Here is a 115,343-nt window from a genome sequence, read left to right as displayed (position 1 = left end):
CCTGGCTGGCGAATGGCATCGAATGACATTGAAAATAACGCCGGCTATTCACGTAATAGCATCACGCAAGAAGAGACGACGATTACCGTATCTGGTGAACAGACAAAATACCGTGACCGTAATGAAGCGTTAGATAGAACAGCTGCAATTCTGAATAATATCGCCGATGAATCCATTACGAAATTTAAGGTGATAGAGCAGCGTAATGGATTGGATGTCAAAGAAACAACCATAGATAGAGAAACGTACGTCAACGCGGCTAACTTTATGTCTACTGAGAGTCATGTAACGGATGCTTTCACTAGCACCGAGCCGCAAACGGAGCGCGGAAAAGAAGTGGCAAACTCTAAAGAGCGCTTTGATTACCACTTTGCTCCAACCCTACAGCAAAGTATTGGTGGTGTGGAGTCTTTCTATTTCTATCACTTGGGTATTAACGCTAATGCTAACGTTTGGCTAACCGACAAGCTAGAGTTGGGTGGCTCGATCTACTTCAACTTGTTCGATAACTATGACAAGTTCAATTATGGTGTCGATTCACCTGAAGATCCACACGTTCGAAACGAGGCAACTCCTCGTGTACGTACTATGATTCGAAGCTATGTGCACGATAACCCTGTCAGACTGAATCGCTTACAGCTCACTTGGTTCGAACAACCTTATGAAGCGATTTACACTCAAGCATACGGCGGTTATCTAGAAACTATGTTTGCCGGTGTGGGCGGTGAAGTTCTCTATCGACCAATGGATAGCAATTGGGCTTTAGGAGTGGACCTAAATTACATTAGCCAGCGTGACCCAGATTCTTGGTTTGGGGTGTTTAGTGAAGACTACTACTATTACGAAGGCGCAGACCCTAACTCGGATTCATGCATCAGTTCCCCAGCGTCATGCCGTGCTTACGTGCTTAACAAAGGCACAACGGGTCACCTGACAACTTACTATATGCCTGATTGGAGCTTCCTTGATAGCACCTTGTTTAAAGTAAGTGCGGGTAAGTTCTTAGGTGGTGATATCGGTGCACGTATTGATTTCTCGAAGCAGTTTAAGTCTGGTGTCACCGTCGGCGCTTATGCGACACTCACAGACCTAACCGCTGAGGAATATGGCGAAGGCAGCTATAACAAAGGCTTCTACATATCCGTACCGTTCGATCTAATGACCGTTAAACCAAGCACTAATCGTGCATATGTTAGTTGGGAGCCAATCACTCGTGATGGTGGTCAAATGCTACAAAGACAACATTACTTGTTCGAGAAAACAGATGTACGCTCGCAGTGGTATCAGAAACCTAGTAGTGTACAATAATCTTATTTTTGTGTTAAAAAACCCGCTTCAGCGGGTTTTTTATTATTAGTTTTATATACCCAACAGGGCATTCGAACTTAAACTGAATACTCCTGGCCAGTACTAACAACAATAAGTTTGATATTAGTTGGGCATTTAGTTAACCATTTCTTTAGAGAAACTCGGAAACCAACGTAGCGATGCCTTGGTAGTTGAAACTTGGCAAAAGGGCTATAAAAATCCTTAGCCTCTAACGTAGCAACGATATTGCCTTCCACTTCCAAATATAAAGATACCGTTTCATCACTATCTGCAAAATAAGCGCATCCATGAATAACTCCAGTATCCCCAACTCTGGCATGAATATGTGTCCATGATTTCCCTTCATGGCGCACAGATAGCCTTTGCTGATGAAGAGCTATGGCTTTGTTGTACAACTCACTATCGAGGCTATTTCTTTTTAGGATAAGACTGTGCTCCTCGTCAGTAATATCCGACTTATCTTTATGAGCATTCAGTCTTAGGTTTTTCTCAAGCTTATTAAGAGCTAAACCCACCCCTTCATTTATCTGATCAACGGAGTCGTTATAGCACTCGGTAATGCCTACATGGCCAAGTAAACTTAATGGTAAGCCAGCAAGGTATCTTGATTGGAGGTTACTCATTACGTCTCGATGATAAAAGCTTTCAAAATCTCCTTCATATCCAAGAAGGTTAACGTGATGGTTATAGTGAGAAATAACTTGTGCTATGGGCTCTCTTACAAAAGTAATAATTCTTCGAACATCATAGAGATCGCTATATTTTTGCATTGGCACATGTCCCGCCACCGAAAAAGGCTTATTGATAAAGCTATTTTTCAATGCAAATGCATCTTGATGTTCGTATCTGAGCTCTCGAATTAATTCATGAGTGAACTCAGACTCTACACCATAGTCACAGTGAATATCGCCTAACATCTCTATCGCGGCTCGTAGGCTTGTGCCAGCGGTTTTAGGGATATGAACAAAAAAGACAGGGCTACTTTCTAATGGAGAATATTGGATGGACTTATCTGGCATATGACTAACACTGCTATGTTCATTCATGATTTAATTGTCATTCTAAATAGTAAAATCTTCTCGCTCGATCGTGAGCCAAGGGCTATAAGCAGGATCTTGACAGTTATCTAAGTTCCAGGTTTTCTGCATGTAGTTAACTTCAGCCATAAAACGTGAAAAATGCTCAGGGGCGTGATCATCGCCTCTAGAAACTGATTCGTGGTGGTACATCTCTATAAAAGGTGACCAAACGTTCTGGTAGCCTGCAGCTTGAACTTTCAAGCAAAGGTCAACATCATTAAACGCAACAGATAAATTCGCTTCATTCAAGCCACCAACAGAGTTAAATACCGACTTTCTTATACCCAAACATGCAGCGGTCACTGCACCATAGTTTTGAGTCAATTTAAGTCGGTTCATATAGCCACTTTCTTCACGACCATAATGCTTATGACTATGGCCAGCACAACGCCCAAGGCCCAAAATTACGCCGGCATGTTGAATGGTATTATCTGGGTAATAGAGTTTTGCGCCGACACATCCAACTTCCTCTCTTTCTAATTGACGAACCATATCCTCCAACCAAGTCTCACTTATGACCTCGATATCATTGTTCATTAGTATTACATGCCGACCTTTTGCTTTGGTGACCGCGAAGTTGTTAATTGCTGAATAGTTAAATGGTTTTTCATAACGATAAAGGCGGATTCGGCCTCTATGCTGAAGTCGTTGAAAATACTGATTCGCGTCCAAGTCATAAGATTGATTATCGACCAATATAATTTCAAAGTTGGGGTACTCTGTTGTGGTGTAAATACTTTGAATACATTGCTCTACAAGGTCCTTTCTATCTTTAGTAGGAATTATTATCGATACTAAAGGGGGTGCATCGGGTAGTGGCCAACGCACCTTATATGTCTTGGGCAGCAACCCTAAGGTTGCATTCGCGCCATAGGTAGACAAGTACCGGTTAAGTGCCAACAAGTCATCGTCTGCAGTTTCACTGGCTAAACCTAGACCTTCTTTGATGAGTAGATGTTCTACGTGAGTAAACTGGGTATTATTTTCCTCAATAAGATAGAGCACTCTTTGATAGTGAGAATGGAAATTCAGCCAGTGCTCAAAGCTCATAAATTTATCTAAGGGATAGAAACACCCATGTCCCATATAATAATTTGAATACGCTAGCTCTTTGTTCCACTGAGGCTTGAAGGTAGGCACTAAGTCTGACGACAAATGGTCACAATAATACAAATTGACACCAAAGTTATCTTGCCTCAACAGCATACCAAGCGAGCATCTGTGGAGAGTGCTACCAGGAGTTAACTCACAAACATAATCGAAGAAACTCGTAATATAGTCTTTGTTAAAGACAATACGTTCATCGGCTCGCTCCCAATGTGAGGTTGACTTGCCTAGCACCAATAAACACCAGTTACGATCCTCTAACTCTATTAAAGAGTCGATGGTCTGACGCATCAAATAGCCAATATCGTCATCTTGAATGCCTTGAAGGTCAATAACAAACAGAAAACGTCCCCATTCTAGTCCGCTTGTTTCTACAAACTGATCTATCATCTGGTTCTGAATCGCGAGTATCTGCTCTACTGCACTTTCTTCTAAAGCTATATCTTCTAAAGTTATATTCATTACTTTCCGATACAAATGGGCCAAGATATGGTTTTCTCTCATTCTTCTGCGCAGTGGTTGAAGCCACTTCCATTGCAGTACGGCATAAATTAGTTTTCTAACCATCATCACTTCTTTGTTTTAGTAGTAACCCACGATCATTTCATCCCTGTTTCCGCATAGATTAGAGTTAGATGACATAACTGGCAGGCCATCAATAGTACATGAGTAAACTGAGTTGGAGCCATTAACCTCTTCTGCTAACAAATAACCTACAATAATAGCTCAAAGCCAGCCATAGACTCACAGGAACCACTGACGGAAACAAAGTCTACATCCGTTGTAGATATACAATGATAAACAGGAACCCTTGCTTTGACGGAGTCAGAGTTATCAAAGCTTACCGTTGATGTATTGTCACAATACAACTTAAACAGAAGTTCACTCTCATCAATGTTATCGATAGTTGCCAAACTGGGATTCTGAACAGCCCCGTTGTGTCCAACAATATCAATAAGGCATTCTTTGGTATTTTTGTTGCCACTGTGAATCAATGCTTGGTCGATTAAGCGAAAAGTCGAGAAAGTCGTCGCGACATTTGAGGTTATAACGTCTGGCGAAGAGTATTGAGGGTAAGGAAACCAAGCCGATAAAATCACCCTATCGACCTCGCCGCCTTGGTCCAGATACGCATTTAATCCATCTAGAATAAACTCTGAAAACGTCGATGAATCTGTATAGCCGCCTTCCCTGTCTGTAACCATCCAACCAAACTCTAAGCCTAAACTTTCAGTCACATACTCTTCAGCTTCACTAATCGATGAGTAACTCAACCCATTGATACCATTACGCAATACATTAATTGGTACATCTAAGTGAAGATAAGATAAATTTTGATTTAGAGTCGCTAGGTGATCCACCAAACCAGAATAGGCTGCCTGATACTCCGCTTTAGAGACCTTTGCTGGTAGAGCATCAATTACGCCATATTGGATATGTGGATACTGAGCGCTAATAGCCGTTATATAGCTTGATACATCCAAGTAACGCTGCTCTAAAGGGTATTCTATGATGCTACCCTGCTCATCGCGTAGTGGCTTTGAAAGTACACTCTGCAAGCTAATATATTTCACATCAAAGCCATATTCAGCGAGTTGTTCAATCATAGACAGAGAGCTTGCAAAACTTAGATCTTTATTGGATCCCTCAGCATGAGCCCAAATTGCGGCAGTTTCGTCAATGGCCAGAGATACATTATTTTGGTCAAATAGTGCAGCAAGCTCACGAGCCTGAGAGGGGTTGCCTGGGAAGTAACGTGTATAAACGGAAGAACGTAAATAGAATACGTCCATGATGTCCAAGGAGTCCGCCCAAGCATTCGGATCAGCAAGGCGAGTAAAAAAGTCCAACGGTACTTCCCCTGCTACTCCTAGGTTGTTGTCTTCGTACCAACGTTCTGCATAAGTACTAGCATCATCGAAACTAATTAATAGCTCACTTTCAATAGGTACATTTTCATTAGGTTCATTTTGCTCCTGTGTCGCCGTCTCTGTGTCGTCCGAGTCGCCGCCTCCACATGCCGAGACTAAGGCTGCTACTAACACACCGAAAAGACAAAGTCTAAGTCTGCGATTTCCTCTCATATCACCCCCTAACTAAATATCATAGTTTCAAATGAGAAAAGCGAATATGTTGAGAGTTACCTATCTATGGGTTAATCGTCACAAAGAGAAACCAGTTCGATGGTAAATAATAACAATTAACATATTGACTTCATCTAAAGGTGACATACTTTAATAAGATAATCTTTACGTAGACTAATAAGTTGATCCTCGTGCACAAATTACTGACACGTACAAATAAAACATCATAAAATATTGCAATATGGATCCTATTAAGGATGAGATATACTTCTTAAAACATAACCAAGTTATAATCCAATCATATAAAATATGAAGAGATATACGTTTTATCAATGAATCTATTTGATGTATATGTTTTCCATTACCCTTATATTATTTCCTGATATATAAATAGAAGCTAACCAGCTTTGACACTGTAAATCCAATGAGGAAATATCAATATCAAACCCTGAATACAATTTATAGCCTTTATCAGAAAGATCCTTCCTAGCAACATTCAGTGGTAAAGGAAAGCGCTGCCCATTGATCTCAACCTCAATACTAAGATCTAAGTTAGGGTAATTTTTATCTACTACCCAGCCAGAAAGCTTTGTACTTGATATATTGTCAATGAAACATGAAATCCAAGGTACTTTGATCAATCCCCACTTCGAAGTAAAGGCAATGTAGTTTGACTTTCTGAAACCGAAATTATATTCAGACTTTCAAAGTCAATCGCTCCTGGACTGTACACATCATACTGTTGTGAAAAACCACAATAGCCATTATTTTTTTGGCTTTTTTGGAGATCTGGCCTAAAGTTATCAGCAATTGACTCAACACGAGTGCCATTCGCTAGGTCAATTAGAACACTGGTATTCTCTAGATCGTGATTACAGCACCAACCATATATTTTTTTTCCATCGAATCTGTCGAAATACCCTTCAATATTGTCACGTTCTATTTTCATTGTTTTATTCGCTTGCTCTAATTTTTTAAACAATGATTGATAGATTTCGTGAAGGTCTGATTTTTCAGAGTAATCCAAACTTGCCAAGATATTACGACCAATATTACGCTGAATTAGTACGAACAGCTTTTTGGTATCGTCTAGCGATAGATTCATATCGAATAATCGTTTTATCGATCGAAGATTAAATCCGGTCTCCAAACTCTTAAAATATAAGTTTGCTGCTTCCTCTAGGTAGCCTTGCTGCTTTTTTCTACAAGCCAATATATACGCATTAACTGGATGACACGCTGCATGTTCAGGCAGACTTCCTTCTTCTGCGTCTAATTCATTGCGTATTAAATCACGATCTATCTCAGTAAGCTCGTATCGATGGAACCACTCTGAAAGGTCTCTGCGCTTCCCGTCTTTGAACTCACAGAACAACGTATCAAACTTAACTCTTTGAGATAGGGGGACTACTAGAGCATGAGCAGCCATCATATACAGTTCAGAAACAACATTGTTCGATTGCGAGAATATAGAGTAGGATGCAAGGTCATTAAATGTACTATCGCCATAAAAAATGAACTTTTTGGCCTTGCTACCTAAGACTGAAGGCGCTAGATCATTCCATATTTTTATGTGTGATGCTCTATTTTCATTGATAAATTCACTCGTCAATGGCGTGCTGGCTCCAAATGCCAGTATCATTTCTGCATTAAGAAGCGAACCATAGACTAGCGCTCCATAGCCTCCCATAGAGCATCCAAAAGTGTATACATTCCCTTCACTTCCTATCATGTTTTTTAGAAAATTAAGAGTTGTATTTAAACACTCTCCTACACCAGGAACTCCCTTATGGTAATAATCCTCCGGCCGACAATTAAGATATATCTTATTGACATTCAGAGAGGAAAATGACTTATAGTAATTAAACTTACCTTTTGTTGTATTGGCACCAGAGAAAAGCAAAATAAAATCTTGGCTATTATCAGTTAGCTCTACATGGCAGTAGTCGCTGATCGCGATTTTTTTATTCATTGTACTACCACCCACGCTTTTCGAGATAAAATTCATGCATATTTAGAACTGTACTTAGGTTTTTATGATCTAATATAAGACTAGAATCTAACCTTTCTGGAATAGCGCCCAAATCAAAACAAGCAACATGTAGATTATTCCTCATAGCTTCACTCAGTGTATAGCTGTATGTTTCAGGCCAGACACTAAACAATCCAGCAACATGACATTCGTGTTTAACTATGAGATCGTTTAGTTCTTCTCGATTATATTCCCCTGTTATTGTTACATTCGGTAAGTCGTTAAAGAAATCGTCATCTGATGTATAACCAATCACAGTAAACTTCACTGGAAGGTCAAACTTATATGCATGTTTTGCATATTTTTTCAGTACATTAATACCTTTGTGAGGCCCTATTGCACCAATAAATGTAATATTTAATATTTTTACATTTTCGAGTGATTTAGGCTGATAGTCAAAATCGGGCTCTGGATGATATTTGGCCTGAATATTATTTAGGTCTAAGTAACGAAGAATCCTATCTTTAGTATCATGGCTTGGCGTAAATACATTGGAAGCTCTTTGTAGTTTATCTTCATAAAACTCACGCCAAGACGTAATGCTTCCACCTAAATCTTCAAACTGCAATAAAGATGATTCGTGCACGCCATTTTTCTTAATACAGCGATTGCAAGCATTCAGACTAGGCTCACCGCAATACACTTCACTTTCGTCGACCAAGTTAGCTCTTGGGCAAACAGAGTAATAGTCATGCAATGTTACGTCATACGTGACACCTAGCTCTTTAGGTAAATCCCAAATTGACTTATCAAACTCAAGGGAGTGATGAATATGCATCTTGGAAACTTGCAACCTTTGTAAAGCCGCTATTAAAGATTCTCGCTCTTGAGGAAGGTGGTATTCAGCCACACTATTATCAATTTGACTCCTGAGTTCCCAGCAATTTTCTCTAGCGCACACCAGCATAAATACAGCACGCTGATCTTTGAGATGTAACTTAGATAAATCATCTGTAGCAACCCCGTCCCTCCCCCTATACTTAAACTAGCAAACAGGTATGATCCTTGATACTCATCAGTCAAGTTTTCCAGCTTAGATACTTCGCTTTCCATTAAGGAGAGAGCTATATTATTTCGGTGCAAACGAATAGGGTCTTCAGCAATAAACCGTTGGACGCTCAAGCTATAATCTGGGTAAATACCATTGAGTTTTTGTAAGTTTTTCGCAATGAAGGACTCCGAGTCCTCTGCAAACGATACGGATCCTAAGTGATGAACAAATGCATTAGTCGCCATCACATTGCGCCAACCCAATCTTGAAGCTCTTAATGAAAAGTCATTCTCTTCTGCGTAACCTTTACCCCATTTTTGGTCATCGAAAAGTCCAACTTCATCTAAAGCCTCTCTCTTAATGAACATTGCAAAACCATGGGCCGTCGGTAAGTCGACAATTCCTTCATTTTGTGAAACAACCGCCGCCAACTCCTCTAGCGTAGCGCTTGACGGCAACTCATTGTCTGCACAAAACCTAGGATAGCTACAGATCGTGGCATTATTGGAGAATGGCGTAACCGTCCCAATAGACGAATCAGAAGCTGCAGTTTCTAAGATTCGATCGAGCCAGTAGGATGTGACAACTGTGTCTGAGTTCAGTAATAGAACATCGTTCTTATTCGATATTCTCATACCTTTATTTACTGTTTGTACAAAGCCCAAGTTTGATTTGTTTTCAATCAATGTAAAAGGTAGAACTTGAGATAATTCCCTCAACCTAACGGTTAATTCTGGTTCTGGGCTACAGTCATTAATAACAATCGCATTAAAGTCGACATTTGTAGTGACGTTAAAGACACTTCGAATGCAGTTTAACGTTTCATCGACCCTTTATAAACTGGGATAACAATATCGACTGTAGAGCTTTTCGTGGATATTGATGGCAGAAACGTCGCTTTGCTTACCGGTGTTTCCCCTAAACGCAGCTCATCAATTAATCCAGGCAACACTTCTCTGTTCAACCAAGCAAGTCCTAAGTCATCAGCCTTATCTAAGTCTTTTTTAAGTATCCTCTGTAACATCAACAAGCTGTTAATTTGAGCGGTATGAGTCTGAATGACCAGTGATGGAAGAGCGTCTATATCCGTTCCATGCAATTTTATTGATACTTGTTGAGTTTTTGTCAGATCGATAAAACCAGATAGATCACATTGAAAACCACATTTTGATACAGACATACCTGCATCTTTGAGATCCTGCCGAGAAATATCCGCAACCACACTGCAAACTTTCTGACAATCGATATAGATGTCCAACTTCAAGTTCACCAAGGGTAGGATTCATCATAAACCCAACCCGACAGAAGGCTCTGTTCAACGCTATCTACATATCCCTTTAACTTTGGCTCCTTGACTACAATCGGGCTACCAACTAGCTCGATATCTTCGGTACCAACCGTAAAGCTAGTAACGCTTTGTGCTCGTAATTGGTTTACGTCTAGTGACTCTTCAAAGCCTGATAGCCCTGTTTCGCAAACGCCATTGCTAACGAGGTCTCTTCGGAATGCATTATGATTTAAAGACTTAAGCTCTTTGCCTTCAATCGTGATTTTTGGTCCTTGTGCATTTTCAGGAAAGACATACCATCCGAAGAGTGAATTACCATCCCAATAATCGACATTACCCCGAAATGTCGGCACATTCGAATTTTTTGCTCTTGTAAACTTTGACAATGATTCAGCGACCGCTTCAATACTTATCATTAGATAATGCCCCCACCATTTTTCATTATTTAAATACCATTCGACCGTCTTCTTAATTCCACTCTCGAATGATTCTGCAGGTCGATAACCTAGTTCGTTATTGGTTTTAGTGGCGTCAATGGCATAGCGACGGTCATGCCCAACACGGTCGGCAACATAGGTGATAAGAGCTTCGCATTTTCCTTCTAGGGCTTGTTTCGCTTGTGGGAATTTCTCTTCAAGTGCACGACCTTCAGTACCAGTAAAATACTGGTTCATCAACTTACAAACCACAGTAACAATATCAATATTGGTCCATTCATTATGACCTCCAATATTGTAATTCTCGCCTATGCGGCCTTGTTCGAGCACTAGTTCAATACCACGGGAATGATCTTCTACATAGAGCCAATCTCGAACCTGTTGACCGTCCCCATAAATTGGCAATGGTTTATTCTGCAAAATATTGGTAATGATGAGAGGGATGAGCTTTTCTGGAAAATGATAAGGGCCGTAATTATTGGAACAATTCGACGTCGTCACTTCCAAACCATAGGTATGATGATACGCGCGCACTAAGTGGTCGGACGCTGCTTTAGAAGCTGAATACGGAGAGTTTGGCGCATAAGCGGTCTCTTCAGTAAATGCTGGGGCATTCGGTTCCAATGTTCCGTACACTTCATCTGTTGAAACATGATGAAAACGGTGAGGGGGGGGAGTCGCCTATTGATAGAGGTTCATCAATCCAAATTTTCTTAGCCGCTTTGAGTAAACTGTGTGTACCTAGAATATTCGTTTCAATAAAGGCATCAGGGCCTGTAATCGAACGATCAACATGAGATTCAGCGGCAAAGTGTACGATTGTATTCAGGTTATAATCCGCTAACAGTTCTTCAATCAACTCCGTCGAGCAGATATCTCCCTGCACGAACTTAAAGTTAGGTAGTTGTTCAACGGTTAACAGATTATTTCTATTGCCTGCATAGGTCAGGGCATCAATGACAACTATGTAATCATTTGGATTTTTTGTAAGCCAATAGTGAACAAAGTTAGTACCAATAAATCCGGCACCACCCGTTACTAATATGCGACGTTGGTTCATTACTTTCTCTTGCTGTAATAGGTTTTACTTAATATTGATTTCATCTAGCATTGCCGATAGTTGCAGTCGCCAATGTTGAGTTTGGAGGCCTATTGCTTCTTCTGTGGACGCTTTGTCAAGCACGCTAAAACTAGGCCTTCTTGCTGCAGTAGGGAATGCAGTTGTTGATATTGGTTTGATTGGAATTTTTAGACTCTAGAGCTCTTAGTGTTTTCTGTAAGACAAAAAAGAAGGAGCATAATGTTACCTGCAAAACTACTCCGCCTTAAGGAACCAATTAGAATCAGGTGTAATCGTTGGTATCGAGTTATTAAATTGAACTGAGATAGCACTTCTAGCGCTGTTACATCGACCAAGCAACGGATAAAAATTATTTTCTAAACAAGCTTTAGCTTGACCGATGATGGCTTTTTGAGTGTTTCTATAGCAATAAACTTCACTGCATCACCCTATTATCTGATTCAAACCGTGGACGGGTGGACATGATTATCCAAAATGGAGTGCAAGTATTTTCCATATCCCGACTTTTCTTTAGACTTGGCAATTGTTCTTAGATGTTCTTCGCCTATATAACCCATGCGAAATGCCACTTCAGCAGGACAATTGACTTTAAGGCCCTGGCGTTTTTCAACGGCCCTTATATAAAGAGCCGCGTCTAACAAGTCATCTAGCGTTCCGGTATCAAGCCAAGCAGTTCCGCGCCCCATGAGTTCAACTTTCAATGCCCCTTCAGCGAGGTATTGATTTATAACATCTGTGATCTCTAATTCACCTCTCTCAGAAGGCTGTACTTTCTTTGCATATTCCACGACATTAGCGTCAAAGAAATACAATCCAGGAACTGCATAATTAGACTTTGGCTGCTTAGGTTTTTCTTCGATCGAAATAACTTTGCCCTGACTATCAAACTCGACAACCCCATAAGATTCTGGGTTTCCGACGTGATAACCAAATACCGTTGCACCCTCTAGGTTTTCATTTGCTGCTTTTAATGATTTACCAAGATCGTGGCCGTAAAAAAGATTGTCTCCAAGCACTAGAGCCGCATGTGCCCCATCTAAGAAGTCCTCGGCTAAAATAAATGCTTGTGCGAGTCCTTCAGGCTTAGGTTGCTCAACATATTCAAAATTAATACCCCATCGAGATCCGTCTCCTAGCAAACTTTTAAATCGGGGTAATTCAGTAGGCGTGGAAATAATTAGAATCTGATCAATACCTGCCATCATTAGATTTGATATCGGGTAATAAATCATGGGTTTATCATAAACAGGCATTAGCTGCTTACTGACTACTTTTGTAAGTGGATATAAGCGGGTGCCTGAGCCCCCGGCTAAAACAATACCTTTTCTTTTGCTTGGCTTTTTCATTGCAGGTGAACCATTGACGTTATAATAAGAAGGAGTTCAATAAAGAAATTATATTGATTAGAGTTTTAAATAATAATTTTCATCAGCTCTCAATTAAAACATCACTTAAGGCTGCCATATTTATTTAAGTTATTATTAGCGGCTTAAATATTTGTTTTTCCACGCTACCGCCCATTGATAGGCGAAATCAAACTGCGCAGAGAGTTGTCTAAAAATCAGCGCAATTATCCATATATTGGGGAGGCAATCAAAATCAATTAATTATTAAATTTATCAGTAACATGTGCGTAGCACGTTCTTTTGTCATGTTGTAAATGCTCATAAAAACCAATATCAGTTGATATATATATCAATAATGTATCAATAAAGAAAAACCACTAATTAGGGATAAATAACCACAGTTGAATTAAATTTCAGGTTTTATCACTATCACTAACTACAAGAATGAAATAAAAAACACAACTAAAATTTATAAATGAAAGGACCGAGATAAAAATGTGACATTAATCCAATAAATCACATTTAATGAAATCGATAACATAGAAAAAAGCTGGATAATCCAAGATCTTAAATTTAACATTGCATTTACACAAAAATAAATGTAACTAAATATTAAAACACAAAAGTTGGATTGGTGAAAAATAAGTATAATTAATTTAATTATAAGTAATTATTAATATTTTAAATTAGTCTTTAAACAGCTAGGAGTTAGAAAATCCAAATGTAATTACTCCATCAATATGTTTGCACCCTAACGCCAACATAATCAAACGGTCAATACCTAGCGCAACGCCTGCACAATTTGGCAACCCGCACGTTAGAGCTTCAATTAAATGATGGTCAATAGGCTGTTCTTCTAATCCCATTTGGTTACGCATACGGTTATCACTTTGGAATCTTTGTAACTGCTCAGAAGAATCTGTTAACTCATGAAAGCCATTAGCTAGCTCTATGCCCTTGAAGTAAACCTCAAACCTATCTGCCACTCTTGGGTCTTCAAGATTAATCTTTGCCAAAGCCGCTTGTGACGCCGGAAAGTCATACACAAATGCGGGGACATCTTGGCCGATTTTGGGCTCAACCCCCATACTAAACAGCAGCTGCAGCAAGGTATCCCTATCTTCCTCGGTATTTGCTATATCACTTAGTCCTAAGCCATTGGCAACTTGCTTCAGGTTTTCCATATTTGCTTCTAAAGGACATATTCCTAAAACAATTTGGAAAGCGCGTTGATAAGTCATCCGTTCAGCTTTACTGCAGGTTAAAATTAATTGGAGCAACTCATCCATTTCATCCATAAGCTGATGATGATCGAACCCTACTCGATACCACTCCAACATGGTGAACTCAGGGTTATGATGTCTTCCACTTTCCTCATTGCGAAAAGCTTTATTTATCTGATAGATACATCCGCTACCTGCCGCGAGTAGTCGCTTCATATGGAATTCGGGACTGGTCATTAAATAGAGTTTTTTACCGTCCGCGTATCCGGGTCCAACAAAGTCAGTTTGGAAGGTGTGCAGATGGATATCCGTCACAGTCGCGTGACTCATTGCTGGCGTGTCCACTTCTAAGACATTGCGATGTGCGAAAAACTGACGAATGTTATTTATAATTGCTGCACGCTGTTTAAGAGACTCAATGGAGGCACTTGGCTGCCAGTTAGAAGACATATTGATAACTCATAGGAATTAAAGTTATCGAGAGAGTAATAAGAATAGGGGCAAGGGGCAAGGGGCAAGGGGCAAGGGGTGTAGTGGTCAACTAAAATAAAAAGCAAGAATGAGGGAGCAAGGAACAAGGCGTAAAAACCTTGAACCTTGAACCTTGAACTTCTATACCATAAAGACAAAAATCACTGCTAACGCTGAAATCAAGCCCGCAAAAGCGTAGCAAGTAATCTTGCCTATGATGCCTGTGTGAAACTTAAGGTCGTGCATACCGTGGTGTACGCGATGCATCGCATGCCACATTGGCAAAGCCAGCGTGCCGATGATGAACAGAGCACCAATCAAGCTAGTAGCAAAGTCGACCACTCGTTCGTAGCTCAACGCCTCGGCATTGATAATGCCCAATGGTGCCAGCACGCCAAGCACTAGAATGGTTACAGGCGTGATCATGGCAAACCATGTACCACCAGCGCCAAATAGCCCCCACCAAATCGGCTCATCAGATCGCTTTGGTGTACGATCAACACTATAGTTAGTTTTCATGTTAACTCCTTACACCACAATCAGAACAATAAGAGAAATGAACGCGACCGCTGCCCACTGAGTCAGGACGATGATCTTTTTATCGACTGGCTTACCTTTCAAACGAATAGGCATGACTTGAGGCATCATACTGAAGAAGGTATGTGCATGAAGAAGACTACCTGCTAAAGCAACAATATTGATGCCAACGACCACAGGGTTAGCCATAAATGCTAACCACGCTTCCCAAGACTCTGGCCCTTTGACCAAAGCACCAAGGCCGAACGTCAGAAACAAGGTAAACAGCACTAACGGCAAGACTGTTGCTTCACGCAACATGTAGAAGCGATAAAACGGATGGTCTTTCCACCAAGTGCGCTTCACTTCGCGCACATAAGGTTTACGGTTACTCATAGTTTATGCCTCCTCTGCCGTCTTCTTGCTGCCATCAGGTTTGAGCATGGCAATCACAAAGTCCATCGAGGACTCTACTTTACCCTGGTTAACGGCTGCTGCTGGATCCACGTTCTTTGGACACACGTCAGAACAGTAACCGACAAATGTACAACCCCAAGCGCCATTTTCACCGTTAATCAGCTGCATACGCTCAGCTTTACCGTTATCACGGCTATCTAGGTTATAGCGATGGGCAAGTGTCAATGCTGCTGGGCCGATGAATTCTGGATTCAAGCCAAACTGCGGGCACGCCGCATAACAAAGACCACAGTTGATACACCCTGCAAACTGCTTGTACTTCGCCATCTGTTCTGGTGTTTGTAAGTTAGTGCCATCTTCAGGTTTACGATCATTACCAATGATGTACGGCTTAATCGCTTCCAAACGCTCGATAAATGGCGTCATGTCTACGATTAAGTCTTTCTCGATCGGGAAGTTCGCTAAAGGCTCTATTTTTAAACCATTAGGGTAGTCACGAAGAAAGCTCTTACAGGCCAGTTTTGGTACACCATCTACCATCACGCCGCACGAGCCACAGATCGCCATACGGCAAGACCAGCGGTAAGACAGGTCTTTATCTAGGTTGTCTTTGATGTAACCAATGGCATCAAGCACCGACATGGTCTCATCAAAAGGCACTTCGAATGTTTGGAAGTAAGGTTCTGCGTCTCGCTCAGGGTCGTAGCGCAGAATGTCGACTTTTTGGATACGATTCGCTGACATTATGCTTGCTCCTCTGATGGTTTCTCAGCTTTGGCCGCTGTTTTTGCTGCCTCTTCTGCCGCCGCCTTCTCTGCCGCTTCTCCGTATAGGCGAGCTTTTGGTTGAGATTTGGTGATCTTCACATCGCTGTAATCGATGGTCGGCGCTGCACCTTCATTAAAGAAAGAGAGTGAGTGTTTCAGGAAGTTCACATCATCACGCTCAGTGCAGTTGTCGTCTAAACGCTGATGCGCGCCGCGAGACTCTTTACGCAAGATAGCCGAGTGAACCATAGCTTCCGCTACTTCAAGGCCATAGCCTACTTCGATAGCGTATAGAAGGTCAGTGTTGAACACTTTGCCTTTGTCTTTAATGCTGATGCGCTTGTAGCGCTCTTTAAGCTCAGTGATCTTATCGATGGTGGCTTGCATCAAATCTTCTTGACGATAGATACCGCAACCCGCTTCCATGGTGTGACCCATTTCAGTGCGGATATCTGCCCAGTTCTCGTCGCCGTCTTGGCTCATCAAGGCCGCGATACGGTCTTCTACCGCTTTCACCTGCTTAGCGATAGATTCTTCGTTCCAACCTTTGAATTCTGCCGCACGTTTCACCGCTTCTTCACCGGCAACGCGGCCAAATACCACAAACTCAGCTAGCGAATTTGAACCTAAGCGGTTCGCACCATGTAATCCGACAGACGCACACTCACCTACCGCGAATAAACCTTTAATACGGGTTTCACACTGACCATTGGTTTCAATACCGCCCATGGTGTAGTGAACGGTTGGACGAATTGGGATCGGCTCTTTCGCTGGATCTACATTGACGTAGGCTTTGGCAAGTTCACAGATAAATGGCAAGCGCTCTTGTAAGTACTCTTCACCAAGGTGACGAAGGTCTAAGTGGACGACATCGCCAAGCGGATGCTTGATGGTGTTGCCTTTTTGCTGCTCATGCCAGAATGCTTGAGACACCTTATCGCGTGGACCAAGTTCCATGTATTTGTTCTTTGGCTGACCCACCGGCGTTTCTGGGCCCATGCCGTAATCTTGCAGGTAACGATAACCATCTTTATTGACGATGATACCGCCTTCACCACGACAACCTTCGGTCATCAAGATGCCCGTACCTGGCAGGCCCGTTGGGTGATATTGAACGAACTCCATATCACGTAATGGTACGCCGTGGCGATAGGCCATTGCCATTCCATCACCCGTTACGATGCCACCATTGGTATTACAGTGGTAAACACGACCCGCGCCCCCGTTGCCAGCACAACAGATTTCGCTTTGATCGTCACCAATTCACCTTCCGACATATGAATGGCAATCAAGCCTTGCACTTCACCTTCTTCAACGAGAAGATCGACCACAAAGTACTCATCAAAGCGTTTGATTTGTTCATACTTCATCGACGTTTGGAACAGTGTGTGCAACATGTGGAAGCCCGTTTTATCGGCTGCAAACCATGTCCGCTCTACCTTCATACCGCCAAAGCGACGAACATTCACTTCGCCATCCTCTTTACGGCTCCAAGGGCAGCCCCACTGCTCCATTTGAATCATTTCACGCGTGGCATTTTCTACGAAATACTCAACAACATCCTGTTCACAAAGCCAGTCACCACCGCCAACGGTATCGTTGAAGTGATTGTCTAGACTATCTTCATCCTTGATAACTGCGGCTGAGCCACCTTCAGCAGCAACCGTATGAGAACGCATTGGGTAAACTTTAGAAATCAGAGCGACTTCAAGTTCAGGGTTCGCTTCAGCTGCCGCTATAGCAGTACGAAGACCAGCGCCGCCAGCGCCGATGACTGCGATATCTGTGGTAAGTGTTTTCACAGTTATCCTCCAGTGTGATTGCGAATAATTCGCTTGTTGTAATGATCTTTGGGTTGCCCCAAAAACTGTTTAAATTCAGTTTAAAAGAGCTCATTGACAGAAAAATTGATGCATTTAGGTTTTTGCGTCAGTAATGCATTCACGAGCATAAAAAATATGGGTATTGTGACTGTTATCACGGCCATCAATAGCCCTTTACTTTTCCCCTAAAAAAACACGCCTAATTACTCCAAAGACACGGGTTATTTTTGACCATGATGATAAGTAACACTTATCTGCGTTATAACTTTACCTGCAATTGAACGGCGTTCACAATCCGCACCAACAAAATCGAACAGCGTTCAAAATATCAATGTAGGAGATAACTCGGTGAGAAAAGTATTCAGCTTCGTTGCACTAACGGTTGCTTGCACAGCGCATGCAAGCTCTGAACACATCGACTTCTTCGTTGGTGGCGGTATTGGCTATCATCTCATATCGATTAACGACCTTGAGTCCAATGACAATTACACGCCTGACTACATGGCCTTTCACCTAAGAACAGGACTGTATGTCAATGAGAATCATAGATTCACGTTGACCACCAATGTCACTGGCGATAATGAGGTTTACGCTCGCTCACTGGCACTCGGTGGTGAAGCACTCGAAGTGAATCAATCAGAGTTCTTACTCTCCTATGATTACCTTCACCCTGTTACCCAAAAACTCTCTCTCTTTGGAGGCGTAACCGCAGGGGCAATCCGCAATAAATTGCTCCAGTCCGATTCGAGTTGGTTAAGCAGCTGGCAATACTCAAATACATCGACCGATTTTAGCTTTGGCGGGCAAGCTGGCATTCAATTCGCTCTCTCGTCAGAAGCATCGGTAGACCTCACATACCGCTATATGGGTTCATCATTTGATGACGAACTCGTAGGATTTGAGTTCAATGATCACAGCGAACTCTCACTTTCGATTGATTATCGATTCTAAACAATCACTTTAAGCACATTAATCCGGCTGAGCATCTCATTCGGCTTATTACACATTTTAATTATGAACACTGTACAAAATAAATTGTACGCCCCTATTTTAAGGAAAACTGAAATGAAAAAGATTATTAGCCTTGCTGTTGTTGCAGCACTATCAGCACCAGCGGCTTACGCAAACACGGTTGAGTACTTTGTTGGTGGTGGTATGGGCTACCACAACTCAAAAGCAAAGCTATCTGTCGATGGGCTTGGCAGTAGCTCAGAAACCGCAAGCAGTGCAGCCTTTCATTTTCGTGGCGGTGCTTACGTAAACGAAAACCATCGCTTCACACTGACGGCAAACTTCGCTGGTAAAGATGATATCTACCATTTCGATCTAAACCCAATTGCCGACTGGACAGAAAGTGGCAAACTAAGCCAAAACGAATTTCTGGCGTCTTATGACTACATCTACCCTGTAGCAAGCAATGTGGCGGTATTTGGTGGTGTGAGCGCTGGATTCATTAATAACAAGCTGTCAGTTTCAGGCACTGACTGGCTAGGTGGATACAGCTATTCAGAGAGTGAACGCGATCTTGCGGTAGGCGCTCAAATTGGTACGCAAGTAAGACTTGATGCCAACTGGTCTATCGATGCCACATACCGCTACATGGGCACCTCGTACGAAGAGAAAAATGAGGGCGTTAAGCTGGCAGTCGATAACCACAGCGAATTCACTGTCTCTCTAGATTACCGCTTCTAAGACTCCATTTCCGCTCCCGAACTATTCCAAAGAAGGCAAGCCGCCGACACTGCTTACCTTCTTTTTTTATAAACTTTGGTCAGCATTAGAGAATCCTTAATAACTCTAGGTTATTTACGAGATAACTTTACCTACAATCGAACGGTGTACATAATCGACCTGCCTTTTAATACACGCTTTAGGAAAAAGTAAAAATGAAAAATGTTCTTAGCTTAGCGATTCTTGCTGCTGTTGCTGCTCCATCTACTTATGCAACTTCTGTTGACTACTTTGTTGGCGGCGGTATGGGCTACCATTCAGCCACAGTTAAGGTTGAAGACGGCGATGGTGACATTCACAAAGAGACAGCAAAAGGTGCAGCTTTTCATATTCGTGGCGGTGCTTACATCGCGGAAGATCACCGACTAACCCTTACTGCAAACTTTACCGGTGATAATGAACTTGACGCACTATACATTGGTGATGCATGGGCAAAAGCTGAACTCGCACAAACTGAGTGGCTAGCATCTTATGATTATGTACATGGATTAAACGAAGACTTTTCTATTTTTGGTGGCGCAACTGTTGGCTACATTAAGAATAAAGGCATCATCCGTGGTAATGTCGGCGAAGACTTTAAACATTCAGAAAGCGAATCTGACTTTGCTTTCGGAGGCCAAGTAGGTGTTCAGTATCACGTAGCGCAAAATGTTTCTATCGATGGTACTTACCGCTATATGGGAACCTCTTACAAATCAAAAGAATTTGCTGATAAGGTCAGCAACCACAGCGAGTTCATCGTCTCTCTAGATTATCGCTTCTAATTGAATCGACCTTGGTCCTTAAGTCCATAATAAAAAAGGAGATGCATCAGCATCTCCTTTTTGTATCTTCAAGCGATGACTTCAAGAATGAAGCTTAAAGAATGAAGCGGCTTAAATCTTCATCTTCAACAAATTCACCTAGGCGTGAGGTCACATATTCTGCGTCAATGACCATTTTGCTGCCGGCTTTATCCGTTGCTTCAAATGAAATCTCGTCCATTAAGCGTTCCATAACAGTATGCAGACGACGAGCACCAATGTTTTCGGTGGTTTCATTGACCGTCCAGGCTGCTTCAGCGATCTGGTTGATACCATCTTCAGTAAACTCAACGTCCACTTCTTCCGTCTTCATCAAGGCAATGTATTGCTCAGTCAAAGACGCTTTTGGCTCAGTTAAGATACGTTTGAAATCGTTGCTGGTTAGCGCTTCTAACTCAACACGAATTGGCAAACGGCCTTGCAGTTCTGGGATCAGATCTGACGGTTTCGCGACTTGGAATGCACCAGAAGTCACAAACAGAATATGGTCGGTTTTTACCATGCCGTGCTTGGTTGATACTGTGCTGCCCTCGATCAATGGCAGTAGGTCACGCTGAACACCTTCACGAGATACGTCTGGGCCAGAGCTATCACCACGTTTACAGATCTTATCGATCTCATCGATAAACACGATGCCGTTGTTCTCAACATTAAAGATCGCGCTCTCTTTCAGCTCTTCTTGATTCACAAGCTTCGCCGCTTCTTCTTCGGTCAGTGCTTTGAACGCATCTTTAATCTTAAGCTTACGTTTCTTCTTGGTATCACCCGCTAGGTTTTGGAACATACCTTGAAGTTGGTTGGTCATCTCTTCCATGCCCGGAGGCGCCATGATCTCAACGCCCATTTGTGGCGCAGCAACATCAACTTCAATCTCTTTGTCGTCTAACTTACCTTCACGCAACTTCTTGCGGAAGATTTGACGAGTATTCGATGCACTCTCATCTTGCTGTTCGTTTTGCCCCAAGCATCGCGTGCTGGTGGCAATAAAGCATCAAGAATACGCTCTTCCGCTTGCTCTTCAGCGCGGAATTTCACTTTGTCCATCGCTTGTTGGTGAGTCATCTTGATCGCCACATCCGTCAAATCACGAATGATGGTTTCAACCTCTTTACCTACATAACCCACTTCGGTGAACTTGGTCGCTTCCACTTTAATGAATGGCGCGTTAGCCAGTTTCGCTAAGCGGCGTGCAATTTCCGTTTTACCAACACCGGTTGGACCAATCATAAGAATATTTTTAGGTGTTACTTCTGCGCGCAAGCTTTCTTCTAGCTGCATACGACGCCAGCGATTACGCAGTGCAATCGCAACAGAGCGCTTCGCTTTGTCTTGGCCAATAATGTGACGGTTCAGTTCATGAACGATTTCACGAGGAGTCATTTCAGACATGTCTAATCCTTAATTCTCTAATCACTGTTGAAAGTATTTGCTTGAGTCTTATTCCGGCTTCGGTAGCTCAACGGTGCTTTCCAGTTCTTCAACAGTGTGGTGATGGTTGGTGAATACACAAATATCGCCTGCAATAGCCAGCGATTTTTCTGCAATTTCACGCGCATCCAAATCTGTGTTTTCAAGTAGGGCTGTTGCCGCTGCTTGCGCAAAATTACCGCCAGACCCAATCGCTATCAGATCATTTTCTGGTTGAACAACATCACCATTACCGGTGATGATGAGTGATGCGGTTTCGTCAGCGACTGCCAACAGTGCTTCTAGCTTGCGTAGGGCGCGATCGCTGCGCCAATCTTTTGCTAATTCAACAGCCGCTTTGGTTAAATGACCTTGGTGCATCTGCAGCTTGCTTTCAAAACGCTCAAACAAAGTGAACGCATCCGCAGTGCCACCAGCAAAGCCAGCCAATACTTTGTTGTTGTATAGGCGACGCACTTTGCGCGCATTACCCTTCATTACTGTATTTCCTAGAGAGACCTGGCCATCTCCGGCAATGACAACTTTGTTATTACGACGAACAGATACAATGGTAGTCACGAGTAGAGCCTCTTATTTCTGGGTTTCTAGTTATAAACTGATTCTAATTCTTCATATGAGGACATGAGGTTCCAATTTCAAGCATCACGCCATTCAAATACCGTTAAAACAACCCCATCTATGACTCTTTGATCACCCATTTGCGCCATCAATTATTTAAAACAAACACACAGTCAAAAAGATTCTAAAACGAGGTGAAGGCATAATCTGAATATCACGATAAAACAAAGAGTTAACTGTCAGAGAAATGTTAGAGATTGCGTAAGAAAGTCTAATCAAATAAATCATTGATCTAACTAGCCTTTCTATCTAGCACGTCCAATTACCATTACGACGTACAGTCTCTATTCAGTATAAAAAGAAAGGAATTCTGAACATGCTAAATGCGAATATTAGTACCTATAACTGTACGATGAATTTAGATGAACTCTCGGTTCTCTATCATTTGATGTATCAGAAATGTGGGACTATCACGGTCAACCATTTGTCAGACTCCATAACGCTGTTCATGCAACAGTCGCTGCCAACGGTGCTCGAGCGTTTAAGCCGATCAGGATACATTGAGCTAGTAGACCAAGATGTCCACCTGACAGACTTCGGCCTTGAATACTACGAACACGTTCCGCAGTTTCGTTAATTTTGTTTGACGCCAATAACGAAAAACGCCCGATAAGGGCGTTTCTTTTCTAGTTCAGTTTCTAGGAACGGTTACTGCGCTTCTTTCCAAATTGCACACGGCTCGATCTTAGCACGTTGAAGTTTATGCCTATCTCGCTCTGCAGCACGCTTCAACTCATAAGGGCCAAGTACCACTCGATACCACGAGCTGCCTTCTTTCTTACGGATTTCACTCTTAATGCCTTGGAAAGCAATCTCCAATTTGCGCTCTTCCGCCTGTGATTCTTGTTTGAAAGCACCACACTGCATGATGTAAGGAATATCCGACACCACTTGCTCTTTCGCTTCTACCTTCACCTCGCGATTTGGCAGCGTTTCGACATAGTCCCATTTCTCTTCCGGTGCAGGCGGGATGACACGTGCGGGTTTTGGTTTCGGCTTAGGTTTAGCAGGTTGCACTTGTACCGGTTGCTCTGGCTCAGGATCTTGACTCAGCAAATACAAGCCATAGCCAAACCCTCCCACTAAGATGAGAGCAATCAAACCACTACGCCAAGGTTTACGACGAGGGGCATTTTTTTTACGCGCGGGCTGCTTCGATGAACCGCGGCCGCGCCTTACATAATCTTTATTTGCCACAAGCTAAATAGAATCAAAACTTAAACTAGCTCCCATGGTAATCCAGTTTGAAATCAGATGACAGGGAAGATGTGGAAGCAACACACCAAATCGTGCAGTGAGTTACTCTTGCAAGACAAAATAAAAAGGGAGCAACACGGCTCCCTTTCACTCTCATCAAAATATACGAATCGCTAGATTCGTTCTCGCGGGCTACAGCACTCGTGGTGGCGCAGCACTATCACGGATCATGAGCTGGGTCTCAAGCAAGCGAGAGCCTGCACGCACATCGTGACCACGAAGCATTTCAAGCATCATCAGCATTGCTTGACGCCCGATCTCGTATCGAGGCTGCGAGATAGTCGTCAACGGTGGATCACAGTACTGAGCAAACTGAATGTCATCAAAACCGACAACAGACAAGTCTTGTGGGACTCGCAGACCTAACTTTTTCGCTTCTTGAATCGCGCCAATGGCCATTGTGTCGTTGTGACAGAAGATTGCCGTTGGTGGCTCTGGCAGCGCCAACAACGAACGAACCGCCTTAGCACCCGACTCGAACGAGAACTCTCCACGCGCACAGTAAGCCGTATTCATAATGATACCTGCGCGGCGTAAAGCTTGTTGGTAGCCTTGATGGCGGAATTGACACACAACCGCCTGTTCTGGGCCCGCGATTTCAGCGACTCGCTTGTGGCCCATTTGAGTCAGGTAATTGACCGCTTCAAATGCTGAAGTCAGGTTATCGATATGAACGGTAGGCAGCTCAAGCTCTGGCGCAAATTCACACGCCATCACCATCGGAGGCAGGTTCTTTTGCTCAGCTTTGCTCACATCAAATGGTAAGTCTGTACCTAGTAGCAGCATTCCATCTGCTTGTTTGGTAAAGACAAGGTTGACGAAAGAGGATTCACGACGCTTTTGTTGGCCACTGTCTCCCAGCAATACCAAATAGCCGTGTTCCATCGCCGCATCTTCAATACCGCGAATGATCTCTGTGAAATATGGGTCACAGATATCCGGGACGATAGCCACGATGGTTTTGGATTCATTTCTACGTAGATTTCGCGCCAAGGAGTTTGGTGAATAGCCAGCCTCAAGTACCGCATCTTCTACGCGTTTACGTGTAGAAGATGATACTTTTTCTGGGTTCATTAGCGCCCGGGATACGGTCGCAGTTGAAACTCCTGCAAGCTGGGCAACATCCTTCATTGTCGCCATAATTTTTACCCTCTTTATTTTATTCCTAAGCATGCTGCCGATCGCTCAAACAGGATGGCCACACAGACTGTTGTTAGTAGTTACCCTTTATCACTATGTGAACGCCTCTCTTTCGGAGGTGGGTTAAAGACAAGCTGAAACTTGTTCTAGTCATTTTTCACTCGACAAACGTGAGCAAAGTCTAGTGTATTCATTTCAGAGGATAAAGTTACGGGGAGATTAACAAAAATTGCACAACATTTGTGATTTCAATCACAATAAAACAGATTTAATTATCTCTTCAAATTAACATAACTATCAGAATGATAGAGAAATGCCAATCGTTTGCGTTTGGATAAAATTTACACTAACTAAGATCTTGCGGTTCGATATCCATGGACCAACGTACTTTCTTAGCACTCGGCAGAAGATGAATCGCGGGCTTGGCGCTGTAGAGTATTTTTTGCATCAGCGGGCGAGATTGCGTTTGGAGCAGTAATTGCCAACGGGACTTACCCGCTCGCTTGGCAAGCGGGGCCGGCGTTGGGCCCAGTACCATGCAGTAATCATCAAATAGCGGGTGCGCTTCCAAGGTATGGCGTACCTGACGCAAAAAGTCCTCCACCAACTTAGAATCGTTCGCTTCGGCGCGAATCATGGTCAGATACGAAAACGGAGGTAGCATCGCCATTTTTCGCTCTTCTAACGCGGTTTGAGCAAAGTCCCCATAGCCTTTGGTCAGCAGAGCTTGTAATAAGCTGTGTTCTGGGTGGTGCGTCTGCAGAATCACTTCGCCTGGCTTGCTGGCACGACCCGCCCTACCCGCCACCTGGATAAACAGCTGAGCCAAACGCTCTGAAGCGCGAAAATCACTACTATATAAAGAACCATCCACATCAAGTAATCCGACTAATGTTACGTCTGGGAAATGATGCCCTTTAGCCAGCATTTGTGTCCCAATCAGTATTTGGTAATCACCTTTGCGAATCGATTCTAGTGCAGACTCTAGGCTGCCTTTACGGCGAGTGCTGTCACGATCGATGCGGATCGTCTTATATTGTGGGAACAATTTGCCAAGTTGGTCTTCAAGCTGCTCTGTTCCCACTCCGACAGTCACTAGATGAGTCGAGCCACAACTTTGACATTGGTGAATCACTGGCCGCTGGGAGCCACAATGATGACAACGGATCTCATTGCTATTTTGATGATAGGTATAGTAAGCGTCGCAACGCTGACAGTCTGCAATCCAACCACATTCATGACACATCAAAGCGGGTGAAAAACCACGACGATTCAGAAACAGCATCACCTGATTTCCGGCATCAAGGTGGCGGCGCATTTCTGCAATCAAAGGGGCCGATAGTCCACTTTCTAAATAAAGGCCTTTTACATCCAGCACTTTATTCGTTGTTGGTGTACCTGCGCCCGCTCGATGGGTCAATGTTAAATGGTGATATTTACCCGTTTGCGCATTGTGCAGTGTTTCCAGCGCGGGAGTCGCAGTACCGAGCACAATCGGTATCTGCTCTTTATTAGCACGCATAATCGCAACATCGCGAGCGTGGTAACGCAGGCTATCTTGCTGCTTATAAGAGGCATCGTGCTCTTCATCGACAATAATAATGCCAAGATCAGCAAACGGCGTTAGCAGCGCAGAGCGAGTACCAATCACGATGCCAGCCACTTTATCGCGCGCAGAAAGCCAAGCGTTAAGGCGCTCAGTGTCATTTAAACCCGAGTGAATCACTTCTACAGGCACATCAAAACGCTTTTTAAATCGATTGATGGTTTGCGGGGTTAGGCCAATCTCTGGCACCAGCACTAAGGCTTGCCTGCCTTTTTCAAGCACAGGTTTGATCATGTTCAAGTACACTTCTGTCTTACCGGAACCTGTCACCCCTTCTAACAAATAGCAGCCAAACTCTGGATTGCTGTTTACCGTCGCAATCGCAATCGCCTGCTCTTCATTGAGCTTGGGCTTTTCAACCTTAGCTTCAACATCGCGAGACCAAGGCTTGAATATGGGCTTGGTCTCTTTCGATTCGACCCAACCTTTCTCTTGAAGGGCTTTGAGTGTAGTTGAACTCACATCCGCATCAAGTAAAGCTTGGTGCGAAAGAGGCCCATGCTCCAACAGCTTAACCACTTGCCCTTGCTTAACTGCACGCCCAAAGCCAACCATGAGTTGATCTTTGCCCGTGGGAGTAAGTTGCCATTCAACAATTGAGGTGAAATCAGCGACCTTACCTTTACGCAAAGCGCTAGGCAGTGCATTACATAAAGTATCGCCCAAAGGGTATTGATAGAAACGACTACACCATTGTAAAAGCTCATATAAAGATTGGGGCCAGACGGGTGCGGTGTCGAGAAGCTGCTTGATCGGTTTTAGCTTATCTAATGAGAATTCCGATTCGCTCACAAGCTCGGTCACAATGCCCACCAGCGTCTGCCTGCCAAAAGGGACAGAAACGCGCACCCCAATAACTGGAAACAGATGAGAAGGGATCAAGTAGTCGAACTGCTTATCCAAAGGAACAGGCAAAGCAACACGAGCGATAGTTGGACGCATAAAAATCAGCAGCTATAGAACAATGAGATACCGTTAGTTTAAAGGGCTTTGGATAGGCGGTCTATGAGAGTCTTCGAATCCCGTTCAAAGATGAGAAGGAATTAAAACACCTCATCCAAGGTCTATTTAGAAGTGTAATGCGAATAATTGGTGAAAAAGTTAGCAAACTGGTTGATCACGGCCAATGGATTCATTACTATACTGCGCCTTAGCGTTATGGCTCACTTCATCTTTGGATGTCGTAGCGGTACGCAATAAGTAAATTTTATTAACTACGTGTGGTGTCCGGCATAGAATCGGATGGCGACACGGCCCAATTTGAGGTTATCCCATGAAAGCTGGTATCCACCCAGAATACAAAGCTGTAAAAGCAACTTGTTCTTGCGGCAACACTTTTGAGTTCAACTCAACTCTAGCAAAAGAATCTATCCACCTAGACGTATGTGACCAATGTCACCCGTTCTACACTGGTAAGCAACGTATCGTTGATACTGGCGGCCGTGTTGATCGCTTCAACAAGCGTTTCGGTGCTCTATCAAGCGGTAAGAAGTAATTCTTTCTATCGTTATGATTTAAAAAAGGACGCTACGGCGTCCTTTTTTGTTGCCTAAATACCTAGTGATACATCGTTTCAAACGCATTAAGTGTTGAATTTCATATCCTTACAAGTCATTTATTTTTACTCACTACAAAAAGTTAGCGCGTTCACACACCTCTGGTCTTATCAGTAGCGAATTGCGGCATTTTGATGATTTCCCTCGCATTATCATCTAGGCAGGCTGAGCGGCTTCAATTAAACTAGAATTTCCTCTTCCCATTATAACTTTTTTGAGTATCGCCCCTATGCCTGATGACAATCGCCAAGACGTTAATTCCCAAGAACTTTCTGCTGAAGAACAATTTCGCCAACAAGCACTGGATTACCATGCTTACCCAACCCCAGGAAAAATTGCGGTTGAAGTAACAAAGCCTGCTAATTCTGCAGAAGATCTGGCGCTCGCATACAGCCTGGTGTTGCAGAGCCAGTCCGTGAAATTGCGCAGAATGTGGATAACGTCTACAAGTACACGTCAAAAGGCAATACGGTCGCGGTTATATCTAACGGTACTGCGATTCTTGGTTTAGGTAACCTTGGCCCTATCGCATCGAAACCCGTCATGGAAGGTAAAGCGCTACTATTTAAACGCTTTGCAGGTCTAGACTCGATTGATATCGAAGTGAAGCACCGCACCATCGATGAGTTCGTGGATACGGTTGCCAACATCGCAGACACCTTTGGTGGCATCAACTTAGAAGACATCAAAGCACCAGACTGTTTTGAAATTGAAAGTCGCCTAATCGAGCGTTGTGACGTTCCAGTTTTCCATGATGATCAGCACGGTACTGCGATTGTTACCGCTGCAGGTATGCTTAATGCGATCGAACTTCAAGGTAAAAAGTTAGAAGACGCCACCATTGTCTGTCTGGGTGCAGGCGCAGCGGCTGTGGCGTGTATGGAGCTATTGATTAAGTGTGGCGCAATGCGTGAGCGTATCTACATGCTTGACCGTAAAGGCGTGATTCATACTCGTCGTGACGATCTGAACGAATACAAACAGCTATTTGCGAACAACACCGACAAGCGCACACTTGAAGATGTTATCGCTGGTGCAGACCTATTCCTTGGCGTATCAGGCCCTAACCTACTGCCAGCGGAAGCACTTGAACTAATGGCAGAAAAGCCAATTGTGTTTGCTTGTTCAAACCCAGATCCAGAAATCAAGCCAGAGCTGGCTCATGAAGTTCGTGACGATCTGATTATGGGAACGGGTCGCAGTGACTACCCTAACCAAGTAAACAACGTACTGTGTTTCCCATTCATTTTCCGTGGAGCGCTAGATGTTCGTGCAAGCGAAATCAATGACGAGATGAAGTTAGCGGCTGTTGAAGCCATTCGCCAGTTAGCAAAAGAAGACGTACCAGCAGAAGTACTTAAAGCGGCGGGTGAAACGCATCTTGAATTTGGTAAGGGCTACATCATACCTAAGCCAATGGATCCACGCTTGCTTCCTCGCGTTGCAAAGGCAGTAGCACAGGCTGCGGTAGATTCAGGTGTTGCTCGAATTGAAATGCCAGAAGGCTACATGGAAGGTTAAACCTTTTTCGTAGCAAACCGCGCACAAACTAAAACGCTTACGATATCTCGTAAGCCGTTTTTAATTAGGTGCTATTTTTACTTACTCTTCATCAAACGCTTCAAACTCAATACCCATCTCAGTCATCAGCTTTTTCACTTCAGCTGGAATATCGTCTGGACGGTCTTTACGCAGATCTTCATCTGTTGGTAATGGCTGGCCGGTATAAGCATGTAGGAAAGCTTCGCACAGCAGTTCACTGTTCGTTGCGTGGCGCAGGTTATTAATTTGGCGACGAGTACGCTCATCCGTTAACACCTTAAGTACTTTAAGTGGAATCGATACCGTGATCTTTTTCACTTGCTCACTTTTCTTACCGTGTTCAGCGTACGGGCTAATATATTCGCCATTCCAGTCTGCCATTGCGCACCTTCGTTCAATTTTATCGTTATTAAAAATAGAGAGTGTGAATTTTAGCGGCATTTAAGGCTACAAGCAAAGACATATAGACGTCTAGAAGTGTTGACGTCTCAAAATTCGACAGTTAAAGTAGTGTTAATAGAAAAGGAATTTCTATCTCTAGTGAACATTAGATATAGCCTATTCCCCCTAACAAGTCACTACTGTTTGAAAGGAAACACCTATGAGCACACGCAAGCCAGCCACTATAGCCGTACGTACTGGTATCGAATCAGACACCCAACACCACGCGGTTGTGCCACCTATCTACCTTTCTACAAATTACGGGTTTCCTGCGTTTGGGGAAGTCCCAACATACGATTACACCCGCTCCGGCAACCCAAACCGTGGCTTGCTTGAAACTGCCCTTTTTGAACTAGAGTCTGGTAAAGGCGCCGTAGTGACCAACTGCGGAACTTCTGCCCTCAACTTATGGGTATCTGCTTTCCTAGGCCCAGATGACCTGATCGTTGCACCGCATGACTGCTATGGTGGCACATACCGCCTTTTCAATACCCGCTCAAACAAAGGCGATTTCAAAGTCCAGTTTGTTGACCAATCTAATGACCAAGAGCTCGAAGCTGCAATCGCAAAAAAACCAAAACTGATCTTGATTGAAACACCGTCAAACCCGCTGGTTCGCGTGGTCGATATTGAAAAAGTCTGCCAACTGGCAAAAAACGTTGGTGCACTGATTGCCGTGGATAACACCTTTTTGACTCCTGTGTTCCAAAAGCCTTTAGAGCTCGGTGCAGACTTTGTAATCCACTCAACAACCAAGTTCATCAACGGTCACTCTGATGTGATTGGTGGTGTAGTGATCACCAAAACCGAAGAACATGCGGAAGAGCTCGCTTGGTGGGGCAACTGTATTGGCGCGACCGGTACGCCATTTGATAGCTACATGACGCTACGTGGAATTCGTACTCTAGGTGCGCGCATGCGTGTACACGAAGAAAGCTCAGCAGAAATTCTCAGCTACCTACAAACTGAAGAGTTAGTAGGCACCATCTACCATCCAAGTCTTCCTCAGCACCCAGGCCACGAGATTGCCAAGAAACAGCAATCGGGCTTTGGTTCCATGCTGAGTTTTGAATTCGCAGGCAGCTTTGAAGATCTCAAATACTTCGTTGGTAAGCTAGAGCTGTTTTCACTTGCAGAATCCCTAGGTGGCGTTGAGAGCTTAATCTGCCACCCAGCCTCAATGACACACCGAGCGATGGGTGAAGAAGCCTTAGAAGAAGCTGGCGTGTCTCAAAACCTACTTCGCCTCTCTGTTGGCTTGGAAGATGCCACCGATCTGATTGACGACCTTAGACAAGCATTTGAACAAACGCGCACGCAAGGAGCTCGTTAATGACCGCTTCTCGTCAACTACACAAGTTTGGTGGCAGTAGCTTAGCCAATCCAGAATGCTACCGCCGTGTGGCCAATATCTTAAAAGAGTATTCCGACAGCGAAGATCTTATTGTGGTTTCTGCCGCTGGCAAAACCACCAATAAACTGATTGAGTTTATCGAAGCGTTAAGCAAAGACGGCCGCCTTGCACACGAAGCACTGCAAGAGCTAAAACGTTTTCAAATCGACCTGATTGAGAATCTGCTGACGTCCCAGCTCAAGCAGGAACTCGAATCCCAGCTTATCGATGAATTCAGTACGCTTGGTGAACTGGTGGCTCCGCTCTCTGAAGCAGAAAAAGCGTCTGTGCTAGGTCACGGTGAAGTTTGGTCTTCAAGGCTGCTTGCCGCTTTGCTCAATGAGCAAGACTTAGCTGCCGTTGCACAAGATGCGCGCGCTTTTTGAGAGCAGAAGCTGGCACTCAACCAGAAGTTGACCGAGGTAACTCTTACCCGCTACTGAAAGAAGTGTTGGCTCAACATGCGCACCATCGAGTGGTGATTACCGGCTTCATGGCGCAAAACGAGCAAGGGCAAACCGTGCTGCTTGGACGCAATGGTTCAGACTATTCAGCAACCGTCATTGGCGCACTGGCTGAAGTCTCTCGTGTGACCATTTGGAGTGACGTTGCGGGTGTTTACAGCGCAGACCCTCGCTTAGTCTCTGATGCTTGCTTGCTACCACTACTGCGCTTAGATGAAGCCAGTGAGCTAGCTCGTCTTGCCGCACCTGTTTTACATAGCCGTACACTGCAGCCTGTAGCTCAAAGCACCATGGACTTACACCTACGTTGCAGCTACCAGCCAGAGTCAGGCTCAACTCGAATTGAACGTGTATTGGCTTCCGGTCGCGGCGCGAAGATCATCACTTCTCTTGATGAAGTGCTGCTGATTCAACTCACTTTCGGCCATGGTCACGACTTCGAACGTGTAGAGAAAGAGCTGCTCAATAGCCTCAAACGCGCTCAGTTAGAGCCACTTGCTTTTGAGGCTCAACCAGACCAATTCCGCATTCGCCTAGCCTATACCGCTGAGATTGCTGGCGGTGCATTAAGTCACTTGCAAGACGCAGCGATAGAAGCAGAAATCAAACTCAAAGAGGGCTACTCTCTGGTTGCGGCGGTAGGTGCTGGCGTGATTAAGAATGCTAACCACTGTTATGGCTTTTATCAGCAGTTGAAGTCATCACCTGTCGAGTTTATTTCAGAGTCTCAATCGGGCTTAAGCTTAGTTGCGGTTCTGCGAACGACACAAACCGATCAATTAGTGAAACAAGTGCATAGCCAACTGTTTCAGGCTCAGAAACGCGTCGCGGTTGCGCTTTGTGGCAAAGGCAATATCGGTTCAAGCTGGCTGAGCCTTTTTGCCGAGCAGAAAGTGGAGCTAGAAAAACGCCGTGGTATGAGCTTTGACTTGGTTGCTGTTGTGGATAGTCAAACCTACTGGTTCGATCCAAAAGGTATTGATGCAGCAACAGTAAGTGCCCACTTCGACGAAGAAGCCATTGCCAACGATGGTAAAACGTGGATAGAACAGTTAGGTAACCTACAAGGCTACGACGATGCTATCGTCTTGGATGTGACCGCCAGTAAAGTGCTGGCAGAGCAGTACCTAGAGATTGCTGAGCAAGGTTTGCATCTAATTTCGGCTAACAAAGTCGCAGGCTCAGCGGCAAGTGAGTACTACCATGCCGTTCAAGATGCGTTCGCTAAAATCAATCGTCATTGGCTATACAACGCCACGGTTGGTGCGGGTCTACCCATCAACCACACCGTTCGCGATCTACGTGAAAGTGGTGATGAAATTGTCGCGCTATCTGGAATCTTCTCAGGTACTTTGTCTTGGCTATTCCAACAATATGATGGCAGTGTCCCATTCGCGGAGCTTGTCGACCTAGCTTGGCAGCAAGGTCTAACCGAACCCGATCCTCGTGCCGATCTGGATGGTTCTGATGTCATGCGTAAGCTCGTCATTCTTGCTCGCGAGTCAGGTTTAGAAATCGAACCAGAAAACGTCAAAGTGGAATCTTTAGTTCCTGCTGAACTGGCCGATTTATCACTGGATGACTTTTTGGACAAAGGCCAGCTTCTGAGCGATCAGTTGGCCGAAATTCTGAAAAAAGCACAACGCGAAGATAAAGTTCTCCGCTATGTCGCGCGTTTGGAAAAAGACGGCGTTGCTACCGTAGGTGTGGAGGCGCTCGCAAAAGAGCATGCTCTTGCCAACCTACTTCCGTGCGACAACATCTTTGCCATCGAAAGTAAATGGTACAGGGATAACCCGCTCGTGATTCGTGGCCCAGGTGCTGGCCGAGAAGTCACAGCTGGCGCTATCCAGTCAGACCTTAACTTACTTTCTAGCCTGCTGTAATCATCCCGATTTGAGCCACAAAACTCACTTATCTGAAGTGAGTTTTGCTGGCTTATCCCCTAGCGCTCCTTACCCTCACTTTCTAGTGCTGACTCTTCTTAGACTATTTTCATAGTCAACATGAGAAAAATTCATAATCACATTATTGACATTAAATCGTATTCATTACATTCTGTGGACATATAGACGTCTAAACGTCGAATTACGGAATTGATATTGAGCAGCTAGCCTTGCTAGTTGAAGGGAGAGTAAGATGGGTTATACACACGCAGGTCATATTGACGCTTTGAACCAAAATGTGGCTGAGCTTTCAGACAACATTAATGTGTCTTTTGAATTTTTTCCGCCAAGCAGCGAGAAAATGGAAGAGACACTTTGGAACTCTGTACACCGTCTTAAGACACTTCAACCTAAGTTTGTCTCTGTCACATATGGCGCTAACTCTGGTGAGCGTGATCGTACACACTCAATCATTAAAGAGATCAAAGACCAAACTGGTCTGATTGCCGCTCCACACTTAACGTGTATCGACGCCTCTCGTGAAGAACTTATCCAAATTGCCGACGATTACTGGAACAACGGCATCAAGAGTATTGTCGCACTGCGTGGTGACATCCCACCAGGCGGCGGTGCACCAGACATGTACGCTTCTGACCTTGTTGAGCTACTAAAAGCGCGTCACGACTTCGATATCTCTGTGGCTGCTTTTCCTGAAGTTCACCCAGAAGCGAAAAGTGCGCAAGCTGACCTTCTGAACCTAAAACGCAAAGTTGATGCGGGTGCAAACCGCGCCATTACCCAGTTCTTCTTTGATGTGGAAAGTTACCTACGATTCCGCGATCGCTGTGTGGCAGCGGGTATCGATGTAGAAATCGTTCCAGGTATCCTGCCAGTATCCAACTTCAAACAAGCCTCTCGCTTTGCTGCCCAAAATGCAGTGAAAGTACCAGGCTGGATGGCTAAACAGTTTGAAGGCTTAGATGACGATCCAACGACGCGTCAGTTGGTCGGTGCTAGTCAAGCCATCGACATGGTGCGAATCTTAAGCCGTGAAGGTGTAAAAGATTTCCACTTCTACACGCTTAACCGTGCAGAAATGACTTACGCACTTTGCCACACGTTGGGCGTGCGCCCTAATAACGGCTAGTCAGCTCCCCCTCTTCTGATGCAAAAATGTCTGAAATAAAAAATGCCAATGGTTTTCACCATTGGCATTTTCAATTCTTGGCTTTCTTAATCGACAAAGTGCTTAATTGAACACTTGTTAGAAAAGAATCACACGCGTCGTTTGAGGATTACTCAACTTCGTCCATTTTGCCCAGTAGGTTACGGATGCGCTCTTGCCATGCTGCGTGTTCTTGCTGCATTTGCTGCGCTTTTTGTTCAAGTTCTTCACGGCTAGCTTTTAGCTCATTGGCTTCGCTTGCTAGCTGCTCTTTCTCTTCTTTCAGCTCTTCTACTTCCATTTGCAGAAGGGCAATTGTGTCTACTGCGGTTTGAATTTTTGCTTCTAGTTGCTCTAATACTTCAAAAGACATGTCAGCCTACCTTGTTTGATCCATTCTAGGAATGCGCGTGCACCCACATATAACCCCATTCTACTCAGCACGCCTGCGAGAAACACCTGTTAAATTGCATAATTTACGTCGGATGGTCAAAAAAACGGCTTATATTGACATCACCATAACTTACCATGCGATTAAGCGCTGTTATGGGCTCAGTAAATGAATAATTCTCGGTGAATTGATCGAGTACAAGTTCACTCGCCGAAAAAAGCAAACGTTTCCTTTTTGATATGTTAAAATCGCGCCGAATCTATACCTTATATCCTCTTCCCTCTTTTTAATTGGAGTCATCATGAAACGCGATCTGGCAATGGCCTTTTCAAGAGTTACAGAAGGCGCAGCACTGGCTGGTTATAAATGGCTTGGCCGTGGCGATAAAATTGCAGCCGACGGCGCTGCAGTAGAAGTTATGCGCACCCTGCTAAACAAAACGGAAATTAGCGGTGAGATTGTGATTGGTGAAGGTGAAATCGACGATGCGCCAATGCTATACATTGGAGAAAATGTCGGTGTTGGTGGAGACGCTGTAGATATCGCTGTCGATCCAATTGAAGGGACTCGAATGACGGCTATGGGCCAATCTAATGCCCTTGCTGTACTAGCAGCCGGTGAGAAAGGCAGCTTCTTAAAAGCGCCCGATATGTACATGGAAAAATTGGTAGTGGGCCCTGGTGCAAAAGGATGCATCGATCTCAACAAACCAATCATGGAAAACCTACAAAATATCGCGAAAGCACTAGGCAAAAGCTTGGATACGCTCGTGGTAACCACACTTGCAAAACCTCGCCACGACGCAATAATTGCCGAAATGCAAAGCCACGGTGTGCGCGTATTCGCCGTGCCAGATGGCGACGTGGCTGCTTCTATCTTAACTTGTATGCCAGACAGCGAAGTTGACGTAATGTACTGCGTGGGTGGCGCACCAGAAGGTGTAGTATCTGCAGCAGTTATTCGCGCATTAGACGGTGACATGAATGGCCGTCTACTGCCGCGCCACGAAGTGAAAGGTGACAGTGAAGACAACCGTATTTACGGTGCAGAAGAGCTAAAACGTTGTGCTGAGATGGGTGTTGAAGCCAATGTCGTACTTCGTATGGAAGATATGGCGCGCAGTGATAACGTTGTATTCTCCGCAACGGGTATCACCAAAGGTGACCTTCTAGAAGGCATCTCGCGCAAGGTAATATCGCAACCACTGAAACGCTACTGATTCGCGGTCGCTGCCGCACAATTCGTCGCATCAAATCAACGCACTACCTAGAGCGCAAAGATCCTGAAGTACGCGACATCATTCTGTAGCTTCCAATTACGACAAACACAAAAAAGGGCTTCAATTGAAGCCCTTTCGTTTATTCAATCAAACTGCGCTGATTATTTTGCGAAGTTAATGATTGGGAAACACTTGAAGAAACCGTTGTCTGCACAGTTGATTAGACCAATCTGTACACCGTCGATCTCTTCAGTCATATTGAATACACCAAGCTGGAAGTTAGACTTCTTCGAGATACTTGCTAGGCCAACATCTGCCATTGTGTGGCCTTCAGAGTAGTTAACCGCACTCCAGTTTAGACCATTCACATCGTTAGTGATGTTCACTGCTGCCAAGTTAACACCAGTAGCTTTACCTTCCTGCCAGTTAAATAGCGCAAGGGATGCGCCTTTCATCTCTTCGTTAACTTTCGAACCACCAAGGAACAGACCAAAGTTAACACCCGTCGTACGATCTGTTTCTGACATACCTAGTAATGGGAAATCCACACCTTTGACTTCATCAACTTTACCGTGAAGAACCGACAAGCGTACACCACCAACTGACTCTTTCGCTGGTGCGTTAAATCCATCAAGTGTTGAGAACATTGCTGGCGAGCTCTCTGCGAATGCTGCAGAAGAGGTAAGTGCAGCGACCACTGCTGCTGTTGCTAGTGTTTTTTTCATGATGGTCTCCAAATAAGACTCTAATTGTTTATCGTTATACACATCATCATTATCATGTGAGTTTTTAATATAAGCAGCAAATAATAGACAATCAATTGAATAGACCGTTTTCTTTGCTAATTTCTTGTAAAAAAAACATCTAAACTACGTAAAAATAAAAAAATCAGGCAAACGCCCTGATTTTTATGTCCTGTTGGTATAACAGCTAACGCTACTATACCTTTTGGCAAAATGATGTCGGGTGAGAAGAAGCCATTACTGACTTCCCCTCCCCTAAGAACCGTACGTGCGAGTTTCCCCGCATACGGCTCAAGCTTTATAAGTCTACCGAACATAGACCAGCAACGATCATCCTTTTGGTGGAAAGGGATCATTTCCATAAGAGTGTTTAGCTCTTATTTTTCCAGATTTACTCTGAATTACCATTTCAGACTGCTGATTCTTTGCAATGGCTTTGGCAGCTTTGATGGCAGAGGCTTGCGTATCGTGTTTAGAAGTGAGTTTTTCGTTCCCTTCTCCACGCACAGCCCAGTTACCGCCATCTTTAACTACCCATTGGTTCTTACCTTTAGACATAAAATACCTCGTTTGAGTAAAATAGGGCTTCCAGTAAAACCAGCTAGGCATCCATGCAAAACAACAGCCCCAGCATTAAGTACAGATAGGTGAGAGCAGCAGAAAGACTTGCGTTCATTTCAGTCTAGGTTGTCTCCTATTCGAAGGCCTAGGCATCCAATTTTCTGATCCACTTAACTGCCGTTCCAGTCTGACCCTAGTTAGTAGCCCAAGGTAGCTTTCTCCAAGCTCTGCCTCTTCGAATAAACACTTTCTGGTAGCTCTCAATTGATGCCTCTCTCGATCAGAACACAGGATCTACTACTCCCAAGTGCAATTTGAGGACATTCAAAAGTTTGGTCAAAACAACCTCCTTAGGAATGTACTGCGGCTCAATTCATACTGTACATTATACCAGTATCATTTTATTGTTCAATACTTACTCAATTAAAATGAATTTGTCTGTGGCAATTCAGGTGAACCATCACAAGATTCGACACCTTATCCGTGCCCCCATCAACTCGTCTGATGATATGGTGAATATCCCAATCGTCTTCCGAGTTGAACTGTTGGCGGCATACAGGACAAGTGAAGTTCTGCCTCTCGGCAATCCTCCACAGCTTTAGATAACCATGCATCGACTTCTTCAATCTCCGCATCTTCAAACGTTCAAAGTATTGCTCGTTTTCAGGCAGGTAACAGTTTGCTGTTGCCACTATCTTTACATGTTTATCCACTTTAATACGCGAGGCGTATATTAGGCGGAGGCACTCGCCCGGCTCGCCAAGCTTTGGTGCACTGAAGACCCATTTTCTATCACCAACTGTCTTGAAGTATTTTGCTTTAATCCAGCGTTTCCGACGTTTCAAATGGATACGACTGCACCATCGCCACAACATTTTCCAGATCCGGTGATCAACATATTTAAATGTCTCGCTCGAACATACCCAGCGATGGTAATTACACCACCCCCGAATCATCGGATTCAGCTTAGCAATAATTGCCGCTGCTGGTGCTGTCTTATGTCCATTGAGATATTCTCGTATGCCTTTCAGGAACTCCTTCACGTTGGTACGAGACGGTTTGATAAGCATCTTGCCGTTGTACTTACGTAGGTTTTGTCCCAGAAAGTCAAACCCTTGGTCTATATGTGTAATGAGAGTTTTCTCATCGGAAAGTACCAAACCTCGCTCTGCCATGAAGGCTTTCACGATGGGCAGCACTTCCCTTTCAAGTAGCTCTTTAGAGATACCTGTGATGATAAAGTCATCCGCATAACGCACATAGTTCACTTTATGTTTATAGCTTTTCTTGGTGTTTCTTTCACCGAAGTGTGATTCGAGTACCTTTTCCAAGCCATCCAAAGCGATGTTGGCCAACACCGGAGAGATAATACCTCCTTGTGGTGTTCCCGCATCCGTTGGGTTGAAGCTACCTTTTTCCAAGTAACCGGATTGCAACCAGCGTTTCAGTATGACCTTGTCCATAGGAACGTTGGCGATGAGCCAGTCATGACTGATATGGTCAAAACACCCTTTAATGTCCCCTTCTAGTACCCATTGGGCGCTAGCTTTGCGACTGAGGTTTACGAAACATTGTTCGATAGCATCAGCGCAAGAGCGATGGGGACGAAAGCCGTAGCTATTTCGATCTGCCATTGTTTCCGAGACAGGCTCTAGTGCGAGCAGGTGTAATGCCTGCATCGCTCTGTCACGCATCGTCGGAATACCGAGAGGCCGCCTTTTGCCGTCGGCTTTCGGGATGTAGACTCGCTTTAGCGATTTGGGCTTGTAGCCTTTGCGCTCTAGCTTATCGATGGCATCCCATTTGAGTTTCGGTGTGTTCCAAAGCTCACCATCCACTCCAGCCGTGTTTTTCCCTCTGTTTTCAGTAACCCGTCGTATTGCGATTACCTTGGCTGAAAAAGAGCGAGTCAACATGCGTTGAAGTCGCTTAACCAGACGCCAATCAGAGTTTTTCGTTGCCTTTGCGATTCGTACCTGTAGTCCTCTCACCCTTCGGTTCATTAGCTCCCAGTCAATCTGGTGCCACCGTTCCGCTGGGTAGGAGAATGCAGACACATTCGCTAGGTCGATTGTGTGCACCTTGCTTTTCTCCTTATCGGTTAATGGAGTAGCCTCACAAGGTACACTGATGCCCATAGGGCAAGTGTTTAACCCTATGAGGTAGAAGAAGCTTATCGCTTCCGTTTATCCATATTAATAATTTGGACTTTACACGTTTTCACGCAATTAAAGACCTAGTGGAAGTCTGCACCCTTTCGGGTAGAGGCAAAGTCTGAACCCCTAATCTCTCCATTACAGAGAGGCATTCGCTTCCTCCACTTTCCTTTACCCTCTTATCCAACAGTTCACCTTGCGGTTCTCCTGCCCAAAGGGCAGATAATAGGGCTTACCAAGTTCTCGTATTCGTACTCAGTTGGTTAGGTTCTACCTATTCGACGGTGGCATTGTTGGTAGCGTTGTCCCAGATGTAAAAAGACAAACCATTCCACATACCTTTTGGTCACAGTGTATCAATGACATTTCACTGTTTCAGCTCACGCCGTTTATCAGCAGTTCACTTACGTTAACCATACAACCAAGCCTAGCCTCTCATCTCATTGTCATTACGAGAATCCGATACATCCACTCACGTGAAAACATCGCCCTATAAGGGGAGTACATTGTTAGGAAGCTTCCCACCCATCCGTTACCAGATGCGCAGTATCCCTAGGCTACAATCCGCTACAGGATTGGTCTTGTCATTCTAAAAGTAACCAGAAGCAAGACAATACAAACACGAGCTTAAGTCACACTGACCAAGCTTAAAGATGGGGAAAGATATGCATAGAAAACAATCGGATCTCACCCCGATGGCTTTCTCTTTCCCAAGTCTGAGAGATACAAGCTAATTGCTTGCTGATGCGCACAGCTAAGTGCAATGAATTGCTGTAAAAACAGGCAACATTGTTTGAGGGTATGCTTAAACTAGCACTTGAGAGGCGCTTTTAAGCTAGGTATGAGGTACCCTAGGTGCTTAGGGCGGTATATCCATAGAAGTGACACAAGTGATTCAGATGCAATGCTGAGTTTGTGTTATATGAGCCTTTCGGCTGGGAGGTTTGTCCCTTAATAGGGCTTTGCTTCATGACCTAAACCATTATAGGAGTTAGGCTTTTTGACCTCAGAAGCGTCTTTAAATACTAGACTGGCATAACTGCCAGTCTAGGTCAAGGGTCACATTACGCGACCCTTAGTCAGCGCGACACTTGTCGCACTACATCATGCCTGGCATGCCACCCATGCCGCCCATACCACCCATGTCAGGCATTGCTGGAGCGTCACCTTGAGGTAGGTCTGTTACCATCGCTTCTGTTGTGATCATTAGGCCAGCTACTGACGCTGCGAACTGTAGAGCACTGCGCGTTACTTTAGTTGGGTCTAGGATACCCATCTCAAGCATGTCACCGTATTCACCCGTTGCTGCATTGTAACCGTAGCTACCTTCGCCGCCTTTCACGTTGTTCGCAACTACTGACTCTTCGTCGCCCGCGTTCTTAGTGATTTGACGAATTGGCGCTTCCATTGCACGCAGTGCAACACGGATACCCACGTTCTGTTCTTCGTTGTCGCCTTCAAGGCCAGCAACTTTTGAAGCCGCGCGGATAAGTGCCACACCACCACCTGCTACAACGCCTTCTTCAACCGCAGCGCGAGTTGCGTGTAGAGCATCTTCTACGCGGTCTTTCTTCTCTTTCATTTCAACTTCAGTTGCTGCGCCAACCTTGATTACCGCAACACCACCAGCAAGCTTGGCAACGCGCTCTTGAAGCTTCTCTTTGTCGTAGTCAGACGTTGCGTCTTCGATTTGCTGACGGATTTGAGCAACACGGCCAGAAATCATCGCTTCTTCACCCACACCATCGATGATGGTTGTGTTTTCTTTAGTGATGGTCACGCGCTTCGCTTGACCTAGGTCTTCTAGCGTTACTTTCTCAAGGTCTAGACCGACTTCTTCAGAGATAACCGTGCCAGCCGTTAGTACCGCGATGTCTTGAAGCATCGCTTTACGACGATCACCGAAACCAGGTGCTTTAACAGCAGCAACTTTCACGATGCCGCGCATGTTGTTCACAACAAGTGTTGCTAGCGCTTCACCTTCAACATCTTCTGCGATGATAAGCAGAGGACGAGATGCCTTCGCTACCGCTTCTAGAGTCGGAAGAAGTTCACGAATGTTCGATACTTTCTTGTCGATTAGAAGGATGAATGGGTTTTCTAAGTCAACAGAACCCGCTTCTTGGTTGTTGATGAAGTATGGAGATAGGTAACCGCGGTCAAACTGCATACCTTCAACTACGTCTAGCTCGTCTTGTAGAGCCTGACCTTCTTCAACAGTGATAACACCGTCGCGGCCAACTTTTTCCATCGCTTCAGCAATGATGTTACCAACCGTTGCATCAGAGTTAGCTGAGATAGTACCAACCTGCGCAATCGCTTTTGTATCAGCACATGGTACAGAAAGTGCTTTTAGCTCTTCTACAGCAGCCACAACTGCTTTGTCGATACCGCGCTTAAGGTCCATTGGGTTCATGCCTGCAGCAACGGCTTTTAGGCCTTCAGTGATGATAGATTGAGCCAGTACTGTCGCTGTTGTTGTACCGTCACCCGCTGCATCGTTAGCTTGAGATGCAACTTCTTTCACCATTTGCGCGCCCATGTTTTGGAACTTGTCTTCAAGTTCAATTTCACGCGCTACAGATACACCATCTTTAGTGATAGTTGGTGCACCAAAAGATTTGTCTAGAACTACGTTACGACCTTTAGGGCCCAAAGTTACTTTTACCGCGTCAGCCAGAACGTTGACACCTTCTAGCATTTTGATTCGTGCGTCGTTACCAAATTTAACGTCTTTAGCAGCCATGTTTAATTTCCTTTCTAAATTCGATTTTCGTTTTCGTTGTGATTCAGATTCAATTATTCAACGATTGCTTTTATTCAACGATCGCCATGATGTCGTTTTCAGACATGATCAGAACTTCTTTACCGTCGATTTTTTCTGTTTTTGTGCCGTAGCCTTCAGCAAAAATAACAGTATCACCCACTTTTACGTCCAATGGCTGAACGCTACCGTTTTCTAGGATGCGGCCTTTGCCTACAGCTAGAATAGTACCGCGAGTTGATTTCTCTGCAGCAGAACCAGTTAGAACGATGCCACCCGCTGACTTTGATTCAACTTCTTGGCGTTCTACGATTACTCGGTCGTGTAATGGACGAATATTCATCGGTCGTCTCTCCTGATAATTTCCATGTGATTTGATAGTGTTCTAAACCAACTCAGTTCTCTAGAACAAATGAGCGCTCTGAACCAAATTGCGTTTAGGTTTACAAGCTTGTGCAAACTATATGGGTTGCTTGAGATGTGATCCCAAGGGGGCAACGAAAAAAAAGTGTGATGCAGTCGAAAAAATTCATGGCCTCTTCCCCATTTGTCACCGTTATTTCTAGTTCAACTCGAATTCTCGTTCCCCGCTCAGAGCAAGAATTATCAACTATTTGCTTTATTAATGGGATCAGACATAATACTCAAGAGACAAGAGGGACAGCATGAAAACCAGTGATCGGATATTACAGACCATAAAAAAGGAAGGAGCGGTAACCGCTAAGCAACTTGCAGAGAACCTAGGTATCACCACCATGGGTGCACGGCAGCACCTGCAAAGCTTGGAAGACGAAGGCATTCTTGCGTTTCACGATGTGAAAGTAAAAGTGGGCCGCCCGACACGTCACTGGTCTTTGACTCGTAAAGGTCATAATCAATTTACTGATCGCCACGGCGAGTTGACCATTCAAATGATTGACGCAATCGAAGAAGTATTTGGCGCTCAAGGACTTGCAAAAGTCACGGCTGAGCGTCAAGCCAAAACGCTCGATGCCTATCAGCAAGCGATGCAATCGACTTCTAACCTTGAAGAAAAGCTCTCGGTGTTAGTGTCTCTGCGTGAAAATGAAGGCTACATGGCAGAACTTGAGCAAAACGATGAAGGCTTTGTTTTGATCGAAAACCATTGCCCAATTTGCAAGGCAGCAACGCGCTGCCCAAGCCTATGTCAGTCAGAATTGGCAGTTTTTCAGCAGTTACTTGGCGATGACTGCTCAATTTCTCGCACCGAACATATCGTGCAAGGCCAAAGACGTTGTTGCTATCAAATTACTCCAACCGACTAGTCTATACTGACAATTCGCCTAAAGTATGAAATTCAAAGTTTCAGCCCAAAGCTTATAGAACATTCATTATTCATGGCAATATAGCGAGACGGTATTCCTACCCGATTGCTTGGATTCATAAAGCGCCTCGTCGGCTGCTGCAATCCATTCTGTCGTGGTGTTAAGCTTATTTGGGCGATATTCACAGATACCCACACTGATCGTGTAACTTAGTGTCCCTTGTTCTGTTTCAAGCTGACTCTTTTCAACTCGCTTTCGCAGCCTTTGTGCAAAATACATCGCTTGTTCATGGCAGGTATTGGGCAACAGCACGGCAAACTCTTCTCCACCATATCGACCAACCGAGTCAGTGGCACGCGAAGAGCTCACGGCAAGATCTGCAGTATGACGAATCACCTCATCGCCAACACAGTGTCCGTAGTTATCGTTAACCTTCTTGAAGAAATCAATGTCAAACATGAGCAAGGTTGAAGTTCGCTCTTCATCAAGTTTTAAAGCTTGTAGCTCTTCGGCCAGAGTTTGTTCCCAGCTCACACGATTGAGAAGACCCGTTAAACCATCAATTCGACTTTTATAAGAGAGCTTCTTATTCGACTCGTTGAGCAGCATCTTGTTCTGGGCTATGTCGGACACATCAATAATCATCACGCAAAGGTGGGACACGCCTCCGCTCAGTGAGCTCAACGGTGTAATCACCATGTTTTGATGCATCTGCAGTAAACCACGTGATGCTGGTGAGTAGTTCTTAAACTCAAATATAAACGGCCGATCTTCCCACGAGGAGAACCCTTTCGTTTTAAGTGACACGCTAGCGCGAAACTTCGCTTCCATCCATGCTTGGGGCAAACCGCTACATACATCAAATAAGTTCTGATTCAGAATCTTGGCAGACGCAATACCACTGTATGACTGCATAAAGCGATTCCACGCCACGACTTTGAAGTCAAGATCGAGAACAAACAAGCCAACATCCATGGTATCGATGACTTGTGTATACCAATGCAGCTCTTCTACTACATTCAGATCCGCGCCAAAACTCATATCGACTCCATGATTTGGTTCACCATTCCCTCTGACTCAGAATCAAGCATAAACAGCACTTCGCACTCAAATTCATGATCGCTGTGATAAACAAATTCAACTGTAAATGTCTGATCATCGAAAGTACTTTTACTGGACATGTTCTTTCCATCCAGAACAACAGGTTGACGAAGTGAGATATCCACATCCATCTGTTCGCACAAAGAGCGCATAAATGAAGACACAAAGAGGTTGGCCACATTCAACACAATCTCATTGTATGAGTTGTCGTCGGTTGCAAATCCGAGCTGTTCTCCAACTCGGCCGATGCCATTTCCATGCAGACAAACCAGAGCTTCACCGTGGAAACCTGAACCGACAAAGCGCTGAGTGACCGCCACCACATCTTCACGACTTAAAGAGTCCCCAAGCATCATTTCAAGCTCATTGCGCTCTAAATTACCCACCGTTGGAATAGGTAAATGGATAAACTCCCCGATAGCATCGGAAACGATGGCCGCCCCTTTTCCCAAGGCAATATTGGTCAGTTCTTTAAACTTTACGTGAGGAGGTACAGTGTCAATGTGTTGACCATTTGAAGAAAACACTAAGCCCAAACGAGTAAAAATTTCAGAAGCATAACTGGCAGAAAATGGTTTTCGAGCGAAACAGTAAGCGCCCAAGTTCATGCAGCGAGTCTCGGCTTCAATTTGTACATCGCCAGAAACCACCACCACTTTGGTTGGATGTTCATGGGGCATATTTTCAAGAACTTGATAACCATCGACATCTGGCATCGTAAGATCAAGAAACATTACATCAATAGGATTAGATACTAGTGTTTCCAAGGCCTCACGACCATTTTTGGCAAACAGTAAGGCTTGATTCGGAAGTAGTTCAATGCTTCGCGCTAACGCATTCCTTGCGAGCGCCGAATCATCACAAATTAGAATATTCATGCATCACAGCTAGAGGGTGAAATTGAATCCATACCAGTTTGGCATATTATTGCCGCACACAGCTCCTTGTGTCAGGCACGATAATTACACTAAGTTAATGATTCGGTAAAGTTTGTAGCGTCAAAGTTGCGTCGTCGTACATAATATCACCAAGAAATGACCTATAAGTCGCAAAACATAGACAAACAAAATGAACGCTGCTCTGTCGTCTCACTTTTGAGAATGGTGAATTTCGTTCAAGCCTAGGCAGATTTCATCGCGTACACTTTTTGTACTATGCTTTGAATGTTTGATGTCTGGCATCAACGCGAGGAAAGACTATGAAAGCTGCACCACTCAATCAAACTTTACCACCATTTGATGAAATGGTTGAACTTGCAGAGCTTAACCCAACCGCTTTTGAGCAGTTCAAGAAAGATATGTGTGAAGAGATGATCCTGTCCGCATCGAGCAACATGCAAAGACGGTTGTGGGCGCAGCAGAGCCACATCGACAGAGTGATTGGAAAATGCAAAAACCCCAATCAAACCAACATGGTACTCATGACTGAACTCACTCAGCAAATGATACGATTTCAAGACGCTTTAGATGGAGAAGCAGTCGAAGAGAAGGAAAGTGCGGTGATTATTCCATTTAAACCACGTGATAACGATTGGAGCTAACATACCGCAACTCACAGGCTGGAACTAACAACAATAGTAGCTCGGCAGACTTTCGAGCTACTATTTTCCCACCAAGTTAGAGCTTTCCACGCAAACTGATTTCTCCACCAATGTAAGGCTCTATCCCACTGTCGGTTTCGGCTAGAACCGCCCAAAACAAAGAGTATCCTACGACTTTATTTGCATAGCAATGCCAATAAACATACTGTTCACAAAGTACGCAGCATCACCCAAATACTATCGAATACAATACCTCATAGGGAAATTTTCGATGATGTATTTACATTCTATAAGGCTTTCTCACGACGAAATGCGATACGTACCAATACAATTGCAACACCTAACATACCACCCAACAAGGTGCCTAGAACTGCTATGAGTGCTCGCTTGGGCTTATCCCGAGCAATTGGTTGTTCAACATTTTCCAAGAAGCGGAATGTTTGGAACTCGATTGAGCGATCGATTTCAAGGTTATTTAGCATTTCCAATTTTGCATCGATCTGTTGTAAACGGGGTTCAACAACACTAAGGTTCTTAACCGAATCTAGCGCGGTAACTTTAGCAGCTAACGCTTTAGACCCTAAGTCAATACCAAAGATTTCTTTATCACTACTGGTCTGAATAGGGTGGGTAACGTTCGCAGCTTTAGCTATATCTAAAGCATATTTTGCACGTTCTACTTCTATTGCAAGCCTATTTTTAGCTTGAGTTTCTAAAAGTCGTCGCTGTTGTACTAACTCATTTCGCTTACCGCTTACAATAGCCTGTAAATTATTCAGCGCATCCTCATGAGTTTCATGTTTTATAACTGTTACATAATCGCTCAAAAGTTTATAGCTGCTCTCTTTTGAAATTGATTGAAAAGAAACAACAAAAGGAGAATTAGCTACATTGCCATCTTTGTTGGCTTGTATTTTGCTAAACCATGAAGCATATAAAGCTCTAGTTAGCTCAGCATCATCAGCAGCATCAGCATTAAGTTCTGACTTAAATTTCTTAAACTCTTCACTCGAATCTAAAAACGAACGTTTATTATCGCTAGAGTTAAATGCATCGATAAAACGTTGAAATAGTTCTTGAGTATCGACTAAGCCGTCCAATTCTCCACTTACTAATACTGTTCCATCTTCTTGATAGATATCGAAAACGGGCTGAAATTGTCTAACCTGCTGTTGGTAGGCAGACATATCTTGAAGCTGTGGCTGTGTCACTTTAGCTTTCGATGACCACCACTCTTGCGAATTTAACGCAAATAACACTGCTCCTATAGCGAATAGCACTGTTGTTGTTATTATAATTAATTTGCCATCCCAAAGTGCTTTAAACAACTCTCTAAGATCGATTTCATCATTGCTTTGGTATGCAGGCGGAACTTGGGGTTGATATTGTTGATTCACAACAGGTGATTGATTATGCCCGTTCACTGGTCATCCTTAAATTAGTGTCTGCACTAACTGTGCATTACTTTAATACTGAGTAAATTGTATCATAGCTAATGCTATGAGCACACCTTGTGGAGTAACATCTAGTATCCTGAGTTTTAACTCATGATGACTGTCAGCAAGGTATTAATTACAAACTAAATTGCTCAACGTACTTCATGGATACAAGAGTTTTAGTTCGAGTATAACGATCGTATAAACCTTTCAACGAGTTAGGAAGCTCCTGACAATCAATCGTCTTAAAGCCATGCTGCGCATAAAAGCCTTCAAGATGCTGATAGGCAAAGCAATAATCTCCCTCAGATAGCACATACTGCAAACAATAGCGCATCAATTCATGCCCGAGCCCTTGCCCCCTAAACTCAGGGACAACAAGCATCCCTGTCAGCAATCGATATTGTTCAATAGTTCGAAAGCGGACAACAGCGGCCATTTGATTTTCCATGTAGCCGACCAAAGTTAGCTCATCCTTTTTGGCCTTACCAGATGGATAAAAGGATTTGTATAGCCTCGATACTAAAGGCAACTTCATCGGGTCCAGTTGCTCAATCTGCATTGCACTCATTATCACCAATCTCGATTTGAGGTAGAATGAGCGCAGTTTAGATTACTCGATAAAACCAATGCAAATTACAGCTAACGCCGACCTACGTCCTTACCATACTTTTTCCATTTCTCAGCAGTGCGCTTTCCTTGTTGAGGTCAACTCTATTGATGAGCTAAAACAGGTCTACCTGAATGCGGAATGGAACGCTTTACCTAAACTCGTGCTAGGTAAAGGCAGTAATATGCTCTTTACTGAAAAGTACCAAGGCATGGTGATCATCAATTCATTACTTGGTAAAGAAGTCACTGAATCTGACACTCACTGGCATTTGCATATATCTGGTGGTGAAGATTGGCCTTCTCTTGTCCAGTGGACGGTTGAAAGTGGTTATCCAGGTTTAGAAAACTTAGCTCTTATTCCTGGTTGTGCTGGTAGTGCACCGATCCAGAACATTGGTGCTTATGGTGTGGAGCTAAAAGATGTTTGTGAGTACGTAGATATTCTCTGCTTGGAAAGCCTTGCAGTTAAGCGACTGAGCGCAGCGGAGTGTCAATTTGGTTACCGCGATTCTGTTTTTAAACACAAGTTGTATCAAAAAACAGTGATCATTGCAGTTGGTCTTAAACTCGCTAAAGATTGGCAACCAAATATCGAGTATGGGCCTCTTAAATCTTTGGCTTCAACAGACCTTACCGCTCAACAGATCTTTGATCGCGTATGCCAAATTCGTATGGCGAAACTCCCAGACCCAGCCGTAACAGGCAATGCAGGTAGTTTCTTCAAAAACCCGGTCATTTCTAAAGACCATTTTGAGCAATTAAAGAATCAGTTTCCCGATATTGTTGCCTACCCTGCGGATCATGGAATGAAAGTCGCCGCTGGTTGGTTGATCGAACAGTGTCAGCTAAAAGGCACATCAGTTGGTGGCGCTCAAGTCCACCCAATGCAAGCGCTCGTGCTGATCAACCAGAACCACGCAACAGCGGAAGACATCATTCAACTTGCCGCTAAGGTTCGAACTGCAGTGTTAAATCGCTATCAAATCGAGCTTGAACATGAAGTTCGATTTATGGGCACGAAACAAGAAACCTACTTACAAGACATCTTGGAGAAGCAGTCATGAAGGACCACTCTGCAAAACTATCGATATTAAAAACGCTTTCCCAAGGTGGCTTTCACTCCGGTGAAGAGCTAGGTGAACAACTTGGTGTTTCTCGCGCAGCCGTGAGTAAGCATATCAAAGGCATTCAAGAGTGGGGCGTCGATATCTTTCGCGTACAAGGCAAAGGCTACCAACTAGCGAAACCCATGCAGTTGCTTGATCAAGAAGTATTAAACCAAGCCCTAACAGCGCCCGTTGAGCTTATTCCCATTATTAATTCGACCAACCAATACTTACTCGAACGAGCTGACAGCTTAGAGTCGGGGTCGGTCTGTATAGCTGAATATCAGGCCAAGGGGCGCGGACGCCGTGGCCGAGAGTGGGTTTCCCCTTTTGGTTCTAATCTATACCTATCGATGTTTTGGCGCTTAGATGCGGGTATGGCAGCGGCGATGGGGCTAAGCTTAGTGGTTGGCGTTGCTATCGTTGAAGCACTAGAAGAGATTGGTTTAGAGGGTGTAAAGCTTAAATGGCCTAATGATCTTTATTATCAAGATAAAAAGCTCGCTGGCATTTTAGTTGAGATGTCAGGTCAAGCGGGAGCTGCGGCAAACCTTGTTATCGGCATGGGTATGAACCTGACGATGTCTAATAAAACGGAAGGGATTACTCAGCCGTGGTCAAGCCTGTCTGAAGTGGTTGAGAGTCAAAATATCGACCGAAACCAACTGGCTATCACTATGATAAAAACCTTGCATAAGTCGCTCGCTGATTATGAACTTCAAGGAATGTCAGGATTTGTTGAAAGATGGAATCGACTCGATAACTTCTTAGGACGCCCGATTAAACTTATCATGGGCCACGCGAAATTACCGGTATCGCGAGAGGCATAAATGAACAAGGTGCGGTACTTTTAGAAACCGAACAAGGAATCGAAAGCTATATTGGCGGCGAGATTAGTCTACGACCTTCACGCAGCGAGTCTTAGGTCACTCGCAACTTTTTCGTTCTTTTGCTAATATCCCTGTCCACTTTAAGTAAAGGTTACCCATCCAATATGATGACTCATAGGAATTTATTCGAACAACTTCCTACTTTGGCACAAGATCCCGCTCAATTCGAGACTCTATACGCAGCCAAAGACTTTCGAACTCGCTTGATTCAAGCGATTCGTCAGGCAAGTAAACGAATCTACCTTGTGGCTCTTTACTTAGAAGATGACGAGGCTGGTCGAGAAATTTTGACAGAGCTTTATCAAGCCAAACAACGTAATCCAGACTTAGATATTAACATTTGTGTCGACTGGCACCGAGCACAGCGTGGATTAATTGGTGCGGAAGCGACCCAAACCAATGCTTCAATGTACAAAGACTTTGCCCAAAAGTATGAACATAAAGTTCCCGTTTACGGCATCCCCGTTCGTGGCAAAGAAGTGTTTGGCGTATTGCATTTAAAAGGCTTCGTTGTCGATGATACCGTTATCTACAGTGGCGCGAGCTTAAACAATATCTACTTGGCTTATAAAGGCAGATACCGTTTCGATCGCTACCATGTCCTAACAAACCCACCCTTAGCCAATAGCATGGTTCAGTTTGTTAACGAAGAGATCGTTGCACACCCTGCAGTCAATGACCTAACGTGCCCATCAAAGCCAAAGACTCAAGAAATCAGAGGTGCGATTCGTCAGTTCCGTGCATCGCTAAGCAAAGCGGCCTACAAGTTTGACCACCAAAACGTGTCACCCGAACAAGTGGCTATAACGCCTGTGGTTGGTCTTGGTAAAAAGCGCAACAAGCTCAACCAAGGCATCAATCAACTGATTGCCCAAGCAAAAGACGAGCTTTTCATTTGTACTCCTTACTTTAACTTTCCACGAAGTGTGGCAAAAGAAGTAAAGAAGGCAATCAAACGCGGTGTTAAGGTTTCCATTGTTGTTGGTGATAAAACTGCTAATGACTTTTTCATCTCACCTGATGAAGAGTTCAAAACAATTGGCGGGCTACCTTATCTGTATGAAATGAATTTGCGTCGATTTGCGAAAGCAAATGAAGCACATTTAGCCAGCCGCCAGCTATCCATTCATTTGTGGAAGCACGAGAATAACAGTTTCCACCTCAAAGGAATCTGGGTAGATAAGCGCTACATGTTGATTACGGGTAATAACTTAAACCCAAGGGCTTGGAAGCTCGATCTTGAAAACGCCGTGTTCATTCAAGACCATTATGACCTCTTAACCACTCAGTTTGAGCAAGAGATCGAGAACATCCTTCAGCATACCGAGTTAGTATGTACCTACAAACAAGTCGAAAAGGTTGAAAACTACCCAGACGCGGTGCAAAAACTGATTCGTAAAATTACACGTGTCAAAGCAGATCGTGTATTGAAGCAGATTTTGTAGGTATAGCCCGTTAATTTAAAGAGCGAATATAAAAAAGAGCCCCACCATATGGTGGGGCTCTTGCTTATCTAAACCTATTCTTTTACTTCTTCGCACTCAGCGTTGAGCTGCTGCCAAACCAAGTCTCCAATTCCATCAGTAGGATTAAAGCCTGTTGGTGCATCAAGTAGGAGCTGACGAATTTTGTCATGCTCGAAATTATGGCATGCCTCGTCTAGCTGCTCAATAAGTCCTTTATACTCATCATACGGCAGGTAAGTTTCACGAGCCGTCATGATTCGTTGATGCGCTGTTTTCTCAACATTATCGCCTATGAGTAACTCTTCAAAGAGTTTTTCACCAGGCCTCAAGCCAGAAAACTCAATGGCAATATCACCATAAGGGTTCTTATCACTCTTAACTTCAAGCCCAGACAGTTGGATTAAGTTCTCAGCAAGGTCAGTAATTTTAACTGGCTCTCCCATATCAAGAACAAAAACGTCACCGCCTTTCCCCATAGCACCCGCTTGAATAACAAGCTGAGCGGCCTCAGGAATAGTCATAAAGTAGCGAATAATATCAGGGTGCGTTACCGTAACAGGCCCGCCGCTAGCAATTTGCTTTTTGAACAATGGAATAACAGAGCCTGAGGACCCCAGAACATTGCCAAATCGAACCATACAAAAACGGGTGCCTTTTGTTTTTGCATTTTCTTGCTCAGCTAAAGCTTGTAAACCTAACTCTGCAACGCGCTTGGTCGTACCCATCACATTCGTTGGACGAACCGCTTTATCTGTCGAAATCAAAACAAATGATTCAACGCCAGCTTCAATTGCGGCTTTAGCGGTGTAGTATGTGCCAAATACGTTGTTTCTTACACCTTCTACAACGTTGTACTCAACCAGCGGAACATGTTTATAGGCTGCAGCGTGGTAAACCGTCTGTACATTAAAACTCTTCATGACTGTAGCTAGCCTATTGATTCGCTGAACCGAACCAAGAAGAGGGATAATTTGCACATCTAACTCTGCTTCACAAACCATTAAAGAAAGTTCACGCTCAATCTGATATAAACCAAACTCAGACAATTCAAACAGAACCAGAGCTTTTGGTTGATTTTGCACGATCTGACGGCAAAGTTCTGAGCCAATAGACCCACCAGCCCCTGTCACTAATACCACTTTATTTTTAATGTTCGCTTCCATTAAGGCTTGTTGTGGAGCAACAGCGTCCCGACCTAGAAGGTCTTCAATCGCGACATCTTTGAGTTCGTCAATTTTGGCTTTACCGTCCACGATATCTTTCATATCAGGAACAGTTAATACTTCGGCAGGAAGATGAACAAGTGCATCAAGAATTTCTTTGCGCCTAGCGCGAGATGCACTTGGTATAGCAAGAAGTATTTGTTCGACACCATGCCTATCGACTAAAGCCGCAGCACGATCGATGCCCTTTACTTTCAACCCCATAATAATAGTGTTATCTAGTGTTTCATCTTGGTCTAAGAAACCAATTACCTTATGAGTTTCAGATGAGCGCAAGGCTAATGCTAACTGGCGCCCTGCTGCTCCAGCACCATAGATAAGCACGTTTTTTTTATGCTTGCTGCCAGCCTGTGCAACCAGAACTCTGACAACTAAACGAGCCCCTCCGCTAAGAAGGCACAAAAATGCTCCATAGATGATTGGGATCGAACGTGGAATCGGTGCGTCAAAATAGAATGCCAAAACAGAGACACTTGAGGCGGAGATTATCGTCCCTAAAGCCACGACTGCTAGAGCATGGAATGTTAGATACCTTAATATCGCTCGATAGAGCCCAAGTTTTGTGTACGAAAAGACCGTAATTATCAACGTACCTATCAAAACATATTGAGTAGACAAATCATCCAACGATCGTATATGACCAATTCTTGCCCAATAAGCACTATAGAAAGATAGAATGATAAATATAGAATCTATGGCGACACTAACCAGTCGTTTATGAGAGCGAGATAAGTTCCAAATTAAGTTTAGCTTAGTCATACTTTTATCTCGTAACTATCTTGACTAGTGTGTCCTTTATAATACACAAGTCATCGACAAGCGTTTGATTGTTAACATAATCGACGTAGTATTTTTGCTTGAGTGGCAAAATAATATCTATGTATGCCTGTCTTGGATCCTCATAATCTGCCAACAACTTGTTTTCGTCTACCATCTCTATCGATGCTCTATCTGTTATGCCTGGTCTCACAGATAAAACAATATCTCCAATATCACTTGGATATTCATCGATGAACTCCTGAACTTCAGGCCTTGGGCCAACTAAACTCATATCTCCCAAGATAACATCTATCAGTTGCGGCAACTCGTCAATCTTCATTTTACGAAGAAAATGACCTGAACGAGTTATTCTAGGATCTTTTCCAATGGTCAACCTGCCCATTGAATCCGACGCTTCAGTCATTGTGCGAAACTTATGGATTCTAAAAGGCTTTCTATGACGTCCTACACGTACTTGCCTATAGAATATCGGCCCGTTAGAGTCCAATTTAATCCAAATTGCAACCACTACAAACAAAGGAAACAACGCTATGCAACCCAAACAAGAAAAAAACAGGTCAAAGAGCCTTTTCATCATGTCAACTGATGTCCTTCAATAACACCTCTAACAGAATCTATCACATAGGATACTTCTTCTTCCGTCATTGAAGCATAGTTGGGAAGGCTTACCACTCTATCTGCTATCTTTGACGATTTAGGAAACATATCATCCTCAAGGTAAAACTGGTCCTTCCAGTATGGCATTCTATGAAGCGGAATATAATGAACAGAAGTTCCTATGCCTTTGTCTGAAAGAAGTTCTATAAACTCATCGCGTGAAATAGAGAGTTTGTCTAGTTCGAGTTGCAATGCATAAATATGCCATGAGTGAATATCATCAGGATTAGCAATTTGAGGTACAACAACTGGCAAATTGTTAAATGCTTGATTATAACGTTGTGCTATTGATTCTCTTTGTTCTCTAAGCTTATTAGCTTTCTTGAGCTGATGAATGCCAAGCGCTGCGCACATGTCCATCATGTTATATTTAAAGCCTGGAGCAACAACTTCGTAGTACCAATTAGGTTTTTTGCTAGTAAATCGATCAAACACATCTCTGTTGATACCGTGCAGTCTCATAATTTTTATACGATCAGCTATCTCCTTGTTGTTTGTGACAACCATACCTCCCTCTCCAGTGGTTATAGTTTTATTCGCATAGAAACTATAAACCGTAATATCTCCGAGTGTACCTACGATTTCACCGTTGTGAGTAGAAGGCAAAGCGTGAGCAGCGTCTTCAACGATTTTTACGTCGAACTTGTTTGCTAACTCTAGTAACCGAGACATGTTTGCTGCTTGCCCCGCAAAGTGAACCGGTATGATCGCCTTAACATCATGAGTTTCCAACAGCTGTTCTACCGCATCGGGATCAATGTTAAAGGTGTTTCCCTCAACATCAACAAAAAGCGGCTCCGCACCTAAGTACCTAATAACTTCAGCAGTAGCGGTAAAAGTATGTACTGTCGTGATTACCTTATCACCAGGCCAACACCAATACTCTCTAGCGCTAAGTGCAGACCTGATGTCGCTGAATTAACCGCCAAAGCATAATTACTCCCGACAAAGCTTCTAAAGTCAGCCTCAAATTGTGCTACTTTCGGTCCTGTCGTCAACCATCCTGACCTAAGTGTTTCAACAACTTCTTGTATTTCATCTTCGTCCAAAATGGGCTTGGAGTATGGTATAAAATTCATAGAGCCTCTATTTATCAAGGTACTTTACGAGTACATTCATTTTTCTTGACTGGTCTTGTTCAAATTCTTTATCTAAGCAAAAACCAGATCTTTTATAAAAGTCAATAACCTTAGTATTGTCAGTTGCATCAGTAGTCAAGTATACCGCTTCAACACCTTTGTTCATGCACAAAGATAAATATTTCGCCAATAACCTACCACCAATCCCTTTAGCCTGATGCGCGGAACAAACACCGATCGAGATTAGCTCGTTGAATTTGTCGTATCGGCTATCTGTAGCGTTAATTCTTCTCTTGAATACTACAGTAGTTGCTCTTGTGACAATCTTTTTTATCAACCTTAAATTAAATACATTTAAAACTACGGGGAGCAAAAAATAAAACCACTGCGACCTCAAATCCTTGTAAAACTCACTCGCATTATCTGTTCCCACGACAAAGCCACAAAGTGTGCCTTCACTTTCACAGACTAGCGCTATATGATTGAATTTAATGTACAACCTATAGTATTGATTTAGGAAAAAGTCCCCTAAACTAGTTAGAAAAAACTCAGGAAATGCACTCATATGTATCGAAACAATATCTGGCAAATCCCGATATTCTGCTTGTCGAACAACGATGGAGGCCATTATAGAGCATCCAAGATTCGAGTGCATGCATGACCATCACCATAAGGGTTATGAGCAAAGCTCATCTCCTCATATGCTTTGCTATCGGTCAACAATAAAGTAATTTTAGAGACTATCTTGTTTACATCTGTACCCACTAGACTAACTGTGCCAGCATCTACAGCCTCTGGCCTTTCCGTAGTATCCCTCATTACAAGGACAGGTTTACCAAGTGAAGGGGCCTCCTCCTGAATACCACCAGAGTCGGTCAGTATAATATAAGCTTGATTCATTAGATAAACGAAAGGCAGGTAATCTTGTGGCTCAATCAAGAAAACATTATCCAGGCCCTTCAGCAAGCGTTTGACTGGCTCACGAACATTTGGATTTAGGTGAACTGGATATAAGAAATGAGTCTCTGGGAATTTTTTAGCAGCAATCGCAATTGCTTCGCAAATGCGCTCAAATCCTCCGCCAAAACTTTCTCGACGATGTCCAGTGATCAATACTAGTTTTTTATTTTGATCTAAGAATTCAAACCTATTTTTTAGTTCTATTGAAAGCTGCTGTTCAGTTTTTAATCGCTGACTGACGCTTAATAGCGCATCGATTACTGTATTACCTGTAACAACTATGCTACTTTCGGGTATGTTCTCTGCCAATAGATTTCGCTTTGACGTTTCAGTAGGAGCGAAGTGGATATTCGCCAAACTACCAGTTAACTTTCTATTTCCCTCTTCAGGCCAAGGTGAATATATGTCGTTTGTTCTCAATCCCGCTTCTACGTGACCTACCTTTATCTGCTGATAATAAGATGCCAATGTACTAGCGAAAGTCGTTGCTGTATCACCATGAACTAAAACATAATCGGGCTGAAACTCTTTCAGTATTGGTTTCAACCCGAGAAGAATATTACTCGTGATATCTGTTAAGTCTTGACCTGGCTTCATAATATTTAAATCATACTCAGGAACAATACTAAATAGCTCTAACACCTGATCTAGCATTTCTCTATGTTGTGCGGTTACACAAACCCTTGCCTCGAAACGACTATCGCCCTTGAAAGCATGGACTAACGGAGCCATTTTTATTGCCTCTGGTCTAGTACCAAACACAAGCAATATTTTTTTTCTCATTTTCGCGACCTCTATACGCTAATATCTATACAATCTAGTTGGCTTATAAATCAATAAAAACAAGACTAAACCAAAATCTCAATATAATTAAACTTCGCACCCTACTTGAGCTTAGAGATAAAAAGACTAAGCTCTTTACCAACCTTCCTAAAAGAGAACTCTCTAAGAGCGTATTCCCGAGCATTACGCCCCATTTGGTGAAGTTCAACTTCAGTGGAAGATAAAGCCCTATTAAAAGTATCTACTACTCGCATGCTGTCATGTCCATTTGATGTAAATCCACATTGAGCGTTTAGAATGCATTTTCCCGTTTCACTTGCATTACTAACGATACCTAATATCGGTTTTTCAGCAAGCATATAGCTAATCAGCTTAGAAGGCACTGATGCAAAGTCTTGACCTCTAAGTGTTGGAAGCATCAGAAAATCTGCTGCTCCAAATGTGTAATCGGTGCTAGAAAAGGGCCAAGGAGAGTAAAAATACACCTTATCTTCCAAGTTTAACTCCTTAACTTGCTCCTTAATGAGATCTAATTCGCTTCCAGAACCCGCTATTAATAACTTGAAGTCGTAGTCTATGTTCGCTAAATCAGACATAATACCATTCAAACCAGATGCTATACCAACGTTCCCACCGTAAACAATTAACCGCTCGTTCTCTTTAACATCGACAATACCGTTATCTCGAAGCTTTTTTCTACAGTCCCCTTTGGGTAGCAATTCAACGCTCTTTGAACATATCCAGTTAGGTACTAAGCGAAGTTTATTTTCGTCAATACCTCTAAGTTTATACTTCTCATAGAACCAAGATGAGATAACAAACACCAAATCGGATTTTTTAGCTACATACTTATCAATGTTAAATAGAACTCGATATATGATGCTCTTCTCAGAAACCCTTCCTTGGGTGCTCAAGGATTCTGGATATAAATCCTGCACACTAAGAATCACTTTGCTATTTTTCAACTTCCCTATCGACACCACTGCGAGCTGAGAGAAGATTGGCCAAACGTTACAATATATAACATCATACTTTTTCGAGAATAACAGGTGAAAAAGCACACACAATGCATAAGTTATATTCTCGAGAAACCTAGACAGCATAGAAGAAGACTTAGATGTGTAGGTTGGTGCTAAGACACGTTTATAGTCGAGGCTTGTTATTGACTCATCATCAGTATTTCTAAGCTTTTTAGGGCAAAATACAGTAACCTCATCACCACGGTTGTGAAAGAAGTCGGCAACATCTTTGCTAGTTCTAGCACTAACTACCGGAGAAGGAGGAAACACACATGTTGCTATCAGAACTCTCATTATTAATCTCAACTAATAAAAATCATTGAAAAGGATGGTTTTATTATCGTTACGGGTCAAAACGATAGCCACTACCTACAGATTTTAAGACAAAAAAAATCAAATCACCCGCTATTCAATACAAAGCTAGCAAATGCCTACATGAACTCATTCATATGAGAACTATGACCTATGCAAATTCAGTTGGTCTTAATGACGTTCGAATAGGCTAAGAGTAAGCAACGTAAGAAGAATGAACTATCCATGCCGCCATGACTCCAGTTAGGAGACCAGCTAAAACTTCAATTCTTGTGTGAGCTATTCTTTCTCTCAACTTAGTTTTTGAGATTTGGCTGTTCAAAACATTTAACGCCTTCGCATGATTTTCAACTTGTTTCCGTAAGCTAGTAGCGTCAAGAACCACGATAAAGGCTAACGCCATAGCAACTGCAAGACTAGGCTCTTGTATACCTTCTTTAAAAAAAAATGATAGCCGCAGAACTTGCGACAATGCTACTGTGATTACTTGGGAAGCCACCATACCCTATGAGGTCGAATGCTAGTCGTTTTTCCGTAATTGAGTTAAAAAAGAATTTTAAGATTCCTGTCAATAACCAAGCAAAAAATGGAGTGACAATATAACTAATATCCATATATCAACCTTTAGTAAATTAGCATATAGCCACAGAAAACAATCCATCCCAAGATAACTGCTTGCAATTGAACATCTGAAAATAATGCATCTGTAGGAGATTCCCCACCTCCTTTGGATTCAACAACAAACCAGTAACGGTAAAGCCCAAAAATGACAAAAGGTATTGATAATACTAAATCTGGTTTATCTGAAATCACAAACAAACTATAAAACAATAGTGCGCAAGTAGCAGACATCTCAGCATACTTATCTACTAACTCTGAGTTATAGTAGCGAAGAACACTTCGAGCGTTTGTTCCACTTATCATTAGCTCTTGTTTGCGCTTTATCGCAGCCAAATATAGTGCCAATGACAGAGTTGTTATGAACATCCATGAAGAGAGGGGTACCAGTATTGCAACTGAACCAGCATAGACTCGAAGTACAAAGCCGAACGCAATGATGAAAATATCTATCACAGGTTGATGCTTTAAGTGGAACGTATAAGCGACGTTTAGTCCCAAATATACAAGAATAACTAAAATCACATCAGGCATTACAAAATATGACGCTATCAAGATAGTGTACAGCGTCGATATTAAGCATAGAGCTTCCGTCTTCGACAAATCTCCAGAAGCCAATGGCCGAGATTTAGATTTAACTGGATGCTTTCTATCATTTTCGATATCGACATAGTCGTTTAATATGTATGTTGCTGAAGAAGCAACACAGAATAGGAGAAAAGCACAAACGGCTATTATAAACGATTCTACATACAAAAACTGACCAGAAAACACTAGTGGAGCAAACAAGAAGACGTTCTTTATCCATTGCTTTGGTCGCATCAACAATAGACAACTTTTAATTTTTTCCATTAGTCATCTACCTTTTCATTACAAGCAACAACCCACCAAAAACAAGAATAACCCCTACAATGTTTATAGGCAGCAATGTGCCACCTAAGTATTTGACTGAATATAGCATTAAAAAAACCATTGAAAGAGAGGTTATAGACAAATATGCATACTGCAAAGGTAGAGACTTCATTGAAAGCATATAAAATGAAAACGCTAAAAAATAAAACAGTAAAGATACACTCAGTACTGACAATGATTTTATATCCAGTACATCTCTAGAAGACAATAACTTTAACGCCACACCAGCTCCAGTGTTGCAAATAGCAGATAAAATCACAAAACATAAGCTAGACACGTTCATTGAGATAACCTGTATACTTTTAAGTAATGTGCGTACCACAAAGAGTCATAATTAAAGCTTTCATCCAACTTTAACCCAAAGTGTTCAACAAGCGTACTATCTAGCAACTTTGGTGGAATATGCTCTATCCATTCTCGAGCGAGAAGTAAATCGTGCAATTGGTTCATAGCCATCTTTGACAAGCTTCTAGTGTCCATATCCTTGATAATCAAGCAACCAGAACTTTTCAACATAGGAAGGATATCACCTATAAATGATTCTAAGGAGTTTTTCTTTACATGGTGAAGTACATCTACCAAGGTAATGATATCAAAAGTTTTGCCTTGAAATTTCTCAATACTATTTGAGAATGAGACATCAACGCAATTTTCTATAAACCCAAGCTCTTTTGCTTTTCTCAGTGCTTTTTCAGCGTACTGCGTAGACTTGATGTCAATATCAATCCCAGTATAGCTGGATATGTTGCAATTCATCATCGCCGACAAAGCAAAGCCCCCAGCACCACACCCTATATCCAATAGTTCAGATGGCGTTTCTGGAATCCTGTCTAAGATCGGGTGAAATGGACATATATATTCCCTATAGTTCTGCTTTAACCGAATCATAGCAGGAAAACCCTCATACACTCTTGCTATGGCATCTTTGTCACTAGAATACATATTCGTCACTATTCCTTGCCTATTTCACACACTGCTTCAAAGCAATGTCACCTACAAATAATGGTTTTAGATCCTGCGCATTACAGTTGATTTGACCTATATCAACAACTACAACTCCTCTTTCTTCAAGCACTCTGAAGTTCCTCCTTTTAAAAACACTCTGGTTGTTTTCTTCATCATAAATGACATGAAGATCAGAGTAACTACCTGTTACATATTCAAAAGAACCAGATGTAGTGTACTGATAGATAGAAACCAAAGAGATAAGCATTGCTGTAGGTAGCACAACAAATGAAAATCTATTCCTTAACGTAACACACCAAACTAACCACAGAAACGGCACGTATCTCACCCACCAATTATGTGGAGTAATCAAGCAACAGAAAATTACAACAAAGAAGAAATATTTTTCAAATTTAGTAAGACCTTTAAAGCAAAATACAAAGCAAAAAAGAGAGCTATAAAAAACCAAAGGAAATATTGGACCAAAGCCGGATAGGGACCATCCAAAATCGTGACTTGCCATTACCTCCCAGTGCTTTATGTTAAATGGATTAACAAACTCAACCACATAACATGTATATCCAACACCTTCGAACCCAGCATTGGAATATATAAATGGAGAAAAGAGAAATGATATGACTTGTGGAACGTTGATACAATAGTCGATAATCCCAAGAAATGAATCACCTTTCCACCCTAGCACAGGATAAAAAATATTATTTCCATTAATTAAATTCTTTATATAGGGATTATAACCTATCAATAGAAATCCCAAAAGTATAGGTAGGAAAACTAAGACATTTTTTGAACTATTAAAAAACACACACTGGCAATACCGCCACCTAAGCCATAACGAACTAAATAGTATAATAGCCGAATATGCAGCCCCAGAAAATTTCAATAGCGGCATAAACGCCAGAGATAAGCCAAAAATAATCACGTGGCTTATCTCAACATTTTTACTAAACATAATTTCTTTCGATGACAGTAAAGCTATAGTAAATAAGCAATATAATAAACCATCCACATATTTAGTATTAAACTGCGCTATCACTACAGGATTCAATACAATCAGTAGAGATATGAGTAACCTAAACTTACTTGTTTTAAAAAAAACATAGCTGTAGCAGAAGAGAGCAATACTGACTAAGATATTAATTACTGTAGCTGAATCTAGTTTACCAGTAATTCTGACTATTGAATAACCAAATAACCATGATAACTTGGGGTAGCTTTCTGACCATGTCTCGGGCGAAACTTGAGTATACACGTCCCATCCATCTAACATTTCTAGAATTGCAATTGCATGGTAAGTTTTCCCATCCCAAGACCGGTCAGCAAACAAACTAGCAATGAAAATTGATAAAATGGTGATGAGAAAAACAACGTTTAAACTGCCTAAAATCTCTAAGTGCCAAATGGACCAATACATAAGAGCAAGCAACAACAAAGTACGGATTAACCTCATATACAGACAAACTGAAGAGAGAGAAAATGGCAAAGATAGAAATTAAAAGCAAAAGACTCATTGTCATTCTTTCATTTACTATCGATGAAGATATAAGTTTCAAAATACTCTATCCTATAGATACAATTAAGGTACGATAAAACAAGCTAAATATCTGAAAGTTCAACATGCAGATTTTTCAGGACTAATCCGTCTCTTTTAGCCTTTCTTTAGCTAACCCAAATAAAGTAGCCCATTTTCTCTCCATTACTGGCCATGAATATTTTTCATCAAATTCTTTTTGTATCGAAAGTTTTTTGTCCAAAGTAAGCTCATTTTCACTAAACAATTCAATAATATTAGATACGATACCATCGACCGAACCGTATGGTGCAGATAACAACAAACCTAGCTTGCCTGGGATATCTGTGGCCTTACACTCTTCATTCATTAATATCTTTTTTTGAATGTTTATAGCATCATAAACTTTATTAGGCGCAGCGAAGATATAGTTATTATTTATTGGCCGATAATACGCATACATTGCTAGAGATTTATTAGCAACCAATAAAGACTCAGAGGCGTCAAGCAACCTAAATTAATCACATCTGGCTACTAAAAAACTTGCTCTCCGCCCATTCGCCGTTCAACCTGCCAGAATATACGACTTTAACCTTTGACTCACAATCACGATTTACCTTGTGAACAGCCATTAAAAGCTCTTCTATACCAGAGACGTTAGGCACAACAGAACCAGAAACATATATATAAGGCTCACTCTTTGGTAATTTACTTTCCACTTCCTTGGTCAAGGAAATATTATTCATACTCTGGCTATCAGGAGAGTTGTGAATCACAAACGCCTTACCATCAAGAGCAGCTCCATGCCGAAGTAATCTAGATTCTGTCACCTCAACCACATAGTGAGCTTTACTTGTTACGAATCTGCTAAAAGGTCTTACAACGGGGTTTAGCACCTTTAAATAACCAGTCAACCTAATTGCTAGGCTATCTAATAACTCACAAACTATGACCTTATTTCTAGTCAACTTACTTGAGAATAACAAAGGCGCATAAGACTCTTCATTTGCAACCACAATTACGTCCGCGTTGATCTCTTTGAGGGCCGCCCTTGCAAATAATACAAACTGAAAACTTTTTAATATACTTCCGAACCCGCCATGGGGAATTGCCGAGTCGAGAATATGAAAATAAAGCCCTTCTATATTACTCTGAGGAACTTCTTTTTGACCATTTCGATTAGCGCCAATAAAGTGAACTTCATCAAAATGATTCAGAAATACTTTAATATTCTTTTGAACTCTTACATAAGAAGGCAACTCTGAGTATATATAAACTAACTTGGTTTTCATTTGATAACTCTCGATATACTAGACTGTAAGTTATGATTATCTACATTATATATTTTCAAACTCGGCTTCCCTTGCCCAATTACTTTAAGGATAAGTTCTTTGAGTTGCTCACAACTATCAAAAACATGAACATTTGGATAACATTTAACCGCAGCTCTTGAAAACTTTGAATCCAACATTAATATGCTTTTAGGCGCCAAAAGAGCTTCATAAAATACGCCTGAAACCCTTTCTTCAAATTTTGAACCGATAACTATAATATCACAACTGCTCATTAACTCTTCATAATTTTCAAAATATTGCTTAGCGACAAACCCACTTTCTTCAAAATTACAGGCTGATTTAACCATGGTAATAACGTCCGAGTTAATTGTTATGTCTTTTAACCAATCAATAACTTGCTTCTCTGAGCTTGAACTAGGAGAGAATATCAGCGGAGTGACCTTATCATCATAACTTTCGATTTTACTTAAACCAATTATTGGATGCTTAACGACCAAGTAATGGGCATCAAACTCTTGCTCGAGATAAACTCCAATGTAATCTTCATAGACCAAATGCGTCACTAATGAGCTCGACAACTGAAACATCCTACTCTTAATATTAAACTTGACACCGTCAGTTCCTGTAGCACTTGGAATACTATTATGCTCGAGAACACATATATTCTTATTTAACAAACCCTTAAGCACGAGAAATAGCGGATAATTCCATACTGGGCTATATGATAGAAATACGATATTTTTAACCTTCAATATGGTTTTTATCTTAAAAACAAAAAACACCATAGTAAAAATAAGCTGTTCAACTGCATGCTTAATTCCTTGCGGCTCTCCTTTCCAAGGAGAGTAAAAATTCAGCCTGCGCGCAACACAGTCAACGCCCTTCATATAAGATGCTTTACAAGCATAGTAATCATCACTATTAAGCTCGCTAAAGTACAATTCGTTTATTTTGGCATGACCTTGGGGAGATATAAAATCTATATATATACTTGACATTCCTATCCTTACTTCACATTAGTTTTTATTCAAGCTCTTTTTGATGGCAATAGATATGAAACAACAATTAAGGTCAACAATGCAAATAGATTGGTTAGCACTAAAAACATAGGTATCTCAGCTCTTACGAAAGGCGCAATATTTACTATATAGTATATAGCAAGATAGTTAGTATGTTGGAACATAGTTAACAAGTAGACAAAAGCACATGAGACTATAAAAAACAAAAATGTTGCCAGGATTACTCCTGGTAACCCAGCTTGCCAATAGCCTTCGCCCCATATGGTGAAGGTGGTAATTGGCTGACCATCGCCCACTCTGATATCGTAAACTTTTTCAGATAATATGTTAGAAGTTGAAGTTAAAGGCTTATCTTGCCATAGCGCTCGAGGGATAAGATTAACGAATGGCATTACCACCCAGTTATAGCCATACTCAAAATCAATACGAGAGCTATCAATATCATTGACTAAATCGTTTACCCACATAGGGTACCTTAATTGTGCTGTGTTTTGCTCCATCACTTTATCTATGGTCAAGTCAACATTGTCTACAGTCCCCCTCTTAAAGCGTTACCAAAGACCATTAGTATATTAAGACCTAGTATGCCTAACACGCATAGAATCAAGCCGTACTTCTTCACGAAATTAGACTTAAAAGTAAAGAATAGAAAAACCACAGCTGCTACTATCGGCATCAATATAGGTAACCTAGTATTAGCAATGAAAATGTAGTAAACGACAAAGAAGGATATTAGAAACCCTCCTTTTAGTCTTTCTTTAGACTCTAATAATTGATTAACTTTTACAAAGTAACAAAATGTTGGCAATAGCAAGACTAAGTTAATAAATGAGCCTTTAAGAATCCCACCACCTAGATACTCCGAAAGCCTATCTCGCGTCAGAGCAGAGACAATACCTCCCGAATTATAAATAATATATACCAACTCAAACGAAAGAATTGCAAGAAATACAAGAGTAAAAAGATCTATTAACGTTTGATTCAATCTTCGCCTGTCACGTGCTTTGAATCTCATAGACATCCATTTAGCATCATTGAAGATAAAAAACACATAAATCAAAGATACATAGACAAGAGTAAACAGGTATATGGCATTTTGATGAAGAACTATATCAAATATGAAAAATGGAAAAGAAAATGTAAAAAAAAGCACAAGCCAAATAGTAGCTTGTATTGTTATTAGTAAACCATACTTACATGCTCGTCGATAGGACAGATAGAGCATTACACATGGGATTAAAGCAAATAATTTTAGTAACATTTACTTTCCATATTGCGAAATAACATTTGAAAAACTTTCCCCTAACTTAGACCACTCAAAAGCTTTAACTTCAGGAAGTACCACTCTTGACTCCGACTCCTTGAGCAGAGCATCATGACTCCCTTCCCAGTTAGCGATTACACTTTTTATCTCATCATCACACAATCGAGCACTAACTACACCAGGCATATCCTTAATAATTTCGAGTGCAGGGTCATTGTCACATTGATAAATGTACAATAATGGGATTTTTAGTCCTAAAGCAAAGTACAGCTTTCCAGGAATCTGTATACCACCCGTATTTCCTATTACTACTGACACATCAGACTGTTTAGAAATTTCTACAGCTTGCTCATATTGAACAGCATCAAAAAACCGAATATTTCCGATATTTTTTTCCACTACATACTTTTCATAAGATGCGCTATGAGGACCAACAACAAGCAAATCTAACGCAGTTTTTGTCCCGATTGCTTTAATAAGTGGGGTAAGATCCCTCGAGGCTTTATAGCTAACACCAACGTGGGAGAACCTGATGCTACTTGCTTCATTTTTGAAGCAATCTAATAACTCGCATTGGTTTAGGCTGATCTCATGACTATCAAAACCCATTGGAATTGAGTGTACCTTTTTATCTGGATACTTAGTTTGGTACAATTTTTTAGTTGCTATGTTTGTTGTGGTAATATTATCTGCATACTTTAATGCTTGCCTCTCTAAAAATGTATTCACAATTTTTTTATGGAACATATTCTCTGGCCAAATAGGGTTATCCGCCCATGGATCCCCAAGCTCTGCGACATGAGGAACTCTAGACTGCTCCGCTAGTGTTCTCGCTGCCATATGAGCAGTATATGAACCTGATGCACTTACAACCACATTATAGTCAAAGTTTGTATCAGCTATTGCTGCTACTACTTTTTTTTCCCAACCGACATCCATATCTGGACACAATGCATACATCATTAGATTATTCAAAATGTAAGAGATGGGCTTTAATACTGTGACATTTCCAATATTACTTAACAGCGAACGTAGTTTTGTACATTTTACAAAAATTGGCTCCACACCAATTTCTTTATAATAGTCCCAAGGTTCATCATTACCTGATGTAAGCGTTACAATTCTGACCTCAATTCCGCTATTAATCATAGCTTTTATAAAAAACAAATTCCTAATTGCTTGCGAATCTCTTTGTGGAGGAAGAGAGGTACTAATGAATAGTACTTTCATTACTGATGCCCTTTAGTTTTTTCAACATATACAGTGTACACAAGATTGAATGAATAAAATAAGAAGTTAAGAATACCTTTGACATTGACAGTGAATCCGAGACTTCAAATTCAAAGTAAAAAAACAACATCATCAAGGCCCACAAGAAATTTATCAAAGCACCATGCCACATACTATGTTTTGATAGAATATAAACACCTATAACGCCTGAGTACGCAGAAAGTACTGATGATGAAATAAGTATAAATGCCACATCGTTCAGATACTGGTGATCTACAACATTATATAGCCTCAAAACAATCCAGCCCAATATTAACCCTAGCGCCCACATTGATACCAAGATTTTAATTAATCCAGCCAACTTATTAAAGTTCATACTTACGTTAGTAGTAAACATGACTATCAACTTTGGTGTAACTGAAAGTATAACAAATGATAGGATTTGAAACCATTGATAAGCGATATTAAAATAAACCTTAACTTCACCATCTAACTTGTCAAAATCATTTAGTATATAAATAAGCACAGGAGCTGATGCACAAGATGCTAAAAAAGCTGGAATAACAAAATCTTTAATAAATCGGTAATCAGGTCGGTTATTTTCTTCTTTTTTAGATTCCTTTAAAGTGGAAATATACAATATAAATATAGCCAAACTTGAAAAAATCAGACTTAAAGCCAAATACTGCAGACTGTCAAAAAAAGTCAAGTTAATCAGCACAAGAGCCCAAAATATGAAATTATTGACAAGAATGGAAATTACAGACTTATAGTCCTCATTGTTCGATATATATGTATTAGCAATTGTTTGGGTAATAAAAAAATGAATAACTATAGCACTTGATATATATATATAATCTGAATTAATAGCATTTATATAGTAAGCACCAAACCCCACTAAAAAGTACACTAATGAGAACAACAAGAAATACATAAATATCGTACTTCTCGTTTTTAAGTTGTGGTCAAGGTTATACTTCAACTGACACTGTAGAATCGGCATAGAAACAAATGATGCCAATGCCATTGAAATATTGTACATTGACGTAAACATGCCATATTCAGAGCTTGCGAGTAAGTGACTAATTAACAGTATTGACAATAAAGACATTAATCTACTAGACGCATTTCCCATGACGAGAGCGATCATTTTAATTGATTGTTTATTATGGATTAATTTCTTCATCTCTATAGAATTCGTTAAATTAATTTACCTTTAAGAATTATTTATCTGCAGCAAGGAATTAATACATTTATAACACAACAATCGATATAATAGAAAGATTGGCCATAAAACACTTACTTTAAAACCAAATAATAATAATTATATCATTTTAACTCTAAAATGATCATTTCATTAATTCCAACAGTTAAATTTCAGATAGCGATGAGAAAATTATATTAGCTCGACTGTTCGCTATCTGATTTTATAGATAGCCCTAACCTCGAGCTTTATCTATATTATTAATATACCAGCTATAGGCAAGTTCTAGTCCATCTTCTAAAGAAGTAGTATACTCCCAACCAAGATGTTTGAGCCTGTCTACTTTCATTAACTTTCTAGGAGCACCGTCTGGTTTTGACGCATCAAACTTAATTGCTCCTTCAAAGCCTACTACTTTTGCCACTGTATGCACCAACTCTTTAATAGTGCAATCAACACCAGTTCCAATGTTAATGTGGCTCAACATACTGTCAGTATTTTCATTGTATATGTCATCACTAATATTCATAACATGTATGGATGCTTTTGCCATATCATCAACGTAAAGGAATTCTCGCATAGGTTTTCCACTACCCCATGCGATTACCTCTTTGTCATTATTTATCTTCGCTTCATGGAATCGGCGTATTAGTGCTGGTATGACATGGCTATTTTCTGGATGAAAATTATCAAAGGGCCCATAAAGATTGGTAGGCATAACACTTCTATAATCCCGACCATATTGACGATTGTAGCTTTCACACAATTTAATTCCCGCAATCTTTGCGATTGCATATGGCTCATTTGTTTCTTCTAACTTTCCTGTTAACAGAGACGATTCACCCATAGGCTGTTCAGCAAATTTCGGATAAATACATGATGAACCTAAAAACAACAGCTTTTGAATACCACTACAATGTGAAGCATTAATAATATTACACTGAATCATCAAATTTTCGTAAATAAAGGATGCAGGAAATGAATTATTAGCTAAAATACCTCCTACTTTAGCAGCTGCTAAATATACCTGTTCAATTTCCTGTTCTTTAAAAAAATCTATAACAGCTTGTTGATTTGTTAAATCTAACTCATCACGAGATCTAGTTATAATATTATTATAACCAAGTTTATTCAGTTGGCGAACAATCGCGGAGCCTACCATTCCGTTATGCCCTGCCACAAAAACTTTAGCATTTACATTAATCATAATTCGATCTATTTCTCTACTGATATTGCAACATCATGCCCATGTGATTTCAACAAAGCATATTGCTTTGCTTTATCCAAATCAGATCTAACCATTTCTGCACACATCTCTTCAACAGATATTTTTGGTGTCCAACCAAGTTGTTCATTTGCTTTCGAAGGGTCACCAAGCAATGTTTCAACTTCTGCAGGACGGAAGTAACGCGGATCAACCCGGACAATCACATCCCCCACCACCAAAGAAGGTGCGTTATCCCCTTGGATAGATTTTACGATACCGACTTCATCGATACCTTGCCCCGAAAACTCAAGTTCGACGCCAATTTCTCTGGCTGACATTTTAACAAACTCTCTTACCGATATTTGCTTGCCCGTTGCAATTACAAAATCGTCAGCTTTTTCTTGCTGTAACATCATCCATTGCATTCGAACATAGTCTTTAGCATGTCCCCAGTCTCTTAAAGCATCCATATTTCCCAGGTACAAACATTTTTCCAAACCTTGGGATATGTTAGCTATAGCTCTAGTAATTTTCCTAGTTACGAACGTTTCACCTCGACGTGGAGACTCATGGTTGAATAGAATCCCATTGCAAGCATACATACCATACGACTCACGATAGTTAACTACTATCCAGTAGGCATACATTTTTGCAACTGCATAGGGGGAGCGGGGATGAAAGGGAGTTGTCTCTTTTTGTGGTATCTCTTTAACTTCTCCATACAGTTCCGATGTAGAAGCTTGATAAAACTTAGTTTTTTTCTCTAAACCGAGAAACCTGATAGCCTCTAACAAACGTAACGTACCAATTGCATCGACGTCCGCAGTATACTCTGGGCATTCAAATGATACCGCCACATGAGATTGAGCACCGAGGTTATATACCTCGTCTGGTTGCACGTCGTTTAAAATACGCGTCAAATTAGAAGTGTCTGTCAAATCGCCGTAATGAAGGAAAAAATTTTGATTATCTTCATGGCTATCCTGATATATATGGTCCACTCGCTCAGTATTAAATGAAGAAGAACGACGCTTAATGCCATGCACTTCATAGCCTTTGTCTAACAAGAACTCCGCCAGATACGAACCATCTTGCCCTGTAACACCTGTAATTAGTGCAACTTTATTGTTTTTCATTATATTAATCCTACGTTTATTACCAGCTAAGGGCTATATTTCCAATATTTTTTTCAAGGTTGTTTCAACCATGCATTTAGCTGTGCCTATCTTATTTGCTTCAACATAGCACCGAAGCTCAGGTGCATTGCCAGACGCCCGTAAGTGTAGAATTGAATCGTCTGATAGCGTCATGCGAAGACCATCAACATTGTTTAAATGAGATACAGTTAGGTTAGAAAAACCAATAGTTTCAAGCAATTTATTGGGATTTTTTCTTCCATTTTCTAGCAGTGTATTACTTTTTTGATTCGCAAAGTTTTGAAGCCTATCACTGTATGTATAACGCGAAGGAAGTTCTTCAACGAGCTTCGAAATAGAGTTTTTCTTTGAAAGCTCTAAAAGCATTATTACTGGCAGTATCGCATCACGCGTAGGCAAAGCGTTTAAAGGACGATCATTGACCCTTACATCACTACCCAGCAGGTAGCCCCCATTAGCCTCAAATCCTGCCACTGATTTATAGTGTTTTGACAGAGTCTCAAACTCATCAATCACAAAAGGGGAGCCAATTTTTGTTCGTTTTACGCATTGAAAAACGTTAGAGAGCTCGACAATACTATTGCAACTGACTGGAATGCTTAAGGCCTCTATTCCTAACGCGGCAGAGGTTAGCAAACCTAGTACATCTCCTTGCAACCAGTTACCGTACTCATCAGAGACCAAAGGTCTATCCCCATCACCATCCGTAGAAAATAGAAGATCAAGGTTGTGCTCTTCAGACCACTTTAAAGCTTTAGCCCTGTCTTCTTGAGATACTGCTTCTGTATCAATTGGTACAAAACTATCGCTACGCTCCAACCTGATTACATCTGCACCAAATGCTTCAAATATCTTGAAATATAAGTCCCTGCCCGAGCTAGAGTGCTCATATATTCCTATTCTACTACCAGACAACCAATCGTTATTAAATAAAGAGGTATACCTATTAATATATCTATCAGATGCCAAAGGATTTACGCTCAACTCTGGAAAAGAAGATATTTTCAAATACTCAACATGACTGTTTAATATTGATTGTTCATCAAATTTTGATATTTCACCATCAGGACGATAGAATTTTAGTCCATTTCTATCAAAAGGTATATGACTCCCTGTGACCATGATTGCTGGAATAGATTCCTCTTGTGCAACGTATGCTAAAGCAGGTGTAGGAATGACACCAAAGAAAACTACGTCAATATCAAGTTGGCCTAAAACTGATGCACAAGCCTGAGCCATTTCATAGCTGCTTGGACGGTTATCAATAGCAATAGCGACCTTATCAAAAGAGTAATTCAATTTCACAGTCGATATAAACGCAGCAGTAAAAGCAGCACATACATCAGCAGTAAACTGAGTGACTAAGCCTCTCGCACCACTGGTACCGAATGAAACCTGACTGCTGGAAATAACTTCGCTCGAGATTAAGTTTTGCTTTTCACTCATTCTTATATTCTTCCATAACGGTCTTCGAATCGAACAATATCATCTTCCCCTAAATAACTACCTGTTTGGACCTCTATCATTTCTAAAGGTATTTTTCCTGGATTTTCGAGAGCATGTACTGAGCCTAGAGGGATATACACGGATTCATTTTCCGTTACCAAGCGAGTCTCTTCACCGATTAGTACCGAAGCGGTACCAGAAACGACAATCCAGTGTTCTGCTCTGTGATGATGCTTCTGGATAGATAGTTTTTCTCCTGGTTTAACCGTAATGCGTTTCACTTGATCGCGTTTTCCACGATCGATCGAGTCATACTTACCCCAAGGTCTATAAACTTCTCGATGTAATTTATGTTCTGTTCTTTCAGCCATCTTCAGCTGCTGGACTGCCAGCTTAACATTTTGAACTTTATCTTTATTAGCAACTAAAATGGCATCCTTAGTTTCAACAATAACTAAGTTATCCACCCCAACTGAAGCTACTAACTTGTTTTGTGCATAGATATAATTGTTACTCGAGTCAATAGCTATTACATCACCTTTTAACGCATTGTTTTTGCTATCCTTATTTGAAATCTCCCATAACGCAGAGAATGAACCAACATCACTCCACCCTGCATCCATTGGAACAACCATCGCTAAACTCGTTTTTTCCATAACCGCGTAATCGATAGAATCATCAGGGCAAGATTCAAATACTTCTTCATCAACTCGCACGAACTCTTGGTCTAGAGCAGGGGAGTTAATGGCAAGCTTACATGTGGCTAGTATATCTGGTGCATACATTGATAACTCTTCTAAATAGCGACTTGCTTTGAACATAAACATGCCACTGTTCCAATAGTATCCTTGAGATTTCAAGTACCTTTTTGCTGTATCCAGATCTGGCTTTTCTACAAACTCACTAACTACAAAAGCGTTCTTGTCCTGTTTCCCTGCTTTAATATATCCGTAGCCAGTTTCAGGAGAACTCGGGACTATACCAAAGGTAACTAACTTACCTGACTCTGCTAAAGGGAGTGCTGAATTGACAGAAGCAACAAATGCAGAGTCATTTTCTATAACATGATCTGCTGCTAAAACTAACAAAGTTGGGTCTTCCTCCAGCTTTGAATTATTCATTGCTTGCAAAGCTGCAAGAGCAATAGCTGGGGCGGTATTTCTGCCAAAAGGCTCTAAGATAATACCGCTATGCTTATACCCCCCACACGCAACTGTTCAGCAGCAATAAATCGATGTTCTTCATTGCATATAACAATTGGGTCAAAGCAATCCACATCAGACAAACGAGCAATCGTTCTCTGTAGCATAGATTGCTCACCTTCTACAGCTAAGAACTGCTTTGGGTAAAGCTCGCGGGAAAGTGGCCAAAGTCGACTACCTGTACCTCCAGCCATTATTACGGGCAAAATCATAATTATATCCTAATTTATTCTACTTAACTCTCATCATAAGATAGAGATATTATCTTCTTGATAGCAACGGGAAATGCACTTCGTCTAATACTAAACGGTACCCTAAAGCTCTGTAATGTGTTCCGAAATCATTGTCACTGTAATTATTATCATAAGAATACTCAAAATTACCCAGAAATTTAACTTGAGAGATATAACATTCAATGCCAAATCTGGTCATTTTCCAGATAACGTTGCTTCGTGTCAATTCTACCGAGCTGACAGTTAAGCCATAAGCTAGTAACGAATATCTGCAATTACCTCTTATAGAGTGGGATTACAAATATCAAGCTATAGTGCTAAAGTATGGACGTCACACTACATCTATATAGGAAATCATAATGATCATCGTAACCGGCGGTGCTGGCATGGTTGGCAGCAACATCGTAAAAGCACTTAACGATAAAGGTGTTAATGACATTCTTGTCGTTGATAACCTTAAGAATGGTCGAAAGTTCCAGAACCTAGTTGATCTGGAAATCACGGACTACATGGATCGTGACGACTTCTTAGTGCAAATTATGTCGGGTGAAGAGTTCGGAGCAATTGAGGCCATCTTCCACGAAGGTGCTTGCTCTGCAACTACTGAGTGGGATGGCAAATACATGATGCTCAACAACTATGAGTATTCAAAAGAGCTGCTTCACTACTGCTTAGAGCGTGAGATTCCCTTCCTGTATGCCTCGTCTGCTGCGACGTATGGAGAAACAGATACTTTCATTGAAGAGCCTCAATACGAGGGTGCTCTGAATGTGTATGGCTACTCAAAACAACAGTTTGACAACTACGTACGCCGAATCTTCAAAGATGCAGAACATCATGGTGAAACTCTGTCTCAGGTAACTGGTTTCCGCTATTTCAACGTTTATGGCCCTCGTGAGCAACATAAAGGTTCCATGGCATCGGTTGCGTTCCATTTAAACAATCAGATGAATGCGGGTGAGAACCCGAAATTATTTGCTGGCAGCGAAGGCTTCAAACGAGATTTTGTTTACGTAGGAGATGTAGCGGCTGTTAACCTATGGTTCTTAGAGAATGGTGTTTCTGGCATTTTTAACCTAGGCACTGGTAATGCAGAGTCTTTCGAAGAAGTAGCTAAGGCTGTCATCAAACATCACGGCCAAGGAGAGGTGGAAACTATCCCATTCCCCGACCATCTGAAGGGAGCCTACCAAGAGTACACACAAGCTGATTTAACCAAACTCAGAGCGGCTGGTTGTAACTACGAGTTTAAGTCTGTGGCGGACGGTGTGGCTGAATATATGTCTATCATCAATAAATAGACTAGCAGACCAGTAAACTTAGTTTGCTGTGATTGAGCCAAGGGTTTATCTTATATCCCTTGGCTTTTTATTTATTAACCTCAGCTCGGGATAAGAAAGTCGGCATAGCACCAACTTTCATGCCATTAGCTCAATGATATAAGGCAGTGATACAATTTTAGATGGATAACAAGGCAAAATCACAAGTCAATAGCTTGCCTATTGCGTTGATTTTAACGCTGTTAGACGCTAAAAGTGTGGTGCTGACTGGCTTAAATTATCCCTAGCTGAGGTTTATTAGTTCGTTTAAGGTTTTTCTGTGACTAAAGTGCGTAATGACTACGACCCTAAAGCATACAACCCGACATTCCAAAAGGCATTTCTTAGCCCCAAACACTGGGGAACGTGGCTTGGTTTAATCTTTGGTTTACCGCTCACGCTACTTCCAAATTCAGTGCGTGTTGCAATCGCTCGCTTTGTGGCAAAGAAAATGTGCCAAAAGCAAAAAGGCTCGGTGCAAAAAGCGCGTATTAATCTTCAGTTGTGCTTCCCTAAAAAAACGGACCAAGAACGTGAAGCTATCTTGGAAAAATGCCTAACGACTGCTGGGGCATTTCTGCTTGGCTTTCCAGCCATTACTCTACGTAGTAAAGATTGGCTGAAAAAGAACGCCAAGATTATAGCTTGGAGCATTTAAAAGAACTCCAGGCCAACGGGCAGAGTGCAATTTTGCTTGTTCCCCACTCTTGGTGTATCGATGTTCCAGCGATATTACTCGCCTCAACAGGCTTACCTGTCTCAGCTATGGCCAATAGCCAAAAGAACCCATTAACTGACTGGCTAATGCATAAGCAGAGAGTCCAGTATGGTGGACGAGTTTATGATAGAAGCGGTGGTATCAAACCGTTCATAAAGTCCGTTAAAGATGGCTACTTAGGATACTACTTACCTGACCAAGACCACGGGCCAGAACAAAGCGTTTTTGTTGATTTCTTTGCCACCGAAAAGGCAACGCTGCCTGGGCTTGGTAAATTGGCGAAAGTCAGCCGCGCGAAGATCGTTCCTACCTTTGCAAGCTACAATATTGAAACTGGCAAATATGAAATTGAGATCAAAGAACCAATTGATGATCTATCTGGAGACGAACACATTGATGCTAGGGTGATGAACAAAGTCGTTGAAGATTTTGTTAACCCTAAGCCTGAACAGTACATGTGGATCTTGAAGCTGCTCAAAACTCGTCGTGATGGCAACGACCCCTACGTGGGATATTGAGCGACGGAGTACTTAGAAGAAAGTAAGTTGCCCGCATCCTAGGATACTATCCCTTGAAACTTATAATGCTTGGCAACTTTTACTAACTTATTTGACGTTTCTCGTTGAGTGCATCCCTTAAGCCTTGTCGTAGGCCAGGCGTTTGAAGTCAGCAATGACACCGCCAAGGTTGGTATTCAAATCAAACCCATTCACTACCGTTTGGTACTTTTCTACGTACGCTTTTGCCATCACATTGGCATTAAACAAATCCTGAGCATATTCATGACATCGGATTACATCAAAACACTCAGCGTTAGCCACGGCTTCTACTAACTGTGTTTCTTGACTCGAAAGAAAGCCGACGTCCTCACTCACTAGCTCTGGAAGTGAACCATAGGGTGTGGAGAAGACAGGGCAACCGAAGTAAAGGCTCTCTGTAATCGCTAAGCCAAAAGGTTCATGCCAAGTCACAGGAAAGATAAGCCCTTTCGACTGAGTCATAATTTTTGACTTGGTCATGTCATCGACCATGCCATGAAACTTAACATGTCTATCTAAAGTTAAGCGGAATCCCATTTTAAAGTTCAGACGATGGCCACCGAGTACATCTAAGCTCTGTTTTGCCTTTTTTGTAATATCAATAGCACCCTGAACATTTTTGACTCGCCAGGCTGCTTTGCCTAAAAAGTGAAAGCGCTGCCTGTCAGAAGAAAGGTCTGGCTTTAGGTAGTTATCCCAATTCAAACCATTGTAAACATACGCCTCTGCACCATGGTTTTTAGCATGTTGCGACGACACAAATACTGTATTTGGGTTTATTGGACCACGCGAGTTACCGTGCTGAGTAATAACGTAAGGCTTGCTGATCGGCTCAAAGTCCGAATGAAAGTGGACCACATCAATATCGTTAGGCAATTGGCCATCTAACCGAACGTCCGGTTGATACTCAATGACTCGTGCCCAATCACACTGTGTTCCTTTGCCCGCCAGCAACGTGACCTTATGCCCTTGCAAGTGCAATGCATACACCAAATCCCAGATCACGCGCTCTGTTCCACCATAGTTCACAACAGGCAGAGTCGCTCGGGTATAAATTAAGATATTCATCACTATGTCTGACCGATTATGAAAGCTTGTTCAAGATTGCTTTGTGTACACAGGTAGGGACAAACTGCGCGACTTCACCACCATGGATAGCCACTTCTCGTACCAATGTTGAAGAAAGAAATGCGAACTCTTCGGCTGGCGTAAGAAACAGACTCTCTAATTCTGGCTTCAAGCGTCGGTACATAGTGGTTAAACCAAACTCATACTCAAAGTCCATCGTGGTTCGTAATCCGCGTACTAATATTGTAGCGTTCTTTTGTGTGGCAAAGTCCACCAGCAAACCACTAAAGCCGTCTACTGAAACATTTTCAATTTCTTTGCAGGTTTTTTTAAGCAGCTCAACTCGCTCATCCAAGGAAAACAGAGTATTTTTGCTAGGCTCTCCGCAACGCCAATGATTAGGTGATCAAACATGCTTGCAGCACGCTTAATAAGGTCATAGTGGCCGTTAGTTACTGGATCAAATGTACCGGGATAAATGGCTATTCGCATTGTTCTTTCACTTCGTTCTTTTTGTTTAATTCTTATTGATTATTGCATACTGCCTGTCGGATTCTATATGGATGATTGCAAGACTTCGTCAACCTTCTCAACCACACTTTCCACTTCAATAAAAGACATTAAGTCTGCACCTTTCACCCTAGCTCCCCAAGGTAGCTCTACAACTGGCTTGCCGTATTGTAGCTCCGCGATTTGCTCATAAACAGAAACCACATAGTTTAGGCTATTGTATGGTCCAGTCCGTTTAGGATTGCTATGGGCGTATAACCCAATAACTGGCACGCCTTGGGTTGTCGCAATATGGGCTGGTCCTGAATCAGGAGCGATGACAAGAGAAGCTCCCTTTAGCACGGCCGCCAACTCTTTCAGCGATGTCTGCCCGACTAAATTAAGGATAGGTGTGCCCGCATTCTGGATAATAGACTCTGCCAACTTCTTCTCACGGTCCGCAGGTGAGCCGCATAATACCACCTCTATCCCTTTTGCTTGAAGATGCTCAGCAACCTTGGCATATCGCTCTGGTAACCAGTTTCGTTCGTCTTTACTAGCAGCAGGGCTAATCACCGCATAAGGCGACTGAAGAACCTTAGTTTGCGGATTGGATGTTGGAATATTCCACTGTGGATTCGTTTTCGGACACCCAAGATAATGAGCAAATTGAGCAAAGTTATCGAGTACGTGAGGTGCATCTGTTTTCGGCAACTTCTTATTGGTGAAAAGCCACTGGCCTTCCTTCGCTCGAGACCAACTAAAACCGAGCTTAACTTTAGCTTTGATACCTAAAGTCAGGATGCTTGCTCGAAGAGCAACTTGCATGTGAAGAAGATAATCGAAGCGCTGATCTCGAAGTTGTTCCCACACTAACTTCATACCTTTGAAGCCGAGTTTTTTGTCGAAAACAACGACATCAACACCATCCAAATCCTGCAGAAGTTGCGCCTCTATTTTTCCCATAATCCAAGTGATACGACACTCGGGATACTGCTTTTGAATTTGCTGAACTACTGACACAGCATGACAAACATCGCCGATTGCCGACAATCTAAGAACACAGATTGATTTAGGGCCGATTTGTTTACCCTGCATTGTTTGTCCCTAAAGGTATCATTTCAATAACCGCATCTACGACTTGAGCAGGTTTTATATCTCGCAAACAAGGGGAGTAGAGGTCATCACTAATTCGACACTTATTGGCATAACACGGCACACAGTTTCTCCCTGATTGAATCAGTTTGATGTTCCCTACTCGTTGTTGTGAGACCCCGTTTTGATACAAGTTATTAGTTTCATCTACTGGAGCTTTGTATGGCCACGGCGACCACATACTGGCTGGAGCAACACTAATAAGCGATACAATCGGTATAGGGTAGCCAGAGGCCATATGTCCAGGGCCGCTATCTGGTCCGACAAAACCTTGACTGCGCTTAAGCAAAGTCGACGTCTGCGCTAAGCTCAATTCACCTAAAACGCTTGTAATAGTATTTGAGTCAGAACAGTGTTTAAGAATCTCTTCCACTATCATTTTATCGCGTGGTAGAGGGGCTCCTGATAACACCAAATGGTATCCAGCATTGGATAATTCGCGGATAACCTCTATCCATGATTGAACTGGCCACTGCTTAATTTCATTTGAGGATGGAGCATGAACAACGAGATAAGAATCCGGCAGCCTAGCTTCAATATGAGCAGGTAAAGGTTCCTCTGGGGAAATGATCTCAGGCACCATATCCACACCTATCAAAGCAAGCATTCTGCTTGCTCGGCTCAGCTTATGCTCAAATCTATGTTGCTCAGAAATGTAGTGGGTATACACCCATTTTTTCAACCAAGACCCTGATAGGGACTCATCAATAGCTCCCAAACGCTGCCTACCAAAAACTGCGCTATAGATAGCAGTTCGATCATTGAGCATTTCATTCACGACAAGATCATATCGGCCATGCTGTTTTACTAAACGAACATAGTCGGACATTTTAGGGCGAGGAGGGATTTCGACCAAGCTATCAATATCTTGATTGGTACCAAATACCATTCCACCACGTTCATTGATGAGCACATCGATTTTTGCACTAGGATAGGCAGCTCTCAAACTGCGGGTAAACGGGGTGATCAACAAACTGTCGCCGATACAGTGCGTCGCTATCACCAAGATCTTCTGATATCTTCTAGATGGGTCGTGTTTTGAATGGCTCATCAATCAATTAGCGGTTTGATATACTCTGTTTGCAAGTATGCCATAAAGTAACCAATTCGAGATAGTAATACATGTTTAGCACTAAGCAAGTCGACAATACTTGGTATTATTTCAACCCAGATTTACTCGATGAAAATGTTGAGAGTGCATTTAATATAGCTTATTGGCGACAGAGAGGTGCCATCATCGGCAGCGCTCAAGGGCGTGGGACAACCTGGTTTGTTCAAGGAAGTAAAGGCGCCTATGCGTTGAGCACTATCGCCGTGGAGGCTTATTCGGCAAAGTAGTAAAAGATCATTACTTGTTTAGCACACTAGAGAATACGCGCGCCTATCAAGAACTCGAAGTCCTCAATACTCTAGCTCAACAGGGAGTAAATGTGCCTAAGCCAATCGCAGCTAAAATTAAGAGAAGCGGATTCACTTACCAAGCGGATATCCTAATCGAAAAGATTAATGAAGCTAAAGATTTAGTCGCGATATTATCGACGAGAGCACTCGAAACTGATGTGCTAGTAAAGATTGGTCAAGAAATACGTAAAATGCATGACGCGCAAGTTAATCATACTGACCTCAATATTCACAATGTACTCATCGATGCTGACAACAGCGTCTGGATCATCGACTTTGACAAGTGCGCCATTCAAGCTGGAGATAGTTGGAAAAAATCGAACTTAGATCGCCTTCTTCGTTCATTCAAAAAAGAAGTCCAAAAGGGAACCATCAAAGAAACTCACTTTGAGTTCGAACAAATACTAAAAGGCTACCAGTGAGGTAGCCAATAAACTTAGAACCTAAATTTAAGGATTAGTCATTACTCTTCTGGTAGGCCGAACAGCTTTCTGAGCTTCTTTTTCTTCTTGTAGATGTGGCCTTTAATTACTTCCGATAATGGCCGCCTAAAACTTAATGTTTTGGCAAGCTCAACCTGTTCTTCGAACGGCTTATCTCCATTCTCTTCAAAGAAACGCTGAAGGACGATACGAGCCCAGTTTTTTTGGCCGCTGGTTGAATAGTCATTGACATACTCTCTGGCGGGAGATAATTGAAAGTCTCTCACCAACGCTTCCGATAACGCAAATTGCTCGATCGTATGCGCTTGGCAATCTAACTCCATCATCCCTAAGATTAAGTTGTCAGCATAGTCGATATTACTCATCATACTTCTACTCACACCAATCACTCCTGAATTCCACATAGTAGAAGAAGGCGTGAGCGAGTATAGACCTCCATCAGACAGAGTAATTTCTTTCCCCTTTAGTTTCCCGTACTCTGAGCTTTCATTGACGTTGTAGATATTGGTCTCTGGGTAAAATAGCACAGCTTTCTCTGCACTAATCATTTCAAAAAGCGCTGCGGAAGTTGGTTTAAAGTGTGTATCTGCGTCAAAGAATAAGAACTTATCTACACTCTCTGGAATTACTCCAATAATGTATTTTAAACCACGGTTTTTAATCCTGAAATGATATTTGCCATCGCAAGTCCAATCTGCCTTTTGCTCTCTAGAAATTGGAAAAACAGTAAATGGTAAATCCGAGAAAAAATCTGGTTTCTCTGTCAATACATAAACATTTGGCTGTCCATTCTCGGGACAATTAGCTAGAAAAGACAGGAGACTAAACTTCGCTCCTTGGTAGTATGTAAGGTCGTCTCCATAAACGATCGATACAATAGCGTTACTCATGTTTTCCCTCTGAAAAGTCAAATAATTGCTTTTGTTTCTTGCTCATGTGACTGCGGACATTTCTACGGTACCAATCTTTAATAGAACTTCTTATCGTGGCATACATACCCGATTTTGCACCATTCAACTCACTAGCAAATAGTCCACTTTTACTTCCCTGAGAAACTAAGGGTGGTTGGCACCAATATATCGAATAACCTAGTCTTTCATTTTCGTTACCAATAAAGCCATCGATTGGTGCATCAACAACCTCTGACTCAATAAAAGACACGAGCTTCTCGGCAAAAGCCAAATCATAAACATAGCCCCCACACAGTTTGTTCGTCGAACAAAGATAGAGCGTTTTATTAGGCTTTCGGTAAGAGTAAGGTACGGATGTTGCCGCATCTTCTATGTTGGCAAAGTAACACTCTTTATCTTTAAGTTCCTTTAAAGATAGAGAAAGCTTTTGAGTAAAGTTGTCAACAAGAAGTGCGTCATCTTCAAGTACAAGCACTTGCGGAATACGTTCTTCGACAACACGCTTCATAACTAAGTAATGTTTATAAAAGCAAGATTTCTCAGCTAAACGTAGGGTATCCGTAAAAAATTCACTACGCACGGATTCACTAAGGTCATCAATATCACCTCTAAGCATATATTCATACTCGACTATCCCATGCTTTGGTAAGTGACTATCCATGTGAGCGCGGCGGTTCTCGTACCCCTTACTTACGTGGATAACAAAGGTCTTAATCATAGTACGTTCTCTGCAATAGCGATCATTGATTAAATAGCGGCAACAACGAAATAGCCTCTAAGGATTTCTTCAGTGCGCCTCGATTTTTTAGCACTATATCATAGGCCGCTTCACCACGAAGTTTAGATTGGCTGGCATTTTCAAAGCCTTCAACAATTGCATCGCCTAAGTCCTTCGAATTTTGAATGACTTTTAACCCATCAACATCAATCAACTGCTGTGCCAAATCGGTGAAATTAAAATAGCTCGGTCCAGTCAGGCAGTACTTACTCAAAAGTGCAGGTTCAATAAAATTGTGACCACCCACCTTCTTGCCGATGAGACTTCCGCCCATAAAAACGAGATCACTTGCTGCCATCATAATAAGCATCTCACCCATGGTATCGCCCAAGTAAACGTCGATATCAGAGATAACTTCTACATTGTCAGACTCACTTCTTCTAGTGACCTTCAAACCTTTGCTCACTAACATTTCTGAGACACCATCAAAACGCTCGGGATGACGAGGAACGAGAACAAGCAGCAAATTATCAATCTGCTTTTTGGCAAGCTTATAAGCGTGTATTACTTGCTCGTCTTCCCCTTGATGCGTACTCGCCGCAATTAAAACAAGCCGCTCCTCTCCTAGTGTTTGCCTAAGCTCTTGCCCCTTACTGGCTATCTCTAGCTCTAGATCCACATCATACTTGATCGATCCCGTTACGATCACTTTTGAGGCACTTACGCCAAGATTTTCAAATCGCTTTGCGTCGTCAGCATGTACTGTAAGGATACGCTCAAAATGATTGAGAACAGGAGAGATAAGCGAACGTACTCTTTGGTAGTTGGCCGCGGATTTTTTAGATAGGCGCCCGTTGATGAGCATCGATGGAATACCGAAATGGGATACACAGTGAAGAGTATTTGGCCAAACTTCCGTTTCGATTACCAATAGCAGATCGGGCTTCACTGACTTCAAAAAACGCTTAACGCACCAACTAAAATCAATGGGCATGTAACGGTGAATCACATCCAGTTCAAATTTGGAAACTTGTTCTGCCCCAGTGCTCGTCGTGGTAGTAACAAGTACCTGGTGTTCTGGGTACTTGCTCACCAACATCTCTACTAGCTTTTTACTTGCCAGTACTTCACCGACGGATACAGCGTGTACCCAAATAACACCCGATTTATCGTGTTCAAGACTAGGAGTAAAGCCAAAGTGCTCTCTCCATCGAGAACCAAACTTGGGTTTATTTGTCTTTGAACGATACAATCCCCAAAGAAGAACAGGCTGATGAACGCCAGCAATACCGTGTATATAAACCGAGAAATCACGTTAAGCCTCCACTAAACTAGGCCGATTTCGTAGGAATATGATCAAAGCTCTCGATAGCGTTCAGAACTCGTATAGGAGCCAGTTCTGTCAAACACTTCATATGCTCTTTCGGGCAAGTTCGTTCAAAACATGGACGACAATCGATATCTGTATTCAATACGGCCAGTTTATCCGTCAATGGCGGTGTATACTTTGGAGAACTTGAACCATACACCGCAACGACATTACATCCAACTGCAGCAGCAACATGCATCAAACCAGAATCATTGCTCACTACCGTTCTACATGCACCTATTAGATCAACAGCCTGAATTAAACTTGTGCTACCCGCCAGATTGTGACAGTGAGCTTGATTGGGCTCTGTCACTTGCTCAATAATCTTTGAGGTCACTTCACGGTCTTTTGCTGAGCCAAACAGCCAAATCTGATAGCCCTTTTCGATTGCAGCATCAGCAACAGCTGCAAAATGATGGTCTGGCCAACGTTTCGCAGGGCCAAACTCTGCTCCTGGGCATAACCCAAGCACAGGCCTTTCTAGTTTGAGGTTGAACGCATCTAAAGCTTCTTGCTGAGTTTCTTTAAATACGTCAAGCGATGGATAAGGCAGTTCTGATAATTCACCTAAACATCCACTGCCTGTCATATCTGACTTTGGATGTGCCAGAGCAACATAGCGCTCAAGCATGTACTGAAAGGCTTTCTTGTTAGTTCGGATATCATTAAGCAAACCAAAACGCATCTCTCCTTTCCATCCAACTCTTTTCGGTACTTTAGCAAACCAAGGGATTAACGCAGACTTGGCAGAGTTCGGTAGTGTAAATGAAAGATCATAACCCTCTGGGCGCAATGACTTACCAAGACGATAACGAGTTTTGAGGTCAAACTGCCCGTGACCTAGCGGCATTTCGATAGCTTTGTTTACTTGAGGCATACGCTCTAAAATTGGCTTACACCAAGCTGGAGCAAGCACATCGATTAGAGCAGAAGGGTACTGTTTTTTGAGCTCTATATAGAGCCCTTGAGACATAACCATGTCCCCAACCCAAGACGGGCCAATTACTAGAATTTTCATCGCGTTTATCGTTCGCTATTCATTATCCACACGCTGCCCTGTAAGCTCAAAGTAACGTTCCAGCGTCTTAATACAGATTAACTGCTCAAGCTTCTCATCCTTAAAGGGAGCCACATACTCATGAGCATTCTTAACAATCTGCTCAGCCTCTTTTGGATTGTCTAGATAGTAACGAATTTTCTCTTCAAAGTCTGACCAATCATCTTTAACTTCAATATAATGAATACCCGCTTTCAGCGTACCTTCCATAAACCATGTTTCGTACTTCATTTTCGGAGTAACAACGACTGAGTTTGAAGACATCGCCCACTTCAGATTGGAAGCGACGTCATTTCCCTCTAGGCAAATTATAAATTTGAACTTTAACTGATCGCTAACTGACATAAATGGCTTTTGCCATTCTGGATTATCACTCGATGAGTTTGACTGGCCCGCATCGACCAATGGGTGACCAAACATTTGCTCCATAAAACGAATACGATGAGGCTGAGTCACAGCACCTCGAAAAACGGCCATGTCCTTTTTGTCCGAAAAACTCAAATTATCTTTTACGAACCGGAAGTGACGACGTTTATCTAGCTTGAATAACACTGAATTACAGTTATCGCCCTCTATTGGTCTTGCTTTAAACAAAGTTGGAACTGGCTCAATATGAGTTTCATCGCCAAAGTAATAGTTGAATCGAAAGTGCTTGGGGAAATAGTATAGGAACTCTTTAAGATCGAAGTAATAGGATGTGTAGCCTTTGCGCTTATAACTTTCGATTGTCGCAATAGACTCATTGAGTAACAAGTTTTTGAAACAGCAGTAATAGTTAACCCTGTCGTCAACGTACGCATCACTTACCCTATCCTGTGATAGCACTTGCTTCCTGATTCTAAATGCCCACTTAGGGGATAAAGTTAAGATCAAATGCTTAAGGTAGTAACCGATCTTCATTCTTTTTCTTCGCCATAGTAAGTATTATACCAATAGGCACAATAAAGTAGATAACGCTCTGAGGATGTATATTGTTATACTCTGATAAATTAACTAAGCACTGAAGAGAGCACAACCCTATAACAATAAATAGCAGGCAAGATGAGTCGCACTGTTTGCACTGCTTTATTGGATAAAAAACAACACACAAAAACAACGCCAAGCCTAAATAACCATATCGCAACAATATGTCTAAAAAACCGTTATGAAAGTGATCAATGACTATCATAAATAAATTTTCAGATACCACACCACTTTCTTTCATTGCCGCCAAACTTGTTAACAAACCATCCTTTCCATAGCCATACCACGGCATATCAGCCAGCATATCCAAACCTAGAGACCACATCTGAACTCGATAGCCTATGGATGAATTTAAGTGCCCTTGCGCAATATTGCTTAACTCTTTGCTAATCGCAGTAAATCTGAATATAAAATCAGTAAAATAATAAGCAGATATCATCAAAGCTACCAGAGTCAATAGTGTCAATGCTAGACCTTTAAACGTAATTCGAAGGCTTCGCGTGCTAAAAACCGCTAATAAAAAAGAGAGTAGAAAGGAAATAGCAGGACCTCTAGAGCCAGTACCAATCAGTACAAAAGCTAGGCAGAGTGTTGGAAGAATGAGAATAGCTTTAGTTTGCAATAACGGAGCCAACAACATGCAAGACAAAGAAATTAACAATAGGCAAGCAATGTTGTAGGCCAATGGAATAGCATTAACTTCCCAAAGCCCTCTTTCAACACCACTATTATAGTATAAAATATAATAAGCAAAGCTAATTGAAGAAAAAACAAATATAGAAGAAAGATACTTTAAGTTAAAACGAGCATAATTAAAGAAAAGTATATAAACCAAGCTTGATATTAATGCTCTAATAAACCCTGAATCAGCACCATGTACAGAATAAGAAACTGACATCCAGAAAGCCAATAAAACTACCATCCATAACCAATAGTTTTTACTTAAGTTTTCTTTTGGAGCTTGGGTTCCTGTGAAAATTAGAGATACAACAGAAAAAATCATCACCAGAGCGGTAAAAGTCATATCTCCTTTACCATCAAAGTGCATGAACACAGTCATCCATATCAAAGGAAGAGCTTGAAAAAAAGATAAGACTTTATCTCGAGAATTAGTACTTAATAACATGTTCAAAAACTCTAATTACTCTTTTATTCGTGTGTGACCAAATATATTTCTTATGAAAGCACTTTAATCTATATTTAATGCTCTGCAACAACCCTTCTTTTTCCACATTCACTGAACTCTCAAACCTACCAGATTTACTACCTTGATGCACTAAGGAAGGCTCAGCCCAATAAATATTAATTTTCATGTCATTGCGATATTCACTTTGATAGGTATCGATAGGTAGTGTGGTTCCATTTTGTTCAATAAAGTCTACTAACCTATGAGCTGCCACGTTATCAATAATGTAAGCTCCACACATTTTAGTGTAGTTAGCGAGGTAAACTTTTTGGCCTTTATTTCTAAATCGATATGGAACAGCTAAATAGGCATCTTCGATATTAACTAAATAATTTGATTCTGCTTTCAGTTCATCGAGAATCTCTAAGACCGAATTACAAAAACCTTCATTGAGTAAAACATCATCTTCAAAGATTAGAGCATATTGCAACTCTCTCTCCACTACCTGCTTGCAAGCCAGATAGTGCTTATAGAAACAAGAGTTCTCTGCGGGGCTTGTTTTACTATCTTTGAAGATAGTAGCTAGTACCTCAGGAGATAGAGCCTTAATGTCGCCATCTAAAATGTACTCAAATTTATCGATACCTCTATGTGGTAAATGTGTATCGATATGAGCTTTTCTATCTTCATAACCTTCACTTACGTGAATCACGAAGACATGCTCAATAGGCTGCTGCGTCATACCTATCACCCCGTAATACTAAAAAAGAGCGCTCGATTATACCCTGCGCCTGTTGGACATTCACTAAAAAGCTCATCAGAGGCAACGAAGTGTTAACTACTCCACGACATGCCGCGCACGATATCTATGCTACAAACGCACCTAGTTGATTATCGATGTGAGAGCCTCGTAACTTTTTCTATAAACTTCATCAGCTAACTTGTTTACTCAACATAAGTGTATGTAACATTACATCTTAAAGTCGCCCATATACTAAGCTCACCAATTACCTGATGAAAGCATACTGTATTACTCTCAACGGCTGCGAAAATAGGCAGTCAACCACTAAAAAAGTTTTAGCCAAAGCTAGTCTTGACGTTGAGTTCTTTATTGGTGTGGACGCAAGAGTTGACACGCACCCACTGCTAGACCGTAGCAGAGAAAAGAAGTTCCTCTATAACATGGGACGACCCGCAGCCATTGGAGAATTTGGCTGCTATGCAAGCCATTATCTAATGTGGCAAAAATGTGTAGAGCTCAATGAACCAATAATCATCTTTGAAGATGACTTTGATATTGATGAGAAGATGTTCTCTGCAACTCTTTCAATCGCGGAAAAACACATTGACGACTGTGGTTACATTCGTATTGAAAACGCAGACAACCACGATATGTTTTATCAAGTGCGCAGCTTTGATGAGCAACGCTTGGTCAAATACTTAAAGATCCCTCAATGCATGACTGGGTATGCTATTTCCCCTAAATGTGCGAAAGCGTTTATCGAGCACAGCCAAACTTTTGATTACCCTGTCGACGTCTTTCTTCGCAATGCTTGGATCCATAAACAACCGATTTTTGGCGTGTGCCAATCTGGCCTTTGGGGTGGTAACAAACCATCAATCATCGGCAATAGAAAACGCAAGGGTAAGAAGAACTACCTTGTTGCAGCAATGAAGATAGTCAATAAGCTTAAAAACATGACACTTAACCTAGCAACCAACTTCTACCACCTCGCAATGCTGGGTACAAAATACAAACCGACTAAGCTGTGGAAGGGCTAGACCTGTTACAAAATCGCTATAAGCTCTGACACTGATTACAAAAAAATGTATTCCTCTGCCCAATTTTTTGCTCCTCTAGAGCGGTTTCACAATTTGGGCAGTTCTCTCCTGCTTTTCCATAGACTTGCAACTCTTGGGCAAAGTAACCTGGCTTACCGTCCGCTTGTGCAAAATCCTTTAACGTTGTTCCACCTTGTTTAATGGCAGTAGCAAGCACTGCTTTAATGTCATCCACTAAAACCTCCCATTGCCCTATACTCAAACTCATTGTCGGCTTCAGGGGATGGATATGCGCAGAAAATAGTGACTCATTGGCGTAGATGTTGCCGACGCCCACCACAATTTTGTTATCCATGATGAATTGCTTAACCGCCACTCGCTTATTCTTGGCTTTTTCGAACATGTACTGTGCGTTGAAGTCATCGGTTAAAGGCTCTGGCCCACAGTTGTCAAACACAGAATGAGATTCGCCAACAGGTGCGAATAGCCAAGCGCCAAATCGCCTTGGGTCGTTATAGCGCAGTACTTTACCATTGGTCAGCTTCAAATCGACATGGTCATGCTTACTTGGAGGCAATTCAGCATCCAGTACACGCAAAGAGCCCGACATACCTAAGTGAACAATGGCATTTCCAGCGTCAGTTTCAAGCACGAGATACTTAGCTCGTCGAGAAATGCTCTTAATGGCCTGTCCTTCGAGTTGCTTTAACTCTTGAGGAATTTCCCAACGAAGTTTCGGTGTACGAAAGGTAAAACTCTGGATAGTTTCACCAATCAAATGTGGGGATATTCCCATACGACTCACTTCTACTTCTGGTAACTCTGGCATGACATCTTCCTGAATCAATCTGTATAAGCAAAGAGGGTTCTAGCTAAACTATATTACTGCACATTGGGGAAAAGAAGCTCTTCAGAAGCAGAGATAGCTATCCATTGATCTTGCCAGTTTCTCAGCAACCAGAACTGATCAGTTTTGTATAAGGTGATCCTTTGGGGCTCTTCGCGATCTTTGAACCAAACTTCTATTGACTGCGGAGCACTCAATGACGCTTCGAGCTGAGAATACATATCTGCGTCCACTTCTGTACCTTCTAGTCTTGCCCAGCGCTCAGCGACTTCTGATGCGTGCTTGCTTTGAATATCATTGATAAACCAGCCTTCTGGTCGTTTTTCCAGAGACCAACGATTGTAGTAGATCGCATTGAAGCTAAGATCAGGGTCGAACAAAGTGGGATATAGGCTTGTCGGCTCTTCGAGCAGGTAAGTTTTAATCAGGGTGGGCAAATTTAACAGTGCCATAGCGGCAATAACCGATAAGATAATAATATTGTTCATGCGACGACGACGCGCTGGACTAACTCGCATTTAAAGCACTCTTCCCTGTTGACCTGTGTGTAGAGTATAAAAGCTAACGTTGGATAAGTCGCCAGTTTTTCCCAAGCCCTTTTCTTTCCCTAGCACGGTTTCAGCAAATAGTAGGCAATAAAAAACCCAGCCTAAGCTGGGTTTTCTAATTCTTTCTTCTACATCGAAGAATCAAAGAGTGACAATCAATTACTTGATTTTCGCTTCTTTGTACATAACGTGCTGGCGTACTACTGGATCAAACTTTTTGATCTCAAATTTGCCTGGCATGTTACGCTTGTTCTTGTCAGTTGTGTAGAAGTGACCAGTACCTGCAGAAGATACTAGACGGATTTTCTCACGAATGCCTTTAGCCATTGTTTAATTCCTCTTAAACGTTTTCGCCACGTGCACGGATATCAACAAGAACAGCATCGATGCCTTTCTTATCAATGATACGCATGCCTTTAGCAGTTAGACGTAGTTTAACAAAACGTTTTTCGCTCTCTACCCAGAAACGATGAGTTTGTAGGTTCGGCAGAAAACGACGCTTAGTAGCATTTCGTGCGTGTGAACGGTTGTTACCCGTTACTGGACGCTTACCAGTTACTTGGCATACTCGGGACATGAATGTCTTCTCCAAATCGTTTCAGCTCGATATCAACCTTGGTGGCCGAACCTCTCTCTCACTTAACTAAAGAAGTTCGAGGTTAAAAACCGTTATGGTAAATCCATACAAGGCTATCAAAGGTCGCGCATTATACTAACTTGACATGCATTGCTCAAGACCCGAACAGATCCTTTTTACAGGTTTTCGTGATCTTTTTTTGAGCAGAGCTGATTTAGGTTCAAAAATTGTCGGGCGATTGTAGCAGATTTCGTTTCTCGAACAACTAAAAGTTGAGCGAAAGCACATATTTGATTTCATGCCTCGTTTTACCACCAGCCGACGCCGTGCTAACTGGTTATGAAATATGTGACAAATATCCTTTCAATTCATGCTCATAACGCATCAATCACGCTTTAAAGAGCCTACCGATAACGCATTGCTACCGATGCAAAACCTTGCCTGTCATTCGATCGAATAAAGTTGGATGAAATTTCTTCAACAATAATGACAATGAATTCTCTGCCTAAAGAATCTATGCCACGAGAAAAACTCATCTCTCACGGTGCCCATGCACTCACCAATGCTGAACTTTTAGCCATATTCCTAAGAACGGGGACTCAGGGGATGAATGTCATCACCTTAGCCGATCACCTTATTAAAGACTTCGGTTCTCTACGCAACCTCTTTTCCGCCAGTCAGCAAGAATTTTGCGCTCGCAAAGGGTTGGGAGAAGCTAAATACGTACAACTCCAAGCGGTATTGGAGATGACCCAGCGCTACTTATCGGAAACATTAAAGCGAGGAGAGGCTTTAACCAGTCCAGAGCAAACTAAACTCTATCTTTCGAGTGTGCTCAGGGATCGTCAAAGAGAGGCCTTCTATATACTGTTTCTGGATAACCAACATCGAGTCATACGCGATGAAGTATTGTTCGAAGGCACGATAGATGCCGCCTCTGTTTATCCACGCGAAGTGGTTAAGCGTTCTCTAGAGCTCAATGCTGCCGCGTTAATCCTCGCCCACAATCACCCGTCAGGGGTCGCTGAACCTAGCCAAGCTGATAGACGCATAACACGCAGGTTGTCAGACGCGCTTGAACTGGTGGACATTCGAATACTGGACCACTTTGTCGTCGGCGATGGCGACGTCGTCTCTTTTGCTGAACGTGGATGGATTTAAAAACGCGATATCCTTCCTGTTAGCCACATTTTTATCATCATGGTATCTTAGGCCGCAGAAAAACTGATGATGAATGGTTTAAAAGCCTTAGGAAAAGAATTATGCAAACTCTTGTCGGTAAAAAGATCCTGCTTGGTATCAGTGGTGGCATCGCAGCCTATAAATGTGCAGAGCTTACTCGCAGGCTCATCGAACGTGGCGCAGAAGTTCAAGTGGTGATGACCAAAGCGGCGAAGGAATTTATCACGCCACTCACCATGCAAGCCGTCTCTGGACGACCTGTCTCCGATAGTTTGCTAGATCCTGCGGCTGAAGCCTCAATGGGACACATAGAACTGGCTAAGTGGGCTGATTTGGTTCTTCTCGCACCCGCGACCGCAGACTTGATTGCACGTATGTCTGCAGGCATGGGGAACGATCTTCTGACAACTTTAGTTTTAGCTACCGATTCACCAATCGCAGTCTCTCCAGCAATGAATCAGCAGATGTATCGCAACATCGCGACTCAAGAGAACATCGCAACACTGTCAAGAAGAGGCATGCATATCTGGGGGCCAGCTGCGGGCGAACAAGCCTGTGGAGACGTTGGCCCAGGCCGTATGCTCGAACCTATGCAGCTTGTAGAGCGCTGTGAGTCCTTCTTTCAACCTAAGCCACTACAAGGTAAATCGTTTCTAATTACTGCTGGCCCTACACAAGAGGCGCTCGATCCTGTTCGCTATATTACTAACCATAGCTCAGGAAAAATGGGCTTTGCCTTAGCAAAAGCCGCAAAGCAGTTGGGTGCGGACGTTACGCTTATTAGTGGCCCTGTTGGACTACCTACCCTTCTGGTGTTACCCGCGTGGATGTCACTTCGGCACTGGAGATGCACCAAGCTGCACTGGACCATGCGCCTAAACATGATGTATTTATTGGCTGTGCGGCGGTCGCAGACTACCGAGCCGAGAGTATCGCAGAACAGAAGATTAAGAAAACGGGTGAAACCGACACCATGACCATCACTATGGTCAAAAACCCCGATATCATTGCCTCTGTTGCAGCATTAACTGACAGCCGACCATTCACCGTAGGTTTTGCGGCCGAAACACAAAATGTTGAACAATACGCTCGCACCAAGCTTGAGAAAAAAAATCTCGACATGATTTGTGCTAATGACGTGTCCATTCAAGGCCAAGGTTTCAATAGTAATGACAATGCACTAACGATCTTCTGGTCAGGCGGTGACAAAACATTGCCACTCGATTCAAAATCAGCCCAAGGCATCGCGATTATCAACGAGATCGCACAACATTTAGCCAAATAACTCCTATCCATATCAATCATTTCAAATTTAGTACTTCGATGTCAGGAAACTGTTCGCTAAACTAACCACTTAGCGAACAGATCCAGTTTGTCTATTCATAAACTACTAAAAAGCATTCGAATAAGAGTCGTACTAAAAAGGAAAGGGTCATGGCCGGTACAAGAAAATCCAACCGACGCGAAGAGATACTTCAAGCACTCGCGCAAATGCTAGAGTCTAACGAAGGCGCTTCTCGCATCACAACAGCAAAACTTGCGAAACAAGTTGGAGTTTCCGAAGCGGCACTTTACCGCCACTTTCCGAGCAAAGCGCGTATGTTTGAAGGCTTGATCGAGTTTATCGAAGAGTCTTTAATGTCGCGTATCAACCGCATTTTAGATGAAGAAAAAGACACGCTTCGCCGCATTCAACTGGTATTGCAACTGATACTCGCGTTCTCTGAACGCAACCCAGGGCTGACACGAATTCTTTCCGGTCATGCTCTCATGTTCGAAAACGAGCGACTGCGCGATCGAATCAACCAGCTATTTGAACGTATCGAAACTTCCTTACGCCAGATTCTCCGCGAGAGAAAGCTGCGCGAAGGCAAGTCTTTCCCTGTCGATGAGTCCATTCTTGCCGCCCAGTTACTCGGCCAAGTAGAAGGCAGTTTGAACCGCTTCGTTCGTTCAGATTTTAAATATCAACCAACGGCTAACTTCGATGAATATTGGGCACTACTCAGTGCTCAGATTCAATAAAAGTCGGACCTTAAGTAACGCTCACTATGGCAACTGACAAATTTGACGCACCCCAATTTTCAATAAAGCTACTGCACCCTAAAAACTGGGGTGTTTGGTTGGGTTTTGGCTTACTCGCCATTGTGGTCAACGTTCTACCTTATCGGATTCTTCTTTATATTGGTCAGCGTCTTGGCTTACTGGGAATGAAGTTTGGTAAAAAGCGAGTCGCAGTCGCGAAGCGTAATTTAGAACTCGCCTTTCCAGACAAACCGCAATCTGAAGTTAACGATATGGTGCACGAGAACTTCAAAAATACTGGCATGGCTTTGATTGAAACCGGTATTACGTGGTTCTGGCCCACTTGGCGTTTTAAGCGTCAGATTATCGAGAAAGACATCGAAGTCCTTAAGCAACACGCAGAGGCTGGGAAAGGCGTCCTACTGTGCTGCGTGCATGCACTCAACCTTGAAATTACCGCCCGTGCTTATGGGGTGCTAGGTATTGGTGGGTATGGAGTGTTTAGGCCACACAATAATCCTGCTTATAACTTCATTCAGTATTGGGGACGCACGCACAACGGCAATAAGCTGGTTGATCGTAAAGACGTTAAGCAGATGATTCGCGTGCTGCGCAGAGGCGAGCGATTGTTCTACTTACCCGATCATGATTACGGCCGTAACAAGTCGGTGTTTGTACCTTTTTTTGCGGTTGAAGATGCCTGTACAACCACTGGTACTAGCATTTTGGCCTACACCAGTAAGTGCGCCATCGTAACTGGCTCAGGTTTTAGAAATGAACATGGCTTGTATGAAATTATGGCCGATCAGTCCATCGAAGCTGACTACCCACAAAAAGATGAAGTCGCTGCTGCGGCTTACATGAATAAGTACGTTGAGATGATCATCATGCGCGCTCCAGAGCAGTGGATGTGGCTACACAAACGCTTTAAAACAATGGCGGATGAAAACGCTGAGAAAGGCATTCGATACAAATAACCGAACGAATCAAAACAACAAAAAAGGTTGGCGCAATACCAACCTTTTTCATTTTCTTATTTACCGCTTACAAGCGAGATATTAAATGCCGTATTGAGCGCGATACGCTTTTACTGCTTCTAGGTGAACAGGGTCAGTGCCTTTCTCTTCTAGGTAAGTCACTAGGTCTGTCAGGCTAACAATAGAGATAATTGCACAGCCAAAGTCGCGCTCAACTTCTTGGATTGCAGACAGTTCACCTTTACCCTTCTCTTGACGATCAATTGCAACTAAAACACCCGCTAAGTCTGCGCCATTGGCTTGGATGATTTCCATCGACTCACGAATTGCCGTACCCGCAGTAATCACATCATCGACTAGCATGATGCGGCCTTCCAGCGCGCTACCTACTAGGTTGCCACCTTCACCATGGTCTTTTGCTTCTTTACGGTTAAAACAGTATGGCGTGTCCACATCGTGGTGATCGGCCAGTGCTACCGCGGTCGTTGTCGCGATTGGGATGCCTTTATATGCAGGGCCAAATAGCACGTCAAACTCAATACCCGAATCGGCTAGTGCTGCTGCGTAAAAACGACCTAAACGCGCTAAATCACGACCTGTGTTAAACAATCCAGCATTGAAGAAGTAAGGGCTCTTACGGCCTGACTTTAAAGTAAACTCACCAAACTTTAGTACTTCTTTCTCAAGTGCAAACTCAATAAACTCACGTTGATATGCTTTCATGTTTCTCTCTCAATTTATCTATCATTGCCACAGCCCCACCTCGAATAGTCACTATCACAAGGAAGGCAAAAAAATAGCTTCTAAATCTAGAAGCCATTCTCATAAACATAGTATAAAAAATTAGTCTGCCAACGCTGCCTTTTGCGCCTCGACAATCTCTTTGATGCCAATCTTCGCCGACTCCAATAGAGCCATCAGCTCATCTTGGCTAAACGGTTCGCCCTCTGCCGTACCTTGGATTTCGATCATACGGCCATCTTCCGTCATCACGATATTCATATCGGTATCGGCTGCAGAATCTTCAACGTACTCTAAGTCACACAGAACGTTTTCACCCAAGATACCTGCAGATACCGCCGCTACGTGGCCTTTCATCGGATTCGTTTTTAGCTTGCCATTAGCAACAAGGTGCTGGAATGCATCCGCCATCGCCACACTTGCACCAGAAATAGACGCAGTACGCGTGCCGCCATCAGCCTGAATCACATCACAATCTACCGTGATCATGATTTCACCCATAGCTTTAAGATCTACTACAGCACGTAGACTGCGAGCGATAAGACGTTGGATTTCCATCGTACGACCGCCCTGTTTACCACTGGCTGCTTCACGGCGAGTACGCGTGTGCGTAGCGCGTGGCAACATGCCATATTCAGCGGTTACCCAACCTTTGCCTTGGCCTTTTAACCAGCGTGGCACGTTCTCTTCTACAGTCGCATTACACAATACTTTGGTATTGCCAAACTCGACTAAAACCGAGCCTTCAGCATAAGCGGTGTAGTTACGAGTAATTTTGATTGGGCGAACTTGGTCCGCTGCGCGATCATTTGGACGCATGAGCAACTACCTTTCTATAAACAGGGGATTGAATTTGGTTGGGCACGGATTATAGCAGAAGTGGACTATTATTAGCTAACTGAGTTTCGTAGGACTTGTTGTGCTTCTTTGATGGGCCGTCTATTAGTAATGTGCGATGTTCCTTTAACAAAAGTCTGCTACTATCAGCCTCGCGTTATTTTCAAAGATTGATAAACAGGAAAATTCGATGATCTATAGTATGACAGCCTATTCACGTAAAGAAGTGAAAGGCGATTGGGGCAGCGCAGTATGGGAAATTCGTAGTGTGAATCAACGCTACTTGGAAACCTACTTCCGTATGCCAGAGCAGTTCCGTGGTTTAGAGCCTGTACTGCGCGAGCGTTTCGCAAGCGCTTGGCACGCGGCAAAGTAGAGTGTCACCTGCGTTTTGAAGCCAACCCCGCAGCAAAAGGTGAGCTTACCATTAACGAAGGTCTTGCGAAGCAAGTGATTGGCGCAGCAACCAAGTAATGGCGCTAACGGGCGAAGAGAGCCGCTTGAATCCATTCCAAGTCATGAACTGGCCTGGCGTGATGGAAACACCTGAGCAAGATATGGACGCGGTAAACAAAGACCTATTAAAGGGATTTGAAGAAGCATTAAGCGAATTCATCGAAGCTCGTGGCCGTGAAGGTGAAAACATGAAAGCGCTGATCGACCAGCGTTTAACCGCGATCACGGAAGAAGTGGTGAAAGTTCGTGCTCGCATGCCAGAGATCCTAACTTGGCAGCGTGAGCGCCTACTAAGCAAGTTCGAAGAAGCTAAAATCGAACTCGATGGTGCACGTGTTGAGCAAGAGCTAATCCTACTGGCGCAAAAGTCTGACGTAGCAGAAGAGCTAGACGCCTAGATTCTCACGTAAAAGAGACCAATAACATCTTGAAGAAAGGTGGCGCAGTTGGCCGTCGTCTCGACTTCATGATGCAAGAGTTCAACCGCGAATCAAACACGCTAGCCTCTAAATCAATCAGTACAGACATCACCGCATCTGGTGTTGAACTGAAAGTACTGATTGAGCAAATGCGCGAGCAGATCCAAAACATCGAATAATTTGTTCTTGTCGGATTGCACAATAAAAAATGCCAGAGCTTATTCGAATAACGTCACAGGCTCTGGCATTTTTGTATCGAAAGTCGCTATCAACTAGCAACCATCAACTTACAACATGATCAAATACGTCAGGAACAAGCCAGACAATACGTAAATCACTGGGTGAACTTCTTTACCTTTACCTGCCACAACCATTGAGAATGCGTAGCTAATGAAACCCATCGCCATACCATTTGCTGGCGAGAAGCTCAAAACCGTAAACATGATAGTGAAGAACGACGCAATGCGAGACTCTTTCGCTTCCCAGCTAATTTGGCCTAAACGACCAATCATGTAGATGCCCACAACCACCATGCAGGGGCAACCATTGCCGCCGAAAAGATAGAGAACAGTGGGTAAAGGAACAGCGAAACTAGGAACAAGCCTGCTACCACAACTGCCGCAAGACCCGTGCGCGCACCTTGCGAAGACGCAATGCCCGACTCAGAGAACGCAGTAATCGAAGTCGTACCCAGAACAGAGCCCATTACCGTACCACCTGCATCAGCAACCAGTGCAGAACGTGCATTTGGCACTTTACCATCTTTATCGATGATGCCAGCATCACGGCCAACACCAACAATCGTGCTCATGCCATCGAAGAAGTCGACAATCAGGAAAATTACCACGATAAACAGCAGGTCGAACATCTTATCGGCTGTCAGGCCAGAGAAATCAAAAATAGCGCCAAAGCTACCCGCCATACTCGGTGGCGCAGTCACCAATGCTTCTGGTAGTGGTGCGTTGCTGGTGCCCATGAACACATCAGCCAGTACCGTGAGTAAAATTGCAGAAACGAATGAGATGAATGTCGCCAGCTTAATATCGCGAATCATACAGCCCAGAGCAATAAAGATACTGATGTAGGCAATAATCACTTGCGGATCATTGATGTTGCCCATGCTGACTAGAATGATTGGGTTAGAAACAATGATGCCCGCGTTTTTCAGACCAAGGAAAGCAATGAAGAGACCGAGGGAAACGGTAATCGCCAGTTTCAAATCTTCCGGAATGGATTCAATCATCGCCTTACGGATATTGGTGAGCGATAGAATCAGGTAGATGACGCCTGATAAGAAGATACCAAACAGCGCCTCATGCCAAACCAAAGCAACTGAACCACTTAACAGCATGCCTTTAAAGAAACCGTTCATGCTCATGCCTGGAGCCAGCATCACTGGGTAGTTACCAAACACGCCCATAAGCAAAGTCGCGAATGCGGCGGCGAGCGCTGTTGCGGTGAATACAGCACCACGATCCATACCTGGAATATCGCCTAAAATAGCTGGGTTCACCGCAAGGATGTAGCTCATTGCTAAAAAAGTAATAAAGCCCGCGTACACCTCAGTGCCAATCGTTGACTTTCGCTCGGATATTTTAAAAGTAGAATCTAGAAAAGAAGCGGTTGGCTTCGTTTCGGTTGTCGCATTTACGCTCACGGGATTGCCTATTTTCAGTTAGTGACAGCTATGCCTTCGGCCCAATAACTGGTAAGAAATAAGTAAACCTTTCACTGCGAATAAGTTTGCGCGACGATCATCAGCAACATTGGCTCTGTAGTCACCTAATTCGCTCAGGTGGTAGAGACGTTTAGACCATGCACTAAACATATACAGGGTGATAAAGTTTGGCGCGGATTTTAATCAGTAAATGGAATAATTCAATGATTTTCGACATCATTTCGCCACGTTTTTTATCTCTTTAAAAACAAGCTCTTGATAAACAAGCAAACGTTTGCTGAAGTTATTGAGTGGATTATCTAATATGAATAGTTATTTAGAGCATAAAACGGCGCATTTTCGTTACTTGTAGAACACGCGTAAAACGTGATACTCTTCGCCTCCATTTTTCTGACCTAAAAATCACCAATGAGTCGTTGTTTTTAGGGTCAGTGCTATCTTTAAAGAAGTGATGCAAGCGAGTTTGTTTAAACCGTTTCCATAACTTTTTAACTCCAACCAAACGTGGAAATGTTCAAATGGGCAAAGGTACTCTTTATATCGTATCTGCACCAAGCGGCGCAGGAAAATCCAGCTTGATTTCAGCTATGCTGGAAACCAACCCAACATACGCAATGAAGGTGTCTGTTTCTCATACCACTCGCGGTATGCGCCCAGGTGAAGAAGATGGTGTTCACTACCACTTCGTGCAAAAAGAACACTTTGAAGAGCTGATCGGTAAAGGTGAGTTTCTTGAGTACGCGGAAGTATTCGGTAACTACTACGGCACATCTCGCGTTTGGATTGAAGAAAACTTAGAAAAGGGCATTGATGTGTTCTTGGATATTGACTGGCAAGGTGCTCGTCAAATTCGTGAGCAAATGCCTTTAGCACGCAGCGTATTTATCCTGCCACCATCAAACGGTGAGCTAGAGCGACGCCTAAATGCTCGCGGCCAAGACAGCGAAGCGGTAATCGCTAAGCGTATGGCTGAAGCAAAAGCGGAAATCTCTCACTACAACGAATACGATTACATGATCGTAAACGATGACTTTGATGCTGCATTGATGGACTTTAAAGCCATCATTCGTGCAGAAAGATTGAAGCAAGATAAACAAGCTGCTAAATATAACGGTATGCTTAAAGCACTACTGTCGGAGTAAAGCTTCTTTTAACAAAGAGCTTAATTGAGAAGATCCTCCTAAGATCTAGAATATAAGACACTTAGGCTGTATACTTTCTCGTCATTCAAAATTTTATTACTTATTTGGAGTTCTCATGGCACGCGTAACTGTTCAAGACGCTGTTGAAAAAGTTGGTAACCGTTTCGACCTAGTTCTTATTGCGGCACGCCGCGCTCGTCAAATGCAAACTGGCGGCAAAGATTCTCTAGTGCCAGAAGAGAACGATAAGCCTACAGTTATCGCACTTCGCGAGATTGAAGAAGGTCTTATTACGAAAGAAGTTCTGGACGCACGTGAGCGCCAAGAGCAGCAAGAGCAGGAAGCAGCAGAACTTGCAGCGGTAAGCAGCATCGCGCACAACCGTTAATCTTTGCAATTCTAAAGCTTTCGAATTAACTAACCTTCCGGGTCTTAAATTTGTATCTATTCGATAGCCTTAAAGATGTTGCCCAAGAATACCTAACAGAGCCTCAAATTGAGGCTCTGCGTCAATCTTATGTGGTAGCAAGAGACGCCCATGAAGGGCAAACCCGCTCTAGCGGCGAACCGTATATTATCCACCCTGTTGCCGTTTCACGTATTTTGGCCGAAATGCGCCTTGATATTGAAACCCTTCAAGCAGCCCTACTTCACGACGTTATCGAAGACTGTGATGTCACCAAAGAAGATCTCGAAGAGCAATTTGGTAACACCGTTGCTGAACTCGTTGATGGTGTCTCTAAACTCGATAAACTGAAATTCCGCGATCGTAAAGAAGCCCAAGCAGAGAACTTCCGTAAGATGGTTCTGGCTATGGTGCAAGACATTCGCGTCATTCTGATCAAGCTGGCCGACCGTACGCACAACATGCGCACGCTGGGCGCACTTCGCCCAGACAAGAAACGTCGAATCGCTCGTGAAACCTTAGAGATCTACTCTCCTCTGGCGCATCGCTTGGTATCCACAACATCAAAACGGAGCTCGAAGAGCTTGGCTTTGAAGCCCTCTACCCTAACCGCTACCGCGTGTTAAAAGAGGTCGTGAAAGCGGCGCGTGGTAACCGTAAAGAGATGATCAAGCGTATCCACAAAGAAATTGAAGGGCGTTTGGATGATGTTGGGTTAAAAGCCCGTGTATTTGGCCGCGAGAAAAACCTGTTCTCCATCTACAACAAGATGAAAACCAAAGAACAGCGTTTCCACACCATCATGGACATCTATGCGTTCCGTGTTGTTGTTGATAATCCAGATACCTGTTACCGAGTACTTGGCCAAGTCCACAGTCTATACAAGCCACGTCCTGGCCGCATGAAAGATTACATCGCCGTCCCAAAAGCTAACGGCTACCAATCTTTGCACACCTCGATGATCGGCCCTCACGGTGTTCCTGTCGAAGTACAGATTCGTACCGAAGACATGGACCAAATGGCCGACAAAGGTGTTGCTGCGCACTGGTCTTACAAAGGCAACAGCGACCGCACTGGTACCACGGCGCAAGTGAAAGCTCAGCGCTGGATGCAAAGCTTACTTGAGCTACAACAAAGTGCGGGTAACTCGTTTGAATTCATTGAAAATGTAAAATCCGATCTGTTCCCAGATGAGATTTACGTCTTCACGCCGAAAGGTCGCATCGTTGAACTGCCTGTGGGCGCAACCGCGGTTGATTTTGCTTACGCGGTACATACTGACGTGGGTAACATGTGTGTGGGTGCGCGTGTCGATCGCAACCCATATCCACTCAGTAAGTCGCTGAAAAACGGTCAAACGATTGAAATCATCAGTGCACCTGGCGCCAGACCAAACGCAGCTTGGCTCAACTATGTTGTGACGTCTCGTGCACGCACTAAGATCCGTCAGGTTCTGAAAACCATGCGTCGTGAAGAGTCGATCACTCTGGGTCGTCGATTGCTTAACCATGCTCTCGGTGAACGTTCGCTTAGCGATATCAGTCAAGAGAACATCCAGCATGTTCTATCTGATTTGAAGGTCAACAGCTTAGAAGATCTCCTAGCCGATATTGGCTTGGGCGAGCTGATGAGTATCGTGATTGCTCGCAGGCTTCTTGGCGATGCCGACGAGCTTACCGAAGTGAAGAGTACAGACGGCAAACCGAAGAAGAAACTACCAATCCGTGGGTCGGAAGGTATCTTGCTGACATTTGCTAACTGTTGCCACCCAATTCCCGACGATCACATCATTGCCCACGTGTCACCAGGGCGAGGATTGGTGGTTCACCGTGAAACTTGTCCAAACGTGCGGGGTTATCAGAAAGAACCGGATAAGTACATGGCGGTTGAGTGGTCTGAAGATTACGACCAAGAGTTCATTACTGAACTCAAAGTTGACATGCACAACCACCAAGGTGTATTGGCAGAGCTAACTAACGTAATCTCGAAAACAGGCTCGAACATTCATGGTTTGTCGACAGAAGAGCGTGATGGTCGCTTATATACCATCACCGTTCTTCTCACAACCAAAGACCGTGTTCACCTTGCTGGCATCATGAAGAAGATTCGTGTCATGCCGCATGCACTGCGTGTTCGGCGTAGAAAGAACTAGTTAATCACTTAAGTGAATTTCAAACGCCCTTGTTGCATCGCTACAAGGGCGTTTTATTAACATTCAAAAGAAAAAGCTATGAAAATTGAACGTTATCAACGCATCCAAGAAGTCCTGAAGGCTCGTCAAACCGATCTAACAATCTGTTTGGAAGAGGTACACAAGCCAAATAATGTCTCTGCGGTGATCCGCACAGCCGATGCCACTGGTCTGCACAAGATACATGCTGTTTGGCCAACCGATGAAATGCGCACTCTCAGCCACACCTCTGCGGGCGCACGTAACTGGGTGGAAGTGGATACCCATGAAAACATCACAGAAGCCATTAAAGAGCTGAAATCGCAAGGCATGCAGGTTCTGGTGACCAACCTTTCAGACACTGCTGTTGATTTTCGCGACATTGATTACACCAAGCCTACTGCGGTTATCTTGGGTAATGAAAAAGTCGGCACCTCAAAGCAAGCTCTAGAACTGGCAGACCAAGACATCATTATCCCAATGATGGGCATGGTGCAGTCTTTAAATGTGTCAGTGGCGAGCGCCATCGTTCTTTACGAAGCTCAGCGTCAGCGCCAAGCAGCAGGTATGTACGAACGTGAAAAGAGCGCTTTGTCTGAAGAAGCTATTCACAAAACACTGTTTGAACGCGGTCACCCAGTACTGGCCAAAGTCGCCAAACGTAAAAAGCTTCCTTACCCACCACTTGATGATGAGGGCCAAATTGTGGCTGACGAAGCGTGGTGGCAAGAGATGCAAAAAGCCTAACCGCGTCATAGGGCAGTGAAACGACCCATTTTGCTGCCTTTTATCCTGTACAAAAAGCCAGTATAGTTATCACTATTATTCGGTATATTACTCAGGCTCGACTATGTCTCAACTTCTTTCTGCGATCCCACTAACGTCACTTTCTGGAGTGGGTGCAAAGGTGGCTGAAAAGCTTGAAAAAGTTGGCCTGAATAATGTTCAAGATCTGCTATTTCACCTACCACTTCGCTATGAAGACCGCACCCGTGTTTACCCCATTGTAAAACTGCATGCTGGGCTCTGGGCCGCTGTTCAAGGCACGGTGATGAGCTGCGATACCCACTTTGGTAAGCGCAAAATGCTCACGGTAAAAATCAGTGATGGCAACGGCACAATTACATTGCGCTTTTTTAACTTTACCGCGGGGATTAAGAACAACTTCACCCAAGGTAAGTTAGTACACGCGTACGGCGAAGTGAAACGTGGTGCGAACGGGCTAGAGATCGTACACCCCGACTACAAGTTTTATACCCCAAGACAAGCACCCGATGTAGAGCAAACCTTAACACCGGTTTACCCCACCACCGACGGGCTGCGTCAAATTACCCTGCGAAACCTCACCGACCAAGCACTGGCACTGCTCGATAAGTCGGCGGTACAAGAACTCCTGCCGTCGGGTATGTACAGCCAACAACTGACGCTAAACCAAGCTCTGCATACCATTCATAGGCCACCGCCTAACATTGATGTGGACGAGTTTGACGAGGGCAAACATCCAGCTCAGCAACGGCTGATCATTGAAGAGCTGCTCGCGCAGAATCTCTCTATGTTGGCGGTTAGAAGTAAAGGACAACAAGATGCCAGTGTCGCTTTGCCTGAGGTAAATAATCTTAAAGCACAACTGTTGAGACAACTTCCTTTCTCGCCGACCAATGCCCAAGCAAGAGTGGTCAAAGAGATTGAGGATGATCTTGTTAAAGCTCAACCCATGATGCGCCTAGTTCAAGGGGATGTAGGTTCAGGGAAAACCCTAGTCGCAGCCCTTGCTGCCGTGCGTGCAATCGAGCATGGCTATCAAGTGGCATTAATGGCCCCAACGGAACTCCTTGCCGAGCAGCACGCCCTCAACTTTGCCAACTGGTTTGAAAAAATGGGTATCCAGGTTGGCTGGCTCGCCGGGAAACTAAAAGGGAAAGCCAAAGATACCGAGCTTACACGCATAGCCAGCGGCGAAGCCCAAATGGTAGTGGGTACTCACGCGCTTTTTCAAGAACATGTTGAATTCCATAACCTTGCCTTGGTAATCATCGACGAGCAGCACCGTTTTGGGGTTCATCAGCGCTTAGAACTGCGTGAAAAAGGGGCCAAACAGGGCTTCTACCCGCATCAGCTCGTTATGACTGCCACGCCTATTCCTCGCACACTGGCGATGACCGCCTATGCCGATTTGGAAACCTCCGTCATTGATGAACTACCACCAGGTCGAACACCAATACAGACGGTCGCCATTCCAGATACCAAGCGTGACGATATTGTAGAGCGAGTGCGCAACGCCTGTCTCAATCAAGGCAAGCAAGCATACTGGGTCTGTACTCTGATTGATGAATCGGAAGTCTTAGAGGCCCAAGCGGCTGCCGATACCGCAGAAGAGCTGCAACGCAAACTGCCCGATGTCAAAATAGGCTTAGTGCATGGGCGAATGAAACCGGCTGAAAAACAAGCAGTCATGCAAGATTTCAAAGACAACAAGCTGCACCTATTAGTTGCGACCACAGTGATTGAGGTTGGCGTCGATGTGCCCAATTCCAGCTTGATGATCATTGAAAACCCAGAACGTCTTGGTTTGGCTCAGCTCCACCAGCTGAGAGGCCGTGTTGGCCGAGGTTCAGTGGCTAGCCATTGTGTCCTGTTGTATCATGCGCCGCTTTCCAAAACAGCGCAGAAACGTTTAGGGGTACTGCGAGAAAGCAACGACGGCTTTGTGATCGCCCAACGCGACTTAGAGATTCGCGGTCCCGGTGAGCTACTTGGCACCAAACAAACAGGATTAGCCGACTTTAAAATTGCCGACTTAGTTCGCGATCAAGGCTTAATCCCCGAAGTTCAGCGCCTCGCTCGCTACATTCATGACAACTACCCAGATAATGCTAAAGCTATAATCGACCGCTGGCTTGGTGAAAGAGACATCTACGCTAAGGCGTAATTCAAAAAGTAAAAAGAGCGGCTCAGAGCCGCTCTTTTATTCACTGTTGTTTGGAGACATTACCCTTTCTTCTTGGCAGTATGAACTGGAAAGCTAATCTGCGCTTTTAAACCACCTTCATTGCGATTCGTCAGCGACACCGAGCCACTATGTTGGCTGATAATTCGCTTCACAATTGCCAATCCAAGCCCAGTACCTTCACTTCCGCGCGCCGTATCACCGCGAGTAAAAGGTTCAAACAGCTTGGCTACCTGAGATTTCTCAATCCCCGGACCGTTATCCTCAACACACATCCAGACCAGTTTGTTGTCTGCCGTCATGCCGGTTGATATTTTTACCCAGCCATTACCATAACGAATCGCATTGACCACCAAGTTGCTAAGCGAACGCTTAACGGCAATCGGAATGCCATGAGCCGATTTAATAGATGGCTCCAACGCAGTTTCAATCTCAATATCATAGCTACCCTCAGAGCTTGCCACATCACTCGCTATTTCATTGATATCTACCGCTTCAAACGCTTCTGGGTTCACTGGCTTAAGGTAATCCATAAACTGACTGATAATCTCGTTACACTCTTCCGTGTCACCAATAATCCCTTCAGCCAAGTAGCTGTCTTCTGGCGACATCATCTCTGTCGCGAGTCGAATACGTGTTAAAGGCGTTCGCAAATCATGACTGATACCTGCCATCAAAAGCGCTCGGTCCTCTTCCAACTCTTGAATGCCTTTAGACATCTGATTGAAAGCGCGAGTTACGGCGCGAATCTCTGTTGCGCCCTTTTCAGGTAGTGGGGCTGGGATCTCTCCTCGTCCCACACCTTTAGCTGCCTTCTCCAACGCAATCAAAGGTCGATTCTGCAAACGAATAAACAGCCATACACCGGCAACAATCAACAGTGCCACAATCAAGCTATTGCGAAACAGAGGCGAGAAATCCCCTTCCTGGAGCTCAGAAAGTGGAATGCGTAACACCGAGCCCGGCAGCGCATCTATCTTCATCCATAGAATATAGCTCTCACTGCCCAGCATCATACGAACCTCAGTTGGGGTACCGAGCTCGTTAGTCATGTCTTCACTCATCAAATCGATGGCGACGCCATGCTTATACTCTTTACCAATCGGACTATCATCGGCATGCATGGTCACACCAAGCTGCTCAAGAACGCGCCTCCTCAGCGGCGCATCCATTTCCAACCCACCTTCATGCTGCAACTTATCATCCAGCATCAAGTTGATTTCGTGCCCTAAGATCTTATTGAATTGCTGCAAGCTTGGCATCAAAGCGTAATTAAATACTGCGTAATACGAATAGACTTGGCTAGCAATCAGCAAAGTTAAGAAAATCAGAATGGACTGAGTAAAGGAGCTACGAATACGCATAGGAGAATCCTAATTGTTGAGAAGCAAGTGGCTCTAGCCACATGTTGATGCATGAGTTTAAGAAGAAAAAAGCTCCTAAAGGATTGCCTCTAGGAGCTCGAATTTACAGGCGGATATTACACCTCTTTGCCATCAGGAACAAAGACGTAGCCTAAACCCCAAACCGTTTGAATGTAACGTGGTTTACTTGGATCCACTTCCAACATACGGCGCAAACGCGAAATCTGAACGTCGATTGAACGCTCCATCGCCGAGTACTCACGGCCACGCGCCATGTTCATCAGCTTATCGCGAGACATAGGCTCACGCGCGTTGGTTACCAATGCTTTCAGCACCGCGAATTCACCAGAGGTTAGCGGCATCGCCTCATCACCACGGAACATCTCGCGAGTACCTAAGTTCAAACGGAACTCACCGAACTCAACCACAGACTCTTCCGAGCTTGGCGCTCCCGGCGCTTCAATCGTTTGACGGCGCAGCACCGCTTTGATGCGGGCCAAAAGCTCACGTGGGTTAAACGGTTTTGGTAGGTAGTCGTCGGCACCAACTTCTAGGCCAACGATACGGTCAATCTCATCACCTTTTGCCGTCAACATTAGAATCGGCAACATGTTGTTGGCATTACGCAGACGACGGCAAATAGACAAGCCATCTTCGCCCGGTAGCATTAAGTCCAACACCATAAGGTGAAAGTTTTCTCGAGTTAACAGGCGGTCCATCTGCTCACTGTTAGCAACACTGCGTACTTGGAATCCTTGCTCTGATAAGTAACGCTCCAATAGCGCACGTAGACGAGCATCATCGTCCACGACTAAAATTTTAAAGTTCTCTTGCATGAAATGGTTCCACCTAATAACTAAAGCCTGCTAACTCTAAGCGAGACAACGCTTAAAGAGCAACTCGTAAAATGTAACACTGTTATGCCCAAAGTGGCGTAAAGAATTGTTAACGTTTATGTCTTTTTTAGCTAATGTATGAGCTAGATTCAATCTAATCACGTCAAGAATATGAAAACGAACCTAATTACTCGCGAGGGTTATGACAAACTCAAGCAAGAGCTCGACTTTTTATGGCGAGAAGAACGTCCTGAAGTCACCAAAAAAGTCACATGGGCGGCAAGCTTGGGTGATAGAAGTGAGAACGCTGACTATCAATACAACAAAAAGCGCCTGCGCGAGATTGATCGCCGCGTGCGCTACCTGAGAAAACGCCTCGATCAGGTTAAAGTGGTGGACTATTCCCCTCAGCAAGAAGGCAAAGTGTTCTTCGGCGCTTGGGTAGAGATCGAAAATGAAGACGGCGATATCAAAACATTTCGCATTGTAGGCCCAGATGAAATCTATGGTGGGGTCAAAGACTACATCTCGATTGATTCGCCAATGGCTCGCGCTCTACTGAAAAAAGAGGTCGACGATGAGTTTATCGTCCGCACACCTGAAGGCGAAAAAGAGTGGTTTGTGAATAGTATTCGTTATCAAGAATCCTAGCACTGCCTTGCTCTCTAGTTGTCGCTCGTGGTACGGATTCTTCATCATAAGCGACAACTTTGAAACTGATTTCGTGCTGAACATCACACTGTCAAAAAAATAAATTTCATCGTAATTTAGACACATCCACCAGCACCAACGACACTCTCACCAACACCAGCCTTTCATTTAACTTACAATCACTAAGTAACCATACAAAGGCGCAGTTTTCACTGTCGTTCTGACATTACAGACAAAATTGCTCAAATGATAAGCTATTCGTTTTTATGAACTTAATATCATGAGTAAGGACTGCTCGAACATGAGCGAACAGTTTATCCCCCGCTTTGGGCACATCATTGAAATTCACCCAGAAAACAATCGAGTCAAAGTCGACTTTGATGGTAACCCGCATGGAAGCGCTGTTTGGGCGAGTATTGGACGAGCGTTTACGTCAGCTCAAATCTATGTCGCAATCGACAATCAGCTTGCCTGCAAAATTGAATTTTTCGCTGGTGATATTTCACTGCCCATACTCACTGATATCTACTTTTCTGTGTTCGAACAAGACACGCTCACTCTTCGAGCTAAATCCATCTTAATTGAAGGTGAGCAAAGTGTTGAGATAAAAAGCGGCAACGCCAAAACAACCTTAGATGGCCGCACAGGTCACCTAAAAAACGAAGCTCAGTACATCACATCCGATGCTGAGAAAGCGCAGAAAATCCGCGCCCAGAAAATCAGCCTAAATTAATTCGCCCATTAGACAGCCCAAATAAGCATGAGGTCTTTACTATGCCTGTAACCATCAACGCAAATGATTTAAGTATTGTCCATCAAGGCTCTGATGGCGAAGCAAATGCTTCTGTGCCTGACGTATGCTTAACCAAGGTGGGCAAACCCATTGTTCCCATCCCGTATGGTAACAACGCAAAATCAGCAGATCTCGTAGACGGTACAACAACTGTCACAGCAGATGGCGGTAACAGCATCGCTTTAGAGGGCAGCAAGTTCGCGAGCAGTACTGGTGACGAAGGTGGCGATCATAAAGGCGTAGCCTCTGGCACAATTGCTGATGAAGCGGAATTCGTAACCTCTTCGCCAACCGTAATAATCGAAGGTAAAGGTGTTGCACGTCAATCCGATCATATGACAATGAACAAAGCCAATACCATGTGCTTTGGTGTAGAAAACCCATCCGTTATTGTTGAAGAAGACGTGGAGCCAACCTATACACTCAATATCAGCGCTCGCTATCCTAATGGCAAAAGGCTTACCAACGCAGAATTTCAAATCACTGATAAAGGAAACGCAGCATTAAGCTCTGGAACCTTAGGCGGAAGCGGCCAAGGTGTCGCCGATGGCTTGAAATCGGGCATAGTAAAAATCAAAGTGGAAGAAAGTGCTGATCCATTTGAAGTTACACCAACTCTGCGTTCTAACCCACGTTATGTCGAAGACGAGTGTGAGGAAGACTTCTTCGTTCTGGCATGCAAGGCTCAAACACCATTTTGGAAACCCGTTCGAGTAGAAACCTCCCTCACACCTTGGGGGCGATTGGACAAGACCTCACTAACGACCGCTTTTTCCAAGAAATTGTAGAAACCGAGGTCACACTCAGCTTTGAACACATCAGTGACAATTCCAAGTATTCACTTGAGAAGCTCACCGACGCCCTTATTGGTAACATCAACCTCGTACTGCCGCATACCACAGAAACGCTGCTTTCTTACCTTATGCCTACTCTATTAGAAGAAGGGGAAATCCTCTCTACCTTCTTCTTCTTGCGCCATATGAAACTAGCGATCGCTTCTTTGCCTTTATGCGCGCACGTGGCCATGGAAACCCACAAAGCTACCTGCAAGACTACAACTGGGACGAAACAAAGCGCACGATCAATGAAAAGCTCGATGCCCTGCTAGGGAAAATCAAGTCACGCTTGCAATACATGCAACAAGAAGCGAGCAACCATCACTATGTCGTGCTTGCGAACGACATCTTTCCCAAGCACCTAGATACCCTCAACATCTACATGAAGTCGCTGCCAGAGCTGATCAGCTTAACGTTTGTCAGAATGCAAATGACAGCAAGTAAACTACTCTTAGGTAGCGCGACAGTCGATGTTATCAAAGCCAGTGCCAGCACTTACTCAGCCGAGGCGGGCGTGATTGATACCGTGGTGAATACCATCGAGACCATTGATACCGTCGATCCCTTCTTGAATGAAGTGCCAGGGTGTGTCGCAAGTGTTATGCCCATCTACCCTGTACGTTATGGCTACGCCAACTTTGCCGATGAAGATGGGAACCTCCTTCCGCCTCAAGCGCCACCAACAATGGCAGAAATGGAAGGGGCGACTGGCCTACAAGACACTGGTGGCTATGTACTACGCCTACTACGTGAAGGCTGGATATACATTAAAGAAGAAGGCAGTAAAGATCAGTTCCATATCTTCAAATACAAGCAAGTTGAAACCCCAACAGGTGTGCTTGAAAAGTTTGAAAAACACCTGTTTACCAACGGCGAAAACGCTCAAGACGGCTTAACACTCGATACCTCATCAGGCGCAACCTTCTACCCATTCGCGTTTGCTTCCGCCAATACGGAAGAGATCTCCATCGCTTACTCAGAACATGAGTGGGCACCTTCCATCATCGATAAAATGAATGAAGATGAAGAACTGCGCGCTAAATCCATGCAGCGCGTAGATTTAACCGCCGCAAGTGGAGATTACAGTGCCGAGGCTAGTGAAGACAACTTTACGAAGCTAGTAGAGGATTATCGAACATCAGAAGATAAGTGGCTAAAGGTTGAGTCAGATAAACCTGAAAAGCACGGCGTAGACTATTAACAAGCTATTTGAGCTACCACCTTTCTCCTGAGGGCGTAGTCGAAACCATGCAAAAGAGCCAATGCGATGAGGAAAATGGCACTTTAGTTGCGTTGTATGATCCGGTTGGGCGGCAGGCAGATATTGCATTCATACTGGCTCTTCTTTTTAGTGGGGAAAAGGCTAGCGAGGCAACCGAGATATATCCAAAAACCATTGGTGAATTCATCTTGCAACTCAATGAGAACTCATCAGATGAGCCTCAAATACAAGCTGCCATAAATGAAAATATTCATGTTGAAGAGCTCACTGAATTTTACAAACAAAGCAAAGAAGAGGGCGAGGCTTTAGCCGCTTCACGAACAGCATATCTAGACCTATTTTCGTCTTTTTCTTATCAGGATCTGGCTGATGGGACTGTAGGCTCGCTTGACGGCTATCTTAATATGTTCTTTGATACACAAGAACTCACCGACCCATTCAAAGAACTCCAAAAGCTGAACGCAATCATTTCATCAGTTCTCGATGGTATTGGGGCAACACAAGAAGGACACGATGTTGTTGTTAGCATGATCAATGCTGCCTATGAAAACGGGGCAAACAACACCTATTTTATATACCAAGATAAACTCGAAACCATTTTGCTCCAATGTCAAAATCTCATAGATTGGTCTGAGCTCGCCTCTGAGCTTGCAGATAACACAGCGAGTGTACTTCAGTATCTCTGGAGCTGGACTGCGGCATTGGCCAAATATGGGCAGGGCCACCTAGCTACATCCGTATCAAACTTAAAACCAGTAGCGTATTCAGGGTTACTTGATTTTATTCCAACCTTCTTTGAGAAAGGCTTTGGAATAATAGAACTTGATGGAAAAGTAAGGGTCTCGATTGATGAGTTAGGAAGACTGCTTGCCAAAAATATCGATTCAAACGGAAAAAGCAATTTTCCAGTACTCAAAACGCAAAGCGCGTTGCCTTTCGCAAAAAAACTCATTTCATGGAGCAACCAAGAGAGAGCAAATACGTTACCAAAACTTGAAAATGCGGCGAATGACTCCCCAATAGCAAAACTGACACTCCCTAACTACAGCCACCGATACGTTAGCTTTGATGCTGACACTAATATAGCTTTATTAGGAAAAAGCTTAGATGGTGCGCTATCTATGTTATCAATGAGAGCCAATATAGACGTTCTAATGCAACTGGCACAGATTGATGAGTTTGAGCAAGCGACCCAACCAAACCACATAACTGGATTACACCAACACAAACACTATCAACTGCGGTAGCCGCGTTATCCGCGGCAATTGTCGATAAAAGGGGAGTACAACGTGCTCAAGTCTTGCTTGCCCGAAAAGCCATAAACTCGACCTCTTTTAATTACGCAGTGAGAACTGGCCTACCTTCCTTATTTGGTGTAGCTGCCAAAGGAGGCGCTAAGTTAGCTACGGTAAAACTTGATGCAAAATTGGCGCATATGAAAAGCCTCGGCCAAGCCAAAGCTTTAACAGGCTTGATAGGACTTTCCAACCTCGCATTACTGGTGTCGTCAACCGCCAATGCGGTAGATGCACATGATTCAGGAAACCGAGGTTTGATGTATGCCAATATCACTAGAATGCTCAGCTACTCAATGTTTGCAGCAGGTCCAGCTCTATATCTGCTCAACATACGTTCAGCAACCGCTCAATCTGGCTGGTTTGCTCTGATTGCCTTTGCGTTCCTGCTTGTTGCCGAGGAAATAGCAGCTAAATATCACAAATCAGAACTAGAGAAACTACTATCTAGCTGCTTCTGGGGAAAGAGTAAGAAGTACCATTTTGGGATTTTTTAGACGGTGGTAAACATACTATAAAACAAAGATTAGCCCTTTCACCTAAACATAACGTTCTTCCTACCCTACAGATCGCGTTACAAATCGAACAACAAGAATTTATGAATCTATTATTACGTCCAATACTACGAGTTTGGGTGAAAGAAGAATTATCTCCGACCAGAAAAGTCTATGGCTATCGACTTCAACTACCTGGGTTCATACCTGGAAAGTCCAATGTCATCGGGGCAATTTGTAGTACACACACTCCTGTTGATATTATGCAACCTATATCAAAAATGGTAAATTTCCAAATAGTAGAAAATAAGCCTGCAACTGAAGCGTTTCGCCAAGCACTCACTAATGCAATGAACAGTAATGATTTTTTCCAGAATGAAATCGTTGATGGCACATTACATCTCAATTTTGACGTTGAAATGGAGAGTGCGCATGGCAAGGAGCTTAACTTACATTGGTATTATCAGCAGAGCCATGAGGTGATTGTTCCAAAACGCATGCTAACTTCTAAAGGCGAACTCGAAAAAACGTACTATGGTATGGTAGACGATAAGCCAAGCAGCATATACCAGGGTGGAAAATGAAACGATCGAATAACCAGGGCTTCTTGGTCAGATATCAATACCCACAAAAACTGATTAAATGGCGAGAGTCGGTTTCTTCCCACTTTAAAACCATTCAGCCTGCGGATGACCCGCTAGAACCCTTTATGACAGTCACGGATGATGTTATTTCTGTTCGAGATGCAAAAAATGGGTTGAGGCTTGCGTATCTTTTACCTTTGGTTATTGGGCTGTGGGTACTCTCATTTACTTTTGTGGGGAAATTAGGACCAACTGAAGATCAGCTAGCTTTTGCTAAAGAAGTCTTAGAGCTGAGAGCTGACGAACAATCAGCTCTAAATCACAAATACTACGAAACTATGCTAGGTAAAAGTGGTAATGGCTCATTCGCCAGTTATCTAAAAGCAGTTACTCACTATGGAACTGAAAACTATAAAACATCCGTATTTATCGATATAGCCATAGCTTTGATAACTAGCTCTCTCGCTATTTTTTTTACAGCCGTCTTCATCAAAACCCCAAAGCCGGCCAATATTTATTTCGACCGAAAACGCCAGATTGTATACACCTGGTTCGGTGGACGACTAGCCGCTTGTCGATTCGAAAATTTAGGTTTTCTAGAGCGTAAGACAGGAATGGAGCTCTACCTGTATTGTGAAAATAAGAAAAGTAAAGGCGGCTATAATGTAGCGCCAATCATAGTTCAGCCAACGGGAAAAGTGCACCTCAATACCGAAAGAGATAATGACTACTTCATCGCGCAAATATTCAACTTCATGGACAACGGGAAAAGCGCAGTTATAACAGGTGAGAGCTTCCACCGCTCAGAATCACACTCTTACTTCCGTATCGATAAAAGACCAGAACCATTTGAAGAACGATTAGAGAAGTTGCTCGAACACGAACATGAACTG

95 protein-coding genes, 16 pseudogenes and 1 riboswitch (1 of these 112 running past the window's edge) are annotated in these 115,343 nt (G+C 43.0%); of the genes and pseudogenes, 38 read left to right on the top strand and 73 right to left on the bottom strand.

The window, feature by feature from the left end; all coding sequences use genetic code 11:
• Positions 1–1,308, top strand: the 3' portion of a protein-coding gene (locus tag UA76_RS18515) for a YjbH domain-containing protein (protein WP_047049263.1). The gene continues 942 nt to the left of window position 1, outside the view; the window shows 1,308 of its 2,250 coding nt (coding positions 943–2,250); the start codon falls outside the window, past its left edge; its stop codon occupies positions 1,306–1,308.
• A gap of 77 nt (positions 1,309–1,385) precedes the next feature.
• On the opposite strand, the gene UA76_RS18510 is transcribed toward UA76_RS18515, so the two are convergent.
• The 16 genes and pseudogenes from UA76_RS18510 to frdA form a co-directional block, all read right to left on the bottom strand.
• The gene (locus UA76_RS18510) at positions 1,386–2,375 is read right to left on the bottom strand and encodes a sulfotransferase family protein (protein WP_157617679.1); all 990 of its coding nucleotides are present in this window, start codon (positions 2,373–2,375) and stop codon (positions 1,386–1,388) included.
• Between the two features lie 15 nt (positions 2,376–2,390).
• Positions 2,391–4,085, bottom strand: a complete 1,695-nt coding sequence (locus UA76_RS18505; protein WP_084705551.1) for a glycosyltransferase family 2 protein — start codon at positions 4,083–4,085, stop codon at positions 2,391–2,393.
• A gap of 143 nt (positions 4,086–4,228) precedes the next feature.
• Positions 4,229–5,599 carry a hypothetical protein gene (locus tag UA76_RS18500; RefSeq protein ID WP_157617678.1) on the bottom strand — a complete coding sequence of 457 codons (1,371 nt, stop codon included), beginning with the start codon at positions 5,597–5,599 and terminating at the stop codon, positions 4,229–4,231.
• Positions 5,600–5,937: 338 nt separating this feature from the next.
• Positions 5,938–6,240: a hypothetical protein gene (locus UA76_RS18495; RefSeq protein ID WP_047049256.1), complete on the bottom strand. Its 303-nt coding sequence runs from the start codon at positions 6,238–6,240 to the stop codon at positions 5,938–5,940.
• Positions 6,237–7,571: a hypothetical protein gene (locus UA76_RS18490; RefSeq protein WP_047049254.1), complete on the bottom strand. Its 1,335-nt coding sequence runs from the start codon at positions 7,569–7,571 to the stop codon at positions 6,237–6,239. Before UA76_RS18490 ends, UA76_RS18495 begins: the two co-directional genes overlap by 4 nt.
• A 4-nt stretch (positions 7,572–7,575) precedes the next feature.
• Positions 7,576–8,481, bottom strand: a complete 906-nt coding sequence (locus UA76_RS18485) for a glycosyltransferase (RefSeq protein ID WP_157617677.1) — start codon at positions 8,479–8,481, stop codon at positions 7,576–7,578.
• Positions 8,442–9,386: a glycosyltransferase family 2 protein gene (locus UA76_RS18480; protein ID WP_238322356.1), complete on the bottom strand. Its 945-nt coding sequence runs from the start codon at positions 9,384–9,386 to the stop codon at positions 8,442–8,444. Before UA76_RS18480 ends, UA76_RS18485 begins: the two co-directional genes overlap by 40 nt.
• 50 nt (positions 9,387–9,436) lie before the next feature.
• Complete coding sequence (locus UA76_RS18475; protein WP_157617676.1) at positions 9,437–9,844, bottom strand: hypothetical protein; 408 nt, start codon at positions 9,842–9,844, stop codon at positions 9,437–9,439.
• Positions 9,845–10,326: 482 nt separating this feature from the next.
• Positions 10,327–11,407 (bottom strand): annotated as a pseudogene (rfbB, locus tag UA76_RS25745) (dTDP-glucose 4,6-dehydratase); the annotation flags it as partial.
• Between the two features lie 24 nt (positions 11,408–11,431).
• A complete protein-coding gene (locus UA76_RS24925; RefSeq protein ID WP_272946038.1) occupies positions 11,432–11,578 on the bottom strand; it encodes a sugar nucleotide-binding protein in 147 nt (48 codons plus the stop codon).
• A 290-nt stretch (positions 11,579–11,868) separates the two neighbouring features.
• Positions 11,869–12,774 (bottom strand): glucose-1-phosphate thymidylyltransferase RfbA, encoded by a 906-nt coding sequence (gene rfbA, locus UA76_RS18465; RefSeq protein WP_047049242.1) that lies wholly within the window; start codon positions 12,772–12,774, stop codon positions 11,869–11,871.
• 701 nt (positions 12,775–13,475) lie between these two features.
• Positions 13,476–14,447: an elongation factor P--(R)-beta-lysine ligase gene (epmA, locus tag UA76_RS18460; protein WP_047049239.1), complete on the bottom strand. Its 972-nt coding sequence runs from the start codon at positions 14,445–14,447 to the stop codon at positions 13,476–13,478.
• 162 nt (positions 14,448–14,609) lie between these two features.
• The gene (gene frdD, locus UA76_RS18455; protein ID WP_047049236.1) at positions 14,610–14,987 is read right to left on the bottom strand and encodes a fumarate reductase subunit FrdD; all 378 of its coding nucleotides are present in this window, start codon (positions 14,985–14,987) and stop codon (positions 14,610–14,612) included.
• A 9-nt stretch (positions 14,988–14,996) separates the two neighbouring features.
• Positions 14,997–15,380: a fumarate reductase subunit FrdC gene (gene frdC / locus UA76_RS18450; RefSeq protein ID WP_047049234.1), complete on the bottom strand. Its 384-nt coding sequence runs from the start codon at positions 15,378–15,380 to the stop codon at positions 14,997–14,999.
• A gap of 3 nt (positions 15,381–15,383) precedes the next feature.
• A complete protein-coding gene (locus tag UA76_RS18445) occupies positions 15,384–16,145 on the bottom strand; it encodes a succinate dehydrogenase/fumarate reductase iron-sulfur subunit (RefSeq protein WP_047049232.1) in 762 nt (253 codons plus the stop codon).
• Positions 16,145–17,970 (bottom strand): annotated as a pseudogene (gene frdA / locus UA76_RS18440) (fumarate reductase (quinol) flavoprotein subunit). The gene UA76_RS18445 and the pseudogene frdA overlap by 1 nt, the downstream one beginning before the upstream one ends.
• A 369-nt stretch (positions 17,971–18,339) precedes the next feature.
• Here frdA and UA76_RS18435 point away from each other — a divergent pair.
• From UA76_RS18435 to UA76_RS18425, 3 genes are all read left to right on the top strand, one after another.
• Positions 18,340–18,942 carry an outer membrane beta-barrel protein gene (locus UA76_RS18435; RefSeq protein WP_047049228.1) on the top strand — a complete coding sequence of 201 codons (603 nt, stop codon included), beginning with the start codon at positions 18,340–18,342 and terminating at the stop codon, positions 18,940–18,942.
• 114 nt (positions 18,943–19,056) lie between these two features.
• Positions 19,057–19,683, top strand: coding sequence for an outer membrane beta-barrel protein (locus tag UA76_RS18430; protein WP_047049225.1), 627 nt, complete (start codon positions 19,057–19,059; stop codon positions 19,681–19,683).
• 194 nt (positions 19,684–19,877) lie between these two features.
• The gene (locus tag UA76_RS18425) at positions 19,878–20,486 is read left to right on the top strand and encodes an outer membrane beta-barrel protein (protein WP_047049222.1); all 609 of its coding nucleotides are present in this window, start codon (positions 19,878–19,880) and stop codon (positions 20,484–20,486) included.
• A gap of 94 nt (positions 20,487–20,580) precedes the next feature.
• Here UA76_RS18425 and hslU read toward each other — a convergent pair.
• Together hslU and hslV are read right to left on the bottom strand one after the other, a co-directional pair.
• Positions 20,581–21,914 (bottom strand): annotated as a pseudogene (gene hslU / locus UA76_RS18420) (HslU--HslV peptidase ATPase subunit).
• A gap of 48 nt (positions 21,915–21,962) precedes the next feature.
• Positions 21,963–22,511 carry an ATP-dependent protease subunit HslV gene (hslV, locus tag UA76_RS18415; protein WP_047049219.1) on the bottom strand — a complete coding sequence of 183 codons (549 nt, stop codon included), beginning with the start codon at positions 22,509–22,511 and terminating at the stop codon, positions 21,963–21,965.
• Between the two features lie 376 nt (positions 22,512–22,887).
• Between hslV and UA76_RS18410 the strand changes: the two genes are divergently transcribed.
• The gene (locus UA76_RS18410) at positions 22,888–23,148 is read left to right on the top strand and encodes a hypothetical protein (protein ID WP_047049218.1); all 261 of its coding nucleotides are present in this window, start codon (positions 22,888–22,890) and stop codon (positions 23,146–23,148) included.
• A gap of 71 nt (positions 23,149–23,219) precedes the next feature.
• On the opposite strand, the gene UA76_RS18405 is transcribed toward UA76_RS18410, so the two are convergent.
• The 3 genes from UA76_RS18405 to priA form a co-directional block, all read right to left on the bottom strand.
• Positions 23,220–23,768: an SPOR domain-containing protein gene (locus UA76_RS18405; RefSeq protein WP_047049215.1), complete on the bottom strand. Its 549-nt coding sequence runs from the start codon at positions 23,766–23,768 to the stop codon at positions 23,220–23,222.
• Between the two features lie 192 nt (positions 23,769–23,960).
• Positions 23,961–25,001: a DNA-binding transcriptional regulator CytR gene (cytR, locus tag UA76_RS18400; protein ID WP_272946037.1), complete on the bottom strand. Its 1,041-nt coding sequence runs from the start codon at positions 24,999–25,001 to the stop codon at positions 23,961–23,963.
• Positions 25,002–25,314: 313 nt separating this feature from the next.
• The gene (gene priA, locus UA76_RS18395) at positions 25,315–27,516 is read right to left on the bottom strand and encodes a primosomal protein N' (RefSeq protein WP_047049211.1); all 2,202 of its coding nucleotides are present in this window, start codon (positions 27,514–27,516) and stop codon (positions 25,315–25,317) included.
• 331 nt (positions 27,517–27,847) lie between these two features.
• Between priA and rpmE the strand changes: the two genes are divergently transcribed.
• Both rpmE and UA76_RS18385 read left to right on the top strand, forming a co-directional pair.
• Positions 27,848–28,069 (top strand): 50S ribosomal protein L31, encoded by a 222-nt coding sequence (gene rpmE / locus UA76_RS18390; protein ID WP_047049208.1) that lies wholly within the window; start codon positions 27,848–27,850, stop codon positions 28,067–28,069.
• Between the two features lie 290 nt (positions 28,070–28,359).
• Positions 28,360–29,651 (top strand): annotated as a pseudogene (locus UA76_RS18385) (malic enzyme-like NAD(P)-binding protein).
• An 81-nt stretch (positions 29,652–29,732) separates the two neighbouring features.
• Here UA76_RS18385 and metJ read toward each other — a convergent pair.
• Positions 29,733–30,053, bottom strand: coding sequence for a met regulon transcriptional regulator MetJ (metJ, locus tag UA76_RS18380; protein ID WP_004415993.1), 321 nt, complete (start codon positions 30,051–30,053; stop codon positions 29,733–29,735).
• A 220-nt stretch (positions 30,054–30,273) separates the two neighbouring features.
• On the opposite strand from metJ, the gene UA76_RS18375 reads away from it, so the two are divergent.
• The 3 genes and pseudogenes from UA76_RS18375 to metF all read left to right on the top strand — a co-directional run bounded on the left by UA76_RS18375 (position 30,274) and on the right by metF (position 35,003).
• The gene (locus UA76_RS18375) at positions 30,274–31,446 is read left to right on the top strand and encodes an O-succinylhomoserine (thiol)-lyase (RefSeq protein ID WP_047049201.1); all 1,173 of its coding nucleotides are present in this window, start codon (positions 30,274–30,276) and stop codon (positions 31,444–31,446) included.
• A pseudogene (locus UA76_RS18370) lies at positions 31,446–33,856 on the top strand (bifunctional aspartate kinase/homoserine dehydrogenase II). Before UA76_RS18375 ends, UA76_RS18370 begins: the two are co-directional and overlap by 1 nt.
• A gap of 253 nt (positions 33,857–34,109) precedes the next feature.
• Entirely contained in the window at positions 34,110–35,003 is an 894-nt protein-coding gene (gene metF / locus UA76_RS18365) for a methylenetetrahydrofolate reductase (protein ID WP_047049198.1), read from the top strand.
• A 148-nt stretch (positions 35,004–35,151) separates the two neighbouring features.
• Here the strand turns inward: metF and zapB are convergent, their stop codons facing one another.
• A complete protein-coding gene (gene zapB, locus UA76_RS18360; RefSeq protein ID WP_047049195.1) occupies positions 35,152–35,394 on the bottom strand; it encodes a cell division protein ZapB in 243 nt (80 codons plus the stop codon).
• A gap of 319 nt (positions 35,395–35,713) precedes the next feature.
• Here zapB and glpX point away from each other — a divergent pair.
• Positions 35,714–36,720, top strand: a pseudogene (gene glpX / locus UA76_RS18355) (class II fructose-bisphosphatase).
• A 72-nt stretch (positions 36,721–36,792) separates the two neighbouring features.
• Here the strand turns inward: glpX and UA76_RS18350 are convergent.
• From UA76_RS18350 to UA76_RS18325, 5 genes are all read right to left on the bottom strand, one after another.
• Complete coding sequence (locus UA76_RS18350) at positions 36,793–37,356, bottom strand: VC2662 family protein (RefSeq protein WP_047049193.1); 564 nt, start codon at positions 37,354–37,356, stop codon at positions 36,793–36,795.
• 348 nt (positions 37,357–37,704) lie between these two features.
• Entirely contained in the window at positions 37,705–37,932 is a 228-nt protein-coding gene (locus UA76_RS18340; protein ID WP_047049187.1) for a DUF2188 domain-containing protein, read from the bottom strand.
• Positions 37,933–38,354: 422 nt separating this feature from the next.
• Positions 38,355–40,016 carry a group II intron reverse transcriptase/maturase gene (gene ltrA / locus UA76_RS18335; RefSeq protein WP_047049184.1) on the bottom strand — a complete coding sequence of 554 codons (1,662 nt, stop codon included), beginning with the start codon at positions 40,014–40,016 and terminating at the stop codon, positions 38,355–38,357.
• A 1,174-nt stretch (positions 40,017–41,190) separates the two neighbouring features.
• Positions 41,191–42,837 (bottom strand): chaperonin GroEL, encoded by a 1,647-nt coding sequence (groL, locus tag UA76_RS18330; RefSeq protein WP_047049181.1) that lies wholly within the window; start codon positions 42,835–42,837, stop codon positions 41,191–41,193.
• A gap of 70 nt (positions 42,838–42,907) precedes the next feature.
• Positions 42,908–43,198: a co-chaperone GroES gene (locus UA76_RS18325; RefSeq protein WP_047049180.1), complete on the bottom strand. Its 291-nt coding sequence runs from the start codon at positions 43,196–43,198 to the stop codon at positions 42,908–42,910.
• Between the two features lie 322 nt (positions 43,199–43,520).
• Here UA76_RS18325 and UA76_RS18320 point away from each other — a divergent pair, with 322 nt between their 5' ends.
• Positions 43,521–44,141 carry a helix-turn-helix transcriptional regulator gene (locus tag UA76_RS18320; RefSeq protein ID WP_047049177.1) on the top strand — a complete coding sequence of 207 codons (621 nt, stop codon included), beginning with the start codon at positions 43,521–43,523 and terminating at the stop codon, positions 44,139–44,141.
• A 66-nt stretch (positions 44,142–44,207) separates the two neighbouring features.
• On the opposite strand, the gene UA76_RS18315 is transcribed toward UA76_RS18320, so the two are convergent.
• Both UA76_RS18315 and UA76_RS18310 read right to left on the bottom strand, forming a co-directional pair.
• The gene (locus UA76_RS18315) at positions 44,208–45,182 is read right to left on the bottom strand and encodes a sensor domain-containing diguanylate cyclase (protein WP_047049176.1); all 975 of its coding nucleotides are present in this window, start codon (positions 45,180–45,182) and stop codon (positions 44,208–44,210) included.
• Positions 45,179–46,120, bottom strand: coding sequence for a response regulator (locus UA76_RS18310; protein WP_047049173.1), 942 nt, complete (start codon positions 46,118–46,120; stop codon positions 45,179–45,181). The genes UA76_RS18315 and UA76_RS18310 overlap by 4 nt, the downstream gene beginning before the upstream one ends.
• 320 nt (positions 46,121–46,440) lie before the next feature.
• Here UA76_RS18310 and UA76_RS18305 point away from each other — a divergent pair, with 320 nt between their 5' ends.
• Positions 46,441–46,782 (top strand): DUF3135 domain-containing protein, encoded by a 342-nt coding sequence (locus UA76_RS18305; RefSeq protein WP_047049170.1) that lies wholly within the window; start codon positions 46,441–46,443, stop codon positions 46,780–46,782.
• A gap of 287 nt (positions 46,783–47,069) precedes the next feature.
• Here UA76_RS18305 and UA76_RS18300 read toward each other — a convergent pair whose 3' ends face one another.
• Both UA76_RS18300 and UA76_RS18295 read right to left on the bottom strand, forming a co-directional pair.
• The gene (locus UA76_RS18300; protein WP_047049169.1) at positions 47,070–48,206 is read right to left on the bottom strand and encodes an LPS O-antigen chain length determinant protein WzzB; all 1,137 of its coding nucleotides are present in this window, start codon (positions 48,204–48,206) and stop codon (positions 47,070–47,072) included.
• Between the two features lie 148 nt (positions 48,207–48,354).
• Positions 48,355–48,780, bottom strand: a complete 426-nt coding sequence (locus tag UA76_RS18295; protein ID WP_047049166.1) for a GNAT family N-acetyltransferase — start codon at positions 48,778–48,780, stop codon at positions 48,355–48,357.
• Positions 48,781–48,847: 67 nt separating this feature from the next.
• Between UA76_RS18295 and murB the strand changes: the two genes are divergently transcribed.
• The 3 genes and pseudogenes from murB to pssA all read left to right on the top strand — a co-directional run bounded on the left by murB (position 48,848) and on the right by pssA (position 52,271).
• Positions 48,848–49,894, top strand: coding sequence for a UDP-N-acetylmuramate dehydrogenase (gene murB, locus UA76_RS18290; RefSeq protein WP_047049163.1), 1,047 nt, complete (start codon positions 48,848–48,850; stop codon positions 49,892–49,894).
• Positions 49,891–50,861 (top strand): annotated as a pseudogene (birA, locus tag UA76_RS18285) (bifunctional biotin--[acetyl-CoA-carboxylase] ligase/biotin operon repressor BirA). The gene murB and the pseudogene birA overlap by 4 nt, the downstream one beginning before the upstream one ends.
• Before the next feature lie 69 nt (positions 50,862–50,930).
• The gene (gene pssA / locus UA76_RS18280; RefSeq protein WP_047049160.1) at positions 50,931–52,271 is read left to right on the top strand and encodes a CDP-diacylglycerol--serine O-phosphatidyltransferase; all 1,341 of its coding nucleotides are present in this window, start codon (positions 50,931–50,933) and stop codon (positions 52,269–52,271) included.
• Positions 52,272–52,345: 74 nt separating this feature from the next.
• Here the strand turns inward: pssA and UA76_RS18275 are convergent, their stop codons facing one another.
• The 21 genes and pseudogenes from UA76_RS18275 to UA76_RS18175 form a co-directional block, all read right to left on the bottom strand.
• Entirely contained in the window at positions 52,346–54,274 is a 1,929-nt protein-coding gene (locus UA76_RS18275; RefSeq protein WP_047049157.1) for a polysaccharide biosynthesis protein, read from the bottom strand.
• A gap of 4 nt (positions 54,275–54,278) precedes the next feature.
• Positions 54,279–54,869, bottom strand: coding sequence for a sugar transferase (locus UA76_RS18270; protein WP_238322355.1), 591 nt, complete (start codon positions 54,867–54,869; stop codon positions 54,279–54,281).
• Positions 54,869–56,031, bottom strand: a pseudogene (locus tag UA76_RS18265) (DegT/DnrJ/EryC1/StrS family aminotransferase). The gene UA76_RS18270 and the pseudogene UA76_RS18265 overlap by 1 nt, the downstream one beginning before the upstream one ends.
• A gap of 7 nt (positions 56,032–56,038) precedes the next feature.
• Positions 56,039–56,659, bottom strand: a complete 621-nt coding sequence (locus tag UA76_RS18260) for a GNAT family N-acetyltransferase (protein ID WP_047049153.1) — start codon at positions 56,657–56,659, stop codon at positions 56,039–56,041.
• On the bottom strand, positions 56,659–57,774 hold the full coding sequence (wecB, locus tag UA76_RS18255; RefSeq protein ID WP_047049150.1) for a non-hydrolyzing UDP-N-acetylglucosamine 2-epimerase: 1,116 nt from the start codon (positions 57,772–57,774) through the stop codon (positions 56,659–56,661). Before wecB ends, UA76_RS18260 begins: the two co-directional genes overlap by 1 nt.
• 101 nt (positions 57,775–57,875) lie before the next feature.
• Entirely contained in the window at positions 57,876–59,063 is a 1,188-nt protein-coding gene (locus tag UA76_RS18250; protein ID WP_162198965.1) for a glycosyltransferase family 4 protein, read from the bottom strand.
• Between the two features lie 232 nt (positions 59,064–59,295).
• A complete protein-coding gene (locus UA76_RS25290; RefSeq protein WP_272946036.1) occupies positions 59,296–59,607 on the bottom strand; it encodes a divergent PAP2 family protein in 312 nt (103 codons plus the stop codon).
• Entirely contained in the window at positions 59,543–59,719 is a 177-nt protein-coding gene (locus UA76_RS25285) for a divergent PAP2 family protein (RefSeq protein ID WP_272946035.1), read from the bottom strand. Before UA76_RS25285 ends, UA76_RS25290 begins: the two co-directional genes overlap by 65 nt.
• 10 nt (positions 59,720–59,729) lie before the next feature.
• Positions 59,730–60,575: a decaprenyl-phosphate phosphoribosyltransferase gene (locus tag UA76_RS18240; RefSeq protein WP_047049145.1), complete on the bottom strand. Its 846-nt coding sequence runs from the start codon at positions 60,573–60,575 to the stop codon at positions 59,730–59,732.
• Positions 60,576–60,914: 339 nt separating this feature from the next.
• Entirely contained in the window at positions 60,915–61,577 is a 663-nt protein-coding gene (locus tag UA76_RS18235; protein WP_052772099.1) for a class I SAM-dependent methyltransferase, read from the bottom strand.
• Positions 61,578–61,596: 19 nt separating this feature from the next.
• Positions 61,597–63,030 (bottom strand): hypothetical protein, encoded by a 1,434-nt coding sequence (locus UA76_RS18230; protein ID WP_157617675.1) that lies wholly within the window; start codon positions 63,028–63,030, stop codon positions 61,597–61,599.
• 202 nt (positions 63,031–63,232) lie between these two features.
• Positions 63,233–63,595, bottom strand: coding sequence for a hypothetical protein (locus UA76_RS18225; protein ID WP_047049139.1), 363 nt, complete (start codon positions 63,593–63,595; stop codon positions 63,233–63,235).
• Between the two features lie 34 nt (positions 63,596–63,629).
• Positions 63,630–64,400, bottom strand: a complete 771-nt coding sequence (locus tag UA76_RS18220) for a glycosyltransferase family 4 protein (protein ID WP_047049136.1) — start codon at positions 64,398–64,400, stop codon at positions 63,630–63,632.
• Complete coding sequence (locus UA76_RS18215) at positions 64,397–65,401, bottom strand: hypothetical protein (RefSeq protein WP_047049133.1); 1,005 nt, start codon at positions 65,399–65,401, stop codon at positions 64,397–64,399. The genes UA76_RS18220 and UA76_RS18215 overlap by 4 nt, the downstream gene beginning before the upstream one ends.
• 29 nt (positions 65,402–65,430) lie before the next feature.
• Entirely contained in the window at positions 65,431–65,889 is a 459-nt protein-coding gene (locus tag UA76_RS18210) for a hypothetical protein (protein WP_047049131.1), read from the bottom strand.
• 794 nt (positions 65,890–66,683) lie between these two features.
• Positions 66,684–67,916: a glycosyltransferase family protein gene (locus UA76_RS18200; RefSeq protein ID WP_047049125.1), complete on the bottom strand. Its 1,233-nt coding sequence runs from the start codon at positions 67,914–67,916 to the stop codon at positions 66,684–66,686.
• A complete protein-coding gene (locus UA76_RS18195; protein WP_238322348.1) occupies positions 67,897–68,814 on the bottom strand; it encodes an MATE family efflux transporter in 918 nt (305 codons plus the stop codon). Before UA76_RS18195 ends, UA76_RS18200 begins: the two co-directional genes overlap by 20 nt.
• A 541-nt stretch (positions 68,815–69,355) precedes the next feature.
• A complete protein-coding gene (gene fcl / locus UA76_RS18190) occupies positions 69,356–70,327 on the bottom strand; it encodes a GDP-L-fucose synthase (protein ID WP_047049121.1) in 972 nt (323 codons plus the stop codon).
• 8 nt (positions 70,328–70,335) lie between these two features.
• Positions 70,336–71,463, bottom strand: coding sequence for a GDP-mannose 4,6-dehydratase (gene gmd / locus UA76_RS18185; protein ID WP_047049118.1), 1,128 nt, complete (start codon positions 71,461–71,463; stop codon positions 70,336–70,338).
• A gap of 33 nt (positions 71,464–71,496) precedes the next feature.
• A complete protein-coding gene (locus UA76_RS18180; protein ID WP_047049115.1) occupies positions 71,497–72,930 on the bottom strand; it encodes a phosphomannomutase in 1,434 nt (477 codons plus the stop codon).
• Between the two features lie 2 nt (positions 72,931–72,932).
• Positions 72,933–74,344: pseudogene (locus UA76_RS18175) on the bottom strand (mannose-1-phosphate guanylyltransferase/mannose-6-phosphate isomerase).
• A gap of 380 nt (positions 74,345–74,724) precedes the next feature.
• Here UA76_RS18175 and rfaD point away from each other — a divergent pair.
• A complete protein-coding gene (rfaD, locus tag UA76_RS18170) occupies positions 74,725–75,666 on the top strand; it encodes an ADP-glyceromanno-heptose 6-epimerase (protein WP_047049113.1) in 942 nt (313 codons plus the stop codon).
• A gap of 298 nt (positions 75,667–75,964) precedes the next feature.
• Positions 75,965–76,920, top strand: a pseudogene (lpxM, locus tag UA76_RS18165) (lauroyl-Kdo(2)-lipid IV(A) myristoyltransferase).
• Between the two features lie 117 nt (positions 76,921–77,037).
• On the opposite strand, the gene UA76_RS18160 reads toward lpxM, so the two are convergent.
• The 4 genes and pseudogenes from UA76_RS18160 to UA76_RS18145 all read right to left on the bottom strand — a co-directional run bounded on the left by UA76_RS18160 (position 77,038) and on the right by UA76_RS18145 (position 80,704).
• Positions 77,038–78,009 (bottom strand): glycosyltransferase, encoded by a 972-nt coding sequence (locus UA76_RS18160; protein ID WP_047049110.1) that lies wholly within the window; start codon positions 78,007–78,009, stop codon positions 77,038–77,040.
• Between the two features lie 16 nt (positions 78,010–78,025).
• Positions 78,026–78,501, bottom strand: a pseudogene (gene coaD / locus UA76_RS18155) (pantetheine-phosphate adenylyltransferase).
• A 63-nt stretch (positions 78,502–78,564) separates the two neighbouring features.
• On the bottom strand, positions 78,565–79,596 hold the full coding sequence (locus tag UA76_RS18150; RefSeq protein ID WP_047049107.1) for a glycosyltransferase family 9 protein: 1,032 nt from the start codon (positions 79,594–79,596) through the stop codon (positions 78,565–78,567).
• The gene (locus UA76_RS18145; RefSeq protein ID WP_084705543.1) at positions 79,586–80,704 is read right to left on the bottom strand and encodes a glycosyltransferase family 9 protein; all 1,119 of its coding nucleotides are present in this window, start codon (positions 80,702–80,704) and stop codon (positions 79,586–79,588) included. Before UA76_RS18145 ends, UA76_RS18150 begins: the two co-directional genes overlap by 11 nt.
• Before the next feature lie 71 nt (positions 80,705–80,775).
• Here UA76_RS18145 and UA76_RS18140 point away from each other — a divergent pair.
• Positions 80,776–81,476, top strand: a pseudogene (locus tag UA76_RS18140) (3-deoxy-D-manno-octulosonic acid kinase).
• Positions 81,477–81,517: 41 nt separating this feature from the next.
• On the opposite strand, the gene UA76_RS18135 reads toward UA76_RS18140, so the two are convergent.
• The 7 genes from UA76_RS18135 to UA76_RS18105 form a co-directional block, all read right to left on the bottom strand.
• Positions 81,518–82,387, bottom strand: a complete 870-nt coding sequence (locus UA76_RS18135) for a hypothetical protein (protein ID WP_047049104.1) — start codon at positions 82,385–82,387, stop codon at positions 81,518–81,520.
• The gene (locus UA76_RS18130) at positions 82,380–83,126 is read right to left on the bottom strand and encodes a glycosyltransferase family 25 protein (RefSeq protein WP_047049101.1); all 747 of its coding nucleotides are present in this window, start codon (positions 83,124–83,126) and stop codon (positions 82,380–82,382) included. The genes UA76_RS18135 and UA76_RS18130 overlap by 8 nt, the downstream gene beginning before the upstream one ends.
• 22 nt (positions 83,127–83,148) lie before the next feature.
• Positions 83,149–84,378 (bottom strand): lipid IV(A) 3-deoxy-D-manno-octulosonic acid transferase, encoded by a 1,230-nt coding sequence (gene waaA / locus UA76_RS18125; protein WP_084705542.1) that lies wholly within the window; start codon positions 84,376–84,378, stop codon positions 83,149–83,151.
• 79 nt (positions 84,379–84,457) lie between these two features.
• Positions 84,458–85,513 carry a lipopolysaccharide heptosyltransferase II gene (waaF, locus tag UA76_RS18120; protein WP_047049099.1) on the bottom strand — a complete coding sequence of 352 codons (1,056 nt, stop codon included), beginning with the start codon at positions 85,511–85,513 and terminating at the stop codon, positions 84,458–84,460.
• A 15-nt stretch (positions 85,514–85,528) separates the two neighbouring features.
• Complete coding sequence (locus UA76_RS18115) at positions 85,529–86,452, bottom strand: glycosyl transferase family 90 (protein WP_047049096.1); 924 nt, start codon at positions 86,450–86,452, stop codon at positions 85,529–85,531.
• The gene (locus UA76_RS18110; RefSeq protein ID WP_162198964.1) at positions 86,430–87,563 is read right to left on the bottom strand and encodes an O-antigen ligase family protein; all 1,134 of its coding nucleotides are present in this window, start codon (positions 87,561–87,563) and stop codon (positions 86,430–86,432) included. The genes UA76_RS18115 and UA76_RS18110 overlap by 23 nt, the downstream gene beginning before the upstream one ends.
• Positions 87,564–87,624: 61 nt before the next feature.
• Complete coding sequence (locus tag UA76_RS18105; protein ID WP_047049090.1) at positions 87,625–88,383, bottom strand: glycosyltransferase family 25 protein; 759 nt, start codon at positions 88,381–88,383, stop codon at positions 87,625–87,627.
• Positions 88,384–88,655: 272 nt separating this feature from the next.
• On the opposite strand from UA76_RS18105, the gene UA76_RS18100 reads away from it, so the two are divergent.
• A complete protein-coding gene (locus UA76_RS18100) occupies positions 88,656–89,423 on the top strand; it encodes a glycosyltransferase family 25 protein (protein ID WP_047049087.1) in 768 nt (255 codons plus the stop codon).
• A gap of 16 nt (positions 89,424–89,439) precedes the next feature.
• Here UA76_RS18100 and mutM read toward each other — a convergent pair whose 3' ends face one another.
• The 4 genes from mutM to rpmB all read right to left on the bottom strand — a co-directional run bounded on the left by mutM (position 89,440) and on the right by rpmB (position 91,395).
• Complete coding sequence (gene mutM / locus UA76_RS18095) at positions 89,440–90,252, bottom strand: bifunctional DNA-formamidopyrimidine glycosylase/DNA-(apurinic or apyrimidinic site) lyase (RefSeq protein ID WP_047049083.1); 813 nt, start codon at positions 90,250–90,252, stop codon at positions 89,440–89,442.
• A 53-nt stretch (positions 90,253–90,305) separates the two neighbouring features.
• Positions 90,306–90,788 carry a hypothetical protein gene (locus UA76_RS18090; protein ID WP_047049080.1) on the bottom strand — a complete coding sequence of 161 codons (483 nt, stop codon included), beginning with the start codon at positions 90,786–90,788 and terminating at the stop codon, positions 90,306–90,308.
• A 189-nt stretch (positions 90,789–90,977) separates the two neighbouring features.
• Positions 90,978–91,145, bottom strand: a complete 168-nt coding sequence (gene rpmG, locus UA76_RS18085; protein WP_002535344.1) for a 50S ribosomal protein L33 — start codon at positions 91,143–91,145, stop codon at positions 90,978–90,980.
• 13 nt (positions 91,146–91,158) lie between these two features.
• Entirely contained in the window at positions 91,159–91,395 is a 237-nt protein-coding gene (gene rpmB, locus UA76_RS18080; RefSeq protein ID WP_004728407.1) for a 50S ribosomal protein L28, read from the bottom strand.
• Between the two features lie 486 nt (positions 91,396–91,881).
• Here rpmB and radC point away from each other — a divergent pair, with 486 nt between their 5' ends.
• From radC to UA76_RS18060, 4 genes and pseudogenes are all read left to right on the top strand, one after another.
• Positions 91,882–92,556 carry a RadC family protein gene (radC, locus tag UA76_RS18075; RefSeq protein ID WP_047049067.1) on the top strand — a complete coding sequence of 225 codons (675 nt, stop codon included), beginning with the start codon at positions 91,882–91,884 and terminating at the stop codon, positions 92,554–92,556.
• 101 nt (positions 92,557–92,657) lie between these two features.
• Positions 92,658–93,862, top strand: a pseudogene (gene coaBC / locus UA76_RS18070) (bifunctional phosphopantothenoylcysteine decarboxylase/phosphopantothenate--cysteine ligase CoaBC).
• A gap of 149 nt (positions 93,863–94,011) precedes the next feature.
• The gene (gene slmA, locus UA76_RS18065) at positions 94,012–94,602 is read left to right on the top strand and encodes a nucleoid occlusion factor SlmA (RefSeq protein WP_047049065.1); all 591 of its coding nucleotides are present in this window, start codon (positions 94,012–94,014) and stop codon (positions 94,600–94,602) included.
• A 26-nt stretch (positions 94,603–94,628) separates the two neighbouring features.
• Positions 94,629–95,579: a Kdo(2)-lipid IV(A) acyltransferase gene (locus tag UA76_RS18060; protein ID WP_047049064.1), complete on the top strand. Its 951-nt coding sequence runs from the start codon at positions 94,629–94,631 to the stop codon at positions 95,577–95,579.
• A gap of 81 nt (positions 95,580–95,660) precedes the next feature.
• Here the strand turns inward: UA76_RS18060 and pyrE are convergent, their stop codons facing one another.
• On the bottom strand, positions 95,661–96,302 hold the full coding sequence (gene pyrE / locus UA76_RS18055; RefSeq protein WP_047049061.1) for an orotate phosphoribosyltransferase: 642 nt from the start codon (positions 96,300–96,302) through the stop codon (positions 95,661–95,663).
• Between the two features lie 120 nt (positions 96,303–96,422).
• Positions 96,423–97,139: a ribonuclease PH gene (gene rph, locus UA76_RS18050; protein WP_047049058.1), complete on the bottom strand. Its 717-nt coding sequence runs from the start codon at positions 97,137–97,139 to the stop codon at positions 96,423–96,425.
• A 208-nt stretch (positions 97,140–97,347) separates the two neighbouring features.
• Between rph and UA76_RS18045 the strand changes: the two are divergent.
• A pseudogene (locus UA76_RS18045) lies at positions 97,348–98,211 on the top strand (YicC/YloC family endoribonuclease).
• Positions 98,212–98,319: 108 nt separating this feature from the next.
• On the opposite strand, the pseudogene UA76_RS18040 reads toward UA76_RS18045, so the two are convergent.
• A pseudogene (locus UA76_RS18040) lies at positions 98,320–99,689 on the bottom strand (NCS2 family permease).
• Positions 99,690–99,787: 98 nt separating this feature from the next.
• Positions 99,788–99,886: riboswitch (purine riboswitch) on the bottom strand.
• 342 nt (positions 99,887–100,228) lie between these two features.
• Here UA76_RS18040 and gmk point away from each other — a divergent pair.
• The 5 genes and pseudogenes from gmk to recG all read left to right on the top strand — a co-directional run bounded on the left by gmk (position 100,229) and on the right by recG (position 106,357).
• A complete protein-coding gene (gene gmk / locus UA76_RS18035; protein ID WP_047049055.1) occupies positions 100,229–100,852 on the top strand; it encodes a guanylate kinase in 624 nt (207 codons plus the stop codon).
• A 115-nt stretch (positions 100,853–100,967) separates the two neighbouring features.
• Entirely contained in the window at positions 100,968–101,240 is a 273-nt protein-coding gene (rpoZ, locus tag UA76_RS18030; protein ID WP_047049053.1) for a DNA-directed RNA polymerase subunit omega, read from the top strand.
• 50 nt (positions 101,241–101,290) lie between these two features.
• Positions 101,291–103,410 (top strand): annotated as a pseudogene (gene spoT / locus UA76_RS18025) (bifunctional GTP diphosphokinase/guanosine-3',5'-bis pyrophosphate 3'-pyrophosphohydrolase).
• Between the two features lie 78 nt (positions 103,411–103,488).
• Positions 103,489–104,175, top strand: a complete 687-nt coding sequence (trmH, locus tag UA76_RS18020) for a tRNA (guanosine(18)-2'-O)-methyltransferase TrmH (RefSeq protein WP_047049049.1) — start codon at positions 103,489–103,491, stop codon at positions 104,173–104,175.
• Between the two features lie 103 nt (positions 104,176–104,278).
• Positions 104,279–106,357 carry an ATP-dependent DNA helicase RecG gene (recG, locus tag UA76_RS18015; RefSeq protein WP_047049047.1) on the top strand — a complete coding sequence of 693 codons (2,079 nt, stop codon included), beginning with the start codon at positions 104,279–104,281 and terminating at the stop codon, positions 106,355–106,357.
• A gap of 59 nt (positions 106,358–106,416) precedes the next feature.
• Here recG and envZ read toward each other — a convergent pair whose 3' ends face one another.
• Together envZ and ompR are read right to left on the bottom strand one after the other, a co-directional pair.
• Positions 106,417–107,739 carry a two-component system sensor histidine kinase EnvZ gene (envZ, locus tag UA76_RS18010; protein WP_047049045.1) on the bottom strand — a complete coding sequence of 441 codons (1,323 nt, stop codon included), beginning with the start codon at positions 107,737–107,739 and terminating at the stop codon, positions 106,417–106,419.
• A 116-nt stretch (positions 107,740–107,855) separates the two neighbouring features.
• A complete protein-coding gene (gene ompR, locus UA76_RS18005) occupies positions 107,856–108,575 on the bottom strand; it encodes an osmolarity response regulator transcription factor OmpR (RefSeq protein ID WP_047049042.1) in 720 nt (239 codons plus the stop codon).
• A 171-nt stretch (positions 108,576–108,746) separates the two neighbouring features.
• Between ompR and greB the strand changes: the two genes are divergently transcribed.
• From greB to UA76_RS17970, 8 genes are all read left to right on the top strand, one after another.
• Positions 108,747–109,226: a transcription elongation factor GreB gene (greB, locus tag UA76_RS18000; RefSeq protein WP_047049038.1), complete on the top strand. Its 480-nt coding sequence runs from the start codon at positions 108,747–108,749 to the stop codon at positions 109,224–109,226.
• Positions 109,227–109,527: 301 nt separating this feature from the next.
• Positions 109,528–109,959: a hypothetical protein gene (locus tag UA76_RS17995; protein ID WP_238322346.1), complete on the top strand. Its 432-nt coding sequence runs from the start codon at positions 109,528–109,530 to the stop codon at positions 109,957–109,959.
• 41 nt (positions 109,960–110,000) lie between these two features.
• Positions 110,001–110,807 carry a DUF4150 domain-containing protein gene (locus tag UA76_RS22660; protein WP_052772098.1) on the top strand — a complete coding sequence of 269 codons (807 nt, stop codon included), beginning with the start codon at positions 110,001–110,003 and terminating at the stop codon, positions 110,805–110,807.
• 220 nt (positions 110,808–111,027) lie between these two features.
• Entirely contained in the window at positions 111,028–112,056 is a 1,029-nt protein-coding gene (locus UA76_RS22655) for a toxin VasX (RefSeq protein ID WP_052772097.1), read from the top strand.
• Positions 112,057–112,103: 47 nt separating this feature from the next.
• The gene (locus UA76_RS17985) at positions 112,104–113,324 is read left to right on the top strand and encodes a hypothetical protein (protein ID WP_047049033.1); all 1,221 of its coding nucleotides are present in this window, start codon (positions 112,104–112,106) and stop codon (positions 113,322–113,324) included.
• Positions 113,325–113,512: 188 nt separating this feature from the next.
• The gene (locus UA76_RS17980) at positions 113,513–113,869 is read left to right on the top strand and encodes a hypothetical protein (protein ID WP_157617673.1); all 357 of its coding nucleotides are present in this window, start codon (positions 113,513–113,515) and stop codon (positions 113,867–113,869) included.
• A 137-nt stretch (positions 113,870–114,006) separates the two neighbouring features.
• Positions 114,007–114,450 carry a hypothetical protein gene (locus UA76_RS17975; RefSeq protein WP_047049027.1) on the top strand — a complete coding sequence of 148 codons (444 nt, stop codon included), beginning with the start codon at positions 114,007–114,009 and terminating at the stop codon, positions 114,448–114,450.
• Positions 114,447–115,343: hypothetical protein (locus UA76_RS17970; RefSeq protein ID WP_047049026.1), on the top strand; the 897-nt coding region annotated here is incomplete at its 3' end. The genes UA76_RS17975 and UA76_RS17970, both read left to right, overlap by 4 nt.

This window comes from Vibrio mexicanus, from assembly GCF_001012815.1.
GTDB classification, from domain to species: Bacteria; Pseudomonadota; Gammaproteobacteria; order Enterobacterales; family Vibrionaceae; genus Vibrio; species Vibrio mexicanus.
The sequence above is the reverse complement of the archived record's forward strand: the minus strand, read 5'-3'. Positions and strand labels throughout refer to the sequence as shown.

What these genes read in the sequence shown, in the direction of transcription:
- UA76_RS18060 (WP_047049064.1), top strand. Translation starts at nt 94,629, where the DNA reads ATGGCAACTGACAAATTTGACGCACCCCAATTTTCAATAAAGCTACTG.
- pssA (WP_047049160.1), top strand. Translation starts at nt 50,931, where the DNA reads ATGATGACTCATAGGAATTTATTCGAACAACTTCCTACTTTGGCACAA.
- UA76_RS18320 (WP_047049177.1), top strand. Translation starts at nt 43,521, where the DNA reads ATGAAAACCAGTGATCGGATATTACAGACCATAAAAAAGGAAGGAGCG.
- UA76_RS18215 (WP_047049133.1), bottom strand. Translation starts at nt 65,401, where the DNA reads ATGTCAAGTATATATATAGATTTTATATCTCCCCAAGGTCATGCCAAA.
- UA76_RS18325 (WP_047049180.1), bottom strand. Translation starts at nt 43,198, where the DNA reads ATGAATATTCGTCCATTACACGACCGAGTAATCGTAGAACGCCAAGAA.
- wecB (WP_047049150.1), bottom strand. Translation starts at nt 57,774, where the DNA reads ATGAGAAAAAAAATATTGCTTGTGTTTGGTACTAGACCAGAGGCAATA.
- cytR (WP_272946037.1), bottom strand. Translation starts at nt 25,001, where the DNA reads ATGCTTAGGAATAAAATAAAGAGGGTAAAAATTATGGCGACAATGAAG.
- UA76_RS17995 (WP_238322346.1), top strand. Translation starts at nt 109,528, where the DNA reads ATGAGCGAACAGTTTATCCCCCGCTTTGGGCACATCATTGAAATTCAC.
- UA76_RS18270 (WP_238322355.1), bottom strand. Translation starts at nt 54,869, where the DNA reads ATGAAAAGGCTCTTTGACCTGTTTTTTTCTTGTTTGGGTTGCATAGCG.
- rfaD (WP_047049113.1), top strand. Translation starts at nt 74,725, where the DNA reads ATGATCATCGTAACCGGCGGTGCTGGCATGGTTGGCAGCAACATCGTA.
- rpmG (WP_002535344.1), bottom strand. Translation starts at nt 91,145, where the DNA reads ATGGCTAAAGGCATTCGTGAGAAAATCCGTCTAGTATCTTCTGCAGGT.
- UA76_RS18275 (WP_047049157.1), bottom strand. Translation starts at nt 54,274, where the DNA reads ATGACTAAGCTAAACTTAATTTGGAACTTATCTCGCTCTCATAAACGA.
- UA76_RS17980 (WP_157617673.1), top strand. Translation starts at nt 113,513, where the DNA reads ATGAAAAGCCTCGGCCAAGCCAAAGCTTTAACAGGCTTGATAGGACTT.
- UA76_RS18410 (WP_047049218.1), top strand. Translation starts at nt 22,888, where the DNA reads ATGCTAAATGCGAATATTAGTACCTATAACTGTACGATGAATTTAGAT.
- gmk (WP_047049055.1), top strand. Translation starts at nt 100,229, where the DNA reads ATGGGCAAAGGTACTCTTTATATCGTATCTGCACCAAGCGGCGCAGGA.
- UA76_RS18350 (WP_047049193.1), bottom strand. Translation starts at nt 37,356, where the DNA reads ATGAAAAAAACACTAGCAACAGCAGCAGTGGTCGCTGCACTTACCTCT.
- UA76_RS18220 (WP_047049136.1), bottom strand. Translation starts at nt 64,400, where the DNA reads ATGAAAACCAAGTTAGTTTATATATACTCAGAGTTGCCTTCTTATGTA.
- pyrE (WP_047049061.1), bottom strand. Translation starts at nt 96,302, where the DNA reads ATGAAAGCATATCAACGTGAGTTTATTGAGTTTGCACTTGAGAAAGAA.
- UA76_RS18505 (WP_084705551.1), bottom strand. Translation starts at nt 4,085, where the DNA reads ATGATGGTTAGAAAACTAATTTATGCCGTACTGCAATGGAAGTGGCTT.
- metF (WP_047049198.1), top strand. Translation starts at nt 34,110, where the DNA reads ATGGGTTATACACACGCAGGTCATATTGACGCTTTGAACCAAAATGTG.
- UA76_RS22660 (WP_052772098.1), top strand. Translation starts at nt 110,001, where the DNA reads ATGCCTGTAACCATCAACGCAAATGATTTAAGTATTGTCCATCAAGGC.
- UA76_RS18100 (WP_047049087.1), top strand. Translation starts at nt 88,656, where the DNA reads ATGAAAGCATACTGTATTACTCTCAACGGCTGCGAAAATAGGCAGTCA.
- zapB (WP_047049195.1), bottom strand. Translation starts at nt 35,394, where the DNA reads ATGTCTTTTGAAGTATTAGAGCAACTAGAAGCAAAAATTCAAACCGCA.
- UA76_RS18145 (WP_084705543.1), bottom strand. Translation starts at nt 80,704, where the DNA reads ATGAGCCATTCAAAACACGACCCATCTAGAAGATATCAGAAGATCTTG.
- rfbA (WP_047049242.1), bottom strand. Translation starts at nt 12,774, where the DNA reads ATGAAAAAGCCAAGCAAAAGAAAAGGTATTGTTTTAGCCGGGGGCTCA.
- UA76_RS25290 (WP_272946036.1), bottom strand. Translation starts at nt 59,607, where the DNA reads ATGGTGGCTTCCCAAGTAATCACAGTAGCATTGTCGCAAGTTCTGCGG.
- UA76_RS18135 (WP_047049104.1), bottom strand. Translation starts at nt 82,387, where the DNA reads ATGAGTAACGCTATTGTATCGATCGTTTATGGAGACGACCTTACATAC.
- rpoZ (WP_047049053.1), top strand. Translation starts at nt 100,968, where the DNA reads ATGGCACGCGTAACTGTTCAAGACGCTGTTGAAAAAGTTGGTAACCGT.
- UA76_RS18210 (WP_047049131.1), bottom strand. Translation starts at nt 65,889, where the DNA reads ATGTGGGTAAACGATTTAGTCAATGATATTGATAGCTCTCGTATTGAT.
- UA76_RS18315 (WP_047049176.1), bottom strand. Translation starts at nt 45,182, where the DNA reads ATGAGTTTTGGCGCGGATCTGAATGTAGTAGAAGAGCTGCATTGGTAT.
- slmA (WP_047049065.1), top strand. Translation starts at nt 94,012, where the DNA reads ATGGCCGGTACAAGAAAATCCAACCGACGCGAAGAGATACTTCAAGCA.
- epmA (WP_047049239.1), bottom strand. Translation starts at nt 14,447, where the DNA reads ATGTCTTCTAACTGGCAGCCAAGTGCCTCCATTGAGTCTCTTAAACAG.
- UA76_RS18445 (WP_047049232.1), bottom strand. Translation starts at nt 16,145, where the DNA reads ATGTCAGCGAATCGTATCCAAAAAGTCGACATTCTGCGCTACGACCCT.
- UA76_RS18235 (WP_052772099.1), bottom strand. Translation starts at nt 61,577, where the DNA reads ATGTATTCTAGTGACAAAGATGCCATAGCAAGAGTGTATGAGGGTTTT.
- UA76_RS18425 (WP_047049222.1), top strand. Translation starts at nt 19,878, where the DNA reads ATGAAAAATGTTCTTAGCTTAGCGATTCTTGCTGCTGTTGCTGCTCCA.
- UA76_RS18305 (WP_047049170.1), top strand. Translation starts at nt 46,441, where the DNA reads ATGAAAGCTGCACCACTCAATCAAACTTTACCACCATTTGATGAAATG.
- murB (WP_047049163.1), top strand. Translation starts at nt 48,848, where the DNA reads ATGCAAATTACAGCTAACGCCGACCTACGTCCTTACCATACTTTTTCC.
- UA76_RS25285 (WP_272946035.1), bottom strand. Translation starts at nt 59,719, where the DNA reads ATGGATATTAGTTATATTGTCACTCCATTTTTTGCTTGGTTATTGACA.
- frdC (WP_047049234.1), bottom strand. Translation starts at nt 15,380, where the DNA reads ATGAGTAACCGTAAACCTTATGTGCGCGAAGTGAAGCGCACTTGGTGG.
- groL (WP_047049181.1), bottom strand. Translation starts at nt 42,837, where the DNA reads ATGGCTGCTAAAGACGTTAAATTTGGTAACGACGCACGAATCAAAATG.
- UA76_RS18105 (WP_047049090.1), bottom strand. Translation starts at nt 88,383, where the DNA reads ATGACGCAGCAGCCTATTGAGCATGTCTTCGTGATTCACGTAAGTGAA.
- UA76_RS18240 (WP_047049145.1), bottom strand. Translation starts at nt 60,575, where the DNA reads ATGGAAAAAATTAAAAGTTGTCTATTGTTGATGCGACCAAAGCAATGG.
- metJ (WP_004415993.1), bottom strand. Translation starts at nt 30,053, where the DNA reads ATGGCAGACTGGAATGGCGAATATATTAGCCCGTACGCTGAACACGGT.
- priA (WP_047049211.1), bottom strand. Translation starts at nt 27,516, where the DNA reads ATGCGTCCAACTATCGCTCGTGTTGCTTTGCCTGTTCCTTTGGATAAG.
- frdD (WP_047049236.1), bottom strand. Translation starts at nt 14,987, where the DNA reads ATGAAAACTAACTATAGTGTTGATCGTACACCAAAGCGATCTGATGAG.
- rpmB (WP_004728407.1), bottom strand. Translation starts at nt 91,395, where the DNA reads ATGTCCCGAGTATGCCAAGTAACTGGTAAGCGTCCAGTAACGGGTAAC.
- fcl (WP_047049121.1), bottom strand. Translation starts at nt 70,327, where the DNA reads ATGATTAATGTAAATGCTAAAGTTTTTGTGGCAGGGCATAACGGAATG.
- UA76_RS22655 (WP_052772097.1), top strand. Translation starts at nt 111,028, where the DNA reads ATGCGCGCACGTGGCCATGGAAACCCACAAAGCTACCTGCAAGACTAC.
- ompR (WP_047049042.1), bottom strand. Translation starts at nt 108,575, where the DNA reads ATGCAAGAGAACTTTAAAATTTTAGTCGTGGACGATGATGCTCGTCTA.
- UA76_RS18180 (WP_047049115.1), bottom strand. Translation starts at nt 72,930, where the DNA reads ATGAGTGAAAAGCAAAACTTAATCTCGAGCGAAGTTATTTCCAGCAGT.
- UA76_RS18200 (WP_047049125.1), bottom strand. Translation starts at nt 67,916, where the DNA reads ATGAAAGTACTATTCATTAGTACCTCTCTTCCTCCACAAAGAGATTCG.
- UA76_RS18260 (WP_047049153.1), bottom strand. Translation starts at nt 56,659, where the DNA reads ATGGCCTCCATCGTTGTTCGACAAGCAGAATATCGGGATTTGCCAGAT.
- UA76_RS18340 (WP_047049187.1), bottom strand. Translation starts at nt 37,932, where the DNA reads ATGTCTAAAGGTAAGAACCAATGGGTAGTTAAAGATGGCGGTAACTGG.
- radC (WP_047049067.1), top strand. Translation starts at nt 91,882, where the DNA reads ATGACAATGAATTCTCTGCCTAAAGAATCTATGCCACGAGAAAAACTC.
- UA76_RS18310 (WP_047049173.1), bottom strand. Translation starts at nt 46,120, where the DNA reads ATGAATATTCTAATTTGTGATGATTCGGCGCTCGCAAGGAATGCGTTA.
- UA76_RS18295 (WP_047049166.1), bottom strand. Translation starts at nt 48,780, where the DNA reads ATGCAGATTGAGCAACTGGACCCGATGAAGTTGCCTTTAGTATCGAGG.
- UA76_RS18115 (WP_047049096.1), bottom strand. Translation starts at nt 86,452, where the DNA reads ATGAAGATCGGTTACTACCTTAAGCATTTGATCTTAACTTTATCCCCT.
- gmd (WP_047049118.1), bottom strand. Translation starts at nt 71,463, where the DNA reads ATGAAAAACAATAAAGTTGCACTAATTACAGGTGTTACAGGGCAAGAT.
- rph (WP_047049058.1), bottom strand. Translation starts at nt 97,139, where the DNA reads ATGCGTCCAAATGATCGCGCAGCGGACCAAGTTCGCCCAATCAAAATT.
- UA76_RS18490 (WP_047049254.1), bottom strand. Translation starts at nt 7,571, where the DNA reads ATGAATAAAAAAATCGCGATCAGCGACTACTGCCATGTAGAGCTAACT.
- greB (WP_047049038.1), top strand. Translation starts at nt 108,747, where the DNA reads ATGAAAACGAACCTAATTACTCGCGAGGGTTATGACAAACTCAAGCAA.
- UA76_RS17985 (WP_047049033.1), top strand. Translation starts at nt 112,104, where the DNA reads ATGCAAAAGAGCCAATGCGATGAGGAAAATGGCACTTTAGTTGCGTTG.
- UA76_RS18500 (WP_157617678.1), bottom strand. Translation starts at nt 5,599, where the DNA reads ATGAGAGGAAATCGCAGACTTAGACTTTGTCTTTTCGGTGTGTTAGTA.
- UA76_RS18160 (WP_047049110.1), bottom strand. Translation starts at nt 78,009, where the DNA reads ATGAATATCTTAATTTATACCCGAGCGACTCTGCCTGTTGTGAACTAT.
- UA76_RS18090 (WP_047049080.1), bottom strand. Translation starts at nt 90,788, where the DNA reads ATGCGAGTTAGTCCAGCGCGTCGTCGTCGCATGAACAATATTATTATC.
- UA76_RS18430 (WP_047049225.1), top strand. Translation starts at nt 19,057, where the DNA reads ATGAAAAAGATTATTAGCCTTGCTGTTGTTGCAGCACTATCAGCACCA.
- recG (WP_047049047.1), top strand. Translation starts at nt 104,279, where the DNA reads ATGTCTCAACTTCTTTCTGCGATCCCACTAACGTCACTTTCTGGAGTG.
- waaF (WP_047049099.1), bottom strand. Translation starts at nt 85,513, where the DNA reads ATGAAAATTCTAGTAATTGGCCCGTCTTGGGTTGGGGACATGGTTATG.
- UA76_RS18110 (WP_162198964.1), bottom strand. Translation starts at nt 87,563, where the DNA reads ATGCACTTTGATGGTAAAGGAGATATGACTTTTACCGCTCTGGTGATG.
- UA76_RS18130 (WP_047049101.1), bottom strand. Translation starts at nt 83,126, where the DNA reads ATGATTAAGACCTTTGTTATCCACGTAAGTAAGGGGTACGAGAACCGC.
- UA76_RS18510 (WP_157617679.1), bottom strand. Translation starts at nt 2,375, where the DNA reads ATGAATGAACATAGCAGTGTTAGTCATATGCCAGATAAGTCCATCCAA.
- UA76_RS18150 (WP_047049107.1), bottom strand. Translation starts at nt 79,596, where the DNA reads ATGCAGGGTAAACAAATCGGCCCTAAATCAATCTGTGTTCTTAGATTG.
- envZ (WP_047049045.1), bottom strand. Translation starts at nt 107,739, where the DNA reads ATGCGTATTCGTAGCTCCTTTACTCAGTCCATTCTGATTTTCTTAACT.
- trmH (WP_047049049.1), top strand. Translation starts at nt 103,489, where the DNA reads ATGAAAATTGAACGTTATCAACGCATCCAAGAAGTCCTGAAGGCTCGT.
- UA76_RS18375 (WP_047049201.1), top strand. Translation starts at nt 30,274, where the DNA reads ATGAGCACACGCAAGCCAGCCACTATAGCCGTACGTACTGGTATCGAA.
- rpmE (WP_047049208.1), top strand. Translation starts at nt 27,848, where the DNA reads ATGAAAGCTGGTATCCACCCAGAATACAAAGCTGTAAAAGCAACTTGT.
- mutM (WP_047049083.1), bottom strand. Translation starts at nt 90,252, where the DNA reads ATGCCAGAGTTACCAGAAGTAGAAGTGAGTCGTATGGGAATATCCCCA.